The sequence below is a fragment of the Vibrio aestuarianus genome (assembly GCF_012395185.1).
In the GTDB taxonomy this organism is placed as follows: Bacteria; Pseudomonadota; Gammaproteobacteria; order Enterobacterales; family Vibrionaceae; genus Vibrio; species Vibrio aestuarianus.
Genome location: NZ_JAAZTU010000003.1, coordinates 57,672 through 164,567 on the forward strand (window position 1 = coordinate 57,672; position 106,896 = coordinate 164,567).

Below are 106,896 nucleotides of genomic sequence, written 5' to 3' on the forward strand. Positions count from 1 at the left end.
GCCCGAGTGATATCGGTTTGGATACTTTGGACTATCGTTTACAGCGTGGTGGCATTTCAGAAGTGATTCTAGCGACTAATCCAACAGTCGAGGGTGAAGCAACCGCGCACTATATTGCTGAATTGTGCCGAGCTCACCAAGTGTCCGCAAGCCGTATTGCTCATGGTGTACCTGTTGGTGGAGAGCTTGAGCTAGTCGATGGCACAACGTTGTCTCACTCGCTACTTGGGCGGCAAAAGTTGTAATTCGCTTGAACGCGCTCTAAAGATCAAAAGCCGCTGTGATAATCGCCAGCGGCTTTTTCATTGAACGTTTTATTGGTTGGTCTTTTTCAAGAAATGAATGGCTACTCTTGATGATGATTCAACCAAGAGGTAGCTAGGTTAAAAGCTCCAATTCAGTAATGTTCTGTAGTGCTTCTTGGGCTGTGTTGCCACAAATTATCGGACAAGCCTTAAACTGGTGGCATACTTTGGGCCGTTCTGGCTTGCCAAACAACTTACATAGATTATCGTCGTTAAGTTGAATGCAACGAACTCCTGCCGGTTTACCATTTTCCATGCCTGGAATTGATGAAGAAATACTAGGGGCAATACAGCATGCACCACAACCGAGTCGGCATTCCATAACATTGTCCGAGAGATAAATTAGGCACGCATCCTAGCAGATATTAGTAGGAATCGCAGCGTCTGTGGTGGATTTTTCTCCTTGAATTTTCTACGCCACAGCGGTATAACACGCCCCCATTCGTTAAGTTAGTCGTTAAGTAAGAAGTCATCCTATGAATACACCATTTTGGCAAACTAAATCCCTAGAGCAAATGACTGAGCAAGAGTGGGAGTCGCTTTGTGATGGGTGCGGTAAGTGTTGTTTACACAAATTAATGGATGAAGATAGTGATGAAGTGTATTACACCAATGTCGCTTGCAGTTGGTTAAACAGCGATACTTGTTCGTGCAAAGATTACCCAAATCGATTTAATTCAGGTGAAGAGTGTTTAAAACTGACCCGCGATAAAATTGATGAGTTTAACTGGCTACCTGATACGTGCGCTTACCGCTTAATGTCGGAAGGGCAGTCTCTACCACAGTGGCATCCGTTAATCACTGGCTCCAAAGAAGCGATGCACGCCGCGCAAGAAAGTGTCCGTAATAAAGTGGTTTATGAAATCGATGTTATTGATTGGGAAGACCACATTTTGAACCACCCTTCACGACAGTAGGTGTATCAAGGGTTTTCAATGGGTTATGGAACGGCTAAACCCAAATAAAGCCCAATAAAACCATATATCATGAAAATTTGTGGTCACGATGTGGGCATTTTTTGTCCACACATTGTGGTCATTCGGCAGGTTCTTTCTCTGCTGAAAACTCCCTTCTCAAACTTGTTAGCGGGTTCTTACTCAGCACATCTTCTAAGTGATCAGGTGCCAGATGAGCGTAACGCATAGTTTGCTTTATATCGGCATGACCAAGTATTCGTTGTAAGGCAATAATGTTGCCGCCATTCATCATGTAATAGCTGGCGAACGTGTGGCGCAGAACGTGGGCGGCTTGTTGTTTTAGCCGTGGAATATTTCTGGAAATGAAGCGGTACACGGTTGAATAGCCAATCCCAAACAATGGGCCAGAGCCGGGTTTATAAATTTCCTCATACAACTCTGGGCTAATAGGAACTGAGCGGTTCTTTTTACCTTTGGTTTGAGTAAAGGTAACTTTGTATTGGCTCAACTGGGAACCTGTAAGTGACGCAGTTTCACGAAAGCGACCACCTGTAGCTAGGCATAGTTTTATTACTTTATGTAAGTCGTCATGGTATTCGTAATTCTCTGCTTTGGTGATTAGGTCGTGCATTTCTTCAATGGTCAGGAATTCCATTTCAGATTCATGCAGCTTGAACTGGCGAACAGAACGCAGCGGGTTTTCTCCTTTCCATTCGCCCATGCGTTGCAGCTCTACAATGACTGCATTCAGCAAATCTTGTTCGTTGTTGCAGGTGCGAAAAGAAACCGCCACGTTGCGACCATTCAAATCAGTCACATCACCAGCTAAGCGACGAGTGCGATATTCCGTGAACATGGCAGGAGTGAACTTGTGATAGAGCGGGTCATCAACGGCTAAGCCAATCACTTTCAGTTTGTTGTAGGGTAAGCGTCGATTTAACCCCACCTACTAATATTTCCGCATGCTCGGCATAGTGATTCCATAACTAAGGAGTTACCATGAACCCATCCAATAAACCTCAGGTCTGGGCTGAAATCATTGAACAGCAGAGCCAAAGTGAGTTATCCATTGTCGCGTTCTGCAAAGCAAATCAATTGACGGAACATACTTTTTATTACTGGCGTAAAAAACTTTACGGCGGGGGCCAACGTCAGCTTGTCCATCCTGTTGTGATCGAAGATAAACCGAAAATAAAAAGCAATATTCAATCGGTAGTGCTCTCACTACCAACAGGAATAACGGCTGAGTTGCCCGCTGAAATGCCAGCACACCAAATCCAGAACTGGTTACAGGCGCTGATGTGTTAACACCAAATTCCGGTATTTATCTGGTCTCTGGTATTACCGATATGCGTAAGTCCATTGATGGCCTGTCACTGATTGTTGCTGATGTACTGGACATGGATCCGTTCAGTGAAGCCTGGTTTATCTTCTGCAGCCGTGGACGAGATAAAATCAAAATTCTCTTTTGGGATACCAATGGCTTCTGGCTTTATTACCGCCGACTGGAGAAAGGCCGTTTTAAATGGCCGAAACCAAATAAATTGGGTCACGTAGCTATTTCCAGACAGCAACGTCAGTGGCTATTATCAGGGCTTAATCTGGAGCATCCTAAGGCTCACCAGCCCTTATATGGTCTTGAAGTGTGAGCTAAAACCATGATCGATATAAAAGGCTTGAACGATCCTTTTCCCCTGTCAGACTAACAGCATAATCTTGACCAAGAGCCTGACAAATGAATGACCTTCCTGATGATGTAGAACAACTGAAAGCGATGCTGTTAGCGCTTCAGGAAGCCAACCTGGCTAAGGATAAACTGCTACAGGCTCAGCAAGAAGAAATGGCTGAGCTTAAAACACGGGTGGAACTTCTACTTGAGCAACTCAATCTCAGTAAATCCAAACGGTTCTCTTCCCAAAGTGAAAAGGTGGCTAAAGGTACCTTTAACGAAGCAGAGCAGCAAAATGCGCTGAACAAGCCAGAGCCAGCCCATCATAAAAAAGGACGTAAGCCTTTACCCGAAGAGTTAGAGCGGGAAGTTCAGGTGCATACGCTGAATGCGCCACACTGCGAATGTTGCGGTCATGAACTGCATAAGTGTGGCGTGGAGACTTCAGAAGAGCTGAAGATCATCCCTCAGAAAATCAGTGTGATCCGTCATGAACGAACCAAATATGCTTGCCGCCAGTGCGAGCATACCGAAATCAGTAGTAAGATAGTGACAGCTCCAAAACCCGCTAGCATGATCCCCAAAAGTATCGGCAGCCCAGAAACCTTCGCCGCCATCGTTACAGCAAAATATGTGGATGCATTACCGCTATACAGACAGGTTGATATCCTCAAACGCGGTGATATCGATATTAGCCGAGGTACTTTGGCAAACTGGTGCGTTCAGTTAGGGAGTAAAGTTGAAGTCATTATCGACCAGATGAAAGCCCGTCTGTTATCAGAAAGCCTTATCTGCGCAGATGAAACCACGGTACAGGTGCTATCGGAGCCAGAAAAGACAGCTCAGAGTCAATCCTACATGTGGGTCTACCGAAGTGGCGAGTTCCATACGACTCCCGTAGTCATCTACGATTACCAACCAAGTCGAAGTGCAAATTGTGTAAAAACCTTCTTGGGTGACTACTCAGGGTATCTACTGTCAGATGGATATCCTGCCTATGACACACTGAAAACAGTAACACAAGCGGGTTGCATGGCACATGTGAGACGTAAGTTCACCGATGCTCAAAAAGCCCAACCAACAAAGAAAGTGGGCCGTGTAGAGAAAGCGTTGAACTATATTGGAAAACTCTACGGCATTGAACGGGAAGTCAGAGGGCTAAGTCCAGAAATACGACAGCAGATTAGGCAACAAAAATCCAGCCCCGTTCTTGATGAGTTCCATAAATGGCTGGTCGGGATCAAAGAAACACAATTACCGAAGGGAAAGCTCGGGGTTGCTATCAACTATACGATAAACCAGTGGCCAAAACTCCTTACCTATCTGGCAGACGGAAATATCAGCATCGATAATAACGTGACTGAAAGAGATGTGCGTCCGTTTACGACTGGACGCAAAAATTGGATGTTCTCAACTTCAGTTGGCGGAGCAAAGGCCAGTGCAAACCTCTATAGCCTGGTCATGACTTGTCGTGCTAACGATATCAATCCGTACTTCTACTTCGTGCACCTGTTCAGGGAATTACCGAAGCGCTCTTCAAGTGATGATCTGACTGATCTTATGCCATGGAATGTAGAAATCCGTGAGGCTGAATAAGGCCTCACTGGTTAATTAAGCGTTTACGTTGTAGGTGTATTTCGAATGGGCGAGTGACTGGCCGTGGCGTTCTTGCCAAAGGTCGATCATATCGACCAACCTTCTACGCTCGATTTTATCACCAAGCCAAGGTTTATCATCAACCTCGGACATAGTGAACTTTTCGAATGCAAGTGCTTAACCTTTAGTAGCGAAGCGCTTGCGAATGCGCTTACCAGCTCGGCCCTGCGGATAACACTCACAAAGCCAAGGTTTTTTGTTGCCATCTTTAAGGTTTCGGACTGACATAAACTAGATGAAGAAAAATGACATGACCTGAATGAACAAGTAAACAACGACTAGACCAAATAAAAGCCCAGCCATTGAGTGTCTTGCAGACCAGAGGATATAAGCCTTAGGTTTTAATACTTTGTTAAAGTGACGAGCCTCAACTTCACTAATGATGGTGTCACATGTTTCTTGTAAGTTGAATTTTAGTTCACACTTTTTTTCGCCTTTCGTATCTTCTCCTACGAATGTTTCGATATCGAAATCATAAAGTTTGTTTAGATGATCCTTAGGAAATAATTCGCATGACGCTAAAGTGTTCAGTTGCTTAACTTTCCAAAATATACTTTCTACTTTTGTGTTATATCTTTCTTCTTGATAGAAAGAACTATCGTCGGTGTTCTGCCAAGAAAGATCTGATATCGAATTTAAAGCATCAACAAGCCCATCTTTGTGGTTCAAGATGGAAACTCGCTTGATATTATGATGATGGATAAATAGTGAGATTATCCAACTGACAAATACCCACTCAAATACGAAGCCACTATCCATTTTGGGTACGCTTTACTTCAGCAGCTGCGATACGCTCGTTTACTATATCAATAAAGTTTTGGTTTGTTTCGTGCTTGACGATAAGCTTGGCGTCTAGTTCAGCTTTTGTTAAACCTTCTCGCGAAATTAAACCTGCGAATGCTTCTGCTAAAAATGAACGTCCATAACGGTTATATCCAGTTAGGTCAACAATAACTTTGTCGTTTTTTCTTATAGCTTCGACAAGTATCTGCTTTCTGAATACTTCACCTGCAGTATGTTCACAGCCTGGGGCATCTGTTGCGTATCTACCTTTAGGGCGAGGGTGAAACTCATCGACTAACTTGATTTCTCTAATCGAGCTCATCTAAATTTATACTCCATTGTAGCATTGTGCCGGGTAACTCATGTGAATGTTCAACTCGCGTATGTTCTTCACTATGCCCTTTATTATATTGATAACAGCCTTTGTTACTGAATACTAGTAATTTACTGTCTGTATCCTCTGTGATGACGTCTTTTATTGATTTACTGCCTTGACCATGGTCTTCATCATCTAGTCTGGTTAAATCTTGCATCATCGAAGCAAAAATTAGCCCAGAGTCACCAATCATAGCTCTGAATGGGGTGACATAGGACTTCATTGTACGGGCAAGACCAACTATAGCATTTCGCTTGCCTGTGCCTGTACTATTACCGTGAATTAATTGATTGTATTCATTAGGGTAGTGTTTCCTTACCCTATTCTGAAATACGGGACTATCAGGAAAAGATGAAGGGATACCTCTACCAGCATCATAAATAGCCAAGTACATGTACTTATCATTTGAGTGATAATCAGATTGTCCAACAGAACATATTAACCACCACTTCTTATTGATATCCTTGTTTTCTTCAGGGTAGGCATGGCGACCTACATTTTCCAAAGTCTCAGTTATTGCTTGAGATATCTTTTCTTCAACTTCAGATGGTATATCTCCACCGTAGTACTTGTCTCGTATGGCGTCGACGAGTATATCTGGGAAATCCACGAACTCAGCGTTACTTCCGCTTATTACTGGTATGCGTCGATCATTACTGTCTGCAAGAGTAGCTCTCCGTATAGCTGCACTGTCAAAAGAACCTGCTTCAATGATTGATCTGTTAACTGTCTTGTGATCGTTAGTTGCCCATATGATTGATATTTTTGCTTTATATTTGTCTTGAAGTGCCACTATCATTAGAAACATAGGGAGTCTAACTTTCTTAGTTTCTTTGAAAGAAAGATATATATGATTATGTTCCATCAATAAGTTTTCTAGTAACGCAAAGAATACGACTAGTTCTTGAGAGAAGCCTTCAATCGAGAGGTCAAGGTACTCAGGAATTGGTAATATGGGCTTATTGAACAGTGTGTTAATTGTTTCGTATTTTGATAGTTCTTTGATGCCAATCCCTTCGAATATTGTTTTAGGTTTTCTAGATGAACTTCGAGGTTTCAAGTATCTTTTAGCGTTTTCTCTATCTAGTTGCTGTAAGTTTTTTTTCATATGATATTGCTCGCGTGACTATGCTACTGCTGCTTGTTGTTCCTTCGTAATCGCGAGACTTTCTCGATATTCGGAGGCTTCTGCTTTAAGAGTCCAATGGACATCTGATACGCCTTGTTGCTCTACGGCTTGTTTTATTTCTGCAACTGTCGTTCTAAAGAACTCCTTTCTAGGGTTCACTTTGTTCACAGAGTTTAAATCAAACTTTCTGTGAAGTTCTTTTTCTAAAGCGGGAGCGTCTTCACTATAAATCATTGCGTGGACGTCGAATGAGAATGGTACCGAAGCGTCACCAAGCTCCTTGACGCGGTCCATTGGTTCTAGGCGGCGTGTCATGCCAATTTTGAATACTTCTTCCCCAAAACTACCAACGTTACTAATCACGTAAACGTGGCCACGTCGAGTTTGTTGTGCCATAGATAATGCTCGTTGGCCTTTTTCTTCTGCTTCCTTTAGCTTTCCTTCTAGTTCAGCTAGTTGCGTTTCAAATTGAGCTTTTTGCTCGTCATTGGCAGCCGCCAGTTCAGAACGAGCTTTTTCAAGAGCTTTTTGGAGAATACGTTCTTCTTTCTCAGCTTCTTTGCGTGCTTTTTCCATTTCTCTGATAGCACGTTCTTCTTCACGAATCTGAGCTTTGATCTCAGCTTGCTCTTCTCTTTCTATTTTTTTGAGTTCAAAAGCTGATACCGCCCACTTCAGTTCATTTAGTCTCGCATCCAAATATTCCTGATTAATGCGAGCATTTCGGAAAGGTGCTCCGTTATGGTTAACCAAAGCGAAGGAGTCAATTATTTCTTGCTTAATCTTACCGTAGTTGTCGTGTTTTACTTTTGACAAAGCACTATCAACTTTTCCGTTAAATGCATCGACAGCAAAGTGGATTGCATACGTTTTTCTATGTGCTTCCGCATAATCACATGCTCCTGCGTATCCATCTTTGACCATTTCTCGAACTCTTTTTCTAGCTGCCTTGAGTTCGTCTCCTGCTTCTTTGTGGCCGAACTCCTCAGCTAAGTCATCCAATACGGAATGGTTCGGGATTATGTAATCATCTTTGTAACCATCGATGGTATTTCGCATTGCACGAATAGCTTTTTCGTATGAGTCAGCTTTGGCTTTCGCCTCGTAAGCATCACCGGCAATTTCTTTAGCTTGAGCCTCTGCAAAGCTGATCACTTTGGCGGCTTCTTCACGAGCATCATTCTTTATTACTTCTGCTTTTTCCTTAGAGTCTTTTACTCGTTGTGAAGCTTCTGAGCGGAGCTGTTTAGCTTCATCGCGGATCTCGTCCGCATCAAACTCTGCCTTTGATAGAAGTTGTAGAGATTGCTCGCGTTTGGCAGTCGCGTCTTCTTCTGCTTCATCGAGTAATTTTGCAGCATGGTTTTCGACATCTAGGATTGGAGAATATTTTTCAACTAATTCATTTCGTTCACTCTCAAGATGAGCGACTTTCTCATATGCGTATTCTACATCAAGGCTGGCTTGATCTAGTTTTTCTTCGAAAGATTTCTTTCTCTTCTTTCCCAGAATTATATTAATGATGAGTAGAAATAAGGGCAAAAAGAAGATGATGATGCCGATAATGGCGCCTGTATTCATGTGGATTTACTCCTAGCCAGTTGTTATTTATTAAGCTTCAATTTCCCCATCAAAGCGATGGTCTAAGTTAAGCCTATCTCGCCACTCTATTTGTTCTTTTCTTGATAGATTGTGGCGCTTAATAAAAGCGACCCAATTGACAGAGTCATTTAAGTGTTTTTGAAAAAGCTTGTTGATGCCAATGAGCTCGATGAGTTTTGGTCATATTGTTACTTGCCTATGTTTTGTCCAATTTCGGCCAATGTTTGCATGGTGTGGATGCCATATAAAACTAATCCGATAACCATTGCGACAAGTATCATTCCTTTGACTGCAAGCTTCATGGTGTTAATCCTTTTATTGATGGGCTTCTTCTTCTTCATTTCCATAGCCACGCGGCCAAGTACCTTGATGTCTTGCTCAGATACTTCAATCGTTGAAGTATCAAAAGCAATTGCAATTTTCTTACCTGGTGAACGCTGTAGGTAGTTGATAGATAAGCGCCCATCTACTACTACCAGAAAACGGTTAACCTTCGCCAAGGTACTTAACTGAAGCCCCTGATGTTAAGTGTTCGCGAACAATTAACTCATGAGCAATTCGATCGTGATGATGCCAAGTTAAGATGGTCGTTTTTGGGATTCTGTAGTGGTCGGCTAGCAAATTGTAGCTATCACCACCCGTCACTATTTCTAGCCTATCCGTAAATTCGCGACCACTTGAGTACTCGAACGGGGGAACCTTAGCTGGAATTCGACTCATTTCATTAGCCCTGTCATAGATAGAGCTGGATTCCAAAATCAATCGCCATTGGTTTTATTTTCAATTTAAATTGATTGCGTTTTAGATCAAATATAATTTCACATTCAATTGATGCGTCATGTTCCACCATTAAGCATCAACAAATCTCGAACAAGTAGAATACCACTCATGGCAACTCTTAAAATAGCAATTGATGCACCCGTATGCACAAAAAAGGAATTTTTACAGAAAAATGGGGTCAGGTCTTGCCTTTTGACTTACTTTTGCTAATCGTAGCTTGGCGAGTGAGCATAATAATCTAGCACGTTTCTGTACAGAGACGTGCTAGTGCGAGCATCGCCAGCATGACTCAAAAGGATATTTCTCGTAGATAAGAGCACTAACTTGTTTCAAAATGTAGGGCTCTGCTTTGATCGAATGTATGGGAAAGTTGGGAATTGTGGAGTGATTTTCTCAGGTTTTGGTTAGACAAAATGTTTTTGTTGAGAAAATCCTAAACCCATTGGTACTACTCGTTTCTCTCAGGATTCATAAAAACAAAAATTAATTCTGCCCAAATTGAATCATCCCTCACGTTAGGGAAATGAACCAGGCCCTTCCAAGCATTTGATTTCTTAGTAAATCGTTATGCTGCTGATTATGATGAGTGGTATTGATTTACTCAATAATCAGTGTGCGTTACCCAAGTAGGTTGAACCTCATAATAACAGTAGTAAACCGCCAATCGTTGCCGCAGCGGAAAGATATTGCCCTGCCGAATAGGAGTCATCTTCATCTTCAGGGATCTTGTCTGGGTGGTCTAAGCCTAATGCACCGTGAGCAAAGGATTCTACTTTATCCCCAACGGTTTTTTCCTTGTTTTGATCAACTTTGTTATCTTTTTCAAGCTCCTGCAATGCGGCAAGTAATGCTTTTCCTTCATCGGATAAAGTCACTTTATTTTGCTCGACTTTTAGCGGAGCAGCTGCGCTTGCCTCTGGTGTAGAGTTTGCTTGAGTTTTTACCGATTGACTTGAATACAGCTTAGCTGCGCCTGTTCCTACGGGTGTCATACTTCTCTCCTAAAATATGCCCTCAGACAATGTATCGACAGATATACAAAAAACTTGTGCAAAAAAATCGCAATTTGTATGAAATAAACACAAGCAAAAATCGCGCCTATTTATCCGATCAAATCAGACAAAAGACGCAGTCTATTTGATTGGCTATTTACAGGAGAGCTCTGCATTTCGTGTAGCAAGTTGTTTATAGGCTTGCATACGATTGTTCGGTTGGATAAAAGCAGTGGGAACAGGCAGTACCTCTAGTTGAAAATCTGGAGAAAGCGGCTGAATTTTTTCAACTGGGGTAATAACAACGATCTTCAAATTTGGATTGCGACGAAAAATAGAATTTGCAGTACCTAATCCCTGTTGTGTGTGGAATTTACCCGCAATATGCATGACTTGTGAGTTAGGGTGATCAGTCAAATATTCAACAATACTTTCTGCCATGGTTTCATCCCAGGTGATTTGTGCAGCAAACTGATTTTCTGTTTGTTCGGCAGATCCGTGATGCATCGATGCCATGAATTTTTCTTTATATAAAGATGAAGACATATCAACTTGTCTGGCAACATGTTGTCGTTGTTCTGCTGGCAACCTATCAAGATATTCTATGCCGACTTTTCCTATGCAGCGTACAATCGATTTAGGAGCATTCGCCGCAATGGTGTCGATGTTGTGCGCTTTGGCGTATTCAACCAGTGGGCGGTAGTCACTTTCATAATTTGGCCACGCATTCGCTTGAGAGATAAGGTATTGCTCACCAATTTCGCCTGCAAGATAACGATTGAGTACTGGTTGGCTATCGCGTGAAAATTGTTCCATAGACAAAGCGACATCTCGTTTTTGTAGGTTGAGTTGTTCGAGTAGATCAGTTTGAAAGCGGTGGATAGCTGGGTGCGTATGCCATTCTCCAACCAAAATAACATCAGCATTTTTAAGCGCTTGAGGTAGGGCTGTGAGAGCGATTGGCTCTCCTTCAGGAGAGGCTAGTTGGTAATCATAAAAGTGTGTGACTGGCTTAGTCGAGTATGTTGTACAGCCCATAAGCCATAGGGATAAAGCAAAATAAATAATCGTGCGCATGAGAGCCTCCATTTAAGTTTTAAATAGTAATGGAGGCGTTGTTAACTTGCAATATAATGAGAATTGTTATCAGTTATTCTTTCTGTAAACGCTGATCATAAAATCCGCCTCACATTCAAATATCTCGGCGTTTTTCAAATCAGATCTTAATTCATCACTGGCTCGCCATGCAAACGGGGTCATCTGCAATAAATCAAAGGCATCAGAGCCACTAAGGGACATTGTATAATTAAGCTGTTGTTGGTGTTCTAATGTGAATCCAGCGATTATTTCAGGCGTTTCATCATGCAGCTGTACGGTTTGGTAGATACCTTGTTTGAGCTGGTATAAATGGCGACCCGCTGGCGTAACGGTAATTACGATACCATTAGCTTGAATGCATCGGTTAAGTTCATCAGCTTTGCACGGCGCATAAATCCGCAAGACACCATCAAGTGAGTGATCTGCGAAAGGTAGGCGATGGCTTGATGCGACAACAAAATTGACATTCGGATAACGCTTGGCGGCATAGCGAATCGCGACTTTAGAGATGTCTAAACCATAAGTGGTTGCCTGTGGTGCTTGGTCTGCCAGCGAATGCGCGACAAACTGAGTGTAGTAGCCTTCGCCGCAGCCAATATCTAAAAATTGGTATTGTGAACCTTGCAAATAGTCACGACATAATTGGGTAACAGCTTGACGCATCGGGTCATAATGTCCACCTTCGAGGAAGCGGCGTCTTGCTTGCATCATCTCCTTATTGTCACCGGGATCTTTTGAACGCTTGTGTTGCACAGGCATTAAATTCACATAGCCTTCTTTTGCGCGGTCGAACTGGTGATTATTTTCACATCGGTAGTTTTGTTGATTAAGTGCAAGAGGCTGGTGGCACAGGGGACATTGGTAAGTCATAACGACCTCATGGAGATATTCAAGGCGGCAAGTTTAACGGTATTAGCGTTAAATAAAAAGGGTGGGAAAGTACCACCCTTATATGATTGCGCTTATGCAGAAAGACGAGTGATCAACTGGTGGCTTTCACCGGGTTGCAAGGTTTTACCTGCAGACAAACAAGGTGCATGTAGTGTTGATTCAACACATAACATGGTTTGGTAGCCATCATCAGGCATGTCGGCCATTGGTTGTGCTCCTGCTGCCCAGGGGTTCCAAAGTACCGCCGAGTTATGGCCGCTATTTTCAACAGTCAGTGTTCTATTGAGTTTAGCGTCAGCAACCTTAATTTGAGCCTCTGGCGCAGTATAAACACGGTCAATGGTATCGGTGAGGAGTAATTGTTCACCGCCTTGACATACCTTCGCATTCTGTAGGCTATCGATATATTCACGGCCCATACCAGTGGTGGTAGTTTGGCTAATATCGCCAACATTGAGATAAGTATGCAGTGCGCCAGAGAACGTCCATGCTTTCTCATCAGTGTTGGTGACTTCAAGGGTGAGATTTAATGCATCACCAATTTCTACATACAGACGTGCTTGGAATTGATAAGGCCAGATAGCCAACGTGTCGGCTGTTGCTTCCAGTCCAAGAACGACGATGACGCCATGGTCGTTTTCTTTATGTTCAACCAGCGTCCATTCACTAGTACGTGCAAAGCCATGAGCTGGTGCGGCAATACGGCCAAACCATGGCCAACAAACAGGAATGCCGCCTCTTAGTGCTGCTTTTCCATCAAAAATTGCACTATCACTCATCCAAATAAAATCATCTTTGCCAGCTGGGGTGAATGACACAACGTGGCCGCCATGTAAGGCAATACCTGCGGTTGCTTTATCGTGAATAACACGAACGATTTTCACACCATCTTTTTCAACGATGGTGACGTTATCAGAAAGAAATGTGAGCGTTGGAAGAGAGTGTAAGTCCATAAATGCCGTTCCTCATGCAGTTCCTGCCAGACAAACGGGTAAGGAACCGGTTGGAGTTGTCCAAAGCGAGTCCCTTGGTAAAGGGACAGATACTAAAAAGGCGACACAATGGCCGCCTTTATTCTCAACGAATTTCTTCGCTAAACACTTACATTATTTAGAAACGTGAGCGATTAGGTCTAGAACTTTGTTTGAGTAACCGATTTCGTTGTCGTACCAAGATACAACTTTAACGAAGTTGTCAGTTAGAGCGATACCAGCTTTAGCATCGAATACTGAAGTTTGAACTTCGCCGATGAAATCTTGAGATACAACTGCATCTTCAGTGTAACCAAGAACACCTTTAAGAGTCGTTTCAGAAGCTTGCTTCATTGCAGCACAGATAGCTTCGTAAGACGCGCCTTTTTCTAGGTTAACTGTTAGGTCAACTACAGAAACGTTAGCAGTTGGTACGCGGAAAGCCATACCAGTTAGTTTGCCGTTTAGTTCTGGAAGAACAACGCCTACTGCTTTAGCTGCACCAGTTGAAGATGGGATGATGTTTTGAGAAGCACCACGGCCACCGCGCCAGTCTTTAGCTGAAGGACCATCTACAGTTTTTTGAGTCGCAGTAGTTGCGTGAACTGTAGTCATAAGGCCTGAAACGATACCGAAGTTGTCGTTTAGAACTTTAGCGATAGGTGCTAGACAGTTAGTAGTACAAGAAGCGTTAGAAACGATGTCTTGGCCTGCGTAAGATTCGTGGTTAACACCCATTACGAACATTGGAGTTGCGTCTTTAGATGGACCAGTTAGAACAACTTTCTTAGCACCAGCAGTGATGTGCTTACGTGCAGTTGCGTCGTCTAGGAATAGACCAGTTGCTTCAGCAACTACGTCAACACCGATTGCATCCCACTTAAGATCTTCTGGGTTACGCTCAGCAGTTACACGTACAGTTTTACCGTTTACTACTAGGTTACCGCCTTCAACTTCAACAGTACCGTTGAAACGGCCGTGAGTTGAGTCGTACTTCAGCATGTATGCCATGTAATCTACGTCGATAAGGTCATTGATACCTACAACTTCGATGTCATTGCGCTCTTGCGCTGCACGGAATACGAAACGACCGATACGGCCAAAACCGTTAATACCTACTTTGATAGTCATTGTAGTTGCTCCACAACTTAATTTCTGATTAAAGATAAACTGGTAGTAAAATTACAAAATCCAGTAAACATCTGCAACAGATAATCGGACTTAACTTGTTCAAAGTCAAAAAAAACTGTCGCTTTTTTTCACAATCCGTCGCAAGTGATTAAAATTTAGACTTTAAGTGGCTTTCGATTACTACCAGTTGGCGTAAAATACTTTAGAGCTCTAAAGCATTTAAGAAATTCTAAACCTACCGTTTTACGGAGAGAAAGTATGTGCTACAAAGAGCTGGCTGTGCAAGTTTTTAGCACAAAAAGAATGGTCAAATTTTGAGAAAAGGAAGTTTTGTTAAGTGGAAAGAAAGGTTGAAAACTCCATAAAGCCTAATGAATACTGGCGTGATAAGCTTACTGATGATGAGTTTTATGTGTGTCGTATGCGGGGGACTGAAGCTCCATTCAGTGGCAAGTTATTGCACAACCGTGACACGGGGGAATATGCGTGTACTTGTTGCGAAGCGTTGTTATTTACTTCTAGCAATAAATACGATTCAGGTTGTGGTTGGCCGAGTTTTGATGCGCCAATTAACGAAACCGCTATTCGCTATTTAGAAGACCGAAGCCACGGAATGGTACGCACCGAGATCCGCTGTGCTCAGTGTGATAGCCATCTTGGACATGTTTTTCCTGATGGACCAAAGACGACAGGGGAGCGATTTTGCGTCAACTCAGTGTCGTTAATTTTCAACAAAAAGTGAAAAAGCGGTGATTTTCTCACCGCCTTTCGTTTTATCGTTACAGGTTTTAACGTTGATTGGGTGGTACCCTTATTTTTACTCTAGGTTTACAGGTCAGATAGATTCGAAGGCATAAGAGACGCTTTAAATTGTCCATTTTCTATTGCCTCTGTTATTTGATCCGCGATGAGATCCAACTTATCGAATTTCTCTTGAGTAAAGCCATACAGTAATTCAAGTTCGGCTTCTGAGGCAACAGGTGCATTGAATGCTTTGCCGACCATTGCCCAAATGTACGCTTCTTCTTTGCGTTTTAAGATCTGATTAGTGCTTGCCAAAGATTTAATAATTTCGATATTAACTACTTTGCCTTTGCTAAGTTCAAGCGAACGAGTGAGTAAGGTAATACTTTTTTCTCTATCTCTGTTGGTATAAAAAGTAGCAAGCGCATACTGCATTTCTGCATTGTCAAGTTCAGGTTTTCCTTCTAACTGTAAAAATTGACGCTGTGCTTGTTTATCGCCGATTTGACTCCACAAAAAGTAAAGAGATTGTGCGGAGCGTGATTGTTTCAGTTCTTTAACGATGCGCTCCAGATCATTGCCTGAATTGACCAGAGCCTCAAAACGTCGCTGCTTAAGTTTGGTTTGGTCTATGGCTTGAATTTGGGAGGCGAGCTCAAGGCATTTTCGATAAGCTTTGACCAAACCGTATTCTTCAATTTTGTTTTTATCAGTAGGGTTCTTCAGTACCTCAAAGCGGTGCCAAATTAAATCGGTACGAGGAATTCTGCACTGACCATCATCCATATTGAGCTGTTCACAGCGTAAGTTTGGATTATCAGCGCAGAGCTTTTCAGTATTCTTATTGTTTTCAAAGCAGCCACTAGCAAGCAGTGGAAAGCAAAGAATTAGCGTAATTTTTATGCGGTTCATTGTCTTAGCTTGTGATCAAATACACTTATTTATTTGGCTTGCCTTGACTCAATATATTGGCAAGTTATGTTTGTGATGAATTTGTTAATCAAGGACACATCATGGATGCCAACCAATTAATTAACGCCATCACACCTGAAGCTTATGAGCGTTTATTGCACGCTGTGGAAACGGGTAAGTGGCCTGAGGGTACACCACTTTCTCAAGAGCAGCGAGACTCATGCATGCAAGCTGTGATGTTGTATCAATCTAAGCATAATCTAGAAGCTGATCATATGACAGTTGCCGTCGGTGGTGAAATTAGCTTGAAGTCAAAAAGTGAACTGAAAAAGCGCTTTCAAGCAGGGCAAGAAGATATCGTGCGAGTTAACCCCAATCACGATTGAGCCTGTAAGGTGTCGGTTGTATTAAAAAGCCCTATCTAAACAAGACGGGGCTTTTTATTGCTCATAGTTTAATGCCGATGGCATTTTAGCGGCATGTTACAGGCTCATTTCACCACGCAATACTTGCTGCATTTTTGTTTTAACCTCTTCGTAAGAGAGGTTTTGGCTAAGTAAGTAGTGAAGCTTGGCCAATGCTGCTTCAGGTGTCATGTCATAGCCACTTATCACGCCAGATTCCGCCAACGCACAACCAGTCGCGTAGCCACCCATGTTGACTTTGCCTGCCAGGCATTGCGTTAAGTTGACAACAATTACACCACGCTCAGAGGCCTCTTTTAAATGACCTAATAATTCAGGGTTTTGTGGTGCGTTGCCGACACCGAAGGTGAGTAAAATCATTGCATTTACAGGTTGCAATAAGGTGTTGCGAATCACCTCGTGTGAAATGCCGGGGTACATTGTGATCACTCCAATTGGTTGCGGGGTGATGTTATGGACTTTAAAGGTACCTTGAGGTGGTTCGTTGACTTTTACGCTATTGCTGATTTGGATGTTAATTCCAGCTTCGAGTAAAGGCGGTAAGTTTGGTGAGGTAAAAGCATTAAAACCATCGGCGTGAGATTTCACACTGCGGTTGCCTCTCATCAATTGATTATTGAAGAATAACGTCACTTCATTGATAGGATAATTGGCCGCAATATGTAGAGCATTAAGTAAATTTGCTTGACCATCAGAACGAAGTTCAGCCAACGGAATTTGCGATCCAGTCACGATGACAGGCTTACCTAAATTTTCTAGCATAAAGGAGAGCGCAGATGCCGTGTAGGCCATGGTATCGGTACCGTGTAGGATTACGAAACCATCGTATTTATCATAATTATCACGAATATCGTTGGCGATTTGTTGCCAATCTTCAGGGGTCATATCAGAAGAGTCGATCAGAGGATCGTATTCGTGGATGGTAAACTCAGGCATTTCAGGACGGTGGAACTCGGGCATGCCTGCTAATTGTTTTTCCATGAATCCCGCAATTGGGACGTAACCATGGTCGGATTTTAACATGCCAATAGTGCCGCCAGTGTAGGCGATGTAAATATGTTTTCTTGCCATTGCTAGAAACCACTCGTGTAGGGGGGAACAGAGCGGCGATTATAGCGTATTAAATCAATATAAAAAGGGGCGCTTTGCACAAAGCGTCCCAGAGTTTTTTTAGTTAATATGTCTTATTTTTATTGTACTTGGCAGTTGAGGCAAAACGCGTATTGCCCTTTTGGATCATTAAAACTGCTGAGTATATTGGCATCTTGCACCAGTTGCTTTGCCGCTGGTTGTAGCGCAGTTGGCAGCATCGAAGAGACATCAAACTCAAAGTGAGTTTGTACTTGGCTCATGATGTCTTGTAGGAACTGTTGTGCCGGAGTGAGTGGTTCTTCCACCCAGTAAATATTATAGGTTTCCAGCTTCGCTAATTCCGCTGCCAGTTTTACTGCGTCATCAAAGTCACCCATTTGGTCGACTAACCCATGGTTCATGGCATCTTGTCCCGTCCAAACTCGACCTTGAGCGATGTGGTCAACTTGCTCGGTGGATAAGCCGCGGCTTGCACCGACAAGGCTAATGAAACGGTGATAACCGTGCTCTATACCTAGCTGTAGTGCATCAGCTGCGCCTTTTGGCAGGCCGGTGGTCACCCCAACGCCAGAGAATGGAGATGTGCCGATCCCATCAGTATAGACCCCCAGTTTATTGAGGCCTTTTTCAAAGGTAGTGATAACACTGAAAATACCGATTGAGCCTGTTAATGTGGTTGGTTGAGCAACGATTTTATCTGCGCTCATCGAAATCCAATAGCCACCAGAAGCCGCTAGGCTCGACATCGAAACCACAACCGGTTTTCCAGCCTCTTTCAATGCTTGAATTTCGTTACGGATTACCTCAGATGCAAAGGCACTGCCACCCGGGCTGTCGACTCGCAGTACGACGGCTTTGACTTTATCGTCATTACGGGCTTGGCGGAGTAAAGCTGCTGTTGTATCGCCGCCCACTGTACCGCGTGGCTGGGAGCCATCCATGATCGCACCACTGGCAACAACAACTGCCACATCATTCATCTCACTACTAAATTTAGGCGTCATTGTCGCTTGGTATTCGTAGTAACTCATCGCGTTGTAGCTATCTTCGCCATTGCTACCGAAAACTTCGGCTAATTCAAGGCGTACTTGTTGGCGAGTGGCGAGTTCGTCGACCAAACCGAGTTTCAGCGAAAGCGCGGCAAGGTCACCATTACTGGCTTTTAGTTGGGCAAGGAATTCGTCCATTGATGGGTTAAGCGTTTCGGCATCAATTTGGCGATTGGTTGAAACATCATCGATGTATGCGCCCCACAACTGCGTTAACCAACGAGAAGCTGACTCTTTGGCAGCCTGTGACATGTCATCGCGAATAAAAGGTTCGATGGCAGATTTGTATGTGCCAACACGAAAGACGTGCGTATTGACATCTAACTTTTCTAGCAAGGTTTTATAGTACATAGAATACGCACTATAACCTTTGAGCATCACCGCGCCATCAGGCGCTAAGAACACTTTGTCAGCGTAGCTGGCTAAGTAATATTGGCTTTGGTTATAGAAGTCACCAACGGCGTAAATTGGTTTACCCGCCGCTTTGAACTCATTGAGTGCTTTAGCTATGTAGCGCAACTTAGTCAGGTTCGTCTCAGACATTTCACCTAATGCTAAGACTAAGCCAGTGATTTTTGTGTCGTCCTTTGCATGGCGAATAGTGTCAACCACGTCAAACAACACATTTTCTTTTGGTAAATCTTGACCAAAAAATGAACCAGCTACCGAATCCATTGGATTCACATAAGAGCTTTGTTCAACGATAGGACCAGACAAATTGAGCACCAAGGCCGATTCTTTGTCTACGGTCGGAAGAGGGGATTCTGCATGTACATACAAAAAATAAATAATGGCGATACTGAGCAAAAAGAATAAGTTGGTTAAAGCCACTCTTACAAAAGTAATAGCTTTCCAAAAACCTTTAAAGATCAAGCCGATAAATCGAAATAGTGATTTCATTGCCTCTCCACTGCGGTTATTCGCTAGCGTGTTAAATGAATAGAAGGGAATACCCTTGAGATATGAATGAGTTACATCCTACGTGATCTAGTATACCCAAACAACCGCAAGATTGATCGGTGTTACAAAAATGTAAACACTTGTTTGATTTTTATTGACTCCGATAATATTCTGGTCTGACCACGAAGCATGATTATAAAAGTGAAGTCAGCATGTACCCACACCTATTACAGCCATTAGATCTAGGATTTACTCAGTTACGTAACCGTGTATTGATGGGATCAATGCACACTGGATTAGAAGAACATAAAGAAGGGCTCCACAAACTCGCCGCCTTTTATGAAGAGCGGGCTAAAGGTGGGGTTGGACTGATCGTAACTGGCGGTTTTTCGCCTAATTTACGTGGTCGACTTCACCCTTTTAGTGCCGAGTTTAGTAAAGTGAAGCACGCTCGCTCCCATAAAGTGGTCACTGAAGCGGTTCACCGTCAAGGTGGCAAAATAGCCTTGCAATTGCTTCATGCTGGCCGATACGCGATGCATCCTTTTGCTCAGAGTGCATCAGCGATTAAAGCGCCAATCGCGCGCTTCGCACCGAGCGAAATGAGTGTTCGTCAAATCAAAAAAACCATCGATGCCTTTGCAAATAGCGCTGAATTGGCGCACTTAGCGGGTTACGATGGCGTGGAAGTAATGGGTTCGGAAGGCTACCTTATCAACCAGTTTATCTGTAAGCGTACTAATATGCGGTACGACGATTGGGGGGGAAGTTATGAAAATCGCATTCGTTTTCCCTTAGAAATAGTCAAGGCGATACGCGCTGCGGTTGGTAAAGAGTTCATCATAATCTTTCGTCTTTCGATGCTCGATTTGGTCGAAGAAGGCAGCACTTTTGAAGAAGTATTAATGCTCGCCAAAGCATTAGAAAAAGCTGGCGTGACCATCATTAATACTGGTATCGGCTGGCATGAAGCCCGTATCCCAACGATTGCCACGCAAGTGCCACGCGCCGCATTTACTTGGGTGACAGAGAAAGTGCGTCCTCATCTATCGGTTCCGGTGGTGACTTGTAACCGAATTAACACACCTGAAGAGGCGGAGAAAATACTGGCATCTGGCCAAGCTGATATGGTTTCTATGGCCCGTCCATTTCTTGCTGATCCAGAGTTCGTGAGCAAAGCCGAGCAAGGAAAAGCGGCGCTTATTAACACCTGTATTGGCTGTAACCAAGCTTGCTTGGATAATGTATTTAAAGCGAAACGTGCCAGTTGCTTGGTCAATCCTAGAGCTTGTTACGAAACCGAAATAGTGGTGCAACCTGCCGAAAAAACCAAGAAAATTGCAGTGGTAGGGGCAGGGCCTGCTGGCTTGGCGTGCGCCACTACTCTGGCAGAAAGAGGCTATCATGTTGATTTGTTTGAGCGCAATGATCGAATTGGTGGTCAGTTTAGGCTAGCAATGCAGATCCCCGGTAAAGAAGAGTTTCGAGAAACTATTCGCTATTTTGCCAATCGAATTGATGAGACTGGCGTCAAGCTTCATTTAGATACAGAGGTTACTTTCGATATGCTGCAAGGCTATGATGAAGTGGTTATGGCCTCTGGTGTGACCCCAAGAAAAGTCAGCATTGAGGGTATTGAAAACCAAGAAAAAGTGGTTGATTACCAAACCTTAATTCGCGAAAAGACACCAGTAGGCGAAAAGGTCGCGATAGTCGGGGCTGGTGGTATTGGTGTCGACGTTGCCACCATGTTGACCGAGCCGCAAGATCACACATTGGATGATTGGCTGCACGAGTGGGGGATCGATAAAGAAATCGCTCACCCTGGTGGCTTGTACCCTTACCCTGATTCACTGAGCGATAAAACGGTTTGGGTTTTACAGCGTCGTAAGGGGCGTGTCGGTAAAGGGCCAGGGAAAACGACAGGTTGGATCCACAAACGCACGCTTGAGAAACGCGGAGTTCACTTATTGGGTGGTGTGAGCTATGAAAAGATAGACCCGTACGGGCTGCATATTTCTATTGATGGAAAGCAGCAATTACTTGATGCAGACAAAATCGTCATTTGCGCTGGTCAAGAATCGGTTCGTCCGTTTGAAGACAAATGGGATTCGTTAGGTGACAAATTACATGTGATTGGCGGTGCTGATTACGCCGGTGAGTTGGATGCGGTACGCGCTATTCGCCAAGGTGTTGAGTTAGCGACGAAGTTGTAGTACCCAACCATTTATTCAATAAATAGACAAAAAGCGCTGAATTCAGCGCTTTTTTGATGGTATCCAATTTGCTTTTGTTCGGTCAAATTGCTTAAAGAATCACGGTTTTGTTGCCATAGACAAAAACGTGATCGTTCACGACTTTATTGAGAGCTTTGCTTAAAACATTCTTTTCTACATCGCGTCCGGCTTGTGCCATATCTTTGGCACTAAAAGTGTGATCAACAGGAATGACATCTTGTTTGATGATTGGCCCTTCATCTAAATCGTTGGTAACAAAGTGTGCTGTTGCACCGATGATCTTCACGCCACGCTCATACGCTTGTTGGTAGGGTTTTGCACCAATGAAGGCTGGCAAAAAGCTGTGGTGGATGTTAATGATTTTGTGATGATAGCTCTCAACAAATGTCGGTGTCAGCACGCGCATGTATTTAGCCAGAACCAAATAATCTGGTTGATATTGGTTGATCACTTCCAGCAGTTTTTCTTCGTGCTCAGAGCGGTTTAGCCCTTCGTGAGATACACAGTGATAAGGAATATCAAACCGTTCGGTCAGGCTTTGTAGTGTATCGTAGTTACCCACAACCGCGGCAATCTCGACATCTAAGCTGCCATCGAAGGTTTTCATTAAAATATCACCGAGGCAATGTGCTTCCTTTGTGACCAAAATCACTACGCGTTTACGTGATGAATCTACGAGTTTACGCTTGGCTTGAGCAGGTAGCGCTTGATCAAGGTCAGCAAGAAGCGTCGTATCATTGAAGTAACCTTCAAGTTCGGTACGCATAAAAAAGTGACCGCTTGTGTTATCAACGTACTCATTATTTTGGATGATGTTGAGTTGATGTTTATAACAAATGTTGGTGATTTTTGAGATTAAGCCTGGTGCATCGCTACAATGAGTCAGGAGAGTCTTTCTTTCCATTATCTAATACTTCCGTGATTGAATTCTTTTATTCTAAAAACTAATTCGAGCGCGCATGAACGGTGACGCACTCCACAATATAAGGGCTATAATTAATCTATTATCAAGTTGGTTTCAATAAATAAACGGGTTAACCGTTAGGCTTTAGCTTATTTTCTTCTTCATGAGAGTCTTAAGGCGGTATTTATGGATAAAGAACTCCTTGCACGTAAACTGTACGTCGAAAGAGTGAGTGCATTGATGGGCGATCAGCAGATCGATGAAATTATCTTGGAAGACATGTGGGAGAGCCGAGCATCACCGGCCGACGCAGCTAAAGCAATGACCCAAGCTGAAAGTGGCTATGAAGCGCCGATGTGGCTGTCTCGTTACCTCAATCGCAAATAGAACATTCCTAACCGGCGTGAGTCATCGTTCGATTCGCGCCGATTCATGAAACCTGCCATAATGCCCCGCAACGAATACTTACCCCTATTTTTAGATGATCGCAAAAACCTTTTCTTCGCAGGGTGCACTCGGTAAAGCCATTCCTGGTTTTCAAGCACGACAAGCACAAATTGATATGGCTGAAGCTGTGGCCAAGGCCATTACCCAGCAATCACAATTGGTGGTTGAAGCGGGAACTGGAACAGGGAAAACATTCGCTTACCTTGTCCCGGCATTGCTCAGTGGTAAAAAAACCATCATTAGTACAGGGTCTAAAAACCTACAAGAACAGCTTTTTCACCGAGATTTACCGCTAATGGTTGATGCTCTCGGTTTCTTTGGCAATGTCGCATTGTTAAAAGGTCGTGCGAACTATTTGTGCCTTGATAGATTAAGCCGACAAATGATTGAAAGTCACACCAATGAAGCAGATCCGCAATTGTTGACTCAATTGGTTAAAGTTCGTAGTTGGTCATCAGAGACCAAAAGCGGTGATTTGGGCGAATGCGATGAACTGCCTGAAGATAGCTTAATTATCCCAACTATTACCTCGACCAATGATAACTGCCTAGGTAAAGAGTGCCCAAGTTACGTTGATTGTTTTGTATCCAAAGCGCGAAGAAAGGCGATGGATGCTGATGTGGTTGTAGTTAATCACCACCTTTTCCTCGCTGATCTTGCTATCAAAGAAACCGGATTTGGCGAATTAATCCCTGAGGCGGAGGTGTTCATCTTTGATGAGGCACATCAATTGCCAGATATTGCCAGTCAATATTTTGGTCAGTCTGTCTCAAGTCGCCAAGTTCAAGAGCTAGCGAAAGATATTGAAATCGGTTATCGCACTGAAGCTAAGGATATGCGCCAGTTACAAAAAGTAGGCGATAAACTAACTCAATCGGCGATGGAATTGCGTATTGTATTGGGCGAACCGGGTTTTAGAGGCAATTGGCGTGAAGCCTTATCTTCCCCATCTGTTGCACGTGAATTAAGTCGATTGCGTGAGAGTTTAGATTTTGCGATTGATGTCCTGAAACTGGCTTTAGGGCGTAGTCAATTATTAGATACCGCGTTTGAGCGAGCTAACCTTATTAAAGGGCGTATCGACCGAGTGTGTGATGTTTCTATTACCGGTTATTCCTATTGGTATGACACGACACCGCGTCACTTTAGTTTGCATATTACCCCTCTCTCTGTGGCGGATAAGTTTCATGAGCAGATAGAACTCAAGCAAGGTTCGTGGATATTTACTTCCGCGACGTTGGCGGTGAACGATGATTTTAGCCATTTTACCCATCGTTTAGGCTTGAAGCCGCAGGCGCAATTTTCTTTGCCGAGCCCGTTTGATTATGAGCAGCAAGCCAAGCTGTGTGTGCCGCGTTATTTACCAGAACCCAATAGTGCTGGGCTGTCGGATAAGTTGGTGCAAATTCTTGCGCCTGTTATAGAACAAAACCAAGGACGCTGTTTCTTCTTATGTACCTCACACAATATGATGCGTGAATTAGGAGAGCGTTTTAGAGAAGTACTAACGGTTCCAGTACTTTTACAAGGGGAAACCAGTAAGCAAAAAACCTTAGCGGAGTTTATGGAGCTAGGGAACGCGTTGTTAGTGGCAACTGGCGCATTTTGGGAAGGGATTGATGTTAGAGGTGACGCCTTGAGCTGTGTTATTATTGACAAACTTCCGTTTACTGCACCTGATGATCCGCTATTAAAAGCGCGAATTGAAGATTGCCGTTTGCGAGGCGGAGACCCATTTTCTCAAGTACAATTACCAGACGCGGTCATCACGCTAAAACAAGGCGTAGGGCGTTTGATTCGAGACAAGAACGACAAAGGGGCGCTCATCATCTGTGATAACCGATTAGTGACCCGTGATTATGGTGGGGTATTCCTTGCCAGTTTACCGCCCATTCCTCGTACGCGAGATTTGGATAAAGTGAAAGACTTCCTTAGTCAGATTTCAGTAACAACACAAAATAATTAGAGATAGTAATGAGCGCAAAAATTCTTGCCTTAGACACAGCAACAGAAAACTGTTCTGTTGCATTGATGGTTGGCGACAAACTGTATGTTCGCAGTGAAGTTGCACCACGTGATCACACCAAAAAAATCCTGCCAATGGTCGATTCGGTTCTAAAAGAAGCAGGCATCCGCTTACAAGAACTGGATGCATTAGCTTATGGTCGTGGTCCGGGAAGTTTTACCGGAGTGCGCATTGGCATTGGAATTGCACAAGGTTTAGCGTTTGGTGCCGACTTACCAATGATCGGTATTTCAACCTTGGCAGCAATGGCGCAAGGTACCTATCGGCAACACGGTTATCAACAGGTTGCGTGTGCTATTGATGCCAGAATGAGTGAAGTGTATTGGGGGCGCTACCAGCGTCAAGAAGATGGCTCTTGGAGTGAAGTCGACAGCGAATGCGTGATTCTACCGAGTGTGCTAAGCCAGCAGTTAGCTGCAGATGATAAGACTTGGGGTTGCGCAGGTACTGGTTGGGCGGCGTATGCCGAGGCGCTGGAATCGTTATCCATTGTTCGTGAAATGGGCGAAGTACTTTACCCAGATGCGCAAGATATTGTTTATCTTGCACAGTATGAGTTTGCCAAGGGAAATACCACATCGGTAGAAGAGTCTAGCCCAGTCTATTTACGAGACAAAGTGGCTTGGAAAAAACTACCTGGCCGCGAATGATTTACAGTGAGTAGGGTTATATGCCAATCCTACTCAAATAGAACAGGAACAGTATGGTTTCAATTAATGGTTTACCTCCTTCGATAGTGCCGGGGTCTAATAAGACCAATAGAGCAAATAAGAAAAATGAGGTAAGAAAAGGCGATACTAAAGCTGCGGTTGGTCAAACAACCAAGGTGGCTAATGCTGTTTCTCATTCGATTCGTCAAGTACAAGAAGCTGATATTCAGCGCGCAACCTTAGAATATGATTTACCAGAGGGGCGAGCCAGAAAAGCGATGGAAGAGTACATGGACGTGATGAATCAAGCGAAAAAAGAGGAACTTGCTCAGATGCTTGGGGTCGACATTTACATCTAACCGAATAAGGTCACGACCATGCGTGCTACGAACAAAAGCGTTTTTACCCATCGAATCTTTACCCATAAAACATTGGCGAATAACAAGCTAACTTGTCACTCTTTTATTAGTAAAATCGTGCTGCTTTTATCTTCTGTTTTGATGCTTAGCGCCTGTTCTAGTTTGCCAGAAAGCCTCAAAGCAAGCGGTGAGAATGTGTTTACTGACTACAGTAGTTGGGTAAATAGCCCAGTCGCTGTCGGCAGTGAAGTTCGGCTTGGCGGTGTGATTGCCAATGTCACGAACTTAACCAATCAAACACGTATTGAGGTGGTGAATTTACCGATAGGTTCATCTGGAAAGCCCGATATTAGCCAAGAGCCGCAAGGCCGCTTTGTTGGTTACGTCGACGGTTTTGTTGATCCTGTTACTTATGCTAACGGTCGTTTGATTACGGTTATCGGGGTTGGTACGCCCGCAGAGCAAAAGAAAGTAGGTGAATATCAATATACCTTTCCTGTAATGGCGGTCAAAGGTGCTCATTTGTGGCGTATCGAGGAGCGGGTCATTGTTAATGAAGTCGGTTCCTATTTGTCACTGTGCAATGGTTTATATTGTCGTCAAAGAGCGCCAAGTTCCAGAGAAGGGCGTGTGGTTCAACAGGTCAAATGAACATTCAACAAAAACGTTATTTCCTTGAGCAAGGTTATATTGCATCACAGGAAATTGGCAACCCACAAACGGCCGAAGTCTCGGTCGTTTTTTTACATGGCTGGCTGGATAACTCATCCAGTTTCTTAGGTTTAATCAATGAGTTAAGCTGTAATTTTTCTGGCGCACACCTTTGCGCAATCGATTTGCCCGGTCATGGCTTATCAAGCCATAAATCAAACGACAATTTTTACCCTTTTCACGACTATATTGACGATATTTACCAACTTTTGCTCAATTTGTCACCAAACAGGTTGGTGTTGGTTGGGCATTCGCTTGGTGCTTTAATCGCAAGTTGCTATAGTGCCGCCTTTCCTGAGCAAGTCGCAGGATTAGTTCAAATTGAAGGGGTGGGGCCACTAGCTGAATCGCCAGATAAAAGTGTAACTAGGTTACGTAATGGTGTGCTGAGTCGGCAACGGATCCGACGTAAGCCAAAACGTTCACTACCCACCTTAGAAGATGCGATAGCTCGCCGAGCAGCAGTCAATCACTTGGATACGGAATTGATTCGTCCTGTTGTCGAGCGAGGAATAGAACAGCGAGGCGATCAGTGGGTTTGGCGGCACGACGTAAAGTTAAATAGTGATTCACTATTTAGGATGTCGTTTGAGCATGCTTGGCAATTTTCCGGGCAAATCCAATGTCCACATCGGGTCATTCTTGGCGAGCAAGGTTTTGGCTATTTAAAGCAAAATCGTGACTGTTTAGCCAATAATCACTGTGAAATGTTCACTATTTCTGGTGGTCATCACTGCCATCTTGAACAACCTTCGCAAGTCGCAGAACTAATTTTTGGCTTAGTTAACAAAATTTAAACAAGTGTTTGAGTGTTTCGTGCTCATACGCTTTGGCTGTGCTGTAATAGCAAAAATAAAAATATTGCCGTAGAGCAGCAGCCAATAACGAGGAGTATTACCGTGGATAAACCTTGGCTTTCACGTTACCCAAGTGACGTACCGGAAACCATCAATCCAGATACGTATCCATCTTTGGTGGAAATGTTTGAACAATCTGTCCATAAGTATGCCGACCAGCCCGCTTTTATGAATATGGGCTCAGTAATGACGTTCCGTAAACTGGAAGAGCGCAGCCGTGCTTTTGCTGCTTACTTACAAAATGAGCTAAAGCTGAAAAAAGGCGATCGAGTGGCGCTAATGATGCCAAACTTGCTGCAATATCCCGTGGCATTATTTGGTGTACTTCGCGCAGGTATGATCGCGGTTAACGTTAACCCACTGTATACCCCTCGTGAACTTGAACATCAACTCAATGATGCCGATGCAAAAGCCATCGTTATTGTGTCTAACTTTGCCAACACCTTAGAGCAAATCGTTGATAACACACCGGTTAAACACGTGGTACTCACAAGCCTTGGGCAGATGTTACCAAGAGCCAAAGGTACGCTCGTTGATTTCGTTGTGAAATATGTCAAAGGGATGGTGCCAAAGTACGATCTGCCAGGGGCGATCTCAATGCGTAAAGCATTGCATAAAGGGCGTCGTCTGCAATACGTTAAACCATTTATGTCGGGTGATGATATCGCCTTTTTGCAATACACCGGTGGCACTACTGGGGTCGCGAAAGGTGCAATCTTGACCCACAGAAATATGATTGCCAACGTACTGCAAGCCAAAGGTGCTTATGGCCCCGTTTTAGCCGAAGGGCGCGAACTTGTGGTGACAGCATTACCGCTGTATCACGTATTTGCATTAACGGTAAACTGTTTATTGTTCGTCGAAATCGGTGGTCGCAACCTTTTGATCACTAACCCAAGAGATATTCCCGGCTTTATTAAAGAGTTGCAAAAATATCCCTTTACTGCCATTACTGGGGTAAATACACTCTTTAATGCGCTGGTCAATAATGAAGATTTCCATGAACTTGATTTCAAAAATCTTAAGCTATCAGTGGGCGGCGGCATGGCAGTACAGCGCGCAGTTGCTGAGCAGTGGAAAAAAGTCACTGGGATTCATCTACTTGAAGGCTATGGTCTAACTGAATGTGCTCCTTTGGTAACCGGTAACCCTTATGATTTAAGTGATTATTCAGGTGCTATCGGTTTGCCAGTGCCGTCGACTGAAGTTCGTATTGTTGATGATGAAGGTAATGTCTTAGCGTATGACCAAGTGGGTGAGTTGCAAGTGCGCGGGCCACAAGTGATGCAAGGTTATTGGCAGCGACCTGAAGCAACGAAAGAAGTCATCAATGCGGATGGTTGGTTATCTACTGGCGATATCGTGAAGTTTGATGAACAAGGCATGCTGTATATCGTTGACCGCAAAAAAGACATGATTTTAGTCTCTGGCTTTAATGTTTATCCAAATGAAATTGAAGATGTCGTTGCCCTGCATGGTAAGGTGTTGGAAGTTGCAGCGATTGGACAGTCACATGAAGTGTCGGGTGAAGTGGTGAAAATCTATGTTGTTAAACGAGATCCTAGCCTGACCAAAGACGAAATTATTACGCATTGTCGTAAGCATCTGACCGGTTACAAAGTGCCTAAGTTGATTGAGTTTAGAGAAGACTTACCTAAATCTAACGTTGGTAAGATTCTGCGCCGCGTATTGCGCGAAGAAAATGAAGCTCAGCAAGCAGAAGCAAAGCGCGCATAAGCGTCAAGCCAGCAACAGAAAATAATGATAGAATGCCGACATAATTGTCGGCATTTTTATGTCCCCCATCGTGGGCTGCCCAAAGTGAGCCATTTGTGAATTATCAAATCATTACCCAATTGAACGACCTTCAGCGAGTATGCCTTGCCGCACGTGATGCAGACTTAGTGATGCTCGACACCGAATTTGTTCGCGTTCGTACCTTTTATCCGCAACTCGGCCTTATCCAGTTGTATGACGGTGACAACCTCTCATTAATTGATCCACTGGCTTTTGATGACATGGCTCCGTTTGTTGAATTGTTGCAAGATGTCTCAGTATTAAAGGTGTTACATGCTTGTGGTGAGGATTTAGAAGTCTTCCACAATGCCTTTGGTTGTGTTCCTTTCCCGATGGTTGACACGCAAGTGATGGCCGCATTTTTAGGTCATGGACTCTCAACCGGTTTTGCCGCATTGGTGAACGAATTCGTTGGTGTTGAATTGGATAAAAGTGAGTCGCGAACTGACTGGCTTGCTCGTCCATTATCACAAAAGCAGCTAGATTATGCTGCCGCTGATGTTTTCTATCTATTACCTATGTACCAACAGCTGTTGGAAAAAGTGACTCAGGCTGGCTGGTGGGATGCCGCGCAGCAAGAATCAGAACTGCTCGCGGTTAAACGTATTAAGAATACCAATCCTGAATTTGCTTATCTTGATCTTAAAGGGGCATGGCAGCTCTCACCGAAACAGTTAGCGATTCTAAAGCCTTTGGCTACGTGGCGTTATGAAGAAGCAGTGCGCCGAGATTTAGCGTTAAATTTTGTAGTGAAAGAAGCCGATTTACTCAACATCGCTCGCTTGGGGTTGACTAACCCTAATCGCATGATTGAAGAGGGGGCCGACCCGCGAGGGATTCGTCGCCACAGTGACAAAATCATCGCTTTGGTCAAAGCGGGGCAACAAACCCCTGCCGAGCAATATCCGCCTCAAATCGAACCTTTGATGGACTACCCGGGCTATAAGCAGCTATTTAAAAAGTTGAAAGATGAAGTTAAAACGGTCTCTCAAACAACAGGATTAGCGACAGAGTTTTTGGCATCGAAAAAGCAGCTTAATCAACTCTTAAGTTGGGTGTGGAAGAAAGGTCGAGACCCAGAAAAATTACCGGATGTTATGCAAGGCTGGCGTTTACCTATCTTAGGTGAAAAGCTCAATAAACTGGTTTAATACGAGGGTGTGTTGATTTAGCACACTTTTAACTTAACCCTTCGGGTTGCATTTGTACGGTATTATTTCTGATCACTTACTTACAGTGATTGATTATACGATTAAAAAAGCCTGCTAAAAAATGCAGGCCTTTTTCTAGAGCAGTTTTTAACTCGACTTCAGGTTGAGTTTATTTTTCTTCGTCGGGCAGTTTGACATTCAGCTCTAATACGGCGATGTCATCCCCTTTATGCTCAAAGGTCAGCTCAACCATTGAAGGGTCAATTGGCACATATTTAGCGATGGCTTTTAGAATGTCCTCTTTCAACTGCGGTAAATAAGTCGGTGCCGGGTCACTTTGGCTACGACGTTCAGCAACGATGATCTGTAAACGTTCTTTCGCAAGATTAGCTGATGTCTTCTTTTGTGGTCTGAAAAACTCAAGTAGTGACATAGTGCTTAACCTCCAAATAGTCGTTTAAAGATGCCTTTTTTCTGCTCAGTGACGAAGCGAAAATCAACTTGCTGACCTAATAGGCGCTCAACTGCATCACCATAAGCTTGGCCTGCATCTGACTGTTCGTCAAAAATAACCGGTACACCTTTGTTGGAAGCGTTCAGTACAGCTTGGCTTTCTGGAATCACTCCGAGTAGAGAAATGTGTAGGATCTCTTCGACGTCTTCCACACTTAACATCTCACCTTGCGTTACGCGTGTTGGGTTATAACGCGTGAGAAGCAGGTGCTGTTTGACTGGTTCTAGACCTTGTTCTGAGCGCAGTGATTTTGAGTCTAAAATCCCAAGAATACGGTCGGAATCTCGAACAGAGGAAACTTCTGGGTTGGTGGTCACAATGGCTTCGTCGGCAAAGTAGAGCGCCATTAATGCACCTTGTTCAATACCTGCTGGAGAATCACAGATGATGAAATCAAAACCCATTGCATCAAGTTCATCAAGTACGCGCTTAACGCCATCCTTCGTCAGTGCATCTTTATCGCGAGTTTGTGATGCAGGAAGAATGAATAAATTGTCGGTGCGTTTATCTTTGATCATCGCTTGGTTAAGAGTCGCTTCACCGTTGATGACATTGACAAAGTCATACACAACGCGACGTTCGCACCCCATGATAAGGTCAAGGTTACGTAAACCAATATCGAAATCGATAACCGCAGTTTTTTTACCTTTCAAAGCCAAACCTGATGCGATGGCTGCGCTTGAGGTCGTTTTACCTACGCCGCCTTTTCCTGACGTTACAACAATAATGCGTGCCATTATGTTTTCCTTGTTAATTTTTAAATCGTGAGCGTTTCGAAGTGTAGTGAGTCATCAACCATGCTGAGCATCACTTTCTTCTGCCAAAACTCACTTTCAATTTGATCACTAAGCCAGTAATTACCAGCAATGGATACCAGCTCAGCTTGTAAATCGTGACAAATAATTCGTGCTTCGGCTTGACCGCTTGCGCCTGCGATGGCTCTGCCTCGCAATGTGCCATAAACATGTATAGAGCCATCAGCAATTACTTCTGCTCCAGCACTGACATGGTTTAGGATCACTAAATCGCCATCTTTAGCGTACACTTGCTGTCCAGAGCGAATTGGAGTGCGAACGACTTTGGTCGGTGCCATTTTTGCGGGTGCTTGAGCAGGGGACTTACTTGCGCTCATCACGGCAAAACCGGCTTCTGATGCCAAGTTTTGGCTGCGTTTATCTTTACAGCCAGTCACTCCTACCGGAATCATTCCTGCTTCACTTATCCCCTGTTTTAGCATGATGAAATCAAGCTCGCCCATTACCTTGGCAATATTAATAACCACCGGGGCTGATGCGAAAAAAGCTGGGGCTTGGGTTACTTTTTCCTTGAGAAACTCAATGGTATTGGCAACTTCATTGTCGCAAAGGTGTAAAACTGACAAAGTAAAACTGCTACCTTTTAGGTCAGGAGTATTGGACATCTTATTTTTGACCTCAATAACTAATGGCTTCACTAGAAAGGGCGTTGCCTGAAACTAGGGTTGTCATGTTATATTTACTCACTTAGCTCAGCAAGTTATCTACTGCCAAATGTTTGTATTAATCTCAAATTTGGCGAAAATTTAACGTTTATCACTTAATCTGCTTAAAAAGCCGATTTATTACAAGAAAGGGTTGTCATGCTTTGTTCTATCTACAAAGGCTCAAAAAAAGAAGGTACCTATCTTTATATTCCGAAAAAAGACGATTTTTCACAGGTCCCTGACACGCTGATGCAGATGTTCGGTAAACCTACTTTGGTGATGGTAGTGAAATTAGAAGGACGGACACTTGCTCAGGTCAACATTGAGAAAGTGAAAGAGTCTTTGGAAAATGAAGGTTATTTCTTACAGTTACCACCGCCACCAGAAAATTTACTTGAAAACTACAAACAGCAAAAAGCTCAGCAACAAGGCCGTTAGGTTTTTAGCTCAAGGAGGGCGATTTGAGAAAATTATTGTCAGTCGTATTAGGTTTGAGTCTTACTGCGCCGTTAATGGCGAATGAAGTCAGTTTCGAACAGTATGTCGAAAGCTTAAAACAGCAAGCACGCAGTGAAGGGATCTCAGAGCAAATTTTAAGCGATGCTTTCAAAGATGTTGCTTACAAGCCGCGTGCGGTCAAAGCGGATCGCAATCAGCCAGAAAAAAAATTGACGCTGGACGAATATATTCCCCGTGCAGTGCCAGATTGGAAAGTAAACCAAGCCAAAGCCTTGTATGAAAAGCACTATGATCAACTTAGCCGTATTGGCAAACTGTATGGTGTACAACCTCGTTTTATCGTGGCGCTATGGGGAGTGGAAAGTAATTTCGGTGCATTGACGGGGGGTTATAGTGTTATTGATGCTTTAACGACCATGGCTTACGACGGTAGAAGAGAGGCATTTTTTCGTAAAGAGACGATGGCTGCACTGCAGATTCTACAGCAAGGTCATATCAGTGCTGACGACATGAAAGGGTCATGGGCAGGTGCAATGGGCCAATGTCAATTTATGCCTAGTTCATTTTTGGCCTTCGCTTCTGATGGCAATGGTGATGGCAAAAAAGATATTTGGGGCACTAAAGAAGATGTGTTTGCTTCAACGGCCAATTACTTAAGCCAATCAGGTTGGGATGATAAATACACTTGGGGCCGCCAAGTAAAAATCCCGAAGGGATTTGACCATGAGCTAGAAGGACGTCAATCAGAAAAAGGCAAATTCCTGCAAGAGTGGTCCAAGCTAGGCGTTACTCGTTATGATGGCCGCCCGTTGCCCACGCTAACAGACGATATTCAAGCTTGGTTGATCATGCCAGACGATGAAGCTGGTCGAGTTTATTTGGTATATAACAATTACAACGTGTTAATGAAGTGGAATCGTTCGTATTATTTTGCGCTCGCCGTTAGCCATTTAGCGGACCGCATCGCCAGTTTTTAGTTGTCGTTGAATTCATTACTCAACCTGGGTGATGAATTCAACTATACCCTTCCCACTTGAAGCTGCAGCGGTGTTGGCTGCATTCGCTCACCCCAATCACATAGTTTATCTATGCTCATGGGGATGAACTCACTTGCCGCCTACCTGCAACTTCAAGTTGTTTGGGTATAATTGCTTAAAAGTTTATGATTTTGTGAATAGTGCTGTGGTGGTTTACTTTTTTTTTGGTTACTATCATTTTTATTATTTTGAACCAATGTCACACTTATTTGTTTCTTTTGGTTATGTTTAGCGGTCGAAATCACTTGCTAGTCATAGCTGGTGGCAGCACTTTACAGAGGAATATCGGTGGCGCATGACGTTCACAGCTTTGTAGCGGATAAACTATCGGAAGTAGTCTTAACAAAACATCACCGGCAACGGATGATGGTCTTTGCTTTGACGCTATTTGGTATCGTATTTCTTGGTGTTTTTTCTGCTTATTGCTTTTATAAAGGTCAAGTGTTACTGGCAACAACTCTAGCATTTTACACTGGTTTTGGCTTACTGACGGTGTGGCTATTGACTCGTTGGCGAACGGTTGGCTTGGTTTGCCTTTCTGCGATTATTTACTCTTTAAGCTTATACCTTGTCATAACTGGTGGATATGAAGGTACGGGGGTAATGTGGGTATATCCGCTTGCCGCAATCGGAATATTTATTAATCAATTTAAGCATGGTTTACTTCTTTCCTTTCTATTTATTACTGGTGTTTTTATAACGCTCGCTTTCCAATTGTCGATCTACGAATATTCTCATGTGATGAGTATCCGCTTGGTCATTACATTGATTGCATTAAGTGGCATGTGTCATATCTTGATTTATTTTCAGTCTCAAATGGATGACTACATACTTAAAATGCATGAGGAAGGTATTCATGAACTCGCTTATATTGACTCACTGACCAAGTTGGCTAACCGTTCTAGTTTCAACTCGGTACTTTATCATTCCATGCAATTAACTCATCACTACCAAAGCGCAATAATTTATATCGACTTAGATAATTTCAAGAACATTAATGATCGCTATGGTCATAATTATGGCGACATCGTCCTAGCTGAATTTGGCTTAAAGTTGAAAGCCGTGGCAGAGCAATATCTACAACAAAGCTTAGGTGCATATGATGTTGCTCGCATCGGTGGCGATGAATTTGCTATTTATGTGAAAGAGTATGCCAGCGAGCAGGATGTCGTGAACATGGCAAATGAGATCATTGCACTATTTTCTAGCCAGCAGCTCTCTTCACTAAAAAAAGTAGTGAACGATGTTGGAGCAAGTATTGGTATTGCATTCGTTGACACGAAAAAGATGGACTTGAGTGATAGCCTGACGATTGCAGACAGGGCTATGTATCAAGCCAAAAAGGCAGGCAAAGGTAAAGTTTGCGTTGCAGAAGTTGGTTCGGAAATCAAGAGGAGTTACGGCACTAATCCATCAGAAAATGCATGGTAATGTTCTCCCTTTTTTTTGTCCATTGATGTTGTTGTCAATTAGAGCAGAAAGTAGAAGTTTCTCTTCATGTTTTTAGATGTTGATACTGGTTATTATTGGCCAAAATATCATCTACAGAGAGACTTATATGTTAATGCCAAGCGTAAATCGATTAGGATTAGTTTTGGCGATAGGGATATCGTTGGCTGCATGCGGGGGAGGTGAAGGGGATTCATCTTCGAATGTAGTTACGACACCAAAGAGTGTTACACCACCAACCAGTATTCCCTCTTTGGAAAGCGAAAAAGATCGTCTTGATATTGTGGTAAATGATATCACTTTATTATCGTCATCTAGCTATGCTGGATATAGTTTTAGCCCAACTGTTTTTAATCAAATGGGTGAGGTTAGCTATACGAGTGATCCAGCTGATATTGTTGTCGATAATGGCGATGGAAGCTTAATGGTACTAAAACCAGGTTCGGTTACCGTTACGGCTACGGACACACTTAATGGTTACAAAACTGCAAAAGATATATTTAATGTCACAATTGAAAAGTGGGATAATTCGAGTTTAAAGGCTGACTCCTTAACACTTAATACGCTTGGTGATAATAATACGCGTAAGTTAAATGTTAGAGGATTCAAAGGCGAACTCAACTTTACGGTTCAACCTAAGTATGACCATATTATTAGTGTGGATCATGAAGGAAATGTCACTGCTAATGGATTTGCAGGAACAGCTATTGTAACTATCACCGACTCTGGAAATAGTAGTTATAAATCTACTAGTGTAATGGCTAAGATTATAGTAACGGCTGTGTCAGCGGATACATTAAGTTATGAGAATTTTGAACAAGAATATAGTGATGGCTTATTTATTCAAGCAAATAAAATTACCGGGGCTCCAATAAAAAGTCAGAATTATTCCGTTTGGGATGGTCAGGATGTTTTAAACATCAATCCTGCTACTGGAGAAATGGAAATACTAAAAGCTGGTGAGGCAATAATTCAGGCAAATGTCGAATATCAGCCGGGGTATAGTACTAGTAGAGAAAGCGCTACATTTACAGTGAAGATAAATAAAGCTGAAGCACCTTATTCTCTAAAGCTAGATAAGCAATCTGTAGTGTTTGAGGAAGAAAAGCGTCTTCAGCCAAGCTTCAATGGTAGTCCTGAATCTGTAAGCTATTCTATCGCTGATGGTCAAGATGTATTGAGTATAGACCCGTCTACTCATTTTCCTCAAATTAATAATACAGGAACTACTGATGTTACGGTAACTGTTCCAGAAAATGATAGATATAAAAAATACCAAGGCGTTATCTCATATGATGTAATCAAAGCTCCCCACCCTGGATTGAGAAATGATTTTATTAAGTCAGAATATCATGAAGATTTGTCTTTACCTTTTCATTTGGTTGGCCAAAAAGGTAATTTATCTATTATATCGAGTGAGCCATCAGGAATAACTTTACGTGATGAACAATTAAAAATACCTGGTGTTGGTTATTATGTTTTAAGTATATCTGATGATGGTGGGCGTAATTACCAACCTGTTGCTAATAATGCAACTGTAATAGTTGAAATAAGCCAAGGTGTTCAACCACAGCTAGAAGAGTTAAAACCGATTACTGTGGTATATGGTAATGACTTACTAATTGATTTATATAAGTACTATGGAATTACTACTAACAGTGATCTGGAAATCATTAACATAAGTAATAAAGAAGTAGTAACTACAACTGATGCACATATTCTGAAAGTTATTAATTCTGGTACCACAGTGGTTACAGTCAGAAAACCTGAAAGCTCTAATTTTCAAGCATCAAATATACGTGACATTGTGATTACCGTTCAACCAGTTAAATCATCATTAACGTTAAGCCCTCAATCGGTTGTTTCAGCATCTTTGGACCAGAAAAGTCTTCCTGCCCCAGTCATTATCGGAGCAAATGGGCAACTCTCTTATTCGTTAAATTCTAATTCAGCGATAGATGTTATTAAGGTAAATAGCGATGGGAGTATGGATATATTAAATGCAGGTGTTGCTATAGTTAGAGTCGTCGATTCAGGTCGTGGTGGTTTCTCCGAAAGTGAAATGACATTTAATGTCATGGTTGCTCAAGCGGATAATCCAATAAAATTTAGTTATCCATCGATTGAATATCAAGATAATTTGACATTGTCTCCTAATATTTCTCAGCCGATTGGTTCTAACGAGATAATTACAACTAATTATAAATTGCTTAGCTCAAACAATAACAATGTAGAGGTTAACAAAAGCACTGGTGAACTTACTATCAAGGGGGCAGGAGATTACAATATAGAAGTAACTTCAAGTTCTAGAAATTATAAGGAGTCAACCCAAATAATCAGCGGCAGTGTAAAGAAAGCAACCCATCCAGGTATTGTTATTGACAACATCAGTGTTGATTTTTCTCCATTTAAAAAAATAAAACCAGTTGTGTCTTCAGCACAATATGGAAAGAGAATCTATATGATAAGTGCTGAATCGTCTAGTATATCAGTAGATGTAAATAGTGGTGAAATATCACTTAATGATTATGATTCAGGCGCGGGACATTTCAATATATATGTTTATGAAGAGGAAAGTGATAACTATTTCGCATCAGAGAAAAAGCATTTCATAGTTCAGGTTAACTCTCCACAAGAAACAGATGCCAATCAAGTATTTTCTCTTTATTACACCATAAATCAAAATATCCTTACACTTAAGAGCGATTTAGGTACTAAGAACAAACTAGGTGTGGGTACGACCTATAATTTAGAAGGTAGTCGATTTAGTGTATTAGGGCATCAAGCATTAGAGAGAAATCAACTCGTTAAGGTTTCAATGGAATCGAAAATAACGGGAGAGCAAGGAGCTGCAATTTTTAGGCTCGTGCGAAATGATAGCTGTATATCTGAAAATAAGATTATCAATTGGAATGAAATCAGCTCCTGTGAAGGTGAAGGGCTTTCTTACAATGTTACTTTAACACTTATCGATGCTTCTGATAATATCAAAGCTGGTGGGGCCTGGCTCTCTACTGGACCTATTATTATAGCCCGTTATGGAGACAGGAAGTTTTATAGTGGTCCCGATGGTGGTGGTTATAGTAATACCCGAGTTCTTGGTAAAGGCTACTCTGAACCGAGTAATCTTTATTGGTGGGAGTTGGTTAACATTACTTTAGATGGCGGGGATTGGATAACATCACTTTAGAGTCCTATTTTTCAAATGGTGACCGATAACCGGTCACCATCTTTATTACGGGAGATCAACTTACTTTAGTATGAAACTGTTCACACGCAAGCATCGTATTTTCTATCAGACTTGCCACCGTCATTGGGCCAACGCCACCAGGGACTGGTGTGATAAAGCTTGCTTTCGCCCTAGCGACATCGTACTCCACATCACCCACTAGTTTGCCTGATTCCAAGCGGTTAATGCCAACATCGACCACAATCGCACCGTCTTTCACCCAAGCACCTGGAATAAAGTTGGGTTTACCAACAGCAACAACCAAAACATCAGCTTGGCGCACATGGTGCTCTAAGTCTTTAGTGAAGCGATGGCATGTCGTTGTCGTACAGCCCGCAAGCAGTAATTCAAGTGTCATTGGGCGGCCAACAATATTGGAAGCGCCTACAATCACCGCGTGTTTACCGCGTAGTTGAATATTGTAGCGATCGAGCAGTGTGATAATGCCTTTTGGTGTACATGAGCGCAGTTTAGGAATGCGTTGCGCTAAACGGCCTACATTGTATGGATGGAAACCATCCACATCTTTCTCAGGAATGATGCGCTCAAGTACATGAGTTGTGTCAATACCAGCCGGTAGTGGCAGTTGTACTAAGATGCCATCAATTTCTGGATCTTCATTAAGTTGATCGACTAACGTCAGTAACTCTTCTTCACTGGCGGTGGCAGGAAGGTCATAAGACTTCGATACAAAACCAACTTCTTCACACGCTCTACGCTTGCTGCCAACATAAACTTGCGATGCAGGATCTTCACCGACTAATACAACAGCAAGGCCTGGCGCGCGCAACCCTGCATGAGTACGAGCTTTTACTCGTGCTGCGACTTCTGAGCGGACTGTTTGTGAAATAAGTGTTCCATCAATATTTTGAGCGGTCATGACTTTCCTTACACATTCGTAGCGAAAATTTTTGCGGGCATTGTCGCAGATATTTTTAATAACATCTATAAGCAAACGTTTGCTTTGTTTTGTTTTTCATCAGTATATTGCTGGGCGACTCTTTTTTAGGCATTTGAAACAAAATGTTAGAGAAAGCGATTGATTTACCGAGTTCAACTCGTATAATCCTTTCCCTGTAGCGCGCCCTTAGCTCAGCTGGATAGAGCACGTCCCTTCTAAGGATGTGGTCGTAGGTTCGAATCCTACAGGGCGTGCCATTTCTTCTAGAAGCCTGATAACTTATTAAGTTGTCAGGCTTTTTTCGTTTGTGAGATTAATTCTCGCTCAGTGGTTGAGAGCTAATTTGTTCACTGAGCTTAAATAATAATGCACTGGCTTCCATATGTTGCGGATAGTTATTAAACAATTGGCGCGTTTCTTCGGTCATATCCAATAAATCGCTCGGCAGTTGCCACTGCAAGGCAGTGGTGTACAGCATGGCTTTGAGAGGTTTATAAACTTGTTGTTCATAAGCCTGCATTAATTGCTCTAAAAGACATTCACGCTCCGATTCAGTGCGAAGTGGTGATTTACTTTGATCAAGAAACTGACGGTAGATTTCACTATCAATCAGCATTTCCATCAGAGGAATGTTATCTTTTGCTCGTTCGTTGAGTTCATCTTTTATGATGCTTAGCCAATGTTCTTTGGTTAAATCACTAGCAACAACATCATCAAATTGGTTTCGTATTTTTGTTTCGATAGAAGCTTGTGCCTGCTTAAGAACGGAGCGAACAACTTGGAAAGGTAATTGGAACTCTCTACATAATTCAACGATAAGCGCATGAAAACCACCGCCAGGAAGATGGAGGCTGTGTTTGAAGGTGGCTATTGCATCGGTTTGTTCTGTTGTTAACTCGCACATGTCATCACCTTGTTGTCTGTTAAATATAAAAAATCAGCTCGATAGGTGAGTGACACTACCGAGCAATGATGCATGTTAATCTTTCATCCAGAGTTATGCGATAAAAAGGGTAGCAATCGCGTCTCATGGCTAATATTGATGGCCGTTCACTCTATTAGTAATTTCAGGGCCTCGTTCGAATATTGTTCTTGATATTTGATAGTAAATTTATCTAACGGAAGGGGTTTTGAATAATAGTAACCTTGCAGTAGATCGACGCCTAATGAAGACAATTGTTTTACATGCTCTTTGGTCTCTACACCCTCAGCAACGACTCGATAACCTAAACTTTGTCCCATTAAAATCATTGAAGATACAAATTCCAGGTTGGATTGATCTAATGTCATGTCGAGTATAAAACTGCGGTCTATTTTAACTTCCGACAGTGGCAAGTTTTTTAGCAGTGATAGTGATGAAAAACCGGTCCCAAAATCATCTAATGAGATAGAAATACCTGCATCACTGAGTTTTTTTAACGAACGTAACGATTGATCATAATCCGTGAATGCGGCGGTTTCTGTAATTTCTAAACAAAATAACGATGCAGGTAATTGGTAGCCATTAATGGTGTTGATGATTAAGTTAGCAAAATCTGGCTGGGTGAGTTGGCGAGCACTGATGTTTATTGATATCTGATTGAGTCCCTGCAACAGTTTTGAATGACTTATATCTTCACAGACTTTGGTAAATATTTGTTTGCCTAGTTTTTCAATCAACCCAGATATTTCAGCAACTGGAATAAATTTGCTAGGAGGTATCTGCCCATTGATCGGGCAAGACCAACGCGCTAAGACTTCAGTAGCAACGATTTTCCCACTTTTGTTACATACTTGCGGTTGGTAGTAAATATCGATTTTATTGTCATCAATTGCTTTCGATAGCCGTTGTTCCAGAGCAATAAATTTGCTCGATTCTTTATGCATCTCAGGACTGAATCTGAGGTACTTTCCGCCACCTTGTTGTTTCGCACGGTACATGGCAATGTCTGCATTTTTGATCAGTTCTTCGGTGGATGAAGCATCGGAGGGATAAATTGCCATCCCTAAACTTCCCTGGCTACTAACTTTTATTTGATTGTGACGCATCGGTTTTTCAATACTGCGCAGTATTTTTTGTGCAATATCACTGGCTTGTTCTACATTTGCAACAGAGCAAAATAGCAGAAATTCATCCCCTCCAAGCCTTGCTATTGTGTGCTTTGAACCCAGTGCTTGGGTTATCTCTCTGGCAACATGGCAAAGTAATGCATCGCCGACATGGTGGCCGAATGAATCGTTGACCATTTTAAAACGGTTTAAGTCCATGAGCATTACAGCTTTAAGCTGTGTTGACTTATTGTCGATGTGAGCGGTAATTTCTTCGATAGCTTTACGTCGATTTGCAACCCCAGTCAATGAGTCAAAATAAGCCATATGGTGGATTTTAGCCGCTGACTCCCTTTGCTCTGTTATGTCGGTCATCGATCCAATAAAGCGCACGGCCTTGCCATTTGAGTCGCGTACTGCTGAACCATTCGCCTGTACCCAAATGTAAGTATCATCAAACTTACGCATTCGAAATTGGGTTTTAAAGGGCGTGTTGTTTAGGAAATGTGACTGTATTTGTTTTTCTAATTCTTCCAAGTCTTCAGGGTGAATATGCTCAAACAATTGATCACAATCAAAATGCTTTGTCTCTAGGTCATCATCCATTCCTAACATTTTGATGAGACGACTATTCCAATGAAGAGTATTGGTTTTTAAGTCCCAATCCCAAATGCCGTCATTGGAACTGTTTGATACGACTTTTAACTGTTGGAGTAGTTGTTGTGCATTTTTTTGGCGCAATTGGCTTGTTTTTAATAATTCATCTCGTTCGATGAATAAGGACAACATATCGAGGTAATTGTTAAACATAGCTTGAGAAGCAACGCAATCTTCACCTTGTAATGAATCAACGATGGCCAGTAATCGCCAATGGCTTTTTTGCCCGGTTGAAATTGGGATGATGGTTGCCATGAAATGTTCGTCAGAATTGAGCTGTGGAAAGGCACTCAAACCGTAACTGTCGCTTTCTGCCTTTAACGTTATTTGTGGTTTTATATAACCGCGTTCTGCCCAATCCGTTACTTCGAGTTGTCCTGAGTGATAGGTAGCCATGCAGGCCCAATCAAATCCAGAACCATATAACCCGTGAGTATCGAGTATTGAATTAAAGCCATTTTTAGCTTGTGCATAGAAACTTTCAAATAGTTCTGCTGGAGATAGACCTCGAACATTGGTTAGAGCGTGTCTTATTGATCCTTGCGTTTCATTCGTTCTGTTGTTGGTATTGGTGTTTCCACAGGATTCTCTAACCACCAATTTTTGTGATATGTGATGAATCTCATGTTGAAATGGATCACCAGCAATTCGTTGGAGGGCGCGCTGGAATGCTTGATTAGCCAAAGATTCAAGCTGTTGATCGACAGTGGTTAGCTGAGGATGAGTTTGTTTACCCAAAAAGATGTTATCGACGCCAACGATGGCAACTTGCTCTGGAACTTTCCAGCCTAAATGTTGCAATTGTTCAATCATACCAATCGCATTTTGATCGGTGGCACAGATCACGGCACTACAATCGGACTTTCTCTCAATGAAAGCTAACGCGGCCTCTCTTCCTCCGGATAAAGCACAATTATCGACGCAAAAAACGTGTTCAGACTGATAGATATGGTGATATTTACTTAACGAATCTTGATAAGCCTTAAAGCGTGAGCGTATATCATTGACCGATAAATCTCCGCAGAAGCCAATTTGGGTATGGCCATTGGTGTAAAGCCAATCATAAAGTGCTTCAATTCCAGCGCGTTGGGTGCTGCAAAATTGTTCGACAGGGAGTGGTGAATAACTGGCTGCTAATGAGATTACCGGAATATTTTTAGCTAATGCTTTTTTTACTAAGCGGTCGGAAGCACAATGAAGAACCACCAGTAATGCATCAAGGTGGTTTAAGCTAACGTCGAGGTCAAAATCTCGTTGCTCTCCGGAACGAATGATGACTAAATTAGCGTTATTCTGCTTGGCGAGTTGACGGCAGGTTGCGCTCAACTCTCCCATATAGAACCCACTTAGCATTGGCATGATCACACCAATTGTTGGACGGCTTGGTTTATTTTTAGGCATATCATTAGTCGTCAGTGTTAATGTTAGTAGTTGCTTACAGGGTAAGTTTATTATCCCTAAATCAGTTCGATAAAGTGCGCGGAAAGTGGTGAAAACTGAAGTGGTACGTAGGCTGTATCTTCTTTCTCATTCACTATCAATACCAGTGCTTGCTGGGTAAGGTGCTCAAACAGTGGATATTCCCCCTCGCTTAATCCCCAATACTTAATCAATGCCATCGGAATACTTAGATGTAATGATTTCGAGTGAGTGTCACTGAAGTTCGCCGCCAGGATCAGTTTTTGAGTGGTATTCCCTCGAGCAAAAGCAAATAGGCTGTCTTGCAGAGGAGCAAAGTTGTCAACGTTTTGCGCATACAAATCATGATATTCGCCCATCAAGGCCGGGCTCTGTTTGGCTAAATTGAGCAATGTGCAATAAAAATCGCGAAGTTGCTTTTCACTATCAGTTAATTGGCCACCATCAAATAGGCCGTTGTTCATCCAGCGCTGATGACTTGGCACACCAATATAGTCGAAGATAGAAGTGCGAGATGGCTGACCAAAGCCTGCATGTTCGGCACCCGCTTCCCCGACTTCTTGTCCGAAATAAATCATGGTTGGCGCGGTCGATAAGCACGTTGAAATCAACATCGCGGGGATCGCTTTTTCAGCACTTCCTGCAAATTGTGGTGATGCTATACGCTGCTCATCGTGATTATCGAGAAAGTGCAGCATGTGATGTTCAATATCACGCAATTGATATTCAATGCGGCCAATCTCTTTGGTCGAACCATGACCTTGCATCACCGCTTTTAATGAATCGTAAAGGTCTACTTTATCGTAGAGATAATCCATCTTTCCTAGCTGAATATAATCTCGGTATAGCTCCGGTTGGTACACTTCGGCTAATAAAAATGCGTGTGGATTTTGTTGTTTAATCGCCGAGTTCATATAGCTCCAGAACTCAATAGGCACCATCTCTGCCATGTCGTAGCGAAAGCCATCGACGCCTTTATTGATCCAATACAACGCAATATCGCGAAACTTGACCCATGAATCTGGCACGCTTTTATCTTGCCAGAATGCAGCATGCTCACGGTGAGACTTAAAACGGTACTCTTCTGGTAACGACACAAAATCTTTGCTGCCGTCGGGTCTTATGCCGTAATTTACTTTGACGGTTTCGTACCAGTCATCCGCATTGGGTTTAGCAAGTCGTGAACCATTGCCTGTCCATTTTGCAGGATATTCATGGTATGGCGTTGCTAAATCAGGGTGCTTTTCGCCACCGAGTGGCAAAAGGGAAGTAGGTATATCAGGCAGTTCAAATGGCTGCTGTGGAATGTAATAGAAGTTGTTATCTCTTGCATATTCGACACTGGTGTCATCATTGGCTCCGAAATCATTTACACCAGCAGGGTTATTTAAGCCGCGATACTGCCTTGCAACATGATTAGGGACGATATCGATGATGACTTTCATACCCGCATTGTGCGTTCGGTGAATTAATGCTGCAAACTCTTCATTTCGCTGTTCAGGGTTATCGGCTAAATCTGGATTGACCGAATAGTAGTCTTTGACAGCATAGGGTGAGCCTGCACGGCCTTTGACCACACTTGGGTGATCGTTGTGAATGCCGTATTGAGTGTAGTTACGAACCAAAGCATGGTGGGGTACACCGGTATACCAAATATGGGTGATGCCCAACTTTTGAATTTCAGCCAGCGCTTGATGAGTAAAATCACTGAATTTACCCAAGCCATTTTGTTCGGCGCTGCCCCACGGAGTATTGACACTTTTTTTATTACCAAATAAGCGCGTGAATACCTGATAGATATTGTATTTATTAGTGGTCATAACGGTTGAACCTAAGCCATCACGTTTATATCAATATTGGATGAGTTTTAGGCTAGTTGAAGCGCAATGAGACAAAATCCTCCTTGATGCATTAATTGGGGGCGTAGATGGCAAGGAGTGAGCGGAAGTGTGATGCGGTTTGAATTATTTGGAACGCTAACTAGCATAGACCCCACTAACTGGTGAGGTCTATGGATAGAGAGTCAACGCTTACGAGCGTTTAGCTTGCTTAGGGCGAGAAGGGGGACGAGACGCATTGGAGCGGTCGTTATCACGCTTTTTCAAGTGGTAATTTAAAATCGAAATAGGTACGTCTTTTTTCGGGGTGAAGCCTTCAATCTCTTTGCGTACCAATAAATGTCCTAAGCGACTTTCAATCATACATAAGTTTTTAAAGTCATCTCTTGATACCAGTGAGATTGCTTCGCCTGTAGCACCTGCGCGACCAGTACGGCCGATACGGTGAATGTAGTTTTCAGCTGGGTAGGGCAGATCGTAATTGATAACACGCTCTAAGTTGTCGATATCAATCCCGCGAGCCGCGACGCCAGTCGCAATCAGAAATTGAAGTTTACCGGCTTTGAAATCGGCCAATAATTTTTCTCGAACTTCTTGGCTACGCCCGCTATGAAATGCTTCGGCGGTGATGCCGCGTTTTTCCAATTGACTGGCTAACTTGGCGGCGCCATGTTTGGTTTCAATGAAAATCATCGCCTGCTGCCATTGGTTTTCATTGATCAAATGGCTAAGCAGAGCGGATTTTTGATCTTTATCGACCGTGATGATCCACTGCTCAATTTGATTTGGTGTTTTGTTGTAGCCCGCAACATCAATTTCGATTGGGTTATTAATCGCTGATTTTGCCAGTTCGCGTACTGGGCGAGAGAGTGTTGCAGAAAACAGCAAGTTCTGACGATCAAGCGGTAGGCGATCAACAATTTTATTGATGTCTTCAATGAAGCCCATATCCAACATGCGGTCGGCTTCATCCATGACTAACACTTCCAGCTCGTCAAAATGGACGGCACGTTGTCCATACATATCAAGCAAGCGGCCTGGTGTGGCGATCAAAATATCCACACCTTCAATCAAGCGTTGTTTCTGTTTTTGAGAATCAACACCGCCGTACATTGCAAGCGATGTCAGTGAAAGATATTTCGCATATTGCGTAATGTTTTCTTCTACTTGCAGTGCTAACTCACGAGTTGGAGCAAGAATTAATGCACGTACGCGTTTGGCACGCTGTGTTTTTCCTTGGCTGAGCATTTGTAGAATAGGCAATACAAAACTGGCCGTTTTACCGGTACCGGTCTGCGCCGCCGCTATCACATTTTTACCCGTTAAAATGGCTGGAATCGCCTTTTCTTGGATGGGAGTGGGGGCGGAATAACCGAGTTCGGTAACGGCTTTTAAGATTGGATCGCTCAATCCAAGATTGGAGAATGGCATGCTGACTCTCAGAATTATGATAATTTGGTAGGATTAGCCCAACAAGGCTCAACCTGTGTCGATAAGAGCACATTCTAGCATGAAGTCAGCAAACGCGAACGAAGATCGCACATTTTAGCGATAGCTATTTTGTTGTTCATGAAAGGCAGTGATACCGCTTGAGTATCACTGCTGCTAGTCGAAGTTATTTAGCTGAACGTTTTTGAGTAAATCCGCCATATAGGTCCAATCGTCGGTGACGTAAGTTAGTGACGGAGCCTTCCATGTTGAGCTGCTTGAGTTTGTCTAAATCAACGTCTGCAAAAATGATCATTTCAGTGTTAGGGCTTGCCTCTGTGATCGTTGCATCGTGTGGGAAATAGATATCAGAAGGGGAGAAAACCGCCGACTGAGCATATTGAATGTCGACATTATCCACCCTTGGAAGGTTTCCAACACTGCCGCCAATAGCAACATAGCATTCGTTTTCGATGGCACGGGCTTGTGAGCATAAGCGTACGCGTTGGTAACCATTTTTGGTATCAGTCCAAAATGGCACGAAGATGATCTGCACATCTTGTTCTGCCATCATTCTGCCAAGTTCTGGAAACTCACTGTCGTAGCAAATCAAAATGCCGACACGTCCTGCATCGGTTTCAAAAACCTTCACCTTATCGCCACCATCAATCACCCAGTCTCTTTTTTCATGTGGAGTGATATGAATTTTATACTGCTCGTCTATCGAGCCATCTCGATGCAGCAAATAGGAGACATTATACAGTTGGTCATCTTTGATCACCGGCATACTGCCAGCAATAATGTTGATGTTGTAGGTGACTGCCAATTGTGAAAAATGCAGTTTTATTTCATCGCTGAATGAAGCAAGAAAGCGTATTGCTTCAACTGAATTCTTATCATTTTGTAACCCCATTAACGGCGCATTGAAAAACTCTGGAAATAAGGCGAAATCGGCCTTGTAATTGGACAGTGATGACACAAAAAATTCAGATTGTTGCATCAAGTCTTCGACGCTTTCCATCGCGCGCATCTGCCATTGCACAATGCCTAAGCGAACAATAGTCTTTTCAATATCATGAACAGAAAAGATATCTTCTTCATAGAAGAAATTATCCCATTCTAATAATGTTGCGTAGCCTTGTGAGCTGTCGTCTTCCGGTAGGTAGTGACGCATAATACGTTTTACGTCGAAATCATTCGCTAATTGAAAAGATAAAATAGGGTCATGCAGCTCGCGTCTTTTGATTTTTTCTATATATTCAGCGACCTTCATTTCTTTGGCATGTTTAGCGTAACCTGGAATACGCCCACCAGCCAAAATTGCTTTCAAGTTATTGCTGCGACATAACTCTTTTCTTGCCTCGTAAAGACGTCTTCCTAAACGTAAACCTCGGTAATCTGGGTGGACAAACACATCCAAACCATAAAGTGCATCACCACTGGTTTTATGTTGAATCACATTATTTTCATTGATGATGTCGGTATAGACGTGCGGTAATGACATCCGGTTATAGTCAACTTTAATTGTTAATGCTGCGCCAACAATGCGCCCATCATCTTCAATACAAATTTGCCCGTCAGGAAACTGATGTACAAGGTCCATGATGGTCATCCGTGGCCATGACCCGCCAACGTCATGAAAGACCAGATCCATTAACGCCGCCAGTTCAGAATAATCACTCGTCTCTATGACTCTTAAGGTTAAGCGTGGGGTTGATTTTCTCATTGAATAAGTATCCTTTTTTTATTTATCTGGATTGCTCGTTAGAAATCAGCTGACTGATAGCCAGGAAAAAATAGCAACGAGTAATACGACATTTTCACTATCTCTTAACCTTCTGAAGATTACTAGCACAGCTTCGTTAATTTTTTATCGAGATAAAAACAATATTGTTAACAACTACTATGGGGAGTTAGATTCGCATCACAGAGGTTTTCGGATAAAAAACATCCATATCCGATATATTAACCCTACTGTTTCGTAAGGGAATTCATTCATGGAAGATCAACAGTTACCCATCCAATATACGGTGGTCAGTGCGCTTAAATTAGTAAGAGCAAACTGGCTGACGTTGCTTTTTCTGTCTTCTCCTTTTTGTGTAGTGAATGGCTATTTTGTTTTAGGTTGGGTTGATATTTCACAGCCTCAAGTGATCTTTACACCATTGAATATGCTGATTGGTTTACTTTATTTGGCGACAGCAGCAATGGCGACCGTTAGGATTCACCGTTTGGCACTGTTAGATGAAAAGTCATGCAGCTTAGGGGCTATTTTCCATATCAGTATCCGTGAGTGGCGATTTGTGGGGTGGTGGGGTGTATTGGCGAGTGCTCTGTTTGGTGCGATGTTTATCCCTTTGTTTCTGGTCGGGTCACTTGCAAGTACTGTTGGTGCTGCACAATGGGTGTTACAGCTTATGACTTATGGCGTGATGCTTCCTATTTGCTGGTTATTAGCGCGTTGGTCACTGGTGTTACCTGCAACGGCTTTAGACCATCAACCAAGAGGGTTAACTATTGCGTGGCGCAGGTCGAAGCCACACAGTAAATCGCTGTTTATTTTGATTGGTGTGATCCCGACATTGATCAATATCGTGTTGCAACCATTGTTTGCGTCCAATATTTTGATGGTGACATTCTTAGCCTCTGCAATTTGGCTGTTTGTTTGTGCAGTTGAAATTTGTATTTTGTCATTGAGTTATCAATGGATCATTCAACGCGAAGCGGCAGAGCAGAAGCTAGAAAACCACTTGCAGTTGCAGGTAGGCGGCAAGTGAGTTCATCCCCATTAGCATAGATACACTATGTGATTGGGGTGAGTGAACGTAGCCAACACCGCTGCAAATTCAAGTCGGAAGGGTATAAGGTTTATTTTTATCAGAGACCGTTTATTCACAAGGTGGAGCTAAATGAATAAGTGCCAACCCACCTAATGATGTTTCTCGATATTTTTTGTTCATGTCCTTACCAGTTTGAAACATAGTATCGATGACTTTATCTAAAGATATTAAACATTTACTGGTTCGTTTTAATGCCATTCGAGAGGCGTTTATCGCTTTCATTGCCCCCATGGCATTTCGCTCTATACATGGCACTTGGACTAACCCTCCAATTGGGTCACAAGTCATACCCAATGAATGTTCCATCGCGATTTCTGCGGCAATGCATATTTGTTCGTTACTGCCGCCTCTCAGTGCGGTTAACCCTGCCGCAGCCATAGAGGAAGACACGCCAATTTCACCTTGACAACCCACTTCAGCGCCAGATATTGATGCATTGGTTTTGTACAAAATTCCAATCGCGCCAGCAACGGCTAGAAAATCTTTCAACTGTTTGGTGTCGAGCGGCTTAATGAAACGATGGTAGTACATTAGCACCGCAGGAATGACGCCAGCGGCACCGTTAGTTGGTGATGTGACCACTTGTCCACCCGCTGCATTCTCTTCGCTTACTGCAAAAGCAAATAAATTAATCCAATCCATGATTTCCATTGGGTCATTCTCTATTGCCGCATTTGCTTCCAGCTTTTTTAATAGCGCAGGTGCTCGGCGAGTGACATGCAGCCCTCCTTCTAGTATTCCTTCTGTTTCTAAACCTCGTTGCATACACAGCGACATTACCTTCCAAATTTGGTCAGCTTTTTTATTGATCTCTTCAACGCTTTGAAAGGCAAGTTCATTGCGGAGCACTAAACCACCTAAACTGAGCCCATTTTTTTCAGCTTTGAATAGGAGTTCGTCGGCAGAGGAGAAAGAGAATTCGACGTCTACTGTCGGTTGACTGCTGCCATGTTGCAGCTCTTGCGCTGTGGCAACAAATCCGCCTCCGACTGAATAATAGGTTTCAAAGGCAAGCTGCTGCCCTTGTTTACCAAAGGCCGTAATAGTCATGCCATTTTCGTGCAGTGGCAGGTTGGTCGATTGGAAAATAAGGTCGGTTTGAACGTCAAAAGCGATATTGTGAGAGCCTGCTAAGTTGAGTATTCCCTCTTCGAAAGCAACGGCTAGTGATTGCTTGGCACTGGTTATTTTGATGGTGTCGGGCTTATTGCCCAGTAAACCAAGAACGACCGCTCGGTCGGTATGGTGGCCCTTACCGGTTAACGATAAAGAGCCATAAAGATCAACTTGTACTCGCTTTACTTCAGAAAGATCAGCAATAAGGCGTGTGAATTGATAACCGGCGATCATCGGACCGTTGGTGTGTGAACTTGAAGGGCCGACGCCAATTTTAAAAATCTCAAAAATGGATAACATGGCAATACCTACGATAAAGAGAGTGACTGTTAGCAATAGTAGCGTTTTTCGTTAGTGAAAGAGAGAGAAGATTGAATGCTTTGTAACAAAAATTTAATATCTTAACCAGTTGAGTAAATATCAAAAATTCATCATATTGTAATCACGATGTAATAATTAGTGAGGGTAACATGCAGCATCAAGAAATGATCCAACCTGCTTTTCTCGGGGTGATAGGTAAAACCAGTCTTTTTTCGTTCGTTATCGTTATGGGTATATTTGCCTTTATCTAAATAGAGCCAACTAGGGTTGGGTTACACTCATATACCCTAGCAACTTGGTCGGGTATTTGTTAACGTGCGAGTGTCATAGCATTGTAAACAAAGGACTTCGCATGTCGATTTGGGATGAGGTAAAGCTACACAATCGTTACGGTCAGTTACCCACCGCTTTTTATTCTAAGGTTGATCCTACGCCATTAAAAAATGTGCGTTGGGTGGCTTGGAATAAACAGCTAGCTTCGTTTTTGTCTTTACCAGAGTCGGCTAACGATGAGTTATTAGTCAGTTTATCGGGTCAAGCACTTCCTTCTCAATTTAAACCGCTTGCCATGAAATATGCTGGCCACCAGTTTGGAGTGTACAACCCTGAACTGGGTGACGGGCGCGGTTTACTGCTTGCTGAAATTGAAAGTCACTCAGGGGAGGTCTTTGATCTCCATCTTAAAGGAGCAGGGTTAACACCTTATTCTCGAATGGGCGATGGCCGAGCAGTGCTGCGTTCAACCATTCGTGAATATTTGTGTAGTGAGGCAATGGCAGGTTTAGGAATTGCCACCACCCGAGCACTAGCTATGATGAGCAGTGATACGCCAGTTTATAGAGAACAACAAGAACAAGGTGCTCTGTTGGTGAGAGTGGCACAAAGCCATATCCGCTTTGGTCATTTTGAGCATTTCTTTTATACCAACCAACTTACGCAGCAAAAGTTACTCGCCGATAAAGTGATCGAGTGGCACTACCCAGACTGCCTCGCTGAAGAAAAACCTTATGCCGTTATGTTTAACCGCATTGTGGAGCGCACAGCCAAGATGATTGCCGATTGGCAAGCGGTCGGCTTTGCTCATGGTGTGATGAATACCGACAATATGTCGATTCTTGGTCAAACTTTTGATTATGGCCCTTTTGCATTTTTAGATGATTACGAGCCCAGTTTTATTAGTAACCATTCTGACTATCAGGGGCGTTATGCGTTTGATCAGCAGCCTAGAATTGCCTTGTGGAATTTGTCGGCGTTAGCACATGCGCTTTCTCCATTGGTTGAGCGTGCTGATCTTGAAGCCGCTCTTACACAGTTTGAAAGACAACTTGGGCGTTATTTTAGCCAGCACATGCGCCATAAACTTGGCTTACTGACACAACAAACCGGCGATTCTGCTTTGTTTGAGCATATGTTCGAGCTGCTAACTAAAAACCATACCGATTACACACGATTTTTTAGGCAATTATCTAACCTAGATACTCAAGGATCTCAAGCGGTTATTGATCTATTCCTTGACAGGGGGGAGGCCAAAATTTGGCTCGATCACTATCTAGAACGTTGTCATTTAGAAACGGATCGGTTTGGAAATTTGACCTCGCTTGAGGCGCGCTGTGAAGCAATGCGAAAAGTGAACCCTAAGTATGTTTTACGTAATTACCTTGCTCAGCAAGCTATCGATAAAGCGCAACAGGGTGATTATCAAGAAGTGCAACGTTTGGCACAACTACTGGCTCACCCTTTTGATGAGCAACCTGAAAACGATCACTATGCGCAACTTCCACCACAATGGGGGAAAAAATTAACGATCAGCTGTTCCTCATAACCATTCCAATTTGTGATCTTCATCCAGTTTGAATTCAAATTTTACATAAATATCAATAATCAAAAAAACGGTCGATCGATACACTGTGGCGATTAGTGGTAAAAAATAAAGTTGTGCTAAAGGCGGGAAAAGGGTATGCAGTCAAGAACGCGCATTGTTGTAGTAGATGATGATAAGGAAATTCGTGAACTACTCGACGAATATCTGACCAAATCGGGCTATGAAATTATTACGCTCGCTGATGGTGTGGCATTGCTGTCTTATTTAGAGCAAAACACGTACCCAGATCTTATCCTGCTTGATGTGATGATGCCGGGTGACGACGGTTTTACGCTATGTCAAAAAATTCGTCGCAATTCAAATGTGCCAATCATTATGCTAACAGCGGTTTCCGATGAAACCGATCAAATCATTGGTTTGGAGATTGGGGCTGATGATTATGTCGCGAAACCTTTTAGTCCGCGTCAGTTGATGGCTCGTATCAAAGCGCTGCTTCGTCGAGTGCAAGTTTCTGACGATAAGCCTACCGATAGTGCGTCTACCAAGCAGATTACTTTTGGCGATTGGCAACTTGATACCTTGTCGCATCGCATCATGCATCTTGAACGTGATGAAGGACATGATCTTTCAGGCAGCGATTTTGCCTTATTGATGCTCTTTTTAACCCACCCTAATGAAGTGCTGGATCGTGACACTATTTCGCACGCAACGCGTGGACGCGAAGCTTTGCCTTATGAGCGTGGTATTGACGTTCAACTGAGTCGCTTGCGACAACGACTAGGCGATAGCGCTAAATATCCTCACTATATAAAAACGATGCGTGGTAATGGTTATATTCTCTCGGTTCCGGTCACGTATGGTAGTTAAACGATGCCATTGACGCCTTTATTTTCGCGACTTAAACCCAATTCTTTAGTTTCTCGCACACTACTACTGACGCTGTTAGCGGTGGTGATTGCACAAGGGATCGCCACAGCCATTTGGTACAGCCAATCGAAACAGAAAGAACTCGAGGGAATACACTCGGTATCATCTAGTATGGCGGGTATGTTTGCTTCTACAGTGACATTTTTTCAGTCGCTGCCAGTGAAATACCGTCATATCGTACTCGACCAAATTCGTAATATGGGTGGCACGCGATTTTTTGTCTCTTTCAATAAAGAGGCGTTGTTGGTGGAGCCGATTGAAGAGACGCGCTTAAAGCGAGCTTCGGTTGATGCTGTCACTGAGGTTCTCATGCAAAAATTAAACAATGTCGCTAGCATTCAAGTGGAATTTACCAAGCCTGAGCACCTACGTTTATTGAAAAATGACATTTTACTTAGTGATTTACCAAAGTCCTGGGCATACCATACGTTAACACTGGAACCTCTTAATCCACCTATTTTGGTGGTGCAAATTGAGCTTTCAAGCCATGAGTGGATCTACGTTGCCGCCTTGTTGCCCGCACCGTACGTGAAGTTAGACGATACGATTTTAGGTAAGGAGCAAATGTTATTTTTGTTCTTTTCCACCACCATATTGCTGCTACTCACTTACTTATTAATGCGCCGCCAAGTTAGGCCGTTGAAAAATCTCGCTAAGGCCGCTAATGAAATGAGCATGGATATTGCCCAACGTCCTTTACGTGAAGAGGGCGCAACGGAGTTGATCACGGCCACGCAAGCCTTTAATCGAATGCAGCAACGTATTCGCCGTTATATTGCTGATAGGGAGCATCTGTTCTCTGCCATTTCTCATGATTTAAAAACGCCCATCACCCGTTTACGGCTAAGAGCTGAATTGCTCGACAGCGATATAAAACGTGAGAAGTTTAACCGTGATCTGGACGAGTTAGAGATGATGGTCAAAGGGGCATTACAGTGCGTACGCGATACCGATTTGCATGAGAATAATGCCAGCATTGATCTCAATGAGATGATTATCACTATCGCTGAGGGCTATAACTTATCTCAATCTGTGGTGCACTTCTCTCCGATTGAGATCGCTCCTGTTATCGCAAAGCCGCTGGCTATCAAGCGCGTGTTAACCAATTTAATCGGTAACGGTGTTAAATATGGTCAGCAGGTGTGGGTTAAGTTGGAAGAAACACCAGAATGGGTGGTAGTGACAATCCAAGACAAAGGCCCGGGTATTCCGGCTGATAAATTGGAGGCGGTATTTGAACCTTATTTTCGCTTGGCCGATGATGATCAAGGACACGGCTTAGGGTTGGGTATCTGCCGCAGTATTTTACATGGACACGGTGGTGATATTATTTTGCGCAACCCAGCGCACGGTGGGTTGGAAGTGCAAGTGTTTATCCCGCCTATGCTTGAAGTGTGATCTAGGATGCCAGACAATTTCTTTTTAGCGCAAAGCAAACGATGGGCGTCGATATGAGTACCAACACGAGGTTATCTATCAAAAAAATACTCTTGGTTTTATCGTTGCTGTTCACTGCATCGGCTGATGCCGCTGATGTTGAAGTTCTTCACTGGTGGACTGCTAATGGAGAAGTTGAGTCGATTGATGTACTAAAAGAGATGCTAGAAGAGCAAGGTCACAGTTGGAGGGATTTTGCGGTGGCTGGTGGTGGTGGAGAAAGCGCGATGACCGTGCTAAAAACCCGCGCCGTTTCGGGTAACCCACCCTCTGCTGCGCAAATTAAAGGGCGTGATATTCAAGAGTGGGCAGGGCTTGGTTTTCTGACCAATTTGAATGATGTTGCCAAACAAGGCCATTGGGATGATGTTCTTCCGCCCGTAGTATCCGAGATCATGAAATGGCATGGCCAGTATGTTGCTGTCCCAGTGAATATTCATCGTGTAAATTGGCTATGGGTCAACCTTGCACTATTGGATAAATTCGGTCTGAAAGTACCTACTAGCTTGGATGAGTTTTTTGCAGTCGGCGATATACTTAAGGCCGCAGGCTTTATTCCACTTGCTCATGGTGGTCAACCGTGGCAAGACGCAACCTTGTTTGAAGTCATTGCTTTAGACGTATTGGGTCCTAAAGGCTACCAGCAGGCATTTGTTAATCTGGATATGGATGTGCTATCGAGTGATAAAATGGTCGAGGTGTTCAGCAAATTCCAAAAAATGCATGATTATATCGACGTTAATGCTCCCGGTAGAGACTGGAACGTAGCAACATCGATGGTGATAGGTGGTCAAGCTGCGATGCAGATCATGGGGGATTGGGCCAAAGGTGAATTTACCGCTGCCGGTAAAGTTGCAGGTAAAGATTACCTTTGTGTTGCAGCACCCGGTACGGAAGGGCAGTTCATTCATAATATCGACAGTTTTGCCTTTTATGAGTTAAGCGACACCGAAAATAAGCAAGCGCAACAAGCATTGGCAACGACGATTCTTGCTCCTCAGTTCCAAGAGATATTTAATCTCAAAAAAGGCTCCATTCCTGTGCGAGTTGACGTAGACATGTCTAAGTTTGATGTATGCGCTTTAGATTCAATGAATGCCTTTAAAAACACGGCAGCATCCGCTGGGTTAGTACCTAGCATGGCACACGGCATGTCAACGACCAGCTACGTGCAAAGTGCAATGTTTGATGTAGTTACTGACTTCTTTAACGACAGCCATGCTGATCCTAAACAGGCTGCGCGTAAGTTAGCCAAAGCAGTAAAAGCGGCGATGTAACGTTCGAGGTTGATATCCTCATGCTTTACTTGCTTACCATCTTGCTTAGTGTCATTTTCCACCCAAAATGCCGTTTTATGTGTGTCATTTCCCACCCATTGTACCAATAAGTTTTGTAGGACTTTGTCTGTTTACAAACCGCGTAATCGTGGAGAACCTTGTGGTTAAAGGCTTGTTAAATAAATGTACAAAGTTGGCTTGGTAATTGCCTTGTATAGCCTATACAGCACCCATTGATGGGGCTGATATGTTCACTCAAGGAGAATAATAATGTTAAAGCCTCTAACCCTTCTTTCTGCCTCAATTCTTACCGTAACGAGTTTTAATGCCGCTGCAAACTGTGACCCTGGTGAAATGGTGATTAAATTCAGCCATGTAACCAATACCGATAAACACCCTAAAGGTATCGCAGCTTCATTGCTTGAAGAGCGCGTCAATAAGGAAATGAATGGCAAAGCCTGTATGCAGGTATTTCCAAACTCGACACTCTATGATGATGACAAAGTGTTAGAAGCTTTGCTCAATGGCGATGTTCAGCTTGCTGCACCTTCTCTTTCTAAATTTGAGAAGTTCACCAAAAAGTTCCGCATTTTTGACCTTCCTTTTCTTTTTGATGATGTTGATGCCGTTGACCGTTTCCAAAATTCTGCTGACGGCGAAAAACTGAAAAACTCAATGGCACGTCGTGGGGTGAAAGGCCTAGAGTTTTGGCATAACGGCATGAAACAGATGTCAGCCAATAAGCCATTGTTGGTCCCTGGGGATGCCAAAGGGTTGAAATTCCGTGTTCAAGCCTCTGATGTGCTAGTGGCTCAGTTTGAACAACTTGGCGCGAACCCGCAAAAAATGTCTTTTGCTGAAGTATATGGTGGCTTACAAACCAAAGTTATCGATGGCCAAGAAAATACTTGGTCTAACACTTATGGGAAGAAATTCTTCGAAGTACAAGATGGTATCACAGAGACGAACCACGGTATTTTGGATTACTTGGTCGTGACCTCAACCAAATGGTGGGACGGTCTACCAACGGATATTCGCGATCAGTTTGCCACCATTCTAAAAGAAGTAACGGAAACGCGTAATTCCGAATCAAATCGGGTTGAGCAACAAAACAGACAGTATGTATTAGAAGCGGGCGGCGTTATTCGCACCTTGACCCCAGAACAGCGTCAAGAGTGGGTTACTGCACTTAAACCCGTATGGAAGAAGTTTGAAAAAGACATCGGTACTGATTTGATTGATGCTGCGTTGGCTTCAAACCAATAACGTACCATTTGCCCCATCAGGAGTGATGGGGCTTTCTCAATACGCTGCACCTAACTCTACCGCTGGTTTGGAAGTTAAGTAGTACAGCGCTTTGTGTCTATTCCGATAATAACTATTAGAGCGATGTATCAAATGGAACACTCTTTTTTCTCTAAAGTCGGCAAATTTACGGATGCTATAGAGGAAATGCTGATTGCATTTTTCCTTGGCAGTATGACCTTACTCACTTTCGTTAACGTTGTGCTGCGTTATGTGTTTAACGAAAATATTTTATGGGCATTGGAACTGACAGTATTCATGTTTGCTTGGATGGTGTTAGTGGGCGCTTCCTACGGTGTGAAAAAGCATTTTCATATTGGTGTTGATGTCATTATTAACATGGTTCCTGCCGGTATGCGTAAAGTGTTTGCTTTGCTTGCTGTTGGCAGTTGTTTAGCCTTCTCTATCTTATTGCTCATTGGTTCGTGGAACTATTGGTATCCCTTTGCGACAGAGCGCGCATGGTATGAAACAGACGATATTCCGATGCCAGAGATGCTGCAATTTCTCGCAGATTTGATGAATGAAGGCGAACGCTATGAAAAGCTACCACGTTTCATTCCTTATATGGCATTGCCGATAGGAATGGCATTGTTAACATTCCGCTTTTTACAAATTGCCTACCAAATTGTGACAGGCAAGCTAGACCGTATGATTGCAGGTCATGAAGCCGAAGAAGATTTAGAAGCGCTGAAAGCCGAAATGGCGCAAGCCGCTGACGATATGGCCGAACCATTTCGTCAACCTACCGCCTCGAACGACAGCAGCAAGGAGCGCTAATTCATGGAAATTTTACTACTGTTTGTGATGGTGATCGGTTTTATGCTGGTGGGTGTACCCATTGCTATTTCACTTGGCTTATCGAGTATTCTTTTTCTTTTGTGGCACTCAGATACGTCGTTAGCATCTGTGGCTCAAACCTTATTTAATGCCTTTGAAGGGCACTACACCTTACTGGCGATTCCATTTTTCATTTTAGCCTCCAGTTTTATGTCTACAGGCGGTGTTGCAAAACGCATTATCCGCTTTGCAATTGCGATGGTAGGTTGGTTTCGCGGTGGTTTGGCGATTGCCTCTGTTGTGGCATGTATGATGTTCGCTGCGTTGTCTGGGTCATCACCTGCTACGGTGGTCGCTATTGGTAGTATTGTTATCGCTGGTATGGTGAAAAATGGGTATACCAAAGAGTTTGCCGCTGGTGTTATTTGTAATGCGGGGACGCTCGGAATTTTGATCCCTCCGTCGATCGTTATGGTTGTTTATGCGGCGGCCACGGACGTATCGGTTGGGCGAATGTTCTTAGGGGGAGTGATCCCTGGGTTGCTTGCCGGGCTGATGTTAATTATTGCCATTTATATCTTTGCCCGTGTGAAAAATTTGCCCAAGCAGCCATTTGTTGGTTGGAAAGAAGCGATGTCGGCTGCTAAAGAAGCTAGCTGGGGGCTGCTACTTGTGGTCATTATTCTTGGTGGTATTTATGGCGGAATATTTACACCTACAGAAGCGGCAGCCGTTGCCGCGGTTTATTCATTTTTGATCGCTAACTTTATTTACAAAGATATGGGCCCATTTGCAGATAAAGAAAACACTAAGCCTGCGGTTGTCAAAGTGGTACAAGCCTTTTTTCATAAAGACACCAAGGCGACCCTGTTTGATGCAGGTAAACTGACCATAATGTTGCTGTTTATCATTGCCAATGCCTTGATATTAAAACATGTATTAACTGAAGAGCGCATCCCACAAATTATCGCAGAATCGATGTTGTCGGCAGGGCTTGGTCCAATTACCTTCCTCATCGTTGTGAACGTACTGCTGTTGTTAGGTGGTCAGTTTATGGAGCCGTCAGGTTTGCTGATTATCGTCGCTCCACTGGTCTTCCCTATTGCTATTGCGTTGGGAATTGACCCAATTCATCTCGGTATCATTATGGTGGTTAACATGGAAATCGGCATGATAACGCCACCTGTGGGCTTAAACCTATTTGTCACCGCAGGGGTCGCCAAAATGTCGATGATGAGTGTGGTGAAAGCGGCATTACCATGGGTTGCTATTATGTTCTTATTCCTAATTATCGTTACTTATGTGCCATGGGTCTCAACCTGGTTACCGACCACGCTGATGGGGCCGGAAATCATTACCAAATAAAATTCAATGCCCAGCGACGCTGGGCATTTTTATGGTATTAAATCTTATAATTGTCTTTGTCTAACCCGTAGCGCTGCATTTTGTCATATAAGGTTTTACGCGCCACATTCAACGTTTCCATCGTCTCTTTTATACTTCCACCGCATTCAATTAACGCTTGTTCAATTGTCGATTTTTCAAATTCAGCCACTAAGTCTGTCAGGTTACTGGTTGTTTGGATGGTTGGTTGGGTGGTTCCCAATTGAACGAGTTTACCGAGTAGAACAAAACGCTCTGCGGCATTTCTCAGTTCGCGCACATTGCCTGGCCAGTCATGGCTAATCAATGTTTGCATGTCTGATTTTGGTAGTGCGGTGGCGGCCTTACCATAACGCGCAGCAGCCACCAAAAGGAAATGGTGAAATAAGGCTGGAATGTCTTCTTTTCTATCGCGCAGCGGTGGAATATCAAGCGTAACAATATTGAGTCGGTAATAGAGGTCTTGTCGAAAAGTACCTTCTTCAGCAGCCTGTTTTAGGTCGATTTTGGTGGCAGCGATAACGCGAATATCTAAAGGAAGCAGCTCATTGGAACCAACGCGTTCGATGACTCTTTCTTGCAATACACGAAGTAGGCGAATTTGAGCTTGCATCGGCATGGATTCGATTTCGTCTAAAAAAAGTGTTCCACCTTGCGCGTGTTCAAACTTACCAATACGTTTTGTATCTGCGCCAGTAAACGCGCCTTTTTCATGCCCGTATAGCTCACTTTCAATCAAATTTTCAGGTACGGCACCACAATTAATGGCAACAAAATTTTGCTCGCGGCGTGAACTTTGCTCATGCAGGGAACGTGCAACCAATTCCTTACCAGTCCCTGTTTCGCCAAACAGCAAAATGTCTGCATTGGTATCAGCAATGTGCGTAATCGTCTCGCGTAATGACTCAATACTATGAGCAGCACCGATAATGCGAGGCCCCAACGTTTGGCTAGCTTTGAGAGTGCGTTTTAACTGTTGATTTTCAAGTGTTAGCTGGCGCTTTTCTATGGCTCGTTGAACGGTTTCCATTAATCGTTCAGTGGCGAAAGGCTTTTCAATGAAGTCGTAGGCTCCATCGTGCATCGCTTGTACGGCCATCGATATATCGCCGTGGCCAGTGATTAATATCACAGGGATATCAGGGTCTTGATGGCGAATAGAATTGAGTAGGTTTTGCCCCGTGAGACCTGGCAAACAGATATCGGTGACGACCACAAGAGGCAGGCCATCGCTTTTCACGGCAAGCAAGGCTTCTTCGGCGCTAGCAAAGAGGCGAGCACTAATGTCGGCTAATTCAAAACTTTGCTCGATGGCGATACGGATATCATCTTCATCGTCAATAAAAAACACATCACACATATGGTGTCCTTGTGATTATTGTGGTTCTGCGATTCGTGGCAATGATACGGAAAAGCGAGCCCCTGAAAGCGTTGATTTCGTCATGCTTAACTTGCCATCCATACTTTGTATTATTTGCTGTGAGATAGAAAGACCAAGCCCCAGTCCATTTTTTTTAGTGGTAAAAAACGGTTCAAAAAGGTGGTCAATTTTTTCTTGTGAGATTCCTGGCCCGTTATCATCAATATGAATAGTAACGTAATCCTGATGGATTTCTGTTGTTAAGTGAACACACTTTTCTTTTTGTTCATCAACAGCTTGAACGGCATTGGTGAGTAAGTTAATCAATACTTGTTCTAATTGGATCGGGTTTACTCTGACTAGAATGGGCTGGTTGGGTAATTCACTATGAAACTGAATTAAGTGCGACTTGAATTGAGGCTGCATCAACTCTTTAGTCGATAAAATAATCGGTAATAATTGTGCAATGACTTTCTCATCCGTTGCACTTTTGCGCGCAAACGATTTAAGCTGTTCGCTGATTTTTGCCATGCGTTCAGTTAGCGCAGAAATGCGAGCAAGATTATCATCGGTTCTTTCGGGCTTGCCCGTTGCCAAAAAGCGGCGTCCATTGTCGGCAAAACTTCGAATGGCGGCGAGTGGATTATTGAGTTCGTGGCTAATGCTGGCGGACATTTCTCCTAATACCGCAAGCTTAGCGGCTTGGATCAATTCATCTTGAGTTTGTCTTAGCATTACTTCAGTCTTACTTCGTTCGGCAATTTCTGCGTGCAGCTCTGAGGTTCTTTCCATCACTAAAAATTCGAGTTTTTGCTTGGCTTCTGATTGCAAGTGTTCGATCTGGCGCTGTTTGAGTTGACGGTGATGGATGAGCAGGAGCGCTAAATAGATGATGGCAAATACCATGCTAGAGATCAGGGCAAAGGCAAAGCTATCCCAAAAAATATTCATCTTCGGCGATAACACGCGGATATTGAGCGAAACATTAGGCAAAGCACGTGTAGAGACAATGAAGTCGCCTTTGAACCAACCTTGATGTGGGTTTTGCCATTCAGAAACTGGAGCGGTAAAGTCACCCACTAAACCGAGAGAACGAATCGAAGTTTCAAGGTACTGGCGACTATTTTGTACTAATAATCGTTGACTATCGGTCAACGTATCCACGCTTTTAAACAGCCATTGCGGTTTACTGGACATAAAAATAATGTTGTTGCTGTCGGTTGCTACAAAGTAGCTTTGCTTGCTCTGCCAGTTTTCTTCAATGGCCGAGAGATCCATTTTAACCACCACTACGCCTATCACATCCGCCGCATAGATGACAGGGTAAGAATAATAGTAACCGCGTTGGCCAGATGTCGAGCCTAGTGCAAAATATTGACTCTCCTGGCCCGTAATAGCCGCTTTAAAATAAGGCCGCCAAGCAAAATTGCGATCGATAAAAGAGCGATCAAGGTTCCAGTTACTTGAAGCTATGGTATTGCCATATTGATCGATAAGATACGTATCGGCCGCTTGAATGACTTCATTGACTTGCTCCAAGTAGCGATTAGTGATTTCTATCTGGGCACTATTGTTAGGGCTGTTTAATGCATCGATTAGCTCCTTATCTTTAGAGAGTAATCTTGGTATGTGCGCATATTTATCGAGTTTAGCCGTGATATGGCTAGAGAAACGATCAAGTTGAGCTTGATGTTCAATTAATAAGTTTTGATAACTGTATTGCCAGGTAAGGTGAGCACCCAGTGCTGTTATCAACACGAACAGTATCACAAAAATTAGACTGACACGGCGAATCGCTAGCATCCTTGGTTACTCTTTTATTGCAGCTGCGGTTGTGATTAAGAAAATCCATTTCTGAACACGATAAGTCTACTGGTTTTCGATGTTTTTTTGTTTAAAAAGAGTTCAATAGTGCGGCACAAAACAGGAGCAAGATCTCTTTTTACACTTCTGAGATAAAAAAAGCCTCGATTCCCTTGAAAAAGCCTTTATTGTCCCCATTTCAAAACTGTGCTTTTCCATGTTGATGGAATTTTTAGCACTCGATAGGCAATTTAGGGCATTGAATCATCTCCAAGCGGTGATTGGCTCGACAGCACTGGTTCAGGTCGGTAGAATGTCGCGTCTAAATTTTCTGTCCTGAGACTAATCGGAGATACCTTTTTGACCTAGGTTGGTAAAGATATCGCTCATTAGTCCGATGTTTGGGTGTTTTCGCTTCAGATGTCGACGCTCATTTTAATTGAAGTGTTCGGATAGAACACAACACAAGGATGCAGCCAAGCACCAGGCGATAGCCTAGCTTACGGCTCATGATGCTCAGAAATACTGAGCCAGTTTTGAGGTTTATAAATAATGCAAGTTACTGTTGAAACGCTAGAAGGCCTAGAGCGCCGTCTGAATATTACTGTTCCTGCTGCTAACATTGAAGATGCAGTTACAGCTGAACTACGCAACATCGCGAAAAATCGTCGTTTCGATGGTTTCCGTAAAGGCAAAGTTCCAATGAAAATGGTTGCTCAAATGTACGGTAAAGCGGTACGTCAAGACGTGATGGGCGAAGTAATGCAACGTCACTTCATCGAAGCAATCGTAAAAGAAAAGATCAACCCAGCAGGTGCTCCGACTTTTGCTCCAGTTGCTACTGAAGAAGGTCAAGATCTTGTTTTCACTGCAACTTTTGAAGTTTACCCAGAAGTTGAGTTGAAAGGTCTAGAAAGCATCACTGTTGAAAAACCAGCGGTTGAAGTTAAAGAAGAAGATGTTGTTGAAATGCTAGAAACGCTACGTAAGCAACAAGCTACGTGGGTTGAAGTTGATGCAGCAGTTGAAGACGGTTCTCGCGCAACTATCGATTTCGTTGGTTCAATCGACGGTGTTGAATTTGAAGGCGGTAAAGCTGAAAACTTCCCACTAGAAATGGGTGCAGGTCGCATGATTCCTGGTTTTGAAGACGGTATCGTTGGCAAAACTAAAGGCATGGAATTCGAAATCGACGTAAACTTCCCAGAAGATTACCACGCTGAAAACCTAAAAGGTAAAGCAGCGAAATTCGCAATCAAGATCAACAAAGTAGAAACTCGTGAGCTACCAGAATTAAGCGATGAGTTTGTTGCTAAATTCGGTGTTGTTGAAGGCGGTGTTGAAGCGCTTAAAGCTGAAGTTCGCAAAAACATGGAGCGTGAGCTTAAGCAAGCTGTTAAGAACCGCATCAAAGAGCAAGCGATCGAAGGCCTAGTGAAAGAGAACGACATTGACGTTCCTTCTGCACTTATTGACCAAGAAATCGGTGTGCTACGCCAACAAGCTGCACAACGTTTTGGTGGCAACCCTGAAGCGGCAGCGCAACTTCCACGTGAATTGTTCGAAGAGCAAGCTAAACGTCGTGTAGTTGTTGGTCTTCTTCTTGGCGAAGTGATCAAAACTGAAGAGCTAAAAGCAGATGATGAGAAAGTAAAAGCGCTAATCGAAGAGATGGCGACTGCTTACGAAGATCCTGCTGAAGTAATGGCTTACTATGCTCAAAACGAGCAAATGATGAACAATATGCGCAATGTTGCTCTTGAAGAGCAAGCAATCGACGCGATCATCGCTAAAGCACAGGTTTCTGAGAAAGCCGTTAGCTTCAACGAGCTAATGAACCAACAACCTGCTTAATAAGCAATATGTAGCGTAGGTGGTTGACTTAACGTTAACTATTCTGCTAACAATGGTCCGCGTGATACCCATCATCCGGGCCATTTATTTTAGGGACATAACAATATGAGCTACCAAGAAAAAAACGCAATGTCGCCAATTATTGACGCGCTAGTACCCATGGTGGTTGAGCAGACTTCCCGTGGTGAGCGCTCATACGATATTTATTCCCGCTTGCTTAAAGAACGAGTGATTTTCTTGACAGGTCAAGTTGAAGACCAAATGGCAAATCTTGTCGTTGCACAATTGCTGTTTTTAGAATCAGAAAACCCTGATAAAGATATTTTCTTATACATTAACTCCCCAGGTGGTAGCGTAACCGCAGGGATGTCAATTTATGACACCATGCAGTTCATTAAGCCTAATGTGAGTACGGTATGTATGGGTCAAGCTTGTTCTATGGGGGCATTTCTATTGGCGGGTGGCGCACCAGGTAAACGTTTTGTGTTACCTAATTCACGTGTGATGATCCACCAACCGTTGGGTGGTTTCCAAGGTCAAGCCTCTGATATTCAGATCCACGCTCAAGAAATTTTGACCATCAAACAAAAACTCAACAAACTATTGGCTGAGCACACAGGTCAACCACTAGAAGTGATTGAACGTGATACTGACCGTGATAACTTTATGTCAGCAGACCAAGCGGTTAAATACGGTTTAGTTGATTCCATTTTAAGCAAACGTGGCGAGTAACAGTTCTCATAATTGTTTACGCATTTTGGCTTAATTTGAGTTACACTCAAACCATTAAGAGTAAAGGCTAAGAGGTTAGCGAATGACAGACAAAAGCAAAGAGAGCGGTAGTAGCAAGCTGTTGTACTGCTCTTTCTGTGGTAAAAGCCAGCACGAAGTTCGCAAGCTGATCGCCGGTCCTTCTGTTTACGTCTGTGATGAATGCGTTGATTTATGCAACGACATCATCCGTGAAGAGATTAAAGATGTTCTGCCTAAAAAGGAATCTGAGGCGTTACCTACGCCACGTAAGATTCGTGAACATCTTGATGACTATGTGATTGGCCAAGAACACGCGAAAAAAGTGCTTGCAGTTGCAGTATATAACCACTACAAGCGTTTACGTAACGGTGATACGACAAGTGAAGGGGTTGAGCTTGGCAAGAGTAATATTTTGCTTATTGGCCCAACGGGTAGTGGTAAAACACTACTGGCAGAAACACTGGCTCGTTTCCTAGATGTACCGTTCACGATGGCAGATGCAACCACACTAACAGAAGCGGGTTATGTAGGGGAAGATGTCGAAAACATCATCCAAAAACTACTTCAGAAGTGTGATTACGATGTTGCTAAAGCCGAACGCGGTATTGTGTACATCGATGAAATCGATAAGATTTCTCGTAAAGCTGAAAACCCATCGATTACACGAGATGTATCGGGTGAAGGGGTTCAGCAAGCGCTATTGAAATTGGTTGAAGGTACTGTTGCTTCTGTACCACCACAAGGTGGACGTAAGCATCCGCAGCAAGAATTTCTGCAAGTAGACACATCTAAGATTCTATTTATCTGTGGTGGTGCATTTGCTGGTTTAGATAAAGTCATTGATCAACGCGTTGCTAAAGGTTCAGGTATTGGCTTTGGAGCGGAAGTTCGTTCCAAAGATGAAACTAAGACCATTGGCGAGCTGTTCACTCAAGTTGAGCCAGAAGATTTGGTGAAATACGGGTTAATCCCTGAATTCATTGGCCGTCTTCCTGTTACGGCTACACTGACTGAACTTGATGAAGAAGCGCTGATTCAAATCTTGTGCGAGCCTAAAAACGCACTGACTAAGCAATACGCTGCACTATTCGAGTTAGAGAATGTCGAACTTGAATTCCGTGAAGATGCATTGCGAGCGATTGCGAAAAAAGCAATGAATCGCAAGACTGGTGCGCGTGGTTTACGTTCAATTTTAGAAGGTGTCTTGCTCGATACCATGTATGAGCTTCCATCTGTATCGGATGTTAGTAAAGTGGTAATCGATGAATCTGTAATCAATGGTGAATCTGAACCGCTGCTAATTTACAGCGCAAATGAGAGCCAAGCTGCAGGCGCAGAGTAAAACACAGAGATAAATATTTAAAGGAGGTAGCAAATACCTCCTTTTTTTTATTCTGTTATTGAATCCAGTTAGTTAGCCCCCATATACTCGGTAATAAGTTAAAGCGGAAGAGAGAATAATATGAACTTGGAGCGTTCCGAGCGTATCGAAATCCCCGTACTGCCTCTACGTGATGTGGTGGTTTATCCTCATATGGTTATTCCTTTGTTTGTTGGTAGAGAAAAATCTATCCAATGCCTTGAAGCGGCAATGGACAACAACAAACAAGTTCTATTAGTGGCACAGAAAAAAGCAGAAACTGATGAACCAACGATAGAAGATCTATTTGACGTTGGAACTGTTGCTACCATTTTACAGCTCCTCAAACTACCTGACGGCACTGTCAAAGTATTGGTGGAAGGTCAGCAACGAGCGAAAATAGACCGCTTTGTTGAAGGTGATTTTTTCTCAGCTGAAGCACAGTATCTTATTACTCCTGAGCTGGACGAAAGAGAGCAGGAAGTCATAGTACGTAGTGCTATTAACCAGTTCGATGGTTTTATTAAACTAAATAAGAAAATTCCACCAGAAGTACTTACCTCATTGAATGGTATTGATGAAGCAGCTCGTCTTGCTGACACCATTGCTGCGCACATGCCGTTAAAGCTGGTTGATAAACAAAAAGTCTTAGAAATTATTGATATCAGCGAGCGTCTGGAATTCCTAATGGGGCAGATGGAGTCGGAAATTGACCTACTACAGGTTGAAAAACGAATTCGTGGCCGCGTTAAAAAACAGATGGAAAAGTCTCAGCGTGAGTATTATCTCAATGAGCAAATGAAAGCGATTCAAAAAGAATTGGGTGATATGGATGATGCACCTGACGAATTTGAAACGCTGAAAAAGAAAATTGATGAATCAAAAATGCCGCAAGAAGCGCGCGAGAAGACAGAGCAAGAGCTTCAGAAATTGAAAATGATGTCTCCAATGTCTGCTGAAGCGACAGTGGTACGTAGCTATATCGACTGGATGGTTAATGTCCCGTGGACAAAACGCTCTAAAGTTAAGAAGGACTTAACGAAAGCAGAAGAGATCCTCAATTCTGATCACTACGGTCTAGAACGAGTGAAAGAGCGTATTTTAGAGTATCTTGCGGTGCAAAGTCGTATCAACAAGTTAAAAGGTCCAATCCTTTGCCTTGTTGGGCCTCCTGGTGTCGGTAAAACCTCATTGGGTCGTTCTATTGCTGCTGCCACTGGGCGTAAGTACACGCGTATGGCTCTGGGTGGTGTTCGTGATGAAGCTGAAATTCGAGGCCATCGCCGAACTTACATTGGTTCACTACCAGGTAAATTGATCCAAAAAATGGCAAAAGTTGGTGTTAAGAACCCGCTATTCCTATTGGATGAAATTGACAAAATGTCTTCAGATATGCGTGGTGATCCTTCATCTGCATTACTTGAAGTGCTTGATCCGGAACAAAATAGCACCTTTAACGATCATTACCTTGAAGTCGATTATGATCTCTCGGACGTTATGTTTGTTGCCACGTCAAACTCAATGAACATTCCTGGACCACTTCTTGACCGTATGGAAGTGATCCGTCTTTCTGGTTATACCGAAGACGAAAAACTGAACATTGCTAAGCGTCACCTGGTTACCAAACAGATAGAACGCAATGGCTTAAAAGCGCATGAGATCGTCATTGAAGATTCTGCAATCATTGGCATCATCCGTTACTATACTCGCGAAGCTGGCGTGCGTAGTTTAGAGCGTGAGATTTCAAAAATCTGTCGTAAAGCTGTTAAAAATATCTTGTTGAATAAAGAGATAAAAACCGTTGTAGTAAATCAAGAGAATTTGAAAGAGTTCCTTGGTGTACAACGTTGTGACTTCGGTAAAGCTGATGACAGCAATCGTATTGGTCAAGTAACAGGTCTTGCGTGGACTGAAGTGGGTGGTGACCTCTTAACGATTGAAACTGAATCCATGCCAGGTAAGGGTAAACTCACCCAAACTGGTTCTTTGGGTGATGTGATGCAAGAGTCGATTCAAGCAGCGATGACTGTGGTTCGAGCTCGTGCTGAGAAATTAGGGATTAACCCAGATTTTTACGAAAAACGTGATATTCACGTTCACGTGCCAGAAGGTGCGACACCGAAAGATGGTCCAAGTGCTGGTATCGCTATGTGTACTGCGCTTGTTTCAAGCCTCACGGGGAACCCAGTTAAAGCTGAAGTGGCGATGACAGGGGAAATAACCTTGCGTGGTGAAGTGCTTCCGATTGGTGGTTTGAAAGAAAAACTGTTGGCAGCGCATCGCGGTGGTATTACCACGGTACTGATCCCGAAAGATAACGAGCGTGATTTGGAAGAGATTCCTGACAACGTTATTGCCGATCTAAAAGTCATTCCAGTTCAATGGATTGATGAGGTTTTAAAGGTTGCACTGGAGCGAGACCCATCAGGGGTTGAGTTTGACGCTAAAAAATAGTGATGTGTAGCAAAAATAAGTAAAAGATTGCGCTGATAGGCTTAAAAAGGCTTGTCAGCGTTTTTTTTGGGCGCTAACGTAACCCACTATAGCTTGCAGCCCAGACACGATAAGGCTTCAAGCTAGTTTAGGAACTTAATGGAACGGAAAAGTCACCATTAAAAAATTATAACTGGTGACACTAAGGGGAAACACAGTGAATAAAACACAATTAGTAGAAAAAATCGCAGATAACGCTGACATCTCTAAAGCATCTGCAGGTCGTGCTCTTGATGCATTTATCGAAGCGGTAAGCGGTACTCTTCAGTCTGGTGACCAAGTTGCTCTTGTTGGCTTTGGTACATTTAGTGTTCGTACTCGTGCCGCTCGCACAGGTCGTAACCCAAAAACGGGTGAAGAAATTCAAATTGCTGAAGCAAAAGTTCCTGCATTCAAAGCAGGTAAAGCTCTTAAAGACGCTTGTAACTAATCAAAATCGTCTTTTTTTGCCACTGGTAGGCAAAATTAATTCGAACCTTTTGAAATTATGCGCATCCTACTGATGCGCATTTCTTTTTCTGATATTATCGCGCTATTCAAATTTTTAGGCTGAAGTGTGAAACTTCTTATCCGGAGAGCAGTTAGATTATGATGGATCGATTACGCGAAGGCGTGAACAGCATCGCGGTGAAAATTATTTTAGGAATGATTATTTTATCATTCATCTTCGCAGGTGTAGGTAGTTACCTCGTCAGTGGTAGCAACAATGCTGCAGCAAAAGTTGGCAATACTGAGATTGGTCGTGGAGACTTTGAGCAAGCATATCAAAATGAGCGCAATCGCATGCAGTCCCAATTAGGTGACTACTTTGCTAATTTGTTGGCTGATCCAAGCTATGTAGAGTCTTTCCGTAAATCTGTACTTGACCGTATGATCAACGACCTACTACTTGAGCAGCATGCTCAGTCGTTAGGTTTACGAGTCAGCGATGCTCAGGTTCGTCAAATGATTATTGATATGCCTCAGTTTCAAGTTGACGGAAAATTTGATCAAGAAATCTACCAAGCAGCGCTTCGTCGTGCCGGTTTTTCACCAGAAAGTTTTGCTGAATATCTACGTCGTGACTTGGTTCGTAACCAACTATTGAGCGCCATTCAAGGCAGTGAGTTTATTCTTCCTGGTGAAATTGATGAGCAAAGTCAACTTATCTCTCAAACACGTAATATTCGTTCGTTAACGCTATCTCTTGATGAGTTTGCTAAAGGAGTAGAATTAACAGAAGAAGACATTGAACAATATTACCAACAGAATCCAGATCGTTACACTCGACCTGAGCAAGTAAAAGTCGCGTATATAGAACTTTCGGCTGAACAGTTGAAAGAGCAAATGGCCGTTTCTGAAGAGCAAGCGAAAAAGTATTACCAAGAGCATCTGGATAAATACTCAACACAAGCTCAACGTAAAGTGAGTCATATTCTGGTACAAGGTGACGATGAAGCCAAAGCGCAAGCAATACTTGATGAACTCAATGCAGGTGCGGATTTTGCGACGTTAGCAAAAGAGAAATCTGAAGATATTGGTAGCGCAGAAGAGGGGGGATCCCTAGGCTGGATTGAACGTGATGTGATGGATCCTGCTTTTGAAGAAGCAGCGTTCGCACTTCAAAATGTCGGAGATGTAACAGGTTTAGTTAAATCTGAATTTGGTTACCACATCATTCGTTTAGATGAAGTGAAAGACTCGGTTGCCCAACCTTATGAGCAAGTTGCTTCTGAAATTAAAACAGAGCTAAAAGATCAAAAAGCGGTCGATAAATTCTATGAACTCCAAAGTGAATTAGAAAAAGTAGCGTTTGAATTTCCAGATTCTTTAGATGATGCCGCTAAAGCGATTTCTGCAACCATCCAAACTACTGACTTTATTTCACAACAAGATGCGCCAGAATTGTTGTTGACACCAGCGGTGCTACAAGCGATTTTGAGCCCAGAAGTAAAAGAGGATGGCCTAAATTCTGAGGTGATAGAAGTTGCGCCTGAGCACGTTATTGTGGTTCGTGTTAACGATGCTCGTGAGCAAATGGTACTGCCGTTATCTGAGGTTAAAGAACAAGTGGTTACTCAACTTTCAAAAGTGAAAGGTGAGCAACAGGCAACGGAGTTGGGCGAAAAACTCGTCGCTTCACTACAAAATGGAGATCGATCTCTGCTCGAACAGAACGCTCTGGAATTTGGTGAGGCAGAAATGATTGATCGCAGTTCACCACTTGCTAATACCGTTTTCTCATTACCTAAACCAGTAACGGATAGCGTGATTTACGGGCAAGCAAAAGCGGCAAATGGTGATGTCGTCATTATTGAGCTTGATAAAGTTGAGTCAAAAGTTACACCAGAGTACAACGATCAAATTGGTGCTCAGCTAGAACGAATGGGTAGCCAACAAGACCTTGCGGGAATGCTAAGTATCTTACGTAAGAATACGGATATTGAGTACTATGTTGTGAGCCAATAGTTACTAGCAATGTAACTGATATGAAACTCAAAATGGGCTGCAGATGTAGCCCATTTTAATTTTTGGCTTTATGCATCTGAATGTGTTTTTTAAGTCGTTAGTATAGAGGTGACTGAACTGACAACAAGGAGATACTCAGATGAAATCGAAACTATGGTTACTCGTTTTAAGCTTATTACTGCCACTTACACCTACCTTTGCATCCGAAGAAGTTGCAGACACTTATCAAGGTATAGAAATTACCGTCAATATAAACCAAGCATCCGCCCAAGAGCTCGCTGATTTATTAAAAGGTGTTGGTTTAAAAAAAGCACAAGCGATAGTCGACTATCGAGAGCAAAATGGAGCGTTTAAAACGAAGGAACAACTGAGTCAAGTAAAAGGAATCGGTAATGCCATCGTTCAAAAAAATGAAGACAGAATTTTATTATAGTTTGGCATAAATTAATAATGAGGGGCTATATGAAGAGCTCCTCTTCACTACTTTTTATTGCACTATTTCAGACACATCAACATTCCTTCCTAGCACCTTTACTGGATAAGCACTATAATTTGTCGCCGACAAAAGCGAGCAATGTGTCGCACTAAAACGAATTGGAGTAAATCATGTCCTCTCATACACCGGTTATAACCGTTGATGGACCAAGTGGTGCTGGTAAAGGCACACTTTGTATGTTGTTGGCTAAAAAATTAGGCTTTCATTTATTAGATTCTGGGGCAATATACCGTGTGCTTGCACTCGCCGCTATTCACCACGGAGTTGACACAGAATCAGAAGATGCTCTCGTGCCTTTAGCAACGCATTTGGATGTTCAGTTTTTGGCGGAAGGTGACTTAGTGAAAGTTATCTTGGAAGGTGAAGACGTATCTAAAGAACTACGCAAAGAAGAAACCGGCATGGCAGCATCAAAAGTAGCGGCTTTACCTCGAGTGCGTGAAGCGTTACTGCGCCGTCAGCGTGCTTTTGCCAAAGAGCAAGGCCTAGTTGCTGACGGACGTGATATGGGGACTGTTGTATTCCCACAAGCTGAAGTAAAGATATTCTTAGACGCGAGTGCGCAAGAGCGTGCTCAGCGCCGCTTTAAGCAGTTGCAACTCAAGGGCCTAGATGTTAAATTTGACGCCCTTTTAAGCGAAATCCAAGAGCGTGACGATCGAGATCGTAACCGCCCAGTGGCTCCATTACGACCTGCTGAGGATGCGCTATTGCTTGATTCAACTTCAATGTCTATCGACGAAGTTGTAGAAAAAGCATTACAATATACCGAATCTAAGCTAGCAGAATAGTTCTGTTAGGTAAGAGCGTTGGTCGCAAGGATGATGACTGGCGAATTTAATAACCCCATGCGGTAGGATACCCATGGAAGTTTAATTATTGAAGATTAAATAAATGACTGAATCTTTTGCTCAACTCTTTGAAGAGTTTTTAAACGAAACTGAATTTCAACAAGGTACTATCGTTAAAGGTACTGTAGTAGCTATCGAGAACGGTTTCGTTCTTGTAGATGCTGGTCTTAAGTCTGAGTCTGCTATCCCTGCTGAACAATTCAAGAACGCTGCTGGCGAACTTGAAGTTGAAGTTGGTTCTGAAGTAGACGTAGCTCTTGACGCTGTTGAAGATGGTTTCGGTGAAACTCAACTTTCTCGTGAGAAAGCTAAGCGTCACGAAGCTTGGATCGTTCTTGAGAAAGCTTACGAAGAAGCTGAAACTGTTGTTGGTATCATCAACGGTAAAGTTAAAGGCGGTTTCACTGTTGAACTAAACGGTATCCGTGCTTTCCTTCCAGGCTCTCTAGTAGACGTACGTCCTATCCGTGACACTGCTCACCTAGAAAACAAAGAGCTAGAGTTCAAAGTTATCAAGCTAGACCAGAAGCGTAACAACGTTGTTGTTTCTCGTCGTGCTGTTATCGAATCAGAAAGCAGCGTTGAGCGTGACGAACTTCTTGAAACTCTACAAGAAGGAACTGAAGTTAAAGGTATCGTTAAGAACCTTACTGACTACGGTGCATTCGTTGATCTTGGTGGTGTTGACGGTCTTCTACATATCACTGATATGGCATGGAAACGCGTTAAGCACCCATCAGAAATCGTTAACGTTGGTGACGAAATCCTAGTTAAAGTTCTTAAGTTCGATCGTGAGCGTACTCGCGTATCACTAGGTCTTAAGCAACTAGGCGAAGATCCATGGGTAGCAATCGCTAAGCGTTACCCAGAAGGTCACAAACTATCTGGTCGTGTAACGAACCTAACTGACTACGGCTGCTTCGTTGAAATCGAAGAAGGCGTTGAAGGTCTAGTACACGTTTCTGAAATGGATTGGACTAACAAGAACATCCACCCATCTAAAGTTGTTAATGTTGGCGACGAAGTTGAGGTTATGGTTCTTGATATCGACGAAGAGCGTCGTCGTATCTCTCTAGGTCTGAAACAGTGTAAAGCTAACCCATGGCAGTCATTCGCTGAAGCACAAGCTAAAGGCGACAAAGTTACTGGTAAGATCAAGTCTATCACTGACTTCGGTATCTTTATCGGTCTAGACGGCGGCATCGACGGTCTTGTTCACCTATCTGATATCTCTTGGAACGTTGCAGGAGAAGAAGCGGTACGTGATTACAAGAAAGGCGATGAAATCTCTGCAGTTGTTCTAGCAGTAGACGCAGAGCGTGAGCGTATTTCTCTTGGCGTTAAGCAAATGGAAAACGACCCGTTCAATGCATACGTTGCAGATAACAAAAAAGGTACTCTAGTTAACGGTACTGTTACTGCAGTTGACGCGAAAGGTGCTACAATTGAACTTGTAGACGGCGTTGAAGGTTACATCCGTGCTTCTGAAGTATCGCGTGACCGTATTGAAGATGCGTCTCTAATCCTAAGCGTTGGTGATAGCGTTGAAGCGAAATTTACTGGTGTAGACCGTAAGAACCGCGTAATCAACCTATCTATCAAAGCTAAAGATGAAGCTGATGAGCAAGAAGCAATGGCTACTCTGAACAAAACTGATGAAGGTGCGTTCGGTAATGCTATGGCAGATGCATTCAAGGCTGCTAAAGGCGAATAATCTAACTCGCTAGAAGGAGCCGAAAGGCTCCTTTTTTTTCGGTTAGTGCCTACTTTGATAAGCAAGTAATGAGGGAAACTATGACTAAGTCTGAATTGATAGAAAGACTCTGTGCTGAGCAAACGCACCTATCTGCTAAAGAAATTGAAGATGCAGTGAAAGATATTCTTGAACACATGGCATCAACTTTGGAGAGCGGAGAGCGAATTGAAATTCGCGGATTTGGTAGTTTCTCTTTGCACTATCGTGAGCCTCGGGTGGGACGTAACCCTAAAACTGGTGATAAAGTGGTATTAGACGGAAAGTTCGTACCTCATTTTAAACCAGGCAAAGAGTTGCGTGAGCGAGTTAATGAGAGCCTCTAAATTTGTTATTTAGAACCTATTTTGAGAAGCGGCATACAGTTGGTATGCCGCTTTTTTATGATATCTATCTATAGATAGACGTGGTTTGTGAAGTCATTTTCCTGCATAATCAGACCAGATCAATACTGGATAGGTAATGGCTTATGAAAATTATAAAAATCGTTCTCATTGTTGCGCTTTTTTTGATTGCTTTAGCATTAGGTGCACAAAATCAAGTGGTTGTGACTTTTAATTACTTACTCGCTCAAGGTGAATTCCACCTATCTACTTTACTTGGTGTAGTGTTTGTCTCAGGTTTTGCTTTAGCTTGGTTAATTGGCAGTAGCTTTTATTTTAAATCTCAGTTACAGCTGCGAAAGCTAAATAAGCAGTTGAAGAAACAGACGGCTGAAAAAAATGCCGTTACAAGTAAAGCTTAGAATGGAATAAAGGCTGACTTAATGTTAGAAATTCTCTTCTTGTTATTGCCAATAGCAGCCGCTTACGGATGGTATATGGGCAATCGTAGTGCCCAGCAAGACAAGCAGAAGCATTCTCACCAAATATCCCGTCAATATGTTACGGGGCTTAATTTACTGCTTTCTGATCAATCAGATAAAGCGGTTGATCACTTCATTGAACTGCTTCAGGTCGATAATGAAACCATTGATACTCACTTGGCGTTAGGCAACCTATTTCGTTCAAGAGGAGAGGTCGATCGTGCTATTCGTATTCACCAAAATCTGATATCTCGTTCGAGTTTAACCATTGACCAAAAAAATCTCGCTCTGCAACAGTTGGCAAAAGACTATATGGTGTCTGGCTTCCTTGATCGCGCTGAGAGAATTTTTGAGCAGTTAGTGGATGAACCTGAACACCGTGAAGGTGCATTACAGCAACTCGTCGCTATTTATCAACAAACCCGCGAATGGCATAAAGCCATTGATTACGCCTATGATTTGGTGAAATTAGGCCGCAAGAGAATGCGTAGTGTGATTGCTCATTTTTGGTGTGAACTCGCTATGCAAGAAAAAGCAGATGGTAACGATAGCAAGGCGATTCAGAATTTTAAGAAGGCATTAAGCGAAGACCCTAAATGTGTGCGTGCTACCATCTCTTTAGGGAAGTTATACCTTGAGCGTGAAGATTATCAGCATACGATTAAATACATGCAGATGGTTTTAGAGCAAGATATTGATTTTATAGGTGAAATCCTTCCTACTCTAGCAGACTGTTACCACCACATTGGCCAAGAACAGCACTTGGTCGAGTTCTTAAGAGAATGTATAGAAAAAGAAGCGGGTGTATCGGCTGAGTTGATGCTTGCACAGTTAGTTGCACAACATGAAGGCGTTGGTGCAGCTCAAGACTTGCTAACTAGGCAACTCGTAAAAAATCCAACGATGAAAGGCTTTTATCGTTTAATTGATTATCATCTAGCCGATGCTGAAGAGGGAAGAGCTAAAGATAGTTTGTCTACATTGCAGAAACTGGTGGGAGAGCAGCTTAAAGTGAAGCCCCATTATCGGTGTAGAAAATGTGGTTTCTCTACCCATTCTTTATATTGGCACTGTCCTTCTTGTAAAAATTGGGGGTCAATCAAACCCATTCGTGGGCTAGATGGAGAATGATTCATCAGAGTTAATCCGTTAACTCGAAAAAGAATTTGCAGCTAATAAGCTGCTTTTTTTTAGGTTCAATACTGTTAGGAGTAATAATGAAAGACCAGAAAGTGATTGTCGCGTTGGACTATGATAGACAAGATGAAGCTTTAGCATTTGTCGATAAAATCGACCCTAATTCTTGCCGACTAAAAGTAGGTAAGGAGATGTTTACACTGTTTGGTCCAGATTTTGTGCGCGAACTTCATAAGCGTGGTTTTTCAGTATTTTTAGACCTTAAGTTTCATGATATTCCTAATACATGCTCTAAAGCCGTAAGAGCAGCCGCCGAACTTGGTGTATGGATGGTCAATGTTCATGCAAGTGGTGGAGAGAGAATGATGACAGCTTCGCGTGAAATTCTAGAACCTTATGGTAACGATAAGCCATTGTTGATTGCGGTGACGGTCTTAACGAGCATGGAGCAGAGCGATCTGCGTGGTATTGGCATTGATACGACTCCACAAGAACACGTCATGCGACTTGCAAGTCTTACCAAAAACTCAGGCCTAGATGGTGTGGTTTGCTCTGCGCAAGAAGCCACAGTGCTTAAAGGTAGCTTTGGTCATGATTTCAAGCTAATTACTCCTGGGATCCGTCCTGTAGGGGCTGAAGTAGGCGATCAAAAACGCATCATGACACCATATGAGGCTATCAAAGCGGGATCTGACTACTTAGTTATTGGTCGCCCAATCACGCAGTCTGTGCAGCCTGATGCTGTTTTAAAAGCGATAAATGAAAGTCTTCTTCCGCGCGGATGATAATAAAGGGATAAACCGCCGCTAAATTGACTGCTGGCGTAAATTACCGCGACTTTAGTTAATGAAGATTCAAAGTGAAAATTTTATCAGTGATAGCCCTACTTCGGTAGGGCTTATTATTATGCGCTTAATCAGTTTGAAGCGGGACACCTTCAGCTCACACAAATCTTGGGAATATTGAAACTCTCGAAAAATAGATAGAAAATAGACCAAAATTAACCGTTGACAGTCTTAATTATTCAATTAAAACAATTGGATACGTGGATTTTTTGAAAGGTCAAACTTTGAGAAAAAAGCAATATGCACGACTCGGCCTTTAGAAGAGTCACCGTGCATATTGCTACCTGTTTTGTTGTTTTTTATGCTACGCAACCAGTTTGGGTACGCCAGAATGGAAGCGGAATTCTGAATCGTCAGAGGTAATTAATTCAGCTTCAACATTAGCGAAGTGTTCAATACGTTCTGAAATATCTTCACCAGCAATCTGTTCTGCTAGTTCCAAGTAGTCTTGGTAGTGCCGTGCTTCTGAGCGTAGCAATGAGATATAGAACTTTTGAATTGGCTCATCAAGGAACGGTGCAAGCTTGGCAAATCGTTCACAAGAACGAGCTTCAATGAACGCACCAATAATCAGCTTGTCGATAAGAGCTGCTGGCTCAAAAGTTCGGATATGCTTAATCATCCCCTTAGCGTAACGACTTGCCGTAATTGGGCGGTATTCTAAGCCTTGTTCTTCAATGATCTCCAACACTTGGTAGAAGTGGTGTAGCTCTTCTCTAATCAGTAGAACCATCTTATCAATCATATCCTGCCCGTAGGCACAGCCATCTTTGGGCTTGATTAATTTAGAAATGTTGCTTTTACCTTTTAGCGTTTCAAGGCTGCCAATACCTTTGTAAGCAAAGTTTTCATATGGCTCAACCAATTGCGTAATTTGCTCTTTACCTTCATCAGTTAAGACATAGCGTTTAAGCAGGAAAACCGCACTCTGTGAAGCTTTTAACTCGCATAGTAAATGATCTCGTAAAATCACGGATAGGTTTTCTGGCTTACGAGCTTCTTCAATCCAAGAGTCAGGTGTTGAGCATTTTAGGAAGTAATTGATTGGTTCTAATAATTTTTTGTCGTACATCTATTGATAGGTCCCAAAATCAGATGTATCAACTATACCATGTTAACTTTGTTTAGGTGTTTGTATTAAAGTTAGAAACACTTCTGTTGTTTGTACCTCTCCATCAATAGTCAGTATTTTATTGATAATCCTCAGGTTTCGTAGATATTTTTATAGTTAATATGAATCTACAGTAGTATGGTCTGTGTGTTCGGTTTTTGCACAGAGAGTGCGATAGATATACTCAATCCTATGAATAGACGTTGTTGAGGCTTTGATGTCAGATGATTTTTTTGAACAGGTAGCTGCTGATAAAAGCCAGTTGGGTTTCGACTACCAAGATCTTGTGTGCCTTGAATATCTCATTGATATGAAACAAGGAGAAAGTGTTGGTCTTGAAGTTTTAGATGATGTTCATCATGAGAGAATTCACGGCGGTAAAGCCTTAATTCAAGTTAAGCACTCTGTTGATGAGACTGAAGCTGTAACAAATAGAGACTTAGACCTTTGGAAAACTCTTTACAACTGGAGCAAGGCTCTCGAATGTATTTCAGATGATGATATTCAACTTATCTTTTTCACAAACAAGAAGAAAACAATAAGAAAAGGTCTTGTTGAGCAGTTAGATCAAACTACCATCAATTTAACTGATATCGAAGAAACAATCTCTTCAATCAAGGGTGATATAGATAAAAAAGAATCTGCTAAGGATGAAGGCGCAGCAGAGAACCCCGTTAAAAAATATGTTGATTATGTTGATAGTTTGACCTCAGAACAAAAAGAGAGACTGTTTAGCAAAATCGTCTTCATATTCTCTTTGACAGATATTTTCGAAAGACTGAGAAGAAAGATTGAATACTTCTCAATTGACAATAGTAAGTCGTTAGATGTCGTCTATCAGTTGATTGGTGTCTATAGGAAAAAGAAATATGAATTAATTAAGGGTGGTAATAAACTGAATATTGACTTTGATACATTTAGGAAGGAGTTTCAGTTTGACCGAGTTATTAAACTATCTCAAGACAGGAAAGTTGATTTTTCGAGTTATCATGGCTTTAAAAATATAAATAATATCAATCCTAAAGATGGCGTATTTGCTAAGCAGTTAGAAGATATAAATATAGATGGTGATGATATTGTTGAATATGCAATGGAATATGCAGCTACATCTATGTTTATTCAGAAAATGATTTCTGAAGGAGAGTTCAGTACGACAGAAGATGAGGCGGTAAATGAAGAGTTATATTCATCTTGGAGAACTCTACATAAACGGAATTATAACGGTAAAGATATTAGTAATGAGCAAGATCACATGACTCTTGCTAGAAACTGTTTATATAACTTGGAAGATACAAATTTGGTTGTGTCTAACTCCATCTTAGCGCAACCGATGGTTATTGGAAAAGGTATGGAGTTATCTGATTTGCGTTGGATTGGTTGGCGAAAGGATTGGAAAAAAGTCTACGGTGGCACTAAATGAATAGGGTGTTAAATAATGAAGCTATTGGGTTGTTAGCTATACAGTCAGTGCTATCTTATCTTGGCTCGTTAAATGTAGCCAATGCCTACTTAATAATACCTTTGGCTTTTGATAAGAAAATAAGAAACTATCTAAAACGAAAAGGAACATCGGTTCTATCTGCTCAAGAATTAGTAACTTCGAAAAGTGATTACTTTATTGGGTTTAATGAAAAGTTTACTGATTATCTAATAATTACTACAAATGCTATTTCGATGGGGATAGAGCTTGGTTTGTTCTCTATTGAAGATGGCATCCTGACATCCACAAACGACACGATTAGTTCGGATAACTATTTAGGTAAGAAGCTTGATGATATTGCTTTGGCATCGGAAAATTTGTCAACATTTCTAAATTCAGAACCTGAAGAATTATACTCTTTATTAAGATTGAAAATATGACTATTCAAATAAAAAATATATTAATCTGGCAGAAAAATGGTAATCTCCGTAACCTTGAGTTATCAACTAATTCAGTTAACGTAATTACTGGTGAGTCAGGCAAGGGTAAGTCTTCAATTCTCCATATTATTGACTACTGTTTGCTTTCCTCGAAGGCGGACGGTATATCCAAGCATAATATTGATGATAAGTCCTCGTGGTATGGACTGAAATTGCAAACAAGTGACGGTGATATAACTATTGCGAGACCTGCCTACCATGCAGGTGAGACAAAGGAAGCTTATTTTTCAGATCAAGGCCAAATACCAAAACTTCCTTATAACAATATGAAAGTTGATACGCTAAAGAAAGTGCTAGATAAGTCTTTTGGCTTGGATGGTGAGCTGAAAGTTCCCTATGGTGGTAGGACCGTAAAGGCTGGTTCTAAAGTATCTTTTCGTAATTTTTTGAGCTATTGCTATCAAGATCAAAATGCACTAGTTGCACCTGACTATTTATATAATAGACCTGGAGATCTAAAAACTATCGAACGTATAGAGCGAACATTTCGTATGGCGTTAGGCGTTGTGGATAGTGAAGGTGCAATTATCACTGAACGTCTTGAGAAGCTCAAACGGAATCGCTCAAGCTTAGAGCAACGCTCGGAAGTGATGCAGAAAAAGCAGCTTCATTTTCAGGAAGATGTAGAGCAATTAGAAGAAGAAGCAATTTCTCTTGGGCTTCTCGAAAAACCTAATGAAGATATGAAAGAAACTTTAAGCAGTTTAAAGTCGATAGCCGAATCGAACATAGAACAATTTAGTGAGGCGGGTATCAAACTCAAAGATCTTGAATCTAAACAGTTAGAGCTAAATCGGAAACTACAGCAGTTTAAGCGATTCAATGAAGATTTTAGCAAGTACCAATCCCTTTTAAAGGAGAGTGGCGATTCTATCCTTCCGATTGATTACATTCTTGATAGGTATAGTGAGACACTCCCGGGAACTCACACAAGCGATCTTTTGCTTGCGTTAGAAGAGCAGCTATCTGGAGTGAAACACAGTTGGGAAACAAGGAAAAAGTCACCTCTATATGTTGATGTAAATGCCAAAGCAAAGGTATTGAAGAAAGAGTTGGACGAACTAAAGGTAAAGATAAGTAAGCTTAAGGCTACTAGCAAGGTTTTATCTTCGCCTAAAGATATATATAGATATCAGGGGAAGCTCTCTGTGAAAGTCGAGCTTTTCTCTGAACGCTCGATTCCAACTGATTACAAAGAGAAGCTTTCCGAAATTGACAAGAAAATTGAAGATCTTAGTGGTTATGTTCAAGATATCGAGTCTAAACGTGAATTTGTTATGGGTAAGCTCAATAGGTACATAAACCTGCATTTAAGCCGACTGAAACTAAAAGGATATGAGAACAGCCAAGCTGTGTTTTTAGAGAAAGAACGTGCTATCAATCTGGTTCTTAATGAAGGGGAAGCGGTCGAGAAGATGATTGATATTGGCAGTGCATCCAATTACTTGTACTTGCATTTGTCTTACTTCATGGCATTGCATAAAGTAGCGAGAGAGAATTCAGTTCCTTGGCTTGCACATTTCTTAGTTTTTGATCAGGTAAGTACTCCTTATACGTTGGAGAACTCTGATGATATCGCCAGTCTAGATTTAGCATTGAAAGAAATTGATATGTATGTAGAAACAATGAAAGATAAGGGAGGTATTCAAGTCATTTTGATGGAACACATCCCTGAAGCTCATTGGCTCAATCTAGAGCTTTCAAACTTTAAACTTGTTGATCGTGAGTTGGTCGATGATTATGGGTTGATTAACTAGGTATCTGAGCTTATTACAGACGGTAGGCAGTATTATCTGCTTACCGTTTTTTTTATGGTGGTAGCGAAACTGAATTCGATGTATTGATTATCGAGAAGCTAATGCTTTTTACCGTTTTACTGTATTAGCAAGAGTTAATTGCACACCTATGCCTTCAGCTCACAGAGTAAATGATCGAGAAGAATGATTTTCAAATTGCTAGGTTTACGAGCCTCTTCTACCCATTCATCGGGGGTTTCACATTGCAAAAATTGGTGTATAGGCTCTAATAGGGATTGGATTGTTGTTTTGTTTATCATGTCGTTACTGTGTAAAAAAGGCCGCGTTCGCGACCTTCAAAATTAGAATTAAATCGAAGTGGTATATTACCACTTTTTCTTTTCGCCAAAGAGAGCATCCATATCACTATTTCTCTCTTTGTCTTCCATGACTTGAAGGTCTGCGGCACTTTTAGTTTGGCGGCGTTTCTCTAAATCATCATACATTGACTGCAATTTTTCTCTTGCTTGATTAGAGTAAGCGTCATTTTTGGTACTCAGTACATCCAAACCTTTACGCAATAATTGTATTGCTGTTCCTGGCTGCCCACGCATGATTGAATCATTAGCTCGTTTAAGTACATTTTCAATATTGATGCGAACTTGTATAGTTTCTAGACGTGCATTTTCAGTGACATAAGCCTGAGTTTCAAAGCGTCCTTTATTGTGTTCACTGCGCACCGTATCTCTAAGGCGTTTAACCAACTTCAACATCATCAGGGCTTGCTTATCACTGGTTGGAACTTTGAACGTTGTACTGTCTCCCCCCGGGTGATTCTCTTGCAAGTTTTTGACCTGTGTTTTCATGTTTTCAATTCGTTGCACTAATTGTTTATTCTTGGGATCCAGTTCATGCATATTAAGCAGAGCATCAAGAATGCGGTTATTGAGGCAAACCAATAAATCCTTACTAAAAGGCATGTGGTGAGCGTTCCCGATAAGATCTTCAGTGGCATCAATAATCGCAATGTAGCGAGTCGATTCCTGCTTTTTTGCTGACTCGACCTTTACTTTGTACTGGAGCATGATGTTGTAGCCAAGGACCAATACCAGTAAAACGGCAACTAGAGCAATGATTAAACCTATATTCATAAAATCCGTATCTTTCTTAGAATTCAGCGGTTGATATTTAAGGATACACGATCCTCAGTTATCACTACACCTTCAAAACGACTATTTTCATTATTCCTGTTTTAAAACGTCAAAACTGCTTTTTATTTGTGAGATTGGGCGTTGCTTGGCAAAAATTTAGTCAACTGCACAAAATGCTCTCTTTTTTAGTTAAGTATTGACCCTACAGGCTTTGAATTGAGAGTGTTAAGCGTTATAACTAATTATTATAAACTATGATTGTATGATCTGGATCTTTGATAAGGGATTGCGGGGCCAATAATGAAGTTACAGCAGTTAAAATACATTGTTGAAGTGGTTAATCATAACCTGAATGTTTCAGCAACTGCGGAAAGTCTGTATACCTCTCAGCCGGGTATTAGTAAACAGGTACGTTTGCTTGAAGATGAGTTAGGCATTCAAATATTTGAACGTAGCGGTAAGCACCTTACTCAGGTAACTGGGGCTGGAGAAGAAATTATTCGAATCTCCCAGGAAATCCTTTCGCGTGTCGAGAGCATTAAAGCCGTTGCTGGTGAACATACCCACCCAGAAATGGGCACGCTGAATATCTCCACTACCCACACTCAAGCACGTTATGCTCTACCAGATGTCATCAAAGGCTTTACTGCTCGCTATCCTAAAGTTTCACTACACATGCACCAAGGGACACCAAGTCAGATGTCTGAAGCGGTTGCCAAAGGTACTGCCAACTTTGCTATTGCGACAGAAGCTTTGCACTTATATCAAGACGCCGTCATGTTGCCTTGTTACCATTGGAATCGATCTATTGTTGTACCTAAAGATCATGCTTTAGCCAAAAAAGAGCGCATTTCAATTGAAGACTTGGCAGCCTATCCACTAGTCACTTATGTATTTGGCTTTACCGGGCGCTCAGAGCTAGATACGGCATTTAACCGTGTAGGGTTAACTCCCAAAGTGGTTTTTACCGCAACGGATGCCGATGTAATCAAAACTTATGTTCGCATGGGAATTGGCGTTGGTGTTATCGCAAGTATGGCCATTGATAAAGCAAGTGACAGTGACCTAGTGGCCATTGATGCCAGTCATCTTTTCGGTGCCAGCACAACGAGCATTGGATTCCGACGCGGTACATTCTTGCGCTCTTATATGTTTGATTTTATGGAACGTTTTGCACCTCATCTCACCCGGCCAGTCGTCGAGCGAGCCATCTCTTTGAAATCGAATATAGAGATAGAAGAGATGTTTAAAGATATTGAATTGCCGGTTCGTTAAATAGTTCGTTTGCTCGAGATTTCTCTTTTCAATGAGAAACGCTTTCTAATTAATGACTCTCCCCCTAAAATTAGCAACTCTAGGGGGATGAATGCGTACATTATTTAAACAGATCGATTCTTTCTTAATCGAAAATCAACACTTTTGGCGATTTGAGCCTTTTCATCAGAGTATTGTGCCCGGTTCGCCATGGCATTCATTCAATGAACCTTTAGGTCAGTGGTTAAGCTCTCTGAGCTTTTCACAAATTGAAGCGTTGAAATTGTCGCCAAATGAACTGGTTATTCATTTATCTGAGTTCATTGAAGGGTTAGAGCAAGTTCACGCTTCGTTACAACTTCGACCAGCCCGTCGTAGTCATCGACTTATTCGCGATTCCCATCTTGAAACAGGAATTCCGGGCCGAAAATTACAGCAAATTCGTTCGATGAGTGCAGCTTTATTGTATCAGCACCAAGGTACGGAATGGTTGGAATGGTGTTCAGGTAAAGGTTTTTTAGGAAGAATACTGGCAGCTCAATCAAAACAAAAAGTGACAAGCTTTGAGTATCAAATGCCATTATGTGAGGCTGGACAAACCATTGCGGATGCATTTGCTCTGCCGATGCAGTTTATACAAGGAGATGCCTTCCAGCCAGAGGCACTGTGTGCATTTCACCCAGCACAACACGCTGTAGCATTGCATGCTTGCGGTGACCTCCACGTTCGGCTTTTAGAGTATTCAGTAGCGAAAAAACTACCCGCTATTTCATTCTCACCTTGTTGTTACCACCTAATTCAAGCGGCCCTCTACCAAGCGATGTCGAGTGAGGGGCAAGCGTCATCATTAGCACTAAGTCAAAGTGAATTACGTATTCCCCTACAAGAAACTGTAACAGGGGGGGAGAGAGTGCGACGACACCGTCAGCAGGAAATGACGTATCGTTTAGGCTTTGATCTATTTTTGCGACTAGAGTTAGGCTATCAAAATTATTGTCCTGTACCGAGCATCAAAAAATCTCAGTTAGCCGATGGATTTCGCAATTTTTGCCAATGGGCTTGCACGCAAAAGAGTATTGAGTTTCCTGCCGATGTGGATTTAAAACACTATGAAGAAAAGGGAACGGATAGATTCTGGCAGATGGAAAGACTGAGTCTTGTACAGCAAGCCTTTCGTCGCATCATTGAGCTATGGCTAGTGTTGGATAAAGCCATTTATTTGCAAGAGAATGGTTACAAAGTAACGATTGAGCAGTTTTGTGAACGGGAAATCACCCCTAGAAATATACTGGTCCACGCTTTCAAGCGGTAGCAGCTAAAAGAAAGCCAGGTGATTAGCCTGACTTTCTATCCATTTCAGCGGAACGCAACTATAAGAGCTCGCGATCAGTTGAACATTGCAATAGCTTCTTCAGGTGCAACATACTCAAGAGAGAAACTCTCGGCAACTTCTTGGCACGTTACTTTACCATGGATAACATTGAGTCCTTCGAGGAAGCCTTTGTCATCAAGCAATGCTCGTTGATAACCTTTATTCGCCAGTTTTACAATGTAAGGCAGAGTAGCGTTATTTAAAGCAAATGTTGATGTGCGTGCAACGGCACCTGGCATATTGGCAACACAATAGTGCACAACGTCGTCAACGATATAAGTTGGGTCAGCGTGTGTTGTTGCATGAGAAGTTTCGAAACAACCACCTTGGTCAATGGCGACATCGACGACCGCAGAGCCAGGTTTCATGCGAGAAATAAGATCTTTGGTGACAAGCTTAGGTGCCGCTGCCCCCGGAATAAGAACAGCACCGATAACTAAGTCAGCTTCTAGAACATGTTGCTCAATAGCATCTTTTGTAGAATAAACGACTTTTGCACGGCCTTGGAATTCTTCGTCAAGTTTGCGTAATGTATCGACACTACGATCGAGAATGGTGACATCCGCACGTAGGCCAACCGCCATACGCGCAGCATTTGCGCCAACAACCCCACCACCGATAACGACCACTTTAGCAGGTGCTACGCCTGGTACACCGCCCATCAGTAATCCACTGCCACCGTGTGATTTCTCCAAGCATTGTGCACCTGCTTGAATAGACATGCGACCCGCAACTTCAGACATTGGTGCTAATAGTGGTAAGCGACCCATATTATCTGTTACAGTCTCATAGGCTATGCAGACAGCTTTGCTCTTGATTAGCTCTTCAGTTTGTGGAAAATCTGGAGCTAGATGTAAATAGGTAAATAAAATTTGGCCTTCACGGAGCATAGCACGCTCAACAGCCTGAGGTTCTTTAACCTTAACTATCATTTCTGCTTTCTCAAAAACGTCAGAAGCAGTAGGAAGAATGGATGCGCCTACAGCGATGTAATCATCGTCTGAAAAGCCGATGCCGGAACCGGCATTTGTTTCAATAAAGACTTGGTGGCCGTGTGAGATAAGTTCGCGCACGCTCGCGGGAATCATACCCACACGATATTCGTGGTTCTTGATTTCTTTAGGGACTCCAATGATCATCCTAACTCCTTAGATATTTTTGGTTGTTATAACTGCATTTGGGGTTGTTGTTGCGAATTTATGACTAGTATAGATGTGAATGTGTAAAATTTGATACTGAATATTAAAAAGTTGTAGTATATATTTTTGCAAGGAAGTAATAAGGTGGAATAAAAAATGGCAGACAACTATAAAAGGCCGTCCAAGGATCTAGACCGTATCGATCGCAATATTCTTAATGAACTGCAGAAAGATGGTCGTATTTCGAATGTAGAATTGTCTAAACGGGTAGGGTTATCTCCAACGCCTTGTTTAGAACGTGTGCGTCGCTTAGAGCGTCAAGGTTTCATTACCGGTTATACCGCGTTGTTGAATCCTCAATATCTTGATGCTTCGCTTTTGGTATTTGTTGAAATTACGTTGAATCGTGGTGCACCTGATGTGTTTGAGCAGTTTAATACTGCGGTTCAAAAGCTGGATGACATTCAAGAATGTCATCTTGTTTCTGGTGATTTCGACTACCTGTTGAAAACCCGTGTATCTGACATGGGGGCGTATCGAAAACTGCTAGGCGACACGTTGCTACGTTTACCTGGTGTAAACGACACGCGCACCTACGTCGTAATGGAAGAAGTAAAGCAAACCAACCAATTGGTTATAAAAACTCGATAATGTTTGAATAGTGGTACTTCTTTCCACATTCTGACTTTCGTCAATTGGGTTTTTAACCTTGATAGGTTAAATTACATAACAAACCGAGCGGCTTTTGCCGCTCGGACTGTTTCCACTTAAACCAATCGCTAAATTATTCATCAAATTTACGTATTGGCGCTAATCAGAATCTAGGTTTATGTTCAAAGAGAACCCGAATAAAGTTGAGACTATTATTAAAACGAGTGAAGAGCCTCAGTCTTCACGTTTGAATGGGTCTCAACGCCTTAAAGAATGCGGACTGATCATCGCTGTCCTTGCCTCTGCACTTCTTTCTGTCGCATTACTTACTTTTAACCCTGCCGACCCATCGTGGTCCCAAACGTCTTGGGGCAGTGATATACAAAACGCTGGTGGAGTTATCGGGGCCTGGGTTGCGGATACGCTGTTCTTCATATTTGGGTCACTGGCTTATCTTATCCCGCCTATTATGATGGTGATTGCTTGGGTTTTTCTACGAAAAAGAGATGCCGATGATCCTTTAGATTTTGTGTTGTGGGGTACGCGCTTACTCGGCCTAACTGTTCTGATTTTAACCAGTTGCGGATTAGCTGATATTAACTTTGATGATATTTGGTATTTCTCTTCGGGTGGTGTTATTGGTGATGTACTGACGAGCCTAGCCTTGCCTACATTAAACTTATTAGGTTCCACGTTAGTATTACTTTTTCTATGGGGAGCAGGTTTTACGCTGCTAACTGGGATCTCTTGGTTAACCATTGTTGAATCGCTAGGAGAGACGAGCATCCGCATGTTCTCATGGCTGCTTAACCGGATTCGTGGTGAGCGAGAAGAGACTATTGAACCTGTTCTCACCGCCGTTGAATTATCTCGTGCTGAACCCACAGTGCTTGACCAAGAGGTAGTGAATGAGCGTGAGTCGACTGAGCCGACAGTGGAAGGTGCTCAACAGAGTGTTTTAGGATATGAGGCGCCAAGGCGTTTTAATATTCATATGCCTGAAACCAAAGAACCTGTTGAGTTAACAACACCATCGAATTATATCGAACAACCTGAGTTTGATCGCAGCAAACAACTTAATGCAACGATTGAGGAGCTTGAATCGGTCGCTTTAGAAGATGATGATCTTGTATCTCAATCAGGGCAAGAATCGCCTGATCCCACGTTCATTAATAATACGATGGAAGAGATACCAGCACGGCCGTTGAGATCTGAACCATTGGATCAAGATTCAAATTGGCCTCAGCCTCAGGCAGATACCGAGGTTGACCCGGCATTTAGCTCGGTGGCTGACGTTGAAGTCGATGAACTGCGCGTTGAACCCGTTATTTCAGATTTTGATGTGGTTGATGAAGAAGAAGCACCAAGCGAAGTAGAGTTTGTTCACTCTGAGCCTAAACTTATGCCGCAAGCTGCAAGTGTCGAGCAAGAAGATCACGCAGAACAAACCGATAGCGACGTACTTGCTTTTCAAGAAATGGTGGCGTCGGCACAGGCAAATATGGCTGCGCAACAGAATCCATTTTTAATGCAACAAGAAACCAATCTTCCGAAACCTGCCGAGCCAATGCCAACGTTGCAGCTTTTATATCATCCAGAAAAGCGTGAGAACTTTATTGACCGAGATGCATTAGAAGAAATTGCTCGGTTGGTTGAATCCAAGCTCGCTGATTATAAAATTCAGGCGCAGGTTGTAGATATCTTCCCAGGTCCGGTGATTACTCGTTTTGAGTTGGATCTTGCACCAGGGGTTAAGGTCAGCCGTATTTCTAGTTTGTCGATGGACTTAGCGCGTTCTTTGTCTGCGATGGCGGTACGTGTGGTTGAGGTTATTCCTGGTAAACCGTATGTGGGCCTTGAATTACCGAATATGAGCCGTCAGACAGTTTATTTATCAGATGTTATTGATAGCCCGCAATTTAGAGAAGCAAAATCACCAACAACAATTGTATTAGGGCAAGACATTGCTGGTGAAGCTTTGGTGGCCGACTTATCTAAGATGCCTCATGTGCTGGTGGCCGGTACCACGGGTTCAGGTAAATCGGTTGGGGTCAATGTCATGATTCTCAGCATGCTGTATAAAGCAACGCCTGAGGAGGTCCGCTTTATCATGATTGACCCTAAAATGTTGGAGCTATCGGTTTACGAAGGTATTCCTCATCTTCTCTCTGAAGTTGTTACTGATATGAAAGATGCTTCCAATGCGTTGCGTTGGTGTGTGGGTGAAATGGAACGCCGCTACAAGCTCATGTCAGTGCTTGGTGTGCGTAATATTAAAGGTTACAACGATAAACTGAAGATGGCTGCTGAAGCGGGTCACCCAATCCATGACCCTCTTTGGCGAGAAGGTGACAGCATGGATAGCGAACCGCCATTGCTAGAAAAATTGCCGTATATCGTTGTGGTTGTGGATGAATTCGCTGATCTAATGATGGTGGTGGGTAAAAAAGTTGAAGAACTGATTGCTCGCTTAGCGCAAAAGGCTCGAGCGGCTGGTATTCACTTGATCCTAGCGACCCAACGACCATCAGTTGACGTTATTACGGGTTTGATTAAGGCTAACATTCCAACACGTGTTGCTTTTACTGTCTCTACCAAAACAGACTCACGTACTATTCTTGACCAAGGCGGTGCTGAATCGTTATTAGGCATGGGTGATATGCTTTATTTACCTCCGGGTTCAAGCCATACGATTCGCGTGCACGGTGCTTTTGCTTCAGATGATGATGTGCATGCGGTCGTGAATAACTGGAAAGCTCGTGGTAAACCTAATTATATCGAAGAGATCACTCATGGCGATCAAGGCCCAGAAGGTTTGCTACCTGGTGAGAAGATGGAAAGTGATGAAGAAGTCGACCCACTCTTTGATCAAGTGGTGGAACATGTCGTAGAGACGCGTAGAGGCTCAGTTTCGGGTGTTCAACGGCGGTTTAAGATTGGCTATAACCGAGCGGCAAGAATCGTTGAACAGCTAGAAGCTCAAGGAATCGTGAGTGCGCCTGGTCATAATGGCAATCGAGAGGTACTGGCTCCCGCACCATCAAGAGACTAACATTCAGTTTCTCAACGCCTAACTGCGTTTGGTCCATTATTAGGATAGAAAAAGATAAGGGCACTGTAATCCATAGCATCGAATATGGATTACAGTGCCCTTAAAATTCAGTGACCTAATAAGCTTATCGATTGGTTTTTGCTAGTTGAGCTAATACCATCACCGCTAATACCAATAAATTACCTGCAAAAATAACCACTAACCACTGTGGCATCGAAAGCGATAAAAACTGCCATACAACTTTTGAACAATCTCCGTAAGCCTCAAACATCCATGGTGCCCATTGATTTAGTGGCGCCCAACTAGGGAAAGTGACAAAAAGATCGCAAGTAGCGAATGGAGAAGGATTAAATTGATAGTCTACATGTTGTAATGCTAACGTTAGCCCTTTGTAGGCACTTGCTCCCCAAGCGAGTAGGCCAATCCAACGTACAAATGGGTTGCTTGGCGCGATAGCCCCGATAACTGCTGCACCTCCAATCCCTAACATCGCAACTCGCTCATAAATACACATAACACAAGGTGCTAGTATCATAACGTGCTGGAAAAAGAGTGCGCAGAGTTCGAAGAAAACCACAAAAAGCAAAAGTAAAAGCCAAGACTTTCTAGATTGTGAGAAGGACTTGAGTGTGGAAAGAATGTTCACTGATATTTCCCTATTGAGAATAAAAAAAGCTCTGAGTTATCAGAGCTTTTTAACTTGGATAAGTTTCATGTTCAACTGAAATTTTTAGTGTCCAACAGAAACTGCGTGCCCCACTGCTTTTGCTGAGTGATGTACTATCCAGCCTAAATCATAAAAGTGAGCCGTCATTGGTTCGACTAAGAACACAATTCCCGCTAAGCCTACTAGGGCGAGTACGATAGTGTAGGGCAGAGCCATTAACACCATTCGGCCGTAGGAGAGGCGAATAAGTGGCGCAAGTGCTGAAGTCAACAAAAATAAGAACGCGGCTTGACCATTCGGGGTTGCTACAGAAGGTAAGTTAGTACCGGTATTAATGGCCACAGCTAACACATCGAACTGATCACGCGTGATCATACCTTCAGTAAGTGCCGCTTTAACTTCGTTGATGTATACCGTGCCGACAAATACATTGTCGGAGACCATAGATAGTAGACCATTAGCCACATAGAACAACGCGAGTTGGGTCCCTTTATCTTCAACATGCAGTACTGCATCAATCACAGGTTTGAATAACTCTTGATCAATAATGACGGCTACAATCGAAAAGAAAACGGCGAGTAAGGCTGTAAATGGCAAGGCTTCTTCGAATGCCTTACCTAACGAATGCTCTTCAATAACACCAGTAAACGCTGTTGCAAGAATAATGACCGAAAGGCCAATTAAGCCAACAGCTGCTAAGTGTAGAGCGAGACCAACAATCAACCAAATCGCAATGGCACCTTGAATCCAAAGTTTAGCAACATCTTGATTAGTGCGAGTTTTTCGCTCTTCGGTATCAAAATCGACCAAAATTTTACGGACGTTGTTTGGAAGTTCTGCGCCATAACCAAAAACTTTGAATTTCTCTACTAGTACGCAGGTTAAAATTCCGCAAATAAAGACAGGGACAGTAACTGGAGACATTCGAATGATGAATTCACCAAATAGCCACCCCGCTTGGTCTGCTATGATCAAGTTTTGTGGTTCACCAACCATCGTCATTACACCGCCTAATGCGGTCCCGACACCTGCGTGCATCAGCAATGAGCGAAGAAAAGCTCGGTAGTTCTCTAAGTCGTCACGTGTGAGTTCTGATATATGCTCATCCTGCGTGTGGTCGTGTGCAGAGCTTGTACCTTGACCAGAAGCGACTTTATGATAAATCGAATAAAAACCAACAGCGACGCTAATAACAACAGCGATCACGGTTAGAGCATCTAAGAAAGCTGATAAGAAAGCAGCAGCGATACAAAATGCAACCGACAGCATGGGTTTAGATCGAATGCCAAGTAATATCTTGGTGAAGATAAAGAGCAATAACTGCTTCATGAAGTAGATACCAGCGACCATAAATACCAGTAGCAGTAATACTTCAATATTATTGACTAACTCGTGCTTTACTTGTTCAGCACTGGTCATCCCAATAGCAATAGCTTCAATAGCTAATAAGCCACCAGGTTGAAGAGGATAACACTTGAGCGCCATCGCAAGGGTGAAAATAAACTCAACCACTAACAACCAACCGGCAACAAATGGGTTGATCAAGAAAAAGACTATCGGGTTAATAATGAGAAAAGTGATAATGGCAACTTTGTACCAGTCAGGAGCTTTACCAAGAAAGTTCTTGAGAAAAGCGCTTCCGAGGGACATCGGCATGGGTAGTACTCTTACTGTTGATATGAATAGACATCTTCAGCTTATCTAAATTCATGTATTGGCATTATCAAATGTTGTAGTCGTAACCGTCTATTTGACAATGACTTAGTGAAACAATAATTCAAGTGTTGAATAACTGCTTAACTAAGACGCTCCTTGAGTGAGACAAGCAATCCTTACTTCGAACGCCACTCTACCTTGCACGCTTTTTTAGTCAATAAGAAACCGCTTATTGATAAAATACCTACCAACATTTTGGTCAAAAACGCGATCAAAGTAGTGTAAACATGGCTTGAGAATGATGATAAATGTTCATTGAGATACGATTCGAAGTGAAACTAAGTTAATAGCGTGCAAAGAAAGTAAAAAGAGCGAATTTCGCAAGATTAAATTACGTCTTATAAATCTATGAATGTGATTTATCTCTCTTTATCTTATAGTGAGTTATGAGTGGCGGGGATGCATAAGTGATGGAAAATAGCTATTTTACTTATTATCTAAATGGAATCTCCATACTGAATGAAATGGAGTTTTTGCTCTAATTTTGCTTTGTGACGACTTTACTGAAGGGTGGTTTCCGATAACGAGTAAGTAGTGGTATGATGAGTGCTATTCGACCCACAAATAAATAGAAAACTGGAAAAGTACTTAATGGTCATTAAGGCAAAAAGCCCAGCAGGTTTTGCTGAAAAATACATAATTGAGAGCATCTGGAATGGTCGCTTTCCGCCTGGTTCTATCTTACCAGCAGAGCGAGAACTTTCCGAATTAATTGGTGTTACACGCACAACGCTTCGAGAAGTATTGCAACGCTTAGCCCGTGATGGTTGGCTAACTATACAACATGGTAAGCCAACGAAAGTAAACCAGTTTATGGAAACATCTGGCCTACATATTTTAGATACGCTTATGACGCTTGATGCTGACAATGCAACCAGTATCGTGGAAGATTTGCTAGCTGCACGTACTAATATTAGCCCGATATTTATGCGCTATGCTTTTAAGGTAAACAAAGAAAGCTCTGAGCGTACGATCACTAATGTGATTGAATCTTGTGAAGCCCTGATAAGAGCAGAATCGTGGGATTCTTTTATGGAATCATCACCTTATGCTACTAAAATTCAGCAGCACATTAAAGATGATGGCGAGAAAGATGAGGCTAAACGTCAACAGATACTCATCGCAAAAACATTTAATTTTTATGATTACATGCTTTTCCAACGCTTAGCATTTCATTCAGGCAATCAAATTTATGGTTTGATCTTCAACGGAATTAAAAAATTGTACGACCGAATTGGTAGCTACTATTTTTCAAACCCAGAAGCTCGTGATTTGGCTCTGAAGTTTTATAGAGAGTTATTAGCTGTGTGTGAGAGCGGCAACCGCGAAGAATTGCCCGTAGTTATTCGTCATTATGGTATCGATAGTGCCCACATTTGGAATCAGATGAAGACAACGTTACCGACTAATTTTACGGAAGATGATAGCTAGGCTATTCATTGGCGACTGCCATAAATAACAAAGCCCGCAGAGCGGGCTTTGTTATTTATGGCAGTCGCTAGATTTCTTCGCTCCCCCCAGCTTCTTGGAACCAAACCGCAAGGTGTTTTTTTAAGTCTTTCAGTTCATCAGGACCAATCAAGGCTAACCCCAGATCTTCGGCTCGGGTAATGTCGTTGTGGCGTAAAGGACGAAAGCTAACTAGCATTGCTCTTGCTTGTAATCCGCCAAGCAAATCACGTAATGACTCTAATTTATAGAGAGTATCATCGCCATCATCACGCATGCCTTTGGTTTTACATTCAATAATATGCAGCTTGTTGTTCACAACTGTTGCAACATCAAGTTCATTTCGAACTTCTCTTTCTCCTAATTGACGATAAACTTGTACATTTAGAGAACGGTCTTGAATCGTTGGCATATCATCTTGAATTTGCTTCACCGTGCTATGTACTAAAGTTTCAAGCCATTCCCCATTCGAGAAACGACGCGCATCTTCATTAGCAAAAGTTAAAACACCATCTTCATAGGTAGCAATTTTAGCTTCGACCAAATCAGTTAAAAGAAGGTTTAGTTCACGGTAGCCTTGCTGTTTTTCAGAGAGCTCAACATCGAGTTTCTGCTCTTTACGACAAGTCGTTGCTAAGTAATTTAAGGTAGCGAGGCCAGGGCCTAATTCTAATGCGTTGCTGGCCCAACGCTCACCGAGTTCATAGAGTTTTTTGTCGAGTTGAGGTGGGATATTATGTTCACTGAACTCACCTCTGGCACCAAAAATAGTCAGGTAATCAGAGATGGTGATATGGTCTTGAACTTGAGCATCTTGATTTCCATCAGGGTAGAGCCAACACAGACGATCACTACTCGGTTCGATCACAAAAATTGGCCAGTGGTAACTACGAAATACCTCATAAACAGACAACAGACGATGGCGCAGTCCACAGCTAGCGTTGAGCTTAACCTCTTCATTTCTTGCTTTAAGTTCTTCTGCTAACTCATAGATCGATTTTTTGATCGCTGATGTATTTGAACCCGATGGGATCTCAAAAAACTCAGAGGTGATATCGCGCTGCTTGAGTACGGAGTGTAGACGTAAATAAATAGGTTCTTGGCTTTGATCACCAATAAAAACAATGTGTGAACTTACCGTTCGATTATCCAGTAGGGGTGTGACCAAGCGAATAGGGTCTTGGTCAATAATGCCAACATGAACAGCCATAAATCATCCTCATGTTTAGCTTGCAAAAATAAGAAGTAAAATGGTGTGCAAGCAATAGTTATCATATAACGATGCAATGCTTAAAAAACAAGGGCGACTTTAGATAAAAGCCGCCCTTGGACGATTATTGACACTTAACTTACAAACTAAAGTGAGTTAGCCATGAGTTTGTTACAATTTGAATTGATGGACCAATTCATTTTGTTGGCTGGCTAGTTGAGTCAAACTAGCGCTTGCTTGTGCAATTTGAGACATAGCTTGATAGCTTTCATCTGCGATCAAATTAATATCTTCAATATTACGTGCAATGTCACTGGTGGTTTCACTTTGTTCTGCAGCTGCTTGAGTGATATGCGTGCTCATTTGGCTGATTTCGAGTATAAGCGCTTGAATTTCTTCCATCGCGCTATTTGCTGTTGACGCTTGTTCGACCGACATTTCCATGTCTGACATACAGCTTTCGATGACTGTACTTGCTGATGAAGAGCTTGATTGTAGGTTGCTGATCATGGTTTCAATTTCAGAGGTAGAGTCAGTGGTACGTTTTGCGAGAACACGAACTTCATCAGCTACAACCGCAAAACCTCGGCCTTGTTCTCCTGCTCGCGCGGCTTCAATAGCTGCGTTTAATGCCAACAAGTTCGTCTGTTCAGCGATATTGCGAATTACATCCAAAATAGAACCAATTTGGCTACTCATTTTTTGCAATTCACCCACCGCATCTACAGATTGGTTCAAACGTGTTTCAAGCTGGTTAATGGTCGTGATATTGGTGCTCATGATGTTGCGGCCAGATTCAGAAGCCGACTCCACTTTCTGTACCATTTCTAATGAGCTTTGTGCACTTTGCGCGACTTCTTGAACAGAGTGCGCCATTTCTGTCATTGCAGTGGCGACATTCGCGGTTTGCTCACGTTGAGAATTGAGTTTCGATTGTGCTTGCGACGAAGTGGTTTGGTTATGATTAGCCGTGTCGGTTAGGTTTTCAGAAGCATCATTGAGTTGTACTAGGATGTTATGTAAATTGTCCGCTAATGAATTAACATGGCCACTTAAGCGGCTGAATTCGTTGTTATAGCGAATCTCAATACGTTGTGTCATATCCCCTTGAGTTAGCCCTTCGAGTGTTTTGAGTATACGAGTTAGCGGCTCACGAACACTTTGTGCAATATGATAACCAATACCGGTAGCAATAAGCACAACAGCGATACCAATGACAATCGCTTGTATCACACCTTTCTCATAAACATCACCTGCTTCTGCGAGAGAAGCATTTAGGCTATCAGTTGCTGTGCCATTGAATGAGTCCAGAATCGTCATTGCTTTATCAACTTCCACCGCAAGATTGGCAATGTTGTCGTATAAAGCGGCTTTAGCGAGTAAGTAGTTATTATGTTGGTCTAACACACCGCCTTTTTGGCCAATATCTATAGTGAATTTCTCTACTGATTCATCAAAGACTTTCTTAAGCTCTGGCAATTGTGTTACTAGCCCACGGTAGGCATAGTTTAAATGGGTAACGGCTTTTTTATTTCTCGCTACCGCTTTTTCAACAAAGGATACATCTGAACTGGCTAAAGCATCAGAAGTAATAACTTCAGCGTCTTTCAATTTGATGAAATAGCTTTTTGCCATAACTTTCACTGAAATACTGCTCTGGCCGTCGACGTAATCTTTCATTCCAACGCTCAAATCTGCATGAAGTCTTTGAAACTCACGTGTTGATTTTTGTACTTTTTCTTGAGCCTCAAACATAGCTTGGTAGTTGTTCATTGCATCAGAAGCTTCAGAGAAGTAGCGTTGCTCCATTTGTTTTAATTGAGCAATACGCTCTGCTAAGTCAGGGTTACTCGAACTGGCTTGTGCGAGTTGATTTAGGATGGTGTTGAAGTCTTGTTTTGATGAGGTAAATTCTGCACGCATGGCATTCATACGATCTTGATTCTGCGTGGTTAAAAAATCTTTAAATGATTTGTCAGCAGAAAGCAATTGCACACTCGTTTTGTTTGATAGTGAAACAAGTGGTAAAGCGGTGGTTGATACACTTTCGAAATTGGAATGAATTTGATTCATTCCTCCCATCATGATAGCGGTTGTTACAGCAAACATAATGATGATCAGTGTAAAGCCAGCGTACATACGCCTAATCACTGAACCCTTCATAATCCTCTCCCTAGAAAAATCATAATAATCTTTTGTCTCAAAAAAATAACAAAATAATCGGCATTGTATTGAGGCTGGGGTGCACATTTTATGACGAGTTTGGCAAAATTATTTTTTTATATTAGTGAAATGTCATTTATGTTAAGTGAACGGTGTTTTTTATTGAGCTTTTTTTAGTGTTAGCGCATACTCAAATCCAACTAAACACCTATCACTATATTCACCCAATGGAGTACTTCATGGCTGAGGAAACCATTTTTAGCAAAATCATCAGTAAAGAAATTCCTGCTGACGTTCTATATCAAGACGACTTAGTCACTGCTTTTCGAGATATTAACCCGCGAGCTCCAAGTCATATTTTAATCATCCCCAACAAATTGATTCCAACAACGAATGATGTGGAAGCCGAGGATGAAGCTGCGTTAGGGCGTATGTTTACCGTAGCGAAGAAAATCGCACAGCAAGAAGGTATTGCCGCTGATGGTTATCGCCTCATTGTTAACTGCAATGCGCATGGTGGACAAGAGGTCTATCATATTCATATGCACCTTGTGGGTGGTCGTCCACTTGGCCCTCTCTTGATGAGCTAAATTTGGATTACCCAACTTTGGTTGGGTAATAACTGTGATCCATAGATTTCAGAAACGGAGTGTTGGGTGAAGGGTTACGTGCGACTTGTTGTTATTTTTTTATCGCCTATTTTTCTTAATGCATGTGCCAATCTCTCTGCGGGAAATTTGTTCAGCCACTACAGTGCGCAAAACAATGTTGTTTACCAATCAGTGAAAGTTGGTCAATACCAGCAAGCGGAAAGTGAACTTCCGGATTATATAGCGGGTGATATTCTTGATAACTTAGAGAAAGGACGAGTTTACTTTCTCAATCAAAAATATGTCGAAAGTAAAGCAACTTTTGAGCTGAGCGATGCAGCAATTAAAGTTCAACAAGATAAGGCATTAATTTCTCTTAGTGATACCGCTAGCAGTGTCGGCGCGCTTGCTGCTAATGATAATTTAACCGAGTACATTCCTGCGGATTACGAATTAGGATTCTTGCATCTCTATCTGAGCTTAAACTATTTACAACGCAATGATTTGGAAGGTGCGTTGGTCGAAGTTAGACGGGCCAATCAAGTTCAGGAGCAAGCCAGAAAAACCAGAGAAGCTGACTTAGAAAAAGCGCAAAAAGATATGCAAGCTCAAGGTGTTACTCCAAATCTAGGTAGTGTGTTATCGAACTATCCTGATGCTGGTAAAACGCTGCAAGCGGTACAAAACGCATACCTTCTGTACTTGTCAGCTTTACTTTATGAAACCTCTAACGATTTGAATAGTGCGTATGTGGATTACAAACGAGCGTTAGCTGTGATGCCCGATAACCCTGAAGTGATCGACGGTACATTGCGAGTTGCTAAACGTTTGGCAATGAAAGCAGACCTTGTTCAACTTGAAAAGCAATATGGTAAGGCTTCGGCCATGTCTGAATATCAAGGGCGAGTGATCATCCTTGAAGAACAAAGCATTGTTCAAGCGATGCAAAGTTGGCGTCAATCTTTGCCTTTGTATGACAGTCGAGGTAATGGCGCATTATATTCTTTGGCTCTGCCATACTATCCTAAAGCCCAGGCTGAAGGATTTGCACGATTGGCGATCAATGGTCAGCCTGTAGAATCAAATGTGCTAGCGGATGTAAATTTGATGGCTAATCAAAACTTGTCAGAACGAATGCCGTTTATTGTTATAAAGCAGGCGTTAAGAGTGTTCGCCAAAGATCAATTACGCAAAGAAGCGGCTAAAGATAATGATGTAGGTAACTTACTGCTTAACGCGTGGAATTTACTGACTGAGCAACCTGATACGCGTAGTTGGATAACCTTACCGGGTCAAGTGAAGAGCACAAGCCTTTTAGTTGATGCGGGGGAGCAACGAATAGAGCTGAAGGGACAAGAGTACGTTTTTTCTGTTCCTGAAAAAGGAACAACATTGGTGTGGGTTTCGCGCCAAGGGAATAATGCAACGATCTGGCATAAACAACTAGGAAGATTGTAATGAAAAAGTGGATATTAGGGCTTTTAACTGCCATAGCCTTAGTTGGCTGTGCTGCGAATACAGCTGGTTTAAGAGTCGACGGAGCATCACAAAAAGTGTTGTTTGGTGACAACGTATTAGGTCAACGACTTGTAGTTGAGGATATTGCGACCAAGCAAGTTGATGGGCATACACGAGGAATAGTTCGTTTAGTTAGCCAATACAAAGGTGACCAGAATATTGAGTACCGCTTTTATTGGTACGACGATGATGGGCTAGAGGTAAACAACAAACTCAGTCCTTGGAAGCAAACTATCATTAGTGGAATGGATACTGTTTCACTCTCTGAGGTTTCAGTGAATCCAAACGGTAAACAGTTTCGCGTACAAATCCGTGAATCAAACAACTAAATTGGGAAGTTAAGGATCCAATATGAAGAAAAGTATTATTGCATTGCTAGGTCTAGCGGTCATTCTGGGCGGTTGTTCAAATAAAGTGAGCTATGGTGACGCACAAGCTGTTGAAACGACCACGGTTGATTTTGGCTCAACGGATTTACAAAAAATTGCCGCTGAAATGATCGATAGTATGATGATGTCAGGCTCTATTGCCGCTATTACTCGTGATTCGCGCCCCATTGTTTTTGTTGAGCGTATTAAAAACAAAACCAGCGAGCATATTGATACAGAGTCGATCACTGACACCATTAGCACTAAGATGTTGAATTCAGGTAAGTTCCGTTTTGTTGATATGGACCGTGTTGAGTCTGTGCGTGAGCAGCTAAACTTCCAAAACAATGACGAGCTAGTCAATCAAAGTACAGCGATTCAATTTGGTAAAATGGTTGGTGCGCAGTACATGCTTTATGGCAACCTTTCAAGCATTGTAAAAAATGCTGGAAGTGACAAAGATGTGTACTACAAAATGACGATGCGCATGATGGATCTAGAAACTGGTCTTATCGAGTGGGCGGATGAAACCGAAATCCGTAAGCAAGAGTCAAAAAGTATGTTAGGTCTTTAATTACGATATCTAGGGCGTGTTGACCTAATTATTGAGGAAGAAGTCGATATGGCGCGAATGTCTTGGCGTGAAGCTTGTAAGCTTGATCATACCTTAACCTCGCTAGAAGGCTTCTTCTCTATTCCACCGGGCTATGCTCAGACCTTGACTGGTGGTTTAACCAATCGATGCTGGAAAATCATTGCTGAAGATGGACCTGCTTTTGTATGGCGCCCTAATACGCCAATCACACAAGCGTTTTCGATCTCCCGTTTTCAGGAGTATCAAATCCTATCAGCGATAGAATCGTCTCATATCGGCCCCAAGCCGCTGTTTATCAATGAGCAGGGATTATTAGTTGAGTGGATAGAGGGTGAGTCTTTAATGGATGGGTTACCCTTCGAATCATTACTCAAGACCCAAATTAAGATCCACAATCTCAGTACAGCCCGTATCCCCGTAGCTCCGTTCAGTTTTACCGCACGTGTCGATCACTATTGGTTACAACTTAAAGCCGAGTACAAAACCGATCAATGCACGAATCTATACCAATCATGGAGAACAGCTCCCAATCTTGCCGATGTTGGGGTAGTTCTCTGTCATTTTGATCTTGCTGGTTACAATATGGTGAAAACCCAACAAGGTCATCGAGTCATTGATTGGGAATATGCTTCTATTGCTGACCCAAGGCTAGACCTCGCCTTAAGCATTGAGGTTGCGGGAGAGAAGCCTTTGGAATCTGTTTATCGCTATTGCCAATTACGCGAAATTGAAGGTGTAGATGACTGGGTTGAAGGTGTTATGGCCTGGCATCCAAGGATATCGATGATGGCGATGTTATGGTATTTACTTGCACATCAACTGTGGGGAGATGATTACTATCTACACCAAGCCGATAAACTTAAAAACGGATTATGTAGTTAGGATCACTGTTTCGTAGTCTTATTGCATTAAATTTTTGGTAAGGTCTTTAAAACCACAATCTTCGTGGTAGATTGAAGCCTCAAGGAATGGGGGAATTACTATGATTATCTATTTACACGGTTTCGACTCAACAAGCCCGGGAAACCATGAAAAAGTGTTGCAGTTGCAGTTTATTGACGATGATGTCCGTTTCATTAACTACAGCACATTACACCCCAAGCATGATATGCAGCACCTTCTCAAAGAAGTGCACAAAGCTATCGAGCAATCGAATGACCCACATCCAATCATTTGTGGTGTGGGGCTGGGTGGGTTCTGGTCTGAACGTATTGGTTTTCTGTGTGGCATTAAGCAAGTTATCTTTAACCCTAACTTACATCCAGAGAAGAATATGACAGGACGAATTGACCGTCCTGAAGAATACGAAGATATTGCAACCAAGTGTGTGGAACAGTATCGAGTGAAAAATAAAGGGCGTTGTTTAGTGATCTTATCGAAAGAAGATGAAATCCATGACAATAGCAAAACGGCAGCTGCGCTAGAGAGCTACTACGATATTATTTGGGATGAAAAAGAGTCCCATAAATTCAAGAAGATCTCACAGCATTTACAAGCGATAAAAGCATTTAAAGAATCTCATTAGCTGCATATATTGATGACAAAGCGACTCCAGTAAGGGTCGCTTTTTTATTGTCCAAATCCCTACATTTGTTAATGAAATAGCATCATTCTTTAGTTGCACGGTGAATTTTGCTCTATATAATGAATAAACTATAAATATTTTGATAAATATCAAAAAAAATTGAGAGCAAGGCGAAAACTTGCCCATTCTTGTGCGTAAGCATATTTTTATCCTAATGAACGTGTTACTGAAAGCAGCTTTTACTTCAAAGGCGATAGCGTGCCCAAAGCAAGCATATGATTGAAAATTTCTTCAGTGTGAAGTGTCATGCTGAACCATGTTTATTCATTTTTTGAGGATTGTTTTTGTGACTCGAATTGTCGTTGTAGGTGGTGGAGCGGGTGGTTTAGAACTCGCAACGAAACTTGGCCGTACACTTGGCCGTAAAAATCGCGCAGAGATTACACTGGTAGATCGTAAGGCGAGCCATTTATGGAAACCTTTGTTGCATGAAGTTGCAACAGGTTCTTTGGATGAAGGTGTGGATGCCTTGAGCTATCGTGCCCATGCTAAGAACCATAGCTTCGACTTCCAAATGGGTAGCCTGGCTGATATTGACCGTGAACGTAAAGTGATTGTGCTCAGTGAGCTCAAAGACGAACATGATGAACTGTTGATGCCAAGCCGTGAAATAGAATACGACATTCTTATTCTTGCTATTGGTTCGACATCCAATGATTTCAATACTCCTGGCGTGCGTGAGCACTGTATTTTCCTTGATAGTCCTGAACAAGCAAACCGCTTCCGTACAGAGATGAATAATGAGTTTTTGAAACTGCATGCTAAAAATGGCCATGGGACGGTAGACATTGCGATTGTTGGTGCGGGTGCGACAGGCGTTGAATTATCGGCTGAACTGCACAACGCAGTGAAAGAGCTTCGTACTTATGGTTTTGGCGATCTCGATTCAAGCAAACTGAATGTTAATCTTGTGGAAGCGGGTGAGAGAATTCTACCTGCATTGCCACCGCGTATTTCGAGTGCAGCGCATAGCGAGTTGACCAAACTCGGTGTTAATGTGCGCACAGCAACAATGGTGACTCAAGCGGATAAAGATGGTTTAACTACCAAAGACGGCGAGAAAATCCCAGCACAAATCATGGTATGGGCGGCAGGTATTAAAGCCCCAGATTTCATGAAAGACATTGCAGGTCTGGAAACTAACCGCATTAACCAATTAGTCGTGAAAAACACACTTCAAACCACACGAGATGACGATATTTTTGTGATTGGTGACCTTGCACAATGCACCCAAGCTGACGGTAAGTTCGTACCACCACGCGCGCAAGCTGCGCACCAAATGTCGAGCCATGCGTTTAGAAACATTGTCGCTAAACTCAATGGTCGTGAGTTAAAATCTTACGTCTATAAAGATCACGGCTCGCTCGTATCGCTTAGCCGTTTCTCAACAGTTGGTAGCCTAATGGGCAATTTAACTAAAGGCTCTATGATGGTTGAGGGGCGTATAGCTCGCGTGGTTTACATTTCGCTTTATCGTATGCACCAAATGGCGCTACACGGTATTTTCAAAACTGGTCTGATGATGCTAGTTGGTCGAATTAACCGAGTCCTTAGACCGAATCTTAAACTGCACTAACGAATGAAATTTGGACCGGAGCAATAGCTCCGGTTTTGCTTTGTATTGTATTAATAAATAATTTTACATTGTCGTTTTAACGAGATTGCTCATCTAGTAAATAAACAGATTAAACCATATGAAGAATGCCTACCCTTTACTGGGATTAATTCTCAGTTTGTAGAAATCGCTGTAGCCCGACTTTCGAATCTGTACTCCACTAACCCCCTTGGCGCAGGTTACTTGTTCCTGGCCCCAAAACAAAGGCAATATTGTCGAGTTGCTACGTAGGTTGGTGAGTAGCTCCATCAAGCGCTCTGTGGGTTCGCCTTTTGCAATGACATCATGAACTGTATTAGTGTGTTGGTTTAGTTCCTGTGTATCATAAATAAAACGGATTCCAGTACCCGTCAACAACCACTCATACATACCGTATTTCAGTGGTGGTTCGATAATGTCTTCGACAAAAAGTAAGTCAGCTTGCTTTTTTACCTGCTGAGGTTTGCTGGCGTCAGACAATTCAACCAGTTCTACTTTGAGTCCGGTTTGCTTGATTAGGTTGATAAGCCAATTGCTCATTTTTTCTAAATAATCGATGGTCCATTTAGGGTGTGTTAATACTAAAGTGCCTTCGAGATTAGGGATATGGTTACACGGTTCTCCTTCACTAAGTAGCTGCATTGCCTTCAAATCGCTGCTATTTGCAAATTCATAGCGGCGGCTCTCAAGAAAGGTAAATAGGCTTTGCCAGGTTTGATCATCTAATGTGCACTCAGGGCGTTGATTATGTGCTAAATAAGAAAATGCCTGAATAGTATAGCTTTCTGTATCTTCAGTATGTTGGTTATAGCTGATGTATTTATCTAGCTCTTCGCCTTGATGAGATAGGGTTATCTGCTCCAGTAGTGCCTTTTTAGCGAAGTAGTGGGGTTGTTTTTTCATTACCAGCTTGTCTTTCTCCCAGTATTCAAGAATAAAGGGGCCGGTGCCTATAGCAACGCTGCGTTGGTTACTGAAATCTTTATGACGCCTAGTGGTAATCGAGGCGTTGGCGGTAGCGAGACAGTAGATAAACAGTGGGTTAGGTTGCTTTAACTCAATGCAAATCGCTTTCCTATCCTCATCAAAACTGATCTGATAAATTTGTTGAAATAGCCATCTAACTGGTCCATTAGCCTGCATAAGCCGTTTCAGACTATGTACAACATCGTCCTCTTCCAGCATCAGGCCATCGTGGCAGCGTATATCTGGACGTAGCCAAATATAGATGTATTTTGCTTCGATTTGGTATTCACAAGCAAGGTGAAGGTGTAGCTGGCTATTACTGTCAACAGTGAATAGGGTATCGTATAGGCTGCGTATGATTTGCAATTCAGCAAAGCGGTAGGTCAGGGCTGGATCAAGTTCATCTATCCAAGGATACTGACTGATAATCAGAGAATTTGCGTTTTGATTTTCTTGCGATGTTTCTTCCATCGCCTGATTAAGAGCACTGGCTGCAGTACCTCGGTATTTTTTGAGTAGTTTGGTGATTACATCGAAGTTGCCTGCATTGATCTCACTGCGGATGGTGCAATAGAGTGCCTGATGCATTGAAGTGGTCACTTTTAGGGTGCTGGCTTTACCACGCCCCCGGCCAGGTACCCAGCTTATCCAGCCATAGTCATTGAGCATTTTTAGGATGTTTGAGGTATTTCGACGTGAAGTGGTAAACAACACTTCTAGATCGTCAAGGCTTGCTTGGTGCACCTGAGACGGGTTGTAGTGCTGTAATAGTTGGCTCAGTCTACGAAGATATGTCTCGGTCATTTTACTCTGCCATAGCCTTAAAAGATGATTTAAATATTTATTATGAAACGATGCTTAACAGCAGTTGCTATATAATTATAAGGTTATTTATTAAAAATTCATAATTTAATTTATAGATCATTTTTTATGATTTGAAT

The 106,896-nt window shown here is 42.6% G+C and carries 91 protein-coding genes, 1 tRNA gene and 3 pseudogenes (1 of these 95 cut by a window edge); 57 read left to right on the top strand and 38 right to left on the bottom strand.

All coding sequences use genetic code 11. The annotated features are described in order from the left end of the window. Nucleotides 1–245 carry the end of a recombination mediator RecR gene (gene recR, locus HGG78_RS01910; protein ID WP_053310178.1) on the top strand. 355 nt of this gene lie to the left of the window's left edge, so the window shows 245 of its 600 coding nt (coding positions 356–600); its start codon lies off the left edge, out of view; its stop codon occupies nucleotides 243–245. A 133-nt stretch (nucleotides 246–378) separates the two neighbouring features. Here recR and HGG78_RS01915 read toward each other — a convergent pair whose 3' ends face one another. Further along, nucleotides 379–627: a YkgJ family cysteine cluster protein gene (locus HGG78_RS01915; protein WP_080996331.1), complete on the bottom strand. Its 249-nt coding sequence runs from the start codon at nucleotides 625–627 to the stop codon at nucleotides 379–381. Nucleotides 628–781: 154 nt separating this feature from the next. Here HGG78_RS01915 and HGG78_RS01920 point away from each other — a divergent pair, with 154 nt between their 5' ends. Next, nucleotides 782–1,222 carry a YcgN family cysteine cluster protein gene (locus tag HGG78_RS01920; RefSeq protein WP_053310177.1) on the top strand — a complete coding sequence of 147 codons (441 nt, stop codon included), beginning with the start codon at nucleotides 782–784 and terminating at the stop codon, nucleotides 1,220–1,222. Nucleotides 1,223–1,340: 118 nt separating this feature from the next. Here HGG78_RS01920 and HGG78_RS01925 read toward each other — a convergent pair whose 3' ends face one another. Further along, entirely contained in the window at nucleotides 1,341–2,168 is an 828-nt protein-coding gene (locus HGG78_RS01925) for a phage integrase (RefSeq protein ID WP_338326104.1), read from the bottom strand. Between the two features lie 53 nt (nucleotides 2,169–2,221). Here HGG78_RS01925 and tnpA point away from each other — a divergent pair, with 53 nt between their 5' ends. From tnpA to tnpC, 3 genes are all read left to right on the top strand, one after another. Beyond that, nucleotides 2,222–2,530 carry an IS66 family insertion sequence element accessory protein TnpA gene (tnpA, locus tag HGG78_RS01930; RefSeq protein WP_168521938.1) on the top strand — a complete coding sequence of 103 codons (309 nt, stop codon included), beginning with the start codon at nucleotides 2,222–2,224 and terminating at the stop codon, nucleotides 2,528–2,530. After that, nucleotides 2,524–2,871, top strand: a complete 348-nt coding sequence (tnpB, locus tag HGG78_RS01935; protein WP_172531926.1) for an IS66 family insertion sequence element accessory protein TnpB — start codon at nucleotides 2,524–2,526, stop codon at nucleotides 2,869–2,871. Before tnpA ends, tnpB begins: the two co-directional genes overlap by 7 nt. An 86-nt stretch (nucleotides 2,872–2,957) precedes the next feature. Beyond that, nucleotides 2,958–4,487 carry an IS66 family transposase gene (gene tnpC / locus HGG78_RS01940; RefSeq protein ID WP_172531927.1) on the top strand — a complete coding sequence of 510 codons (1,530 nt, stop codon included), beginning with the start codon at nucleotides 2,958–2,960 and terminating at the stop codon, nucleotides 4,485–4,487. Between the two features lie 30 nt (nucleotides 4,488–4,517). Here the strand turns inward: tnpC and HGG78_RS01945 are convergent. From HGG78_RS01945 to gap, 11 genes and pseudogenes are all read right to left on the bottom strand, one after another. Then, nucleotides 4,518–4,775: pseudogene (locus HGG78_RS01945) on the bottom strand (site-specific integrase); the annotation flags it as partial. Between the two features lie 3 nt (nucleotides 4,776–4,778). Further along, nucleotides 4,779–5,306, bottom strand: a complete 528-nt coding sequence (locus HGG78_RS01950) for a hypothetical protein (protein ID WP_053310176.1) — start codon at nucleotides 5,304–5,306, stop codon at nucleotides 4,779–4,781. Beyond that, a complete protein-coding gene (locus HGG78_RS01955; protein WP_172531928.1) occupies nucleotides 5,299–5,652 on the bottom strand; it encodes an STAS-like domain-containing protein in 354 nt (117 codons plus the stop codon). The genes HGG78_RS01950 and HGG78_RS01955 overlap by 8 nt, the downstream gene beginning before the upstream one ends. Then, a complete protein-coding gene (locus HGG78_RS01960) occupies nucleotides 5,639–6,814 on the bottom strand; it encodes a hypothetical protein (protein WP_053310174.1) in 1,176 nt (391 codons plus the stop codon). Before HGG78_RS01960 ends, HGG78_RS01955 begins: the two co-directional genes overlap by 14 nt. A gap of 18 nt (nucleotides 6,815–6,832) precedes the next feature. Then, nucleotides 6,833–8,416 (bottom strand): SNIPE associated domain-containing protein, encoded by a 1,584-nt coding sequence (locus HGG78_RS01965; protein WP_053310173.1) that lies wholly within the window; start codon nucleotides 8,414–8,416, stop codon nucleotides 6,833–6,835. Nucleotides 8,417–8,766: 350 nt separating this feature from the next. Then, nucleotides 8,767–9,157: pseudogene (locus tag HGG78_RS18905) on the bottom strand (helix-turn-helix domain-containing protein); the annotation flags it as partial. 698 nt (nucleotides 9,158–9,855) lie between these two features. Then, a complete protein-coding gene (locus tag HGG78_RS01980; RefSeq protein WP_172531931.1) occupies nucleotides 9,856–10,209 on the bottom strand; it encodes a hypothetical protein in 354 nt (117 codons plus the stop codon). 153 nt (nucleotides 10,210–10,362) lie between these two features. Then, complete coding sequence (locus HGG78_RS01985) at nucleotides 10,363–11,286, bottom strand: ChaN family lipoprotein (protein WP_172531932.1); 924 nt, start codon at nucleotides 11,284–11,286, stop codon at nucleotides 10,363–10,365. A gap of 69 nt (nucleotides 11,287–11,355) precedes the next feature. Continuing rightward, nucleotides 11,356–12,177: a 23S rRNA (guanine(745)-N(1))-methyltransferase gene (gene rlmA, locus HGG78_RS01990; protein ID WP_172531933.1), complete on the bottom strand. Its 822-nt coding sequence runs from the start codon at nucleotides 12,175–12,177 to the stop codon at nucleotides 11,356–11,358. A gap of 92 nt (nucleotides 12,178–12,269) precedes the next feature. Beyond that, nucleotides 12,270–13,151: a D-hexose-6-phosphate mutarotase gene (locus HGG78_RS01995; RefSeq protein WP_172531934.1), complete on the bottom strand. Its 882-nt coding sequence runs from the start codon at nucleotides 13,149–13,151 to the stop codon at nucleotides 12,270–12,272. Nucleotides 13,152–13,304: 153 nt separating this feature from the next. Continuing rightward, nucleotides 13,305–14,300, bottom strand: a complete 996-nt coding sequence (gene gap / locus HGG78_RS02000; RefSeq protein ID WP_053310168.1) for a type I glyceraldehyde-3-phosphate dehydrogenase — start codon at nucleotides 14,298–14,300, stop codon at nucleotides 13,305–13,307. A gap of 337 nt (nucleotides 14,301–14,637) precedes the next feature. Here gap and msrB point away from each other — a divergent pair, with 337 nt between their 5' ends. Next, nucleotides 14,638–15,042, top strand: a complete 405-nt coding sequence (msrB, locus tag HGG78_RS02005; RefSeq protein ID WP_172531935.1) for a peptide-methionine (R)-S-oxide reductase MsrB — start codon at nucleotides 14,638–14,640, stop codon at nucleotides 15,040–15,042. 86 nt (nucleotides 15,043–15,128) lie between these two features. Here msrB and HGG78_RS02010 read toward each other — a convergent pair whose 3' ends face one another. Beyond that, nucleotides 15,129–15,956, bottom strand: a complete 828-nt coding sequence (locus HGG78_RS02010; protein WP_172531936.1) for a DUF2989 domain-containing protein — start codon at nucleotides 15,954–15,956, stop codon at nucleotides 15,129–15,131. Between the two features lie 101 nt (nucleotides 15,957–16,057). On the opposite strand from HGG78_RS02010, the gene HGG78_RS02015 reads away from it, so the two are divergent. Beyond that, entirely contained in the window at nucleotides 16,058–16,342 is a 285-nt protein-coding gene (locus tag HGG78_RS02015; protein ID WP_172531937.1) for a YeaC family protein, read from the top strand. 96 nt (nucleotides 16,343–16,438) lie between these two features. On the opposite strand, the gene ansA is transcribed toward HGG78_RS02015, so the two are convergent. Next, nucleotides 16,439–17,452 (bottom strand): asparaginase, encoded by a 1,014-nt coding sequence (gene ansA / locus HGG78_RS02020; RefSeq protein ID WP_172531938.1) that lies wholly within the window; start codon nucleotides 17,450–17,452, stop codon nucleotides 16,439–16,441. Nucleotides 17,453–17,571: 119 nt separating this feature from the next. Then, complete coding sequence (sppA, locus tag HGG78_RS02025) at nucleotides 17,572–19,422, bottom strand: signal peptide peptidase SppA (protein WP_172531939.1); 1,851 nt, start codon at nucleotides 19,420–19,422, stop codon at nucleotides 17,572–17,574. 212 nt (nucleotides 19,423–19,634) lie between these two features. On the opposite strand from sppA, the gene HGG78_RS02030 reads away from it, so the two are divergent. Then, nucleotides 19,635–21,638: an NADPH-dependent 2,4-dienoyl-CoA reductase gene (locus HGG78_RS02030; RefSeq protein WP_172531940.1), complete on the top strand. Its 2,004-nt coding sequence runs from the start codon at nucleotides 19,635–19,637 to the stop codon at nucleotides 21,636–21,638. Between the two features lie 91 nt (nucleotides 21,639–21,729). Here HGG78_RS02030 and purU read toward each other — a convergent pair whose 3' ends face one another. Beyond that, nucleotides 21,730–22,563, bottom strand: a complete 834-nt coding sequence (purU, locus tag HGG78_RS02035; protein ID WP_172531941.1) for a formyltetrahydrofolate deformylase — start codon at nucleotides 22,561–22,563, stop codon at nucleotides 21,730–21,732. 186 nt (nucleotides 22,564–22,749) lie between these two features. Here purU and HGG78_RS02040 point away from each other — a divergent pair, with 186 nt between their 5' ends. The 8 genes from HGG78_RS02040 (at nucleotide 22,750) to rnd (ending at nucleotide 30,561) form a co-directional block, all read left to right on the top strand. Further along, a complete protein-coding gene (locus HGG78_RS02040; RefSeq protein WP_053310160.1) occupies nucleotides 22,750–22,950 on the top strand; it encodes a hypothetical protein in 201 nt (66 codons plus the stop codon). A gap of 94 nt (nucleotides 22,951–23,044) precedes the next feature. Continuing rightward, entirely contained in the window at nucleotides 23,045–24,976 is a 1,932-nt protein-coding gene (locus tag HGG78_RS02045; RefSeq protein ID WP_172531942.1) for a DNA repair helicase YoaA, read from the top strand. Nucleotides 24,977–24,984: 8 nt separating this feature from the next. Then, nucleotides 24,985–25,686, top strand: coding sequence for a tRNA (adenosine(37)-N6)-threonylcarbamoyltransferase complex dimerization subunit type 1 TsaB (tsaB, locus tag HGG78_RS02050; protein WP_172531943.1), 702 nt, complete (start codon nucleotides 24,985–24,987; stop codon nucleotides 25,684–25,686). Nucleotides 25,687–25,739: 53 nt separating this feature from the next. After that, nucleotides 25,740–26,045, top strand: a complete 306-nt coding sequence (locus HGG78_RS02055) for a hypothetical protein (protein ID WP_053310157.1) — start codon at nucleotides 25,740–25,742, stop codon at nucleotides 26,043–26,045. A gap of 18 nt (nucleotides 26,046–26,063) precedes the next feature. Beyond that, on the top strand, nucleotides 26,064–26,696 hold the full coding sequence (locus HGG78_RS02060) for a Slp family lipoprotein (protein WP_172531944.1): 633 nt from the start codon (nucleotides 26,064–26,066) through the stop codon (nucleotides 26,694–26,696). Nucleotides 26,697–26,698: 2 nt separating this feature from the next. Then, nucleotides 26,699–27,553 carry an alpha/beta fold hydrolase gene (locus HGG78_RS02065; RefSeq protein ID WP_172531971.1) on the top strand — a complete coding sequence of 285 codons (855 nt, stop codon included), beginning with the start codon at nucleotides 26,699–26,701 and terminating at the stop codon, nucleotides 27,551–27,553. Nucleotides 27,554–27,655: 102 nt separating this feature from the next. Next, the gene (fadD, locus tag HGG78_RS02070) at nucleotides 27,656–29,350 is read left to right on the top strand and encodes a long-chain-fatty-acid--CoA ligase FadD (RefSeq protein WP_172531945.1); all 1,695 of its coding nucleotides are present in this window, start codon (nucleotides 27,656–27,658) and stop codon (nucleotides 29,348–29,350) included. Between the two features lie 95 nt (nucleotides 29,351–29,445). Continuing rightward, on the top strand, nucleotides 29,446–30,561 hold the full coding sequence (gene rnd / locus HGG78_RS02075) for a ribonuclease D (protein WP_172531946.1): 1,116 nt from the start codon (nucleotides 29,446–29,448) through the stop codon (nucleotides 30,559–30,561). A 169-nt stretch (nucleotides 30,562–30,730) separates the two neighbouring features. On the opposite strand, the gene minE is transcribed toward rnd, so the two are convergent. From minE to minC, 3 genes are read right to left on the bottom strand one after another with little or no spacing between them, the layout of a single operon-like run. After that, nucleotides 30,731–30,994, bottom strand: a complete 264-nt coding sequence (gene minE / locus HGG78_RS02080; protein WP_053310153.1) for a cell division topological specificity factor MinE — start codon at nucleotides 30,992–30,994, stop codon at nucleotides 30,731–30,733. A 5-nt stretch (nucleotides 30,995–30,999) separates the two neighbouring features. Next, nucleotides 31,000–31,812, bottom strand: a complete 813-nt coding sequence (gene minD / locus HGG78_RS02085; RefSeq protein WP_168522763.1) for a septum site-determining protein MinD — start codon at nucleotides 31,810–31,812, stop codon at nucleotides 31,000–31,002. Between the two features lie 20 nt (nucleotides 31,813–31,832). Continuing rightward, nucleotides 31,833–32,495 (bottom strand): septum site-determining protein MinC, encoded by a 663-nt coding sequence (minC, locus tag HGG78_RS02090; RefSeq protein ID WP_172531947.1) that lies wholly within the window; start codon nucleotides 32,493–32,495, stop codon nucleotides 31,833–31,835. Between the two features lie 198 nt (nucleotides 32,496–32,693). Between minC and HGG78_RS02095 the strand changes: the two genes are divergently transcribed. From HGG78_RS02095 to HGG78_RS02110, 4 genes are all read left to right on the top strand, one after another. Then, on the top strand, nucleotides 32,694–32,975 hold the full coding sequence (locus HGG78_RS02095; RefSeq protein WP_053310150.1) for a YcgL domain-containing protein: 282 nt from the start codon (nucleotides 32,694–32,696) through the stop codon (nucleotides 32,973–32,975). 23 nt (nucleotides 32,976–32,998) lie between these two features. Next, a complete protein-coding gene (locus HGG78_RS02100) occupies nucleotides 32,999–33,973 on the top strand; it encodes a lytic murein transglycosylase (protein WP_053310149.1) in 975 nt (324 codons plus the stop codon). A 348-nt stretch (nucleotides 33,974–34,321) separates the two neighbouring features. Further along, the gene (locus HGG78_RS19235) at nucleotides 34,322–35,464 is read left to right on the top strand and encodes a diguanylate cyclase (protein WP_172531948.1); all 1,143 of its coding nucleotides are present in this window, start codon (nucleotides 34,322–34,324) and stop codon (nucleotides 35,462–35,464) included. Between the two features lie 127 nt (nucleotides 35,465–35,591). Then, nucleotides 35,592–38,672 (top strand): hypothetical protein, encoded by a 3,081-nt coding sequence (locus tag HGG78_RS02110; RefSeq protein ID WP_172531949.1) that lies wholly within the window; start codon nucleotides 35,592–35,594, stop codon nucleotides 38,670–38,672. A 55-nt stretch (nucleotides 38,673–38,727) separates the two neighbouring features. On the opposite strand, the gene folD is transcribed toward HGG78_RS02110, so the two are convergent. Continuing rightward, nucleotides 38,728–39,591: a bifunctional methylenetetrahydrofolate dehydrogenase/methenyltetrahydrofolate cyclohydrolase FolD gene (folD, locus tag HGG78_RS02115; protein ID WP_053310146.1), complete on the bottom strand. Its 864-nt coding sequence runs from the start codon at nucleotides 39,589–39,591 to the stop codon at nucleotides 38,728–38,730. 201 nt (nucleotides 39,592–39,792) lie between these two features. Between folD and HGG78_RS02120 the strand changes: the two genes are divergently transcribed. Next, nucleotides 39,793–39,869, top strand: a tRNA-Arg gene (locus tag HGG78_RS02120). A gap of 56 nt (nucleotides 39,870–39,925) precedes the next feature. Here the strand turns inward: HGG78_RS02120 and HGG78_RS02125 are convergent. From HGG78_RS02125 to HGG78_RS02145, 5 genes are all read right to left on the bottom strand, one after another. Further along, entirely contained in the window at nucleotides 39,926–40,516 is a 591-nt protein-coding gene (locus HGG78_RS02125) for a hypothetical protein (protein ID WP_053310145.1), read from the bottom strand. 146 nt (nucleotides 40,517–40,662) lie between these two features. Next, entirely contained in the window at nucleotides 40,663–43,698 is a 3,036-nt protein-coding gene (locus HGG78_RS02130; RefSeq protein WP_172531950.1) for an EAL domain-containing protein, read from the bottom strand. 56 nt (nucleotides 43,699–43,754) lie between these two features. Continuing rightward, on the bottom strand, nucleotides 43,755–45,536 hold the full coding sequence (locus tag HGG78_RS02135; RefSeq protein WP_172531951.1) for an alpha-amylase family protein: 1,782 nt from the start codon (nucleotides 45,534–45,536) through the stop codon (nucleotides 43,755–43,757). A 210-nt stretch (nucleotides 45,537–45,746) separates the two neighbouring features. After that, a complete protein-coding gene (locus HGG78_RS02140; protein ID WP_053310143.1) occupies nucleotides 45,747–46,985 on the bottom strand; it encodes a DEAD/DEAH box helicase in 1,239 nt (412 codons plus the stop codon). A gap of 184 nt (nucleotides 46,986–47,169) precedes the next feature. Beyond that, nucleotides 47,170–48,708: a bifunctional GNAT family N-acetyltransferase/carbon-nitrogen hydrolase family protein gene (locus tag HGG78_RS02145; RefSeq protein WP_053310142.1), complete on the bottom strand. Its 1,539-nt coding sequence runs from the start codon at nucleotides 48,706–48,708 to the stop codon at nucleotides 47,170–47,172. A 271-nt stretch (nucleotides 48,709–48,979) separates the two neighbouring features. Between HGG78_RS02145 and HGG78_RS02150 the strand changes: the two genes are divergently transcribed. Beyond that, the gene (locus HGG78_RS02150) at nucleotides 48,980–49,759 is read left to right on the top strand and encodes a hypothetical protein (RefSeq protein ID WP_172531952.1); all 780 of its coding nucleotides are present in this window, start codon (nucleotides 48,980–48,982) and stop codon (nucleotides 49,757–49,759) included. A 111-nt stretch (nucleotides 49,760–49,870) separates the two neighbouring features. Here HGG78_RS02150 and HGG78_RS02155 read toward each other — a convergent pair whose 3' ends face one another. Continuing rightward, nucleotides 49,871–51,238, bottom strand: coding sequence for an L-serine ammonia-lyase (locus HGG78_RS02155; RefSeq protein WP_172531953.1), 1,368 nt, complete (start codon nucleotides 51,236–51,238; stop codon nucleotides 49,871–49,873). A 373-nt stretch (nucleotides 51,239–51,611) separates the two neighbouring features. On the opposite strand from HGG78_RS02155, the gene HGG78_RS02160 reads away from it, so the two are divergent. From HGG78_RS02160 to HGG78_RS02190, 7 genes are all read left to right on the top strand, one after another. Next, nucleotides 51,612–53,081: a protein adenylyltransferase SelO gene (locus HGG78_RS02160; RefSeq protein ID WP_172531954.1), complete on the top strand. Its 1,470-nt coding sequence runs from the start codon at nucleotides 51,612–51,614 to the stop codon at nucleotides 53,079–53,081. Nucleotides 53,082–53,216: 135 nt separating this feature from the next. Next, a complete protein-coding gene (locus HGG78_RS02165) occupies nucleotides 53,217–53,948 on the top strand; it encodes a response regulator (protein ID WP_171980320.1) in 732 nt (243 codons plus the stop codon). A 3-nt stretch (nucleotides 53,949–53,951) separates the two neighbouring features. Beyond that, complete coding sequence (locus HGG78_RS02170; RefSeq protein WP_053310137.1) at nucleotides 53,952–55,406, top strand: ATP-binding protein; 1,455 nt, start codon at nucleotides 53,952–53,954, stop codon at nucleotides 55,404–55,406. Nucleotides 55,407–55,459: 53 nt separating this feature from the next. Then, nucleotides 55,460–56,722, top strand: coding sequence for an ABC transporter substrate-binding protein (locus HGG78_RS02175; RefSeq protein ID WP_172531955.1), 1,263 nt, complete (start codon nucleotides 55,460–55,462; stop codon nucleotides 56,720–56,722). Between the two features lie 270 nt (nucleotides 56,723–56,992). Further along, the gene (locus HGG78_RS02180; RefSeq protein WP_172531956.1) at nucleotides 56,993–57,988 is read left to right on the top strand and encodes a TRAP transporter substrate-binding protein; all 996 of its coding nucleotides are present in this window, start codon (nucleotides 56,993–56,995) and stop codon (nucleotides 57,986–57,988) included. A gap of 132 nt (nucleotides 57,989–58,120) precedes the next feature. Then, nucleotides 58,121–58,807, top strand: coding sequence for a TRAP transporter small permease (locus tag HGG78_RS02185; protein ID WP_168522730.1), 687 nt, complete (start codon nucleotides 58,121–58,123; stop codon nucleotides 58,805–58,807). 3 nt (nucleotides 58,808–58,810) lie between these two features. After that, the gene (locus HGG78_RS02190; RefSeq protein ID WP_053310134.1) at nucleotides 58,811–60,172 is read left to right on the top strand and encodes a TRAP transporter large permease; all 1,362 of its coding nucleotides are present in this window, start codon (nucleotides 58,811–58,813) and stop codon (nucleotides 60,170–60,172) included. Nucleotides 60,173–60,209: 37 nt separating this feature from the next. On the opposite strand, the gene HGG78_RS02195 is transcribed toward HGG78_RS02190, so the two are convergent. Both HGG78_RS02195 and HGG78_RS02200 read right to left on the bottom strand, forming a co-directional pair. After that, nucleotides 60,210–61,550 carry a sigma-54-dependent transcriptional regulator gene (locus tag HGG78_RS02195; protein ID WP_053310133.1) on the bottom strand — a complete coding sequence of 447 codons (1,341 nt, stop codon included), beginning with the start codon at nucleotides 61,548–61,550 and terminating at the stop codon, nucleotides 60,210–60,212. Nucleotides 61,551–61,565: 15 nt separating this feature from the next. Further along, nucleotides 61,566–63,353 (bottom strand): sensor histidine kinase, encoded by a 1,788-nt coding sequence (locus HGG78_RS02200; RefSeq protein ID WP_172531957.1) that lies wholly within the window; start codon nucleotides 63,351–63,353, stop codon nucleotides 61,566–61,568. Nucleotides 63,354–63,905: 552 nt separating this feature from the next. Between HGG78_RS02200 and tig the strand changes: the two genes are divergently transcribed. From tig to pyrF, 13 genes are all read left to right on the top strand, one after another. Next, nucleotides 63,906–65,207, top strand: a complete 1,302-nt coding sequence (gene tig / locus HGG78_RS02205; RefSeq protein WP_053310131.1) for a trigger factor — start codon at nucleotides 63,906–63,908, stop codon at nucleotides 65,205–65,207. 105 nt (nucleotides 65,208–65,312) lie between these two features. After that, nucleotides 65,313–65,939 carry an ATP-dependent Clp endopeptidase proteolytic subunit ClpP gene (clpP, locus tag HGG78_RS02210; RefSeq protein ID WP_053310130.1) on the top strand — a complete coding sequence of 209 codons (627 nt, stop codon included), beginning with the start codon at nucleotides 65,313–65,315 and terminating at the stop codon, nucleotides 65,937–65,939. An 82-nt stretch (nucleotides 65,940–66,021) separates the two neighbouring features. Beyond that, a complete protein-coding gene (gene clpX / locus HGG78_RS02215) occupies nucleotides 66,022–67,302 on the top strand; it encodes an ATP-dependent protease ATP-binding subunit ClpX (RefSeq protein WP_053310129.1) in 1,281 nt (426 codons plus the stop codon). A gap of 120 nt (nucleotides 67,303–67,422) precedes the next feature. Then, entirely contained in the window at nucleotides 67,423–69,774 is a 2,352-nt protein-coding gene (gene lon / locus HGG78_RS02220) for an endopeptidase La (protein WP_053310128.1), read from the top strand. Between the two features lie 196 nt (nucleotides 69,775–69,970). Then, entirely contained in the window at nucleotides 69,971–70,243 is a 273-nt protein-coding gene (locus tag HGG78_RS02225) for an HU family DNA-binding protein (protein WP_053310127.1), read from the top strand. A gap of 158 nt (nucleotides 70,244–70,401) precedes the next feature. Further along, the gene (gene ppiD, locus HGG78_RS02230) at nucleotides 70,402–72,261 is read left to right on the top strand and encodes a peptidylprolyl isomerase (RefSeq protein ID WP_168522724.1); all 1,860 of its coding nucleotides are present in this window, start codon (nucleotides 70,402–70,404) and stop codon (nucleotides 72,259–72,261) included. Nucleotides 72,262–72,400: 139 nt separating this feature from the next. Next, entirely contained in the window at nucleotides 72,401–72,694 is a 294-nt protein-coding gene (locus HGG78_RS02235; protein ID WP_168522722.1) for a ComEA family DNA-binding protein, read from the top strand. Between the two features lie 173 nt (nucleotides 72,695–72,867). After that, complete coding sequence (cmk, locus tag HGG78_RS02240) at nucleotides 72,868–73,548, top strand: (d)CMP kinase (RefSeq protein ID WP_053310124.1); 681 nt, start codon at nucleotides 72,868–72,870, stop codon at nucleotides 73,546–73,548. A gap of 103 nt (nucleotides 73,549–73,651) precedes the next feature. Continuing rightward, nucleotides 73,652–75,322 (top strand): 30S ribosomal protein S1, encoded by a 1,671-nt coding sequence (gene rpsA, locus HGG78_RS02245; RefSeq protein ID WP_053310123.1) that lies wholly within the window; start codon nucleotides 73,652–73,654, stop codon nucleotides 75,320–75,322. 68 nt (nucleotides 75,323–75,390) lie between these two features. After that, complete coding sequence (ihfB, locus tag HGG78_RS02250) at nucleotides 75,391–75,687, top strand: integration host factor subunit beta (RefSeq protein WP_168522718.1); 297 nt, start codon at nucleotides 75,391–75,393, stop codon at nucleotides 75,685–75,687. A gap of 143 nt (nucleotides 75,688–75,830) precedes the next feature. Next, complete coding sequence (locus tag HGG78_RS02255) at nucleotides 75,831–76,106, top strand: LapA family protein (protein WP_053310121.1); 276 nt, start codon at nucleotides 75,831–75,833, stop codon at nucleotides 76,104–76,106. Nucleotides 76,107–76,127: 21 nt separating this feature from the next. Next, a complete protein-coding gene (gene lapB, locus HGG78_RS02260) occupies nucleotides 76,128–77,297 on the top strand; it encodes a lipopolysaccharide assembly protein LapB (protein WP_053310120.1) in 1,170 nt (389 codons plus the stop codon). An 86-nt stretch (nucleotides 77,298–77,383) separates the two neighbouring features. Next, the gene (gene pyrF, locus HGG78_RS02265; RefSeq protein WP_168780398.1) at nucleotides 77,384–78,088 is read left to right on the top strand and encodes an orotidine-5'-phosphate decarboxylase; all 705 of its coding nucleotides are present in this window, start codon (nucleotides 77,384–77,386) and stop codon (nucleotides 78,086–78,088) included. Between the two features lie 364 nt (nucleotides 78,089–78,452). On the opposite strand, the gene miaE (HGG78_RS02270) is transcribed toward pyrF, so the two are convergent. Continuing rightward, entirely contained in the window at nucleotides 78,453–79,220 is a 768-nt protein-coding gene (miaE, locus tag HGG78_RS02270) for a tRNA isopentenyl-2-thiomethyl-A-37 hydroxylase MiaE (protein WP_172531958.1), read from the bottom strand. Nucleotides 79,221–79,476: 256 nt separating this feature from the next. Here miaE (HGG78_RS02270) and HGG78_RS02275 point away from each other — a divergent pair, with 256 nt between their 5' ends. The 3 genes from HGG78_RS02275 to HGG78_RS02285 are packed head-to-tail and all read left to right on the top strand — an operon-like array spanning nucleotide 79,477 to nucleotide 82,936. Then, nucleotides 79,477–80,679: an ABC-three component system protein gene (locus HGG78_RS02275; protein WP_172531959.1), complete on the top strand. Its 1,203-nt coding sequence runs from the start codon at nucleotides 79,477–79,479 to the stop codon at nucleotides 80,677–80,679. Then, nucleotides 80,676–81,119: a three component ABC system middle component gene (locus HGG78_RS02280; RefSeq protein ID WP_172531960.1), complete on the top strand. Its 444-nt coding sequence runs from the start codon at nucleotides 80,676–80,678 to the stop codon at nucleotides 81,117–81,119. The genes HGG78_RS02275 and HGG78_RS02280 overlap by 4 nt, the downstream gene beginning before the upstream one ends. Beyond that, nucleotides 81,116–82,936 carry a DUF3732 domain-containing protein gene (locus HGG78_RS02285; protein WP_172531961.1) on the top strand — a complete coding sequence of 607 codons (1,821 nt, stop codon included), beginning with the start codon at nucleotides 81,116–81,118 and terminating at the stop codon, nucleotides 82,934–82,936. The genes HGG78_RS02280 and HGG78_RS02285 overlap by 4 nt, the downstream gene beginning before the upstream one ends. A 149-nt stretch (nucleotides 82,937–83,085) precedes the next feature. On the opposite strand, the pseudogene miaE (HGG78_RS02290) reads toward HGG78_RS02285, so the two are convergent. Then, nucleotides 83,086–83,235 (bottom strand): annotated as a pseudogene (miaE, locus tag HGG78_RS02290) (tRNA isopentenyl-2-thiomethyl-A-37 hydroxylase MiaE); the annotation flags it as partial. Nucleotides 83,236–83,301: 66 nt separating this feature from the next. Beyond that, nucleotides 83,302–84,066, bottom strand: coding sequence for a hypothetical protein (locus HGG78_RS02295; protein ID WP_053310116.1), 765 nt, complete (start codon nucleotides 84,064–84,066; stop codon nucleotides 83,302–83,304). Between the two features lie 300 nt (nucleotides 84,067–84,366). Here HGG78_RS02295 and cysB point away from each other — a divergent pair, with 300 nt between their 5' ends. Together cysB and HGG78_RS02305 are read left to right on the top strand one after the other, a co-directional pair. Beyond that, complete coding sequence (cysB, locus tag HGG78_RS02300) at nucleotides 84,367–85,341, top strand: HTH-type transcriptional regulator CysB (protein WP_053310115.1); 975 nt, start codon at nucleotides 84,367–84,369, stop codon at nucleotides 85,339–85,341. Between the two features lie 91 nt (nucleotides 85,342–85,432). Further along, entirely contained in the window at nucleotides 85,433–86,632 is a 1,200-nt protein-coding gene (locus HGG78_RS02305; protein WP_172531963.1) for a methyltransferase, read from the top strand. Nucleotides 86,633–86,706: 74 nt separating this feature from the next. Here HGG78_RS02305 and ald read toward each other — a convergent pair whose 3' ends face one another. After that, entirely contained in the window at nucleotides 86,707–87,831 is a 1,125-nt protein-coding gene (gene ald / locus HGG78_RS02310; protein ID WP_053310113.1) for an alanine dehydrogenase, read from the bottom strand. A 156-nt stretch (nucleotides 87,832–87,987) separates the two neighbouring features. Between ald and lrp the strand changes: the two genes are divergently transcribed. Together lrp and HGG78_RS02320 are read left to right on the top strand one after the other, a co-directional pair. Beyond that, entirely contained in the window at nucleotides 87,988–88,482 is a 495-nt protein-coding gene (gene lrp, locus HGG78_RS02315; RefSeq protein WP_053310112.1) for a leucine-responsive transcriptional regulator Lrp, read from the top strand. 178 nt (nucleotides 88,483–88,660) lie between these two features. Next, a complete protein-coding gene (locus HGG78_RS02320; protein WP_172531964.1) occupies nucleotides 88,661–91,534 on the top strand; it encodes a DNA translocase FtsK in 2,874 nt (957 codons plus the stop codon). Between the two features lie 124 nt (nucleotides 91,535–91,658). On the opposite strand, the gene dsbB is transcribed toward HGG78_RS02320, so the two are convergent. Both dsbB and nhaB read right to left on the bottom strand, forming a co-directional pair. Continuing rightward, a complete protein-coding gene (gene dsbB, locus HGG78_RS02325) occupies nucleotides 91,659–92,180 on the bottom strand; it encodes a disulfide bond formation protein DsbB (RefSeq protein WP_171980309.1) in 522 nt (173 codons plus the stop codon). 84 nt (nucleotides 92,181–92,264) lie between these two features. After that, entirely contained in the window at nucleotides 92,265–93,857 is a 1,593-nt protein-coding gene (gene nhaB, locus HGG78_RS02330) for a Na(+)/H(+) antiporter NhaB (RefSeq protein ID WP_172531965.1), read from the bottom strand. Nucleotides 93,858–94,508: 651 nt separating this feature from the next. Between nhaB and fadR the strand changes: the two genes are divergently transcribed. Continuing rightward, on the top strand, nucleotides 94,509–95,348 hold the full coding sequence (gene fadR, locus HGG78_RS02335) for a fatty acid metabolism transcriptional regulator FadR (protein WP_053310108.1): 840 nt from the start codon (nucleotides 94,509–94,511) through the stop codon (nucleotides 95,346–95,348). Between the two features lie 67 nt (nucleotides 95,349–95,415). Here the strand turns inward: fadR and HGG78_RS02340 are convergent, their stop codons facing one another. Together HGG78_RS02340 and HGG78_RS02345 are read right to left on the bottom strand one after the other, a co-directional pair. After that, complete coding sequence (locus tag HGG78_RS02340) at nucleotides 95,416–96,576, bottom strand: DUF1887 family protein (RefSeq protein WP_172531966.1); 1,161 nt, start codon at nucleotides 96,574–96,576, stop codon at nucleotides 95,416–95,418. Between the two features lie 171 nt (nucleotides 96,577–96,747). Next, the gene (locus tag HGG78_RS02345; RefSeq protein WP_171980306.1) at nucleotides 96,748–98,739 is read right to left on the bottom strand and encodes a methyl-accepting chemotaxis protein; all 1,992 of its coding nucleotides are present in this window, start codon (nucleotides 98,737–98,739) and stop codon (nucleotides 96,748–96,750) included. A 239-nt stretch (nucleotides 98,740–98,978) separates the two neighbouring features. Between HGG78_RS02345 and hinT the strand changes: the two genes are divergently transcribed. From hinT to HGG78_RS02380, 7 genes are all read left to right on the top strand, one after another. Then, nucleotides 98,979–99,329: a purine nucleoside phosphoramidase gene (gene hinT / locus HGG78_RS02350; protein ID WP_053310105.1), complete on the top strand. Its 351-nt coding sequence runs from the start codon at nucleotides 98,979–98,981 to the stop codon at nucleotides 99,327–99,329. Nucleotides 99,330–99,395: 66 nt separating this feature from the next. Then, entirely contained in the window at nucleotides 99,396–100,787 is a 1,392-nt protein-coding gene (locus HGG78_RS02355) for a COG3014 family protein (RefSeq protein WP_172531967.1), read from the top strand. Further along, complete coding sequence (locus HGG78_RS02360) at nucleotides 100,787–101,176, top strand: YcfL family putative periplasmic lipoprotein (RefSeq protein ID WP_053310103.1); 390 nt, start codon at nucleotides 100,787–100,789, stop codon at nucleotides 101,174–101,176. The genes HGG78_RS02355 and HGG78_RS02360 overlap by 1 nt, the downstream gene beginning before the upstream one ends. Before the next feature lie 22 nt (nucleotides 101,177–101,198). Next, nucleotides 101,199–101,789 carry a penicillin-binding protein activator LpoB gene (lpoB, locus tag HGG78_RS02365; RefSeq protein ID WP_053310102.1) on the top strand — a complete coding sequence of 197 codons (591 nt, stop codon included), beginning with the start codon at nucleotides 101,199–101,201 and terminating at the stop codon, nucleotides 101,787–101,789. A 48-nt stretch (nucleotides 101,790–101,837) separates the two neighbouring features. Then, complete coding sequence (locus HGG78_RS02370) at nucleotides 101,838–102,692, top strand: phosphotransferase (protein ID WP_171980302.1); 855 nt, start codon at nucleotides 101,838–101,840, stop codon at nucleotides 102,690–102,692. Nucleotides 102,693–102,792: 100 nt separating this feature from the next. Further along, complete coding sequence (gene ycfP, locus HGG78_RS02375; RefSeq protein ID WP_053310100.1) at nucleotides 102,793–103,335, top strand: alpha/beta hydrolase YcfP; 543 nt, start codon at nucleotides 102,793–102,795, stop codon at nucleotides 103,333–103,335. Between the two features lie 346 nt (nucleotides 103,336–103,681). Further along, on the top strand, nucleotides 103,682–104,971 hold the full coding sequence (locus HGG78_RS02380) for an NAD(P)/FAD-dependent oxidoreductase (RefSeq protein WP_053310099.1): 1,290 nt from the start codon (nucleotides 103,682–103,684) through the stop codon (nucleotides 104,969–104,971). Between the two features lie 129 nt (nucleotides 104,972–105,100). Here HGG78_RS02380 and HGG78_RS02385 read toward each other — a convergent pair whose 3' ends face one another. Continuing rightward, nucleotides 105,101–106,759: an ABC transporter substrate-binding protein gene (locus HGG78_RS02385; protein WP_172531968.1), complete on the bottom strand. Its 1,659-nt coding sequence runs from the start codon at nucleotides 106,757–106,759 to the stop codon at nucleotides 105,101–105,103. Nucleotides 106,760–106,896: the final 137 nt, after the last annotated feature.

Bases quoted from the DNA above. Each gene is read 5' to 3' on its own strand.
- clpP (WP_053310130.1), top strand. From the start codon at position 65,313: ATGAGCTACCAAGAAAAAAACGCAATGTCGCCAATTATTGACGCGCTA.
- HGG78_RS01980 (WP_172531931.1), bottom strand. From the start codon at position 10,209: ATGACACCCGTAGGAACAGGCGCAGCTAAGCTGTATTCAAGTCAATCG.
- HGG78_RS02340 (WP_172531966.1), bottom strand. From the start codon at position 96,576: ATGGCTGTTCATGTTGGCATTATTGACCAAGACCCTATTCGCTTGGTC.
- tnpA (WP_168521938.1), top strand. From the start codon at position 2,222: ATGAACCCATCCAATAAACCTCAGGTCTGGGCTGAAATCATTGAACAG.
- HGG78_RS02110 (WP_172531949.1), top strand. From the start codon at position 35,592: ATGTTAATGCCAAGCGTAAATCGATTAGGATTAGTTTTGGCGATAGGG.
- HGG78_RS02185 (WP_168522730.1), top strand. From the start codon at position 58,121: ATGGAACACTCTTTTTTCTCTAAAGTCGGCAAATTTACGGATGCTATA.
- sppA (WP_172531939.1), bottom strand. From the start codon at position 19,422: ATGAAATCACTATTTCGATTTATCGGCTTGATCTTTAAAGGTTTTTGG.
- HGG78_RS02045 (WP_172531942.1), top strand. From the start codon at position 23,045: ATGATCGCAAAAACCTTTTCTTCGCAGGGTGCACTCGGTAAAGCCATT.
- HGG78_RS02285 (WP_172531961.1), top strand. From the start codon at position 81,116: ATGACTATTCAAATAAAAAATATATTAATCTGGCAGAAAAATGGTAAT.
- HGG78_RS02125 (WP_053310145.1), bottom strand. From the start codon at position 40,516: ATGTGCGAGTTAACAACAGAACAAACCGATGCAATAGCCACCTTCAAA.
- HGG78_RS02130 (WP_172531950.1), bottom strand. From the start codon at position 43,698: ATGCCTAAAAATAAACCAAGCCGTCCAACAATTGGTGTGATCATGCCA.
- HGG78_RS02170 (WP_053310137.1), top strand. From the start codon at position 53,952: ATGCCATTGACGCCTTTATTTTCGCGACTTAAACCCAATTCTTTAGTT.
- lon (WP_053310128.1), top strand. From the start codon at position 67,423: ATGAACTTGGAGCGTTCCGAGCGTATCGAAATCCCCGTACTGCCTCTA.
- HGG78_RS02320 (WP_172531964.1), top strand. From the start codon at position 88,661: ATGTTCAAAGAGAACCCGAATAAAGTTGAGACTATTATTAAAACGAGT.
- HGG78_RS01995 (WP_172531934.1), bottom strand. From the start codon at position 13,151: ATGGACTTACACTCTCTTCCAACGCTCACATTTCTTTCTGATAACGTC.
- HGG78_RS01985 (WP_172531932.1), bottom strand. From the start codon at position 11,286: ATGCGCACGATTATTTATTTTGCTTTATCCCTATGGCTTATGGGCTGT.
- HGG78_RS02175 (WP_172531955.1), top strand. From the start codon at position 55,460: ATGAGTACCAACACGAGGTTATCTATCAAAAAAATACTCTTGGTTTTA.
- HGG78_RS01955 (WP_172531928.1), bottom strand. From the start codon at position 5,652: ATGAGCTCGATTAGAGAAATCAAGTTAGTCGATGAGTTTCACCCTCGC.
- pyrF (WP_168780398.1), top strand. From the start codon at position 77,384: ATGAAAGACCAGAAAGTGATTGTCGCGTTGGACTATGATAGACAAGAT.
- lpoB (WP_053310102.1), top strand. From the start codon at position 101,199: ATGAAGAAAAGTATTATTGCATTGCTAGGTCTAGCGGTCATTCTGGGC.
- tsaB (WP_172531943.1), top strand. From the start codon at position 24,985: ATGAGCGCAAAAATTCTTGCCTTAGACACAGCAACAGAAAACTGTTCT.
- miaE (WP_172531958.1), bottom strand. From the start codon at position 79,220: ATGTACGACAAAAAATTATTAGAACCAATCAATTACTTCCTAAAATGC.
- ycfP (WP_053310100.1), top strand. From the start codon at position 102,793: ATGATTATCTATTTACACGGTTTCGACTCAACAAGCCCGGGAAACCAT.
- rpsA (WP_053310123.1), top strand. From the start codon at position 73,652: ATGACTGAATCTTTTGCTCAACTCTTTGAAGAGTTTTTAAACGAAACT.
- HGG78_RS02030 (WP_172531940.1), top strand. From the start codon at position 19,635: ATGTACCCACACCTATTACAGCCATTAGATCTAGGATTTACTCAGTTA.
- HGG78_RS02165 (WP_171980320.1), top strand. From the start codon at position 53,217: ATGCAGTCAAGAACGCGCATTGTTGTAGTAGATGATGATAAGGAAATT.
- ppiD (WP_168522724.1), top strand. From the start codon at position 70,402: ATGATGGATCGATTACGCGAAGGCGTGAACAGCATCGCGGTGAAAATT.
- folD (WP_053310146.1), bottom strand. From the start codon at position 39,591: ATGACCGCTCAAAATATTGATGGAACACTTATTTCACAAACAGTCCGC.
- HGG78_RS02140 (WP_053310143.1), bottom strand. From the start codon at position 46,985: ATGCCATTCTCCAATCTTGGATTGAGCGATCCAATCTTAAAAGCCGTT.
- HGG78_RS01915 (WP_080996331.1), bottom strand. From the start codon at position 627: ATGGAATGCCGACTCGGTTGTGGTGCATGCTGTATTGCCCCTAGTATT.
- ihfB (WP_168522718.1), top strand. From the start codon at position 75,391: ATGAGGGAAACTATGACTAAGTCTGAATTGATAGAAAGACTCTGTGCT.
- HGG78_RS01960 (WP_053310174.1), bottom strand. From the start codon at position 6,814: ATGAAAAAAAACTTACAGCAACTAGATAGAGAAAACGCTAAAAGATAC.
- HGG78_RS02160 (WP_172531954.1), top strand. From the start codon at position 51,612: ATGTCGATTTGGGATGAGGTAAAGCTACACAATCGTTACGGTCAGTTA.
- lrp (WP_053310112.1), top strand. From the start codon at position 87,988: ATGGCAGACAACTATAAAAGGCCGTCCAAGGATCTAGACCGTATCGAT.
- HGG78_RS01965 (WP_053310173.1), bottom strand. From the start codon at position 8,416: ATGAATACAGGCGCCATTATCGGCATCATCATCTTCTTTTTGCCCTTA.
- purU (WP_172531941.1), bottom strand. From the start codon at position 22,563: ATGGAAAGAAAGACTCTCCTGACTCATTGTAGCGATGCACCAGGCTTA.
- HGG78_RS02255 (WP_053310121.1), top strand. From the start codon at position 75,831: ATGAAAATTATAAAAATCGTTCTCATTGTTGCGCTTTTTTTGATTGCT.
- HGG78_RS02305 (WP_172531963.1), top strand. From the start codon at position 85,433: ATGCGTACATTATTTAAACAGATCGATTCTTTCTTAATCGAAAATCAA.
- HGG78_RS02060 (WP_172531944.1), top strand. From the start codon at position 26,064: ATGCGTGCTACGAACAAAAGCGTTTTTACCCATCGAATCTTTACCCAT.
- rlmA (WP_172531933.1), bottom strand. From the start codon at position 12,177: ATGACTTACCAATGTCCCCTGTGCCACCAGCCTCTTGCACTTAATCAA.
- HGG78_RS02095 (WP_053310150.1), top strand. From the start codon at position 32,694: ATGCTTTGTTCTATCTACAAAGGCTCAAAAAAAGAAGGTACCTATCTT.
- HGG78_RS02015 (WP_172531937.1), top strand. From the start codon at position 16,058: ATGGATGCCAACCAATTAATTAACGCCATCACACCTGAAGCTTATGAG.
- nhaB (WP_172531965.1), bottom strand. From the start codon at position 93,857: ATGCCGATGTCCCTCGGAAGCGCTTTTCTCAAGAACTTTCTTGGTAAA.
- gap (WP_053310168.1), bottom strand. From the start codon at position 14,300: ATGACTATCAAAGTAGGTATTAACGGTTTTGGCCGTATCGGTCGTTTC.
- minC (WP_172531947.1), bottom strand. From the start codon at position 32,495: ATGTCCAATACTCCTGACCTAAAAGGTAGCAGTTTTACTTTGTCAGTT.
- HGG78_RS02055 (WP_053310157.1), top strand. From the start codon at position 25,740: ATGGTTTCAATTAATGGTTTACCTCCTTCGATAGTGCCGGGGTCTAAT.
- HGG78_RS02345 (WP_171980306.1), bottom strand. From the start codon at position 98,739: ATGAAGGGTTCAGTGATTAGGCGTATGTACGCTGGCTTTACACTGATC.
- HGG78_RS02200 (WP_172531957.1), bottom strand. From the start codon at position 63,353: ATGCTAGCGATTCGCCGTGTCAGTCTAATTTTTGTGATACTGTTCGTG.
- HGG78_RS02150 (WP_172531952.1), top strand. From the start codon at position 48,980: ATGGAAGATCAACAGTTACCCATCCAATATACGGTGGTCAGTGCGCTT.
- ansA (WP_172531938.1), bottom strand. From the start codon at position 17,452: ATGGCAAGAAAACATATTTACATCGCCTACACTGGCGGCACTATTGGC.
- HGG78_RS02385 (WP_172531968.1), bottom strand. From the start codon at position 106,759: ATGACCGAGACATATCTTCGTAGACTGAGCCAACTATTACAGCACTAC.
- minE (WP_053310153.1), bottom strand. From the start codon at position 30,994: ATGTCACTACTTGAGTTTTTCAGACCACAAAAGAAGACATCAGCTAAT.
- HGG78_RS02155 (WP_172531953.1), bottom strand. From the start codon at position 51,238: ATGTTATCCATTTTTGAGATTTTTAAAATTGGCGTCGGCCCTTCAAGT.
- HGG78_RS02370 (WP_171980302.1), top strand. From the start codon at position 101,838: ATGGCGCGAATGTCTTGGCGTGAAGCTTGTAAGCTTGATCATACCTTA.
- HGG78_RS02235 (WP_168522722.1), top strand. From the start codon at position 72,401: ATGAAATCGAAACTATGGTTACTCGTTTTAAGCTTATTACTGCCACTT.
- ald (WP_053310113.1), bottom strand. From the start codon at position 87,831: ATGATCATTGGAGTCCCTAAAGAAATCAAGAACCACGAATATCGTGTG.
- HGG78_RS01920 (WP_053310177.1), top strand. From the start codon at position 782: ATGAATACACCATTTTGGCAAACTAAATCCCTAGAGCAAATGACTGAG.
- clpX (WP_053310129.1), top strand. From the start codon at position 66,022: ATGACAGACAAAAGCAAAGAGAGCGGTAGTAGCAAGCTGTTGTACTGC.
- HGG78_RS02280 (WP_172531960.1), top strand. From the start codon at position 80,676: ATGAATAGGGTGTTAAATAATGAAGCTATTGGGTTGTTAGCTATACAG.
- fadR (WP_053310108.1), top strand. From the start codon at position 94,509: ATGGTCATTAAGGCAAAAAGCCCAGCAGGTTTTGCTGAAAAATACATA.
- tig (WP_053310131.1), top strand. From the start codon at position 63,906: ATGCAAGTTACTGTTGAAACGCTAGAAGGCCTAGAGCGCCGTCTGAAT.
- cysB (WP_053310115.1), top strand. From the start codon at position 84,367: ATGAAGTTACAGCAGTTAAAATACATTGTTGAAGTGGTTAATCATAAC.
- hinT (WP_053310105.1), top strand. From the start codon at position 98,979: ATGGCTGAGGAAACCATTTTTAGCAAAATCATCAGTAAAGAAATTCCT.
- HGG78_RS02295 (WP_053310116.1), bottom strand. From the start codon at position 84,066: ATGAATATAGGTTTAATCATTGCTCTAGTTGCCGTTTTACTGGTATTG.
- HGG78_RS02040 (WP_053310160.1), top strand. From the start codon at position 22,750: ATGGATAAAGAACTCCTTGCACGTAAACTGTACGTCGAAAGAGTGAGT.
- HGG78_RS01950 (WP_053310176.1), bottom strand. From the start codon at position 5,306: ATGGATAGTGGCTTCGTATTTGAGTGGGTATTTGTCAGTTGGATAATC.
- HGG78_RS02145 (WP_053310142.1), bottom strand. From the start codon at position 48,708: ATGAGAAAATCAACCCCACGCTTAACCTTAAGAGTCATAGAGACGAGT.
- tnpC (WP_172531927.1), top strand. From the start codon at position 2,958: ATGAATGACCTTCCTGATGATGTAGAACAACTGAAAGCGATGCTGTTA.
- HGG78_RS02010 (WP_172531936.1), bottom strand. From the start codon at position 15,956: ATGAACCGCATAAAAATTACGCTAATTCTTTGCTTTCCACTGCTTGCT.
- HGG78_RS02180 (WP_172531956.1), top strand. From the start codon at position 56,993: ATGTTAAAGCCTCTAACCCTTCTTTCTGCCTCAATTCTTACCGTAACG.
- HGG78_RS02190 (WP_053310134.1), top strand. From the start codon at position 58,811: ATGGAAATTTTACTACTGTTTGTGATGGTGATCGGTTTTATGCTGGTG.
- HGG78_RS02195 (WP_053310133.1), bottom strand. From the start codon at position 61,550: ATGTGTGATGTGTTTTTTATTGACGATGAAGATGATATCCGTATCGCC.
- minD (WP_168522763.1), bottom strand. From the start codon at position 31,812: ATGGCACGCATTATTGTTGTAACGTCAGGAAAAGGCGGCGTAGGTAAA.
- lapB (WP_053310120.1), top strand. From the start codon at position 76,128: ATGTTAGAAATTCTCTTCTTGTTATTGCCAATAGCAGCCGCTTACGGA.
- cmk (WP_053310124.1), top strand. From the start codon at position 72,868: ATGTCCTCTCATACACCGGTTATAACCGTTGATGGACCAAGTGGTGCT.
- HGG78_RS02360 (WP_053310103.1), top strand. From the start codon at position 100,787: ATGAAAAAGTGGATATTAGGGCTTTTAACTGCCATAGCCTTAGTTGGC.
- HGG78_RS02135 (WP_172531951.1), bottom strand. From the start codon at position 45,536: ATGACCACTAATAAATACAATATCTATCAGGTATTCACGCGCTTATTT.
- HGG78_RS02275 (WP_172531959.1), top strand. From the start codon at position 79,477: ATGTCAGATGATTTTTTTGAACAGGTAGCTGCTGATAAAAGCCAGTTG.